Here is a 115,343-nt window from a genome sequence, read left to right on the forward strand (position 1 = left end):
GTAACAGCGTTAGTAGGAAATACAGTAACAGCAGCAGTAGAAGGAACTGTAGCAGTATCCAATCCGATAACAGTAGSAAATACAGTAACAGCAGYAGTRGAWGGAACTGTRGATGTAGCTGGAACAGTAACGGTAGGAAATGCAGTAACAGTAGCAGCAGGAACAGTAACAGCRTTAGTAGGAAATGCAGTAACAGTAGCAGCAGGAACAGTAACAGCGTTAGTAGGAAATACAGTAACAGCAGCAGTACAAGGAACAGTAACAGTATCAGGTGGAACAGTAACGGTAGGAAATGCGGTAACAGTAGCAGCAGGAACAGTAACAGCGTTAGTAGGAAATACAGTAACAGCAGCAGTACAAGGAACGGTAACAGTATCAGGTGGAACAGTAACAGTAGCAAATCCAATAACAGTTTCTGGTGGAACAGTAACAATAAGTGGATATTATACGACCTATTCAACTACTAATATAACAGGAACTGGTACAGGAACAGTATTAACTGAAACTGTGAATAGTCTTTCAGAATATTCATATTATATACAGAATAATGGTTTAACACCTATAACAGTAAATATACAATTGGCACCTACTGATGTAAATGGAGCATACGTTACAGACTTAGTTGCAGGTACAGTGGCTATAGTTGGTGGAGGAAATGGAATAATAGTTCCATCAAAATATGCTAATAATGCTAGATTATTATATACTGGAGCATCTTTAAGTGTAAGTGCTTATTTTGTTGGAAGAGCATAATAATTTTTAATATATTTGCGTGTAGCGGTTGAGCTACACGCTACTCAAAGGTGGGGATATAAAACATGAAAAAAGAAAAAACTGTTAGTGTTTGTATGATAGTGAAGAATGAAGAGCGCTTTTTAGGAAGGTGTCTTGAGAGCATTAAAGATTTAGCAGATGAAATTATAGTAGTAGATACTGGTTCAAAAGATAAAACCGTAGAAATTGCAGAAAGTTTTGGTGCAAAAGTTTATTATTATCAGTGGGATAATAGCTTTGCAAATGCTAGAAATTTTTCATTGTCTAAAGCAACTAAAGATTGGATATTAATACTTGATGGTGACGATGAATTTGAAAAAGAAGATAGCGAAAAATTTATAGATATAGTAAATAATTCAAAATATGATGGGCATTTTTTTAAAACTTTAAGCCTAAACTCAGAAGCTGATCTCAAAAATTTTACTTGTAATTTAAATTTAAGACTTATAAGAAATACAGGGCAATATGAATATGTAGGTGCAATACATGAGCAAATAAATAATAAAGTAAAGCCTATGGATTATGGAAGATTTCCATCAGAAGAAGTGAGAATATATCATAAGGGTTATATAGCCTCAGTTGCTCAAGAAAAAAATAAAAGAGAGCGTAATATGACTATAATAAGAGAAGAACTAAAAAAAGACCCATTTAATGCATTTTTTAATTTTAATATGGGAAATGAGTATGTTGCTTTGAATGATTTTGAAAGTGCATTAAAGTATTTTGATATTGCTTATAAATCTATGGATGCGAGACAAGGATATGGTGATAAATTAATATTAAGAAGAGTTTTGACTCTAATTTTATTAAAAAAATATAATATGGCATTAGAAGCTATAGATGAGGGATTAGAATTTTATCCGAATTTTACAGAACTTATATATTATAAAGGCGAAGTTTATGAAAAACAGAAAAAATATACTATGGCAATAAAAGCTTATGAAAAAGCTATTGAACAAGGCGAATCTCCTATATATTTAACATTTTTAAATGGTTGTGCCACATTTAGAGCTTACTATAATATTGCAGAAATACATTATAGTTTAGGTGATTATGAAGAAGCTATAATAAATTATAAAAAAGCTATTTTATGTGATAAATCTTTTTGGCCAGAATATACTGGTTTAGCAAAATCATATTTTAAGATATTAGAAGATGAAAAGGAAACAGTTAAAAAATTAAAAATTTATTTTGATTTAGAAAATAAAGGTGAAGTTGTTATTTTATCTATGATATTAATGGAAGCTAAACTTTATAATGGGATTTTAGAAGAATTAAATGATAAGCTTAATGCAGTTGAGACGGATCAAAGTGTATTTGTTTTAGGAAAGTGCTTATTTAATACTAAAGAATATATTAAGGCTTATTATCAATTTAGAAGGCTTCCAAAAGAGTCTCCATACTATGAGCTTGGTATTATATATATCATAATTATAAAAATATTAACTAATAAAGAGATATATGAAGAAGATTTTGATAAAATAACTAATGATGTGAAAAGAAAATCTATAATGCTTATGAATTCAATAGCTAAAGATGAAAAAATAACAATAGATGATTTACCAGAAGAATATTTAAGTGAAATAATTAATATATTGGACATAATATTATCAACTAATGATTTTCAGTTATTCGAAAAAATGCTTAATAGTTTAAACTATATAAACTCCAATAAGGTATTACTAGAATTAGCTAAGCTATACCATAGATATGGATACTATTCACTTGCAGTACAAGAAATTACAAGATCTTTTAAAGAATTTGAAGTTATAGATGAAGTAACATTAGATATTTTTTACAAAAATTTATTCATATAAATTTTAAATTTAAATAAGGAATTTAATCTTATTAAATTCCTTATTTAATAAAATATTAGGGGTGTTGATATGGATAAAAATAATTTTTTAAAATTAAAAATTCCATGTGGTTTAGCAATAGTTAAAATAGAATCTTTTTTTAAAACAATATTTTATGAAGTATTATTGTTGTTGGAAGGATATGAATGTGTAAGTACTCCAAATATAAAAGTTGCATTTGCACATCAGACAACTATTTTTATAACAAATGAAAGTGATACTTGCCAAGAATTTTTTGTTTATGTTAGTCCTGATGGGGAAAACTATATAATAAATGAACCTGTTATTTCTGTTCATCCAAATGAAACAGAAATTGTTGTTCCAAGGTACTACTCTAAATATATAAGAATTCAAGGAAAAAGTGATGGAGAGATAAAGTTTAGAATTAATATTCAACAACAGATAAGTGGTTAGTATAATATAAAATTATAATTAGTTACTTTATTTATTAATTGTATTTATAATTTATTAAATTAGTAGAAATGTAAAATAATCTATGATACCATAAAATAATAAAGAGTCGTAATTTTTATAACAGTTGAGAGTAGGTGTTTATATGGCTAAAAGAGTAGGGACTAAAACCTTAGTAGAAAATAGAAAAGCTAGACATGACTATTTTGTTGAAGAAGGTATGGAAGCTGGAATTGTTCTTGTTGGTACAGAGGTGAAATCTATAAGGGCCGGAAAAGCAAATATAAAAGAAAGCTATGCTGAAATTAGAAACGGAGAAGTTTTTATAGTTGGAATGCATATAAGTCCGTATGAGCAAGGTAATATATTTAATGTTGATCCACTTAGAGAGAAAAAGCTGTTACTTCATAAAGAGCAAATAAGAAGACTTATAGGGTTACTTCAACAAGAAGGTCATACTTTAATTCCATTGGCACTGTATTTAAAAGATGGAAAAGTTAAAGTCAATTTAGGAGTTTGCAAAGGTAAGAAGAGCTATGACAAGAGAGATTCTATGCTTGAAAAGGCCCATAAACGAGAAATTGATAGACAATTAAAAGAAAGATCGAGGTACTAGAAATGGATATGTCACACTTACAATATAAGCATTGTAGGTGACATATCCATTTTTATAAGATAAGTTTTTATTTTATATGAATTAATAAGAAATATATATCTTTATCGCCCCAACCTAGATCAAAAGGAACATGATATCTATCTACAGTATGTGAATTTATAAGAGGATAGCCTTTACTATCAAAACCTGTAACTATAGCATTATGATCTATATCATTTTTTTTAGAGTATGCAATTACATCTCCAAGTTCTAAAGAATCAATGTATTTTTTGCCAGTAGATTCATTAAATTTTAAACATTCCTCAAAAGAGGCTTTTTTTATTAATGAACCTTTGCCACTATATAAAAGATAATTTTTAAAAGCATCTGCATTAACCCATGCAGGTGAATAATCTTTGTGAGTATGAGTTTTATTAGTAGTATACCAAGTATAATCTTGAGATAAATTACCACCTTCTATGTCGCCTAGACACTGAGATATAAAGTTAGTACAATTTCCACCAGAACCAGTAAAATTAATATATTTTTTATTGTATTTTTCAGGATTATTGCTTAAAGAAGGGACTCCACAGTATCTGTCGGAATATTCTACAGCTTTAAATTTATTATAATTTTTAGAAGAACTATTCGTATTAATACCGTCATTATTTCTTATGTTTTCAAAGTTGAAAACTTTATCTTTAGGATTATCTAATGTTGTACCTTCATAGCAACCGTCATATGATTTTAATGCATCTTCAAAACAATCTAAATACCACTCTTTAGAAATAATATAATTATTATTTGATTTTTTTAAGTTCATTATATGAAACAAATTTACTCCAAATAAGTTTTCAGTTGAATTTATATCATCTTCATAAACATATTTGAAAATCCATTCTTCATCAACTCTAAAATCATATGAGTTATTATTACAATTTAAATTTTTGAAATCACAATTTGATTGTATATCCGTAAATTTTATTCCACGTTCTCCTGCCCAATCTCTAAGATATTTTATTCTACGTATCTCATGGTCAAGAGCATATTTACCATTATTTGATGATGTATCATAATTGTTTTTAACCAAACTTATGTCACCATCTAGTATGGAATTATTTCTATTTTTAAAGTGTGTTTCTATATAACTTTTTATATCGTCATTAGAATCTAAAAGGGAATGAGCATAACAGGTACTACTTGAAAATATGTAGATTAAAAATACTATAAAGACTACATATGAAAATTTATTTTTAAATTTAAAATTCATAAATAAAAATCTCCTTTTATTTAAGGCATAATCAAGTAAAGAATAAGACAATATTGCTATTAAATATGTTTTCAATCTTTTATTGGGAATTTTTTTAATATGCCTAATTTATTATCATCAATAAAATTTGTATGTGGTTTCATTATAGTATTTGAAAGAAGTAAAGAATTTATTATTATTTATAAAAATTTAATAGTCTAAATAAAAAAAGAGACTAATTAAAAAATTAATCTCTTTTTTATTTTAAATATGTACTAAAAGCATTATCTATTTAAGTTAGGAAGGGTTTTAAGAAAAAACTCGTTGAAATTATTAACTTCGTGTGTTGAAAGATTTGCTGTTATTTTTTCTTCCCATTGTTCGAATATAGTAACTAAATATTCCATCATATTAATAGAGTTTTTTGTAGGATATACTTTAAAGGCTCTGTTATCGTATTCATTGATAAGTTTGTCTACATATCCTAATGTTAAAAGCTTTTTAATAGTTTTTGTTGTAAGTGCTTTATCTACTTTTAAATGAGTGCTTATTTCATTCAAATTACATCCGGGATTATAATATATAAATAAAAGATAATTATATAACCCTGGTGTTAGTTTAAAAGGTTTCAATTTTTCTTCACAGTATTTTTGAAAATCTTTATAAAAAATAGATATATTAATACTTAATGTTTTTTCAGGCCATTTCGCTCCAGTTTGTGTAAACATAGTAATTCTCCTTTTACAGCAATATTTACGTTGGATTAATTAATATAACAAGTGAAATTTAGTTATGCATATTCAATTAAATAATAAATAAAGTTATTTGTTTTTACTTTATTTCATATGCTTTAAATTTGAATAGTGGTAATAAAAATATAAAGTTTTATAAGTGCAATATGTATGGTGTAAAATATTTTTCACATTATACATACAAAATTTTATGGTATTAATATTATAGGGAAACAAGCTCCAATTTAAATCTATTCAATAACTTTAAACTATTTTCATACAAGATTCAGTGTTGAATTCTAAGTGATTCGGAGCATGCCTCACTATTTTAGGTATCCAAGTTTTAAAATGAGTAATTTAAAAGGTAAACTTGAAACCCTATAATTCAAGCTTATTTTAAAAATAAAGAAAAGCAAAAATTAAATCAATATTGTCCATATTCAAGATTATTTTAACATATAGATAAGTGTTTTAATAGATTAAGTTTTAACTTAAGTATATTCAGTTAATTTATTTTAAAAAATAAAAAAGTCCTATATAAGTATTAAAAAAAAATTATAACAAACGAAATATAAATAAGGGAATATTTGGGGAGAAAATATAAATTAAAATTATTACGATATTAATTCTAAATTTTATCATTTAATAAATGAGTAAGATTAGATTCAAGCCTGGAACTTTATATCAAAGATTATTTAAAGTAAAAATAATACAAAAGTTAACGTATACAATTTTTAACAAAAAATGAAGAAATAATGTATAAATTTCATTTAAAAGTTGTTATAATATAGTGAAACAAAAAAATATCCAGTTTATAGATTAAAATGAATAATAAGGATAAATATAAAATTCTATTGACTATACCTTATTGAAAATTATTATGTAGATATAGATACTTAGTTTAGTACATAAATTAATTTAATTGCGATAGTATAATAAATACTATTGTTTGAAAGAAGGGGAGAGTAATATGGAGAGAAGTATCTATAGGTTAAATTTGATTATGCTTACATTGTTAACAATAACTTTGAATTTTACTGAATTAGCAAGTTATATCTTAACAGATTCACTAGTTAATATTCAGATGATTAGTAAAGTTAGTTTAACCTTTATAGTTAGCATAGCTCTTTTGAAAATATTTACATTTATAGAGATCGAAAAGAAAATTCGTAACAAACAATGGTATAAAAGTTATAGAAAAATATCGATTTTATTCAACATATTACAAATAGTGCTTTGGAATTTGATATATGTTTTTTTCAATAGGTATTGCTTAGGTCAAATTGAAATAGTTATATATTTATTGCCAACAGTGTCAAGTTTAATAGTTATTTTCCATAAATATCCTTATAAAACAATGAAAAAATTTCAGGATATGTTAGAATTACAAAAGATAAATAATATAAAATGAAAAATTTTAATATAAGATATAATATTAAATAAAACTATGCATATAAATTAATAAATAAGTATATGTATAGTTTTACTTTTCTAAACTATATAGGGTTCCAAGTTAAATTTTAAACTTATTAATCTATGAAATAAGAAAAGTTAAAATTAATATTTTACTGCTAGTTAACACTTATTTTAGTTAAGAGCTGTGGTGATTAGTACTCACTATAATCCTAATAATACTAAACGTATTTTTTATTTTAAGAAACTGATTCTTAGTTTTATCCATTATTTGTACTTATTTTTATCACTTGATAAATGAATAATTTTAGAATTTATTTTAAAACTATATAGATATAATTAGAAAAAATTATGGCAAATGATATCAGTTGACAATAGTGTAATAAAGGATTAAAATAGTAATACAATTTAATATATGCAAAAAGCGTTTAAATCCAATTACAACATGGGGGCGTTATGGCTTCGACGGGGGTAAGATGGGTTTGAGAAGCGAGTCGAGGGACGCATGTGGCCTCGTTAATAAAATATGCACTAAATGTAAACGCAGAAGATAATTTTGCATTAGCAGCCTAGTTAGCTGTTCGTCCTACCTTTGAGTCCCACGGCTTAGGATAGGGCGTCAAATAGTGGGGAACCGAACTTAGCAAAGCTTTGAGCTATGGACGGAATTTATGAAGCTACTAAAAGGTAAAGCCTGTTTGCAGGCGTTACCTGGAGGGAATGTTAAAATGCAGACTGCACTCGGAGATGCTCAAATTGGTCTACTTTCGGACAGGGGTTCGATACCCCTCGCCTCCACCATTAAAATCCACGATAATTTTTTATCGTGGATTTTTTATATTTATAGGAATAATTAATAATATTTTGCGAAAAGTAATATTAAAAAAATTATTCAGGTGAGGTTATGAAAAAATATATACAAGATGATTCATACTTTGAAAAAATAGATAATGAAAGAAAAGCATACTGGTTAGGATTTTTATATGCAGATGGGTGTATATCTGAAAGAAGTGAAAATAATAAAATAGTAATAATACAATTACATAGAGATGATAAATATCTTTTAAAAGAATTTCTAAAAGATATAAATTCCGATAGACCCATATATGTAAATAAAAAGGGCTATGTTTCTATTAACATTGGAAGTACTAAAATGGCTAATGATTTAATAAAATTAGGATGTTTACCTAGAAAATCATTAGTTCTAAGGTTTCCATCAGAGAAAATAGTATCTTGTAATTTAATAAAGCATTTTATTAGAGGTTACATGGATGGCGATGGATGTATATCAACTTATAAAAAAATAAGAAAAAATAGAAAAAGTCCAATATTTGTATGTGAAATAAAGTTTATTGGTACATATGATATGCTTTGGGGAATTAAAAAATTTTTCAATTCGGATAAAGATATTTTGATAAATAAACATTCACCTAAGAGTTATCAAATAAGTTTTTCAGGCAGAAAGTATAGAAATGCAGTAGATATTTTATATAATGATGCAACTATTTACTTGAAAAGAAAAAAAGATAAATGGGATGAATTTCTAAACTATATAAATTGTATAGATACAAAAAAAGAGGAGAAGGAATCTAGGATAATAGTAAAATTAGATAATGAAGCAAATTATATAGGAGAATATACATTGAAATCTTTAAAAAAAGAATTTGATATAACTGCTATTTTAAGATGTTGTGAACATAGAGAAAAGCATAAATCGTATAAAAGGTTTAGGTGGATATATTTAGATGAATATAAGGAATTTACTGAGAAATGTATAGATATAAAAGATGTTTTAGGTTGTAAAAAAATTTGTAATATTGAAAAGTCAAAAGTAATAAAGACAGTTGAACAGTATGATTTAAATAAAAATTTTATTAGAACATGGGAAAATGCTAAGGTAGCAGCCGACCATTATAACACTACATCAAAGGCAATACGTAAAGTTTGTAATGGTGAAAGAAAAACTTGTTGTAATTTTATATGGAAATATACTGAGCCAAAAATGAGTAAACAATCTAAAAAAGTTGCTCAATATGATATAGATGGAAACCTTATTAAAGTTTGGAATAGTTGTAAAGAAGCTGCATTATTTTATGATGTTACATTTCAAGCCATTCAAAGAGCCATTAGTGGTAAATATAAAACTTGTTGTGGGTTTAGTTGGAAATATATATAAAATTAAAATTTGCAATATAAGATTTTTCTACTTCATTCATTAAAATCACTCCAACAATATAATTACTTAAGTATATAGGGAAACAAGCTCTAATTTAAATTTATCCAATAACTTTAAAATATGTTCATACAAGATGCAGTATTGAATTCTAAGTGATTCGGAGCATGTCTCACTATTTCAGGTATCCAAGTTTTGGAATGGATAATTTTAAAAGTTAACTTGGAACCTTATAGTTTAAACTATTTGCATTTTAAAATTCATATTTATATAAATTAACATTCATTATTTTTTATTTGGCAATAAAAATATATTGACAAAAGTAAATAGTGGGAATATAATAAAAAATAATTTAAAGAATGGAGGAAATATTATGAAAATTACAAGCTGGAATACAACAATAACATCAAAATTTAATAGAGTACTCTTATTAGTAGCCGAATTAATTTAGCAATTGTGTTTATTGATATATAAATTTAGATTTATTACTGTCATAGATGCAATTGCTACACTAGATGATTGTATCTATGACGGCTAATTTTTATTTTACATAAAGTAAGCCTCATAGAATTATTATGAGGCTATTATTATATTTTTTGATAATTAAAGCCTCATAGATTAATATGGGGCTTTAATTATATCCTAGGTGTAAAGCTCTATATATAACTATGGGGCTTTTGTTTTATATTATAGCAAAACTTTAGCAATAGACCTAAATAGGCTGTTGACCTAATAGTTATGCGAAATAAATAAATTTAACTTAGGAGGAAATGAAATGGAAGAAAATAGAGAGCAATGGGGAACTAAAATTGGATTTATACTTGCTGCAATTGGATCAGCAGTAGGTTTAGGCAATATATGGAGATTTCCTTATGTAGTATATTCAAATGGAGGAGGAGCATTTTTAATACCGTATTTATGTGCCATATTTACAGCAGGAATACCACTTTTAATATTAGAATACGGAATGGGACACAAGTTTAAAGGTTCAACACCACTTTCTTTAGCAAGAGCAAACAAAAAATTTGAATGGATAGGTTGGTGGCCAATAATTAGCTCGTCAGTTATACTATGCTATTACTCAATGATACTAAGTTGGGCAATTAAATATATGACTATGAGTTTCACTAAAGGTTGGGGTGAGGATTCTAATTCATTTTTTTATAATGATTTCTTAAATTTATCAGATTCACCACTTAATTTTGGAGGAATAGTTTGGCCTATATTAATAGGTATTGGGATAATATGGATTATAAATTGGTTTATATGTTATAAAGGAATAAAATCTGGGATAGAAAAAGCTAGCAAGATATTATTACCAGCCCTATTAGTAGTAATGATAATAATTGTTATAAGAGGAATTACTTTAGAAGGTGCAAGTGTTGGGTTAAATACATTATTTACACCAGATTGGAATAAGGTAAAAAATCCTCAAGTTTGGATATCTGCATATGGACAAGTATTTTTTTCATTAAGTATAGGTACCGGTATAATGATGACATATTCAAGTTATTTACCTAAAAAGACTGATATAAATAATAGTGCATTTATGACTGCATTTGCTAACTGTGGATTTGAATTTTTATCGGCTATAGGAGTATTTGCAATACTTGGTGCAATGGCTACAAGTCAAGGGGTACCTATGGAAGAAGTTGTTACAGATGGAATAGGGCTAGCATTTATAGCTTTCCCTAAGGTATTTACAATAATGGGTATATGGGGAAATATATTAGGAGTTTTATTTTTTTCTTGTCTAGTGTTTGCTGGTATAACATCATCAGTTTCTTTAGTAGAAGCAATATCTTCAGCTATAATAGATAAGTTTGGTGGATCACGTAAAAAAGTTGTTACATGCATGTGTTTAATAGGATTTGTTGCAACTATAGTATTTGCAAGTAATGCAGGGTTATATTTACTAGATATTATGGACAATTTTATAAACAATTATGGAATAGTTGTAGTTGGATTATTAGAAGCTTTTGTTATCGGATGGGTAATTAAGCCTAAGGTTATAAGAGAACATACAAATAAAATATCTTATTTTAAAATCGGTAAGTGGTGGGATGTAATTATAAAATATGTAACACCTACTTTATTAACAATAATTTTAGTTCAAAGTCTTATAAATGAGTTTAAAAATCCTTATGGAGGTTATGAATTAATATCTTTATTATTGTATGGCTGGGCTATTATAGCTCTTGGAATTATAGGTGGATTATTAATTAGTAAAAAACCTTGGAAGAATAGTAAGCTATAGAATATAAGTAGTAAGGAGATGATTTAAATGACAAGTGTATCAATAGGATTTTTTATATTAGGAGCAGTAATTCTTTGGGGCGGGTTTATGGTAACTTTAGCTATAACTATTAAGAATGAGAGAAAAGCAAATTAAGTAATATATTAGTTATAACGGATTTAAATAATGTGTTTATAATATATATGTTTACATTCTATCAATAGAATTACAAAATGAGTATATAAGATTTGTTGAACAAGTGGACAAATTGAATTTGAGTTTCTATATTCTAAGACATTTAATGTACCTATTTCTGCAAATTTTATAAATTATAAATGAATCATAAATAAACCTTTATCCCATCATTGATAAACTAGTGATAGGGCAAAGGTTTATTTATTTTAAGGATATATAATATGAAATTTAAAATTGATAAAGCAACAAAAAATTTAAAGGCTATAAAGGATGTGAATTTGAATCCCAAGCCTAGTATATGGCGCTTTTAGGACATAATGGAGCTGGGAAAATAACACTTATGGAATGATGGTAGTAAATCTAAAGCATAGAAAAAAAATAAATGCTAAGAGGATTATGTAAACATAAGGTAGTGGAAGTAATAGAAGAGTATAATTTAATCAGCTAGGAATGATAAATAAAAAATTAATATATATAAGCATATACTTGAATGTTAAGTTCAGTTGATAGAATTTAAGCTATATTTTGAATACAATAAGTATAGGAGGTATGAAAAGTATGATTAGTACGAATTTAAAGAGGTTAAGAAAAAATCACCAATATACACAAGAGGACGTGGCTGAAAAAATTAATGTTTCTAGACAATCAGTAGCAAAATGGGAAAATGGTGAATCTACACCTGATATAGATAGTTGCGTTAAACTTGCAAAATTGTATAATGTCAGGATAGATGATTTAGTGAATCATTCGGAAGAAGAATCAGGGATTGTAGTACCTCCTAAAGGAAAGCATTTTTTTGGAGCTGCTGTAGTTGGAGAACGTGGTCAGATTGTTATTCCAAAGGAAGCAAGAGAGATATTTAATATAAAAGTAGGAGATAAGTTATTGATATTAGGGGATGAGGAACGAGGAATTGGAATTGTTCATCAACGTGATTTGATAAATTTTGTAGGTAGTATAGGAATAGCAAGGAAGGAAGAATAATTTTAAAGTGAAAATTTATAAAAAGGATGGTTAAAATATGAGTAAAATAGTGTTTTTCAATATTCCAGCACATGGACACACTAATCCTACAATTGAAGTAGTTCGTGAGTTAGTAGATAGAGGAAATGAAGTATTATATTACTCTTTTAATGAATTCAAAGATAAAATCGAAGGCGCTGGAGCAAAATGTATTTGTTGTGATGAGTATCTTCCCCAATTGCATCCTAGTGATGAAAAAAAAATTGGTAAGGATTTCTCGGCACTAATTGAGATGGTTGCAGATACTACTTTAGCTTTAGATGAAAAAATTTGTAGAGAGCTTAAAGTTTTTAATCCAGATTGCATTGTATCAGATTCGTTAAGCTTTTGGGGAAAGCTATTTGCAAAAAAACTTAATATTCCATATGTATGTTCTACAACAACTTTTGCATTTAATGAGAATACAGCAAAGCTGATGAAAAAAGGTTTAAAAGAATTTATAATTATGATTTTAGGTATGAATCGTATTAATAAAAAAATAAAGCTTTTGCAAAATAGTGGATATGATGTTAAGAATATCATTTCCATGATTGCAAATGATAATGATACAAATACTATCGTGTACACATCAAAGAAATTTCAGCCACTGGTGGAGACTTTTTCTGATAAGTATTCTTTTATAGGACCATCAGTGCCTAAGGTGATTGTAGAATCTAAAAAGATAAATAGGAAGTTAATATATATTTCACTTGGTACAGTAAATAATAAAAATATTAAATTTTATAAGAACTGTATAAATGCATTTGAAAAATGTGATGTTGATGTAGTTATGTCTGTTGGCAATGGTACTAATATTAAAGATTTAGGATATATACCAAATAATTTTAAGGTTAAAAATAGTGTTAAGCAGATTATGATACTTCAAAAAACAGATGTATTTATTAGTCATTGTGGTATGAATAGCGCTAATGAAAGCTTGTATTATGGGGTCCCTATGGTATTATTTCCACAGCATTCAGAACAAAAAATGGTAGCAGAAAGAGTTGCTTACTTAGGCGCAGGGGTTATGTTAAAAAAGAATAAATCCCAATATATTAAAGATGCAGTTATGCAAGTTATAAATAATAATGAATATAAAAAAAATGCAAATAAAATAGCAAGTAGCTTTCAGAATTCAGAAGGTCCCAAAGGAGGGGCTGATGCGATATTAAAGGTTATATATGAGAGCAGTCAAAATTAGTTATAGGTATTGGGTATATTAAAATGGAACTATTTTGAATAACTAATAGTTATAAAATACTAATAATGTAAAAAATCAAATAAAAATCTATAAAGTTTAGGCATAATCAAATGAATAATAAGCTAGTAGTATTACTTATTTACAATGAATACTTAGCAGGTAAAATCCAGAGATAGCCCTACTATGACTAATTTTATTTGCTTGTCTCGTGACAAATATGCTTAGAATCTTTAAATTATTATTTTTTTCATATGCCTTAAGTAAAAAATAGTTTAGATATATGAAGATTTTATATAATCAAAAAAGACCACATAATAAGGTGGTCTTTTAATTTCAAATATATGTTTTTTATAGTTCTCTTCTTTCAATTTTAAATTCTATAGCTTCTTCTATTTCTTGAAGCATTCTTTCATTCTTAGGATCTACAAAAAGACATGTATAACCACTTTCACCAGCTCTTCCAGTTCTACCGATACGGTGAATATATGATTCAACGCTTTCTGGAATATCATAGTTGTAAATATGAGTTACGCCACTAACATCTAATCCTCTAGATGCAACATCTGTAGCTATTAAATATTGAATATCTGCATTTCTAAAAGCTTTCATTATTCTTTCACGTTTAGATTGAGGTACATCACTATGAAGTTTCTCACAGCGGAAACCATTTTTAGCAAGAGATAATTCAAGATCATCTGCTCTTCTTTTAGTTCTACAGAATATTATTGACATAAAAGGATTATCTTCTTTTAATACAGCACATAGTGAATTTAATTTTTCTCTGTCTGTAGTTTCAACTACATTTTGTTTAATGTTAGTAAGAGTAACTTCTTCTTTTTTTACAGCAACAACTGTTGGATCAGTCATATATCTATATGCAAGTTTTTTTACAGCAGAATCCATAGTTGCAGAAAAGCATAATGTTTGATGTTTTTTAGAACACTCTTTTATGATTTTTTCCACTTCATTTTTAAATCCCATAAATAGCATTTGATCAGCTTCATCTAAAACTAAGGTTTTTAATTTAGAAAGGTCTACAGTTTTCTTGTCAAGATGATCTAGAAGTCTACCAGGAGTTGCAATAATTAAATGAGTGTTTCCTTTAAGTTTTTTTAGTTGGGAACCTATGTCTTTTCCACCATATAGAGCTAATATATTTATATCTTTAGCAGATTTTAATTTCATAGCTTCTTCTGTTATTTGTATTGCAAGTTCTCTTGTAGGAGTTACAATAAGTCCTTGAACTGTATTTAGACTAGGGGATATGTTTTCAAACATTGGTAATAAAAATGCTAGGGTTTTTCCTGTGCCAGTTTGAGCTTCAGCTATAACATCTCTTCCTTCTTTTATAAATGTAATGCTTTCTTCTTGGATAGGTGTTGGTTTTGTAATGCCAGATTTTTTTAATATATTTATAATATCATCATTAATTCCTAATTCTTTAAAATTCATTGTTTCTTACCTTTCGTTTATAAGACATGATTAAAAGATTTTAAAAAGTTTTACTGTTAACTTTATCAATATTCTTAACATGTCTAAGTTTTTATTTGTACATCTATTAATAATATCACACGGCAATAATTAAGACTAATATTATTTATTAATTATAAAGTTAATTTAATAAATGCCTGGTAAAAGTCAGATTTTAAAAGCAATTGAATTTAAAAAAATGTATAATATAGGGAAACAAGCTCCAATTTAAATTTTTAATATTAGTATTCATGTATTTGTATATAAATATACAAATATTTTATTACTTATTATAAGTTAATAGATGATGACAAACTTAGCACATAAGTATTAGATGAACAAAATTACATATAAATTAAGAAATAAATTATAATATGGATAAAGGAAATACAAAATTAAATAGATAAGGGAAAGTGATATTGATGAATTTCGAACAGATGAACTAAACTTCCAAAATTCAGAAATTTGTGATTATTTTTTTAGTCAAATATTTAAATGTAATGTGGAAAGTTAATTAAATTTAGTGCAAATAATTATTAAAATAGGGGGAAATTATGGGTAATATTAAAATTTTACTAGTGGAGGATGATGAAGCTGTTGCATTAGGCATTGAATATAATTTAAAAAATGATGGTTTAAAGGTAATAAGAGCTGCAGACGTATGCAGTGCAAAGGAGATATTTAATGAAGAGTTTAATCTTATTCTTTTAGATATTGGATTACCAGATGGTAATGGATATGAATTTTGTAAGTATATAAGAGAAAAAAGTAAAGTACCAATAATATTTTTAACAGCATTAGATGAGGAAGTTAATGTAGTTTTAGGGTTTGATCTTGGTGGAGACGATTATGTTGTGAAACCATTTAGGGTAAAGGAGCTTTTATCAAGAATTAAGGCAGTACTTAGAAGGACAAGCAACTATCAAAAAACAAAGCTTATTTCAGGAGATATAGAAGTAAATACATTGAACGCAAAAGTTTATAAAAACAAAAAAGAAATTATTTTAACAGCAGTGGAATATAAGTTGCTTTTATATTTTATGGGGTATCCATATAAGGTTATTTCTAAGGAAGAAATTCTCCATAGACTTTGGGATATTCACGGAGATTTTGTGGATGAAAATACCCCTGCTGTGTATATAAGAAGGCTTAGAAAAAAACTTGAAGATGAACCATCAAAGCCAAATTATTTAGTAAATCTAAGAGGATTGGGGTATAAGTGGAATAAAAATGTTATAGAGGAGTAAGAGGTAAAATGAAGGGTATGTATAAAGATAACTTTTTAAAGCAATTTAGCTTAATATGGGTTATAGCCATAACAGTTTTAATAATTACATTAAATATCATTATTAATATAAGCTTTGAAAAAATTAAAAAGAATTATATTAATGAAAGTTACGCTTTAATAGGTTTGTTTTCAAATTCTCAAGCTATTGATGAAGATAAAGTCACTGCAATTTTCACACAAGGTGTAAAAAATAAGGATTATGAAAAGGGAAAACAAATTTTGAAGTCTTATGGTTATAAGGAAGACATGGACATCAAATTAATTCCTAATATAAATGAATCCTATGAAAGGTTGAAATTACATATTAATATTTTGTTGCTTATTTTTATGTTGTCATTATATTTAATTGTATTATTTTTTTATAAGAAAATTGTTGTGTATGTTGAAATGCTAAATCAGGGAATAAAAAAAGTAGTTGAAGGGGATTTTTCTTTGAGGTTTTCATTTATGGGAGAAGGAACATTTAGTGTACTAGCACATAATTTCAATCAAATGGCAGAAAGATTGGAAGGTTCATTAACGGATCTTAACAGGGAAAAAATTTTCTTGAAAGACACTTTGGCAAATATATCTCATCAGCTTAAAACGCCAATAACATCTATGAGTTTATTTACTGAAGCATTGACTAATAATTCTTATATAGGTAAAGATGAGGTAGAAAAGATAGGGTGCAAAATGAGAAGTTCAGTATACCGTATGGAATGGCTTATAAAAAAATTATTAAAGCTTGCTAAAATTGAAGGTGGAATAGTGGAATACAATAAAATAAATAATGATTTTAAAGAAACTATAGAAAAAGCTGTAGAGCCATTATTAATAAGTATAGAAGAAAAAGAAATAAATTTAAAGATGAACATTGAAGAGGGTTCATGTATTCATGATAAAGGATGGACAAGTGAGGCTTTAACCAATATACTTAAAAATTCAATTGAGCATACGACGCGATATGGGGAAATCTCCATTCATTATGAAAATAATTCCCTTTATCATAAAATTACCATAAGTGATAATGGAGAAGGTATTGAAAAAGAAGATTTACCACATATTTTTGAACGATTTTATAAAGGAAAAGGTAGAAGAGAGACGAAGAAGACAGATTCTATAGGAATAGGCTTAGCACTTTCTAAAAGTATAATAGAAGGTCAAGGAGGGTTCCTAGAAGTTGAAAGTATAAAAGAAAAAGGAAGTAAATTTACAGTTACCTTTCTTACTAATTTGTAAGAAAGGTATTTATATTATAGTAAGAATTAAGGAGTATATTGATAAATATAGAGGAAGGTGAGGGGATAATATGAATAGGTATATAGAGATATCTAATAAGTATTTTAGACAAAACAAAAAAAGAAGTATTCTTAATATAATTGCAATAATATTAGCCATTATGTTTATAAGTGGGACAGGTCATATGATTTATTCTTCACAGCAAAATATTATCAATATGCTTAGAGAAGATGGGGATTATCATGTTAATTTTGAATTGAATCAAAAGGAAAAGTTTCAAAAGATTAAAGTACATTCAGTGGTTGATAAGGCAACATTTTGTCAAAAGCTTGGGAATGTACAATTAGGGGAAAAAACATTAGTAATTAATGAAATAAATAGTGATGGATTTAATTTGTTAGGGGTACAAGTAAAGGAAGGAAGATTACCAAAGCAAGCTAATGAAATAATATTAAATTCAGACTTTAAAGATAAAGAGCATAAAAAGATAGGAGATGAAATAGCTGTTAAACTCTATGATGATAGAGACATAGTTTATACTATTGTAGGTTTTTCACAACCCACTAATAATGCTTTTTTAAAGATATTTAATGGATATGCTGTTAGTAATAATATAGTAATTGATAATGCAATGGTATATGTAAAATTAAAGGAAGTAGGAAAATTAAATAATAAAATAGAAAGTTTAGTTAAGGATTTTAATATAAATTCTAATAAAGTTGAAAAAAATGAAGCACTTTTAACTGCAATGGGGGAAGGTAGAAGCAAAAGTGCTATTATAGATTATATTACTTTTTTGATGGTAGCTATTATTGTAATGATTGCAACATTAATTTTTATATATAATTCATTTAATATATCTACTATGGAAAGAATGAAAGAATATGGACTGATAAAGGCCATAGGTGGAACTAATAAACAGATTAAAAAAATTATTTTCAATGAAGTTCTTATAATTGGGTTAATAGCTATACCAATAGGAATACTTTTAGGAATGGCAGTAGGGCCATTATTATTTAGAACATTTAATAATTTGATTTTAAATAAAGAAGTTGATATAAAAACTTATTATTCTATATATAGTATTGTGGGAACAGTATTAATTACTATTATTACATTATATTTATCAATAATTTCTATAGTAAGAAAGGTAAAAGAAATATCACCACTAGATTGTTTTACTAATAGAAATTATGAGGTTAAGAAATTAAGTTCACGAAAATATGATTTGACTAGTAAGTTTTTCAGTATTGAGGGAATTATTGCAAATAGAAATATAAGAGCTAATAAGGGAAGATTTAGGACAACAGTGGTTTCAATTGTAATTTCAATAACGCTTTTTATTACATTTAGCAGTTTAGTTTGTAACATAGAAAAGTTACCTTACAAAGCATTACCCATGGACAAACATATGTGTTTGTATAATCATTATTTCACTAATATATATAATGAGCAAAACAGTAAAGAAATAATAACAAACAATAGTGAACAAATAAAATTACTTGTAGATAATGCTAAAAAAGTTGATGGTGTAAAAGATATATATAAAATATATCAGGGCATAAAATCTTATACTTTTATACCAGAAAATAAAGCAATGATAAAGGGTGATTTAATCAGTATTAAGAGTGAAAAATATACTAATATGAAATCTGAAATAATACCAATTGATTTAAATACTATTGATCAGATTTCACCATATCTTTTAAATACATTCAACAATAAAGAAAAAATGAAAAAAGAAAAAGGTGTTTATATAACTCAAATAGGTTATGAGCAAGATAGGGAAAACCTAGGTGATGTGAGATACAAGAAGAAGGATGTTGCAAACTTAAAGGTAGGAGATGAAATACTAATTGATACATCCAATTTAATATATACTAATAAATTTAAAAGTAATGATAATACAGTAAAATCAGCTATGAAGGTGAAAATTTTGGGTATAGTTAGGGTGATTCTCTTTGATAAGGAGAGTATTGAAGATATGTATCCAACAATATATATGCCTACGAAGCTTTATAATGATTTGATCGAAAAGAAATATATGAATTTATGTAAAAATAATGAGAATGATGTTAATAAAAAAATGGAATTAGATAAATTACAGTCTGCACAAGTTAAAGGCATGGTGGTAAGTTACAAGGATAATTTAGGTGATAAGAAAAGAGTAGATATTGGAAAAGAACTATCACAGCAATGGAATAAATGCATTAATAATAATAATGAAAAATTTGATGGATATACAATTTTTGATGAGGAAAGTGATAAATATATTAATTTTGGGAAGCTCTTTTACTTTAGTGTTATAGCATTTATAACTATTATAAGTATGGCAAATGTATTTAATATAGTAAATACTAATGTAACTTTAAGAAGTAAAGAATTATCACTTTTGAGTGTGGTTGGTGCTTCTAGAAAGAGTATAAAGAAAATAATGTATTTAGAAGGAATGTTATATTCAATTATAGGAATAATATATGGAACTATTATTGGTGGAATAAATTCTATACTAATAAGTGCAATGTTTAGAATAGGACATGATATAGCATATGTGTATCCTTATAAAGAAACTTTAATAAGTATAGTGTTTTTCATATTGGTTGGAATAGTAGCAATATATTTTCATTTAAAAAAAGTCAAAAAGGAAAATTTATTGCAATATAATGAGAATTAAATTGGGGGGAGCTTAATGTTAATGATAAAAAATCTTTGTAGAACATATGGAAATGGAGAAACAAAGGTAGATGCTCTAAAAAATATAAATCTAACTATTAATCAGGGAGAATTTGTAGCTATAGTAGGAGCTAGCGGCTCGGGAAAAAGTACTCTTCTTCATGCTATGGCTGGACTTGATAAGCCTACAAAAGGTAATGTAATTATTGATAATGAGGATATATATATTTTAGATGAAGATAATCGCGCAGTATTTAGAAGAAGAAAAATAGGATTTGTGTTTCAGTCATTTAATTTAATTCCAGTGTTAAACTTAGAGGAAAACATACAGTTACCTGTATTACTAGATCATCAAAAAATAGATAAAGATTATCTAAATGAATTGTTAGAATTATTAGGGTTAAAAGATAGAAAAGGTCATCTTCCATCACAGTTATCCGGAGGACAGCAACAGCGAGCAGCTATAGCAAGGGCATTAATATACAAGCCTTCAATTATATTTGCAGATGAACCTACAGGAAACCTTGATATAAATAATTCAAAGGAAGTAATGGATTTACTTAAGGTATCTTCTAAAAAATATAAACAAACACTAGTGGTTGTAACTCATGATTTAGAAATAGCTTCAAGAGCAGATAGGATAATTACTCTTTCAGATGGGGAAATTAGGTAATAATCCTTCGAAGTTTAAAGTTTATCTTAGAACCCTATAGTATAAGTGACTTAAATGATAATATAAATAACAAATATAATAAGAACAGTTCTCAAATCGTTACCATATATTGTAACATGGTGTATGAGGTTATAATATATGGTTAGTAAGGTTGGAGGAAATCAAATGACAGAGGGATTAACAGGACTTGTTATAACTAAAGCAGATAAAAGTTATGATCTTGTTCGTAGAAATAAAAATTTATATTTTAGTTATTACCCAAGAGTAATTGTATATCCTAATAATATAACAGATGTAGTTAATGCAGTAAATTGGGCCAGAAATCGAGGGCTAAATATACGTTGCAGAAGTGGCGGACACAACTATGAATCATTTTCTGTGGGAAATGATGTTGTTGTGATAGATGTTTCTAATTTGCTTGATTTTGAAATAGATATTAACAAAGGCTACGTAAGGATAGGGGCAGGATATAGTCAAGAACAACTTTATTCTAAGATAGCTAAATATGGATTTGCATTTGTTGGAGGAAATTGTGGATCAGTTGGTGTTACAGGAATTACATTAGGGGGAGGAGTTGGCTATTTACAAAGGGAATATGGGTTAGTATGCGATAATTTAGTAGAAATACAAATAGTAGATGCTTTTGGTAGGGTAATAACTGCTAATTTATATGAAAATCAAGATTTATTTGCTGCGTTAAGAGGAGCAGGTAGTAATAATTTTGGAGTAGTAGTGGCACTTACTTTTAAAGTACATCATGTTGATAAAGTAATAGTAATGACTGCTCAGTGGCCTAAAAAAAATAGGTATGAAGTAATTCAAGCATTTCAAAATGTAGGGGAACACTTAGATAATAGGTATACGCTTAAGATTTCTATGACTAAAGATACTATTCGGTTATATGGAGTAGGATTAAGAAGTACTGCAAAAGAAATGGAAAAGGCTTTAAACGTTCTATTAAAGGTTTCTAATAAAATGAACTATACAAAAAAGCATATTACTTTTAAGGAATATTTACAGAGGAATAAAGATTTTATGTCTACACCAAAAGGATTTAAAATCACAGGATTACTTGCATATAATCCATTAGGAAAAGAACCTTGCCAAATAATGTTTGACTATTTAGATAATTCGCCGCCGATACAGCCAACTATAGACATTGGGTTCCTCCTATTGGGAGGAAAGATTGCAGAAAATGAAGGGTTGCCTAGTGCTTATCCTCATAGAGAGGCTAAAGTATTAATACAAATTGATGCTGAATGGATTATTGAGTATAGTATGTATGCTAATGATACGGTTAAATGGGTAAATAATTTAAGAAAGTCCTTACTTCCATATGCAGGCTTTGGATATCTTAATTATTGTGATATTAATATACCTAATTATTTATATAATTATTTTGACAATAATGTATCTTGGTTAGAAGCTGTAAAAGAAAAATATGATTCATGTAACTTATTTTATTATCCTCAGGGAATAAATCCATAAGTAGTAGCAATGCAATAATACATTTAAATTAAACAAAAATGATATGGCGTATTATGGGAATAAAAACTTTTAAGAATATACATTACTTAACTGCTTGGTAAAATACTATCAGTAAGATTATAGTAGTTAAGGGTCATGTTGAATTATAACTCAATATGATCTTTTTTATGTTTAAATATTTAAATAATAACTTTATTTTTGTAAAATAAAAAATTGAGTTTGATTCTGGCGATAGCAATTTTTATAAACTATATAAAAAATAATATTATAGCAAATTTAAAGAGGTCTTTTAATATTATAAATCTAAATAAAGTTTATTATCTTGATATTTAATATAAACTAAAACAGACATAAAAATATTTAAGCTTTAAAATTGTTGTTGAATTCTTAGAACATATATAGTGGAAGCTAGATGAAATATATGGTAGATAATTAAATTATAAGATTATATTTGTTTTTATGTAAGTTATTGAAAGTAATGGATGTTAGAGTTAATATATGTATAAGATGTTTAAAGTTAAGATAAATGGGAGGTTTTCATGAAAATTTATAAAGAAATGAACAATGAATCAATTGTACAGTATATTAAAGAACTTGAAATTTTTCCTAAGAATCATAAACTTGCTAGTGAAGAAATTGGAGATGGAAATTTAAATTATGTTTTTAGAGTAAAAGATGTAAATACAAATAAGACAATTATAGTCAAACAGGCATTGCCTTATCTAAAAATAGCAGGAGATGGATGGAAATTAACATTGGATAGGAACAGAATTGAAGCAGAAGCTATGAAGTGTCAAAATTCAGTGTGTCCTGGATATGTTCCCAAAGTATATCATCATGATGATATATATGCATTAACTGTTATGGAAGACTTAGGGGATATGAGCATTTTAAGAAAAGGACTTATAAACATGAAAAAATATAATAACTTTCCAAAACAAATAGGTAAGTTTATGGCTAGAAATTTATTTTTAACATCTGATTTTGGAATGGGACCTATAGAAAAGAAGAAGAATATGACAAAATTTATAAACCCTGAGCTTTGTGATATAACTGAAAGGTTAGTATTAACTAACCCGTATATGAATGCAGATGATAATGTAATCAATGAAAATATTAAAGAATTTGTTGCAAGTGAAATATGGGATTCAAAAGAACTTAGGTTAGAAACAGCTAAGTTAAAAACAATATTTTTGACTAAAGCAGAAGCATTACTTCATGGGGATTTGCATACTGGTTCAATTTTTATAGATGATGATAAGTCTATTATATTTGATGCTGAATTTGCATTTTATGGTCCATATAGCTATGATATAGGATTGTTGTTTGCCAATATAATATTAAATTATGTATCTTGGGAAGGGCGAGTGGACAAGCCTAAAAAGGAAATAGAAGATTATAGAAAATATTTACTAGAATTATGTAATGAAATATGGAAAGAATTTTTAGAAAATTTTGATTATTTGTGGAGAAATGAATCTAAGGATATAACGACAGAAATTGAAGGAACTAAAGATGCATATATAAAAAAATTATTACATGAAACTATTGGATTCTGTTCATGTGAGGTTATGAGAAGAATTATAGGAATGGCACATGTTCCAGATTTAGATGAAATAGAAGATTTAAAACTTAGAGCTAAAGCACAAATATTAGGAATTAAAATAGCTAAAAAATTAATACTTAGTAGAAATAAAATTAATGATTTTAGTGAATTTATAAAATGTATAGAAGAAATAAATTTCTAAATAAAAGTATAGTTGCAGATAGAGTTTTACAATTTATATAAAGTAAAAAAAGTAAAATTTAGTTTGGTAAGTATAGTGATTAAAATATTAGGAGGAATTTATATGAAAGAAGAATTATTAGCTATTAAGTGGGATGATGATAAAGATAATATAGTTTTATTAGATCAAACAAAACTTCCAAATTCAATAGAATATATAAGGTATGATTCGGTAGAGGGTGTTTATGATTCAATAAAAACAATGGTAGTTAGAGGGGCACCGGCTATAGGTGTTACTGCTGGTTATGGAATGTATTTTGCAGCAAAGAAAGCAACAGAAGCTTCTTTCAAAGAATTCTACAAGGAAATTGAAAAACAGGGATATTATTTAAATTCAAGTAGACCAACAGCAGTAAATCTTTCATGGGCAGTAAATAGAATGCTTAAAAAAGCAGAAACTTTAAAAAGTTTACCTATTAATGAAATAAAGAAAGCATTAAAAAGTGAAGCAAGGATTATACATGAAGAGGACATAGAAATATGTAAAACTATTGGACAAAACTTACTTACATTATTAAAAGATGGAATGGGAATATTAACTCACTGTAATGCTGGTCAACTTGCAACTTCAAAATATGGTACAGCAACAGCTCCTATGTATCTTGCAAAAGAAAAAGGATGGAATTTAAAAATATATTCTGATGAAACAAGGCCAAGGCTTCAAGGTTCTACGTTAACAGCATTAGAACTTAATATGGCAGGAATAGATGTGACAACTATTACAGATAATATGGCAGCAGTAGTTATGGCTCAAGGAAAAATAGACGCTGTTATAGTGGGATGCGATAGAATAGCAGCTAATGGAGATACTGCAAATAAAATAGGGACATATGGGGTATCTATTTTAGCTAAGTATTTTAAAATTCCAATGTATATTGCAGCTCCAACACCAAGTATAGATTTAAATACACCTACAGGTGAAGACATTCCTATAGAAGAAAGAGATCCAAAGGAAGTTAGCTGCAGATTTGGTTTATGGACAGTTCCAAAGGGTGTAAAAGTTTATAATCCTTCATTTGATGTAACAGAACATGAAAATATAACAGCTATTGTAACAGAAAAAGGAATTGTATATCCGCCATTTAAAGAAAACTTAGAAAAATTATTAAAGAAGTAATGGTCGTAAAATACATTAAATAAATTAATGAAGGAGCATGACTATGTTAGAGGACTTAAAAAAAAGATTGGTAAAAATAGCTAAAGATGCAGATTCACAAGGGTTATGCAAACATAAGTCAGGAAATTTTAGTATAAGAGATGAAAAATCAGGGTATATTTTAGTAACGCCTTCAGCAGTTTCCAGAGAAGAATTAAATGAAAATCATATTTGTGTAGTAGATATGGATTTAAATTTAATAGAAGTACATGAAAAAGTTCGTCCAACTAGTGAATTATTAATGCATATAGAAGTATATAAATGTAGACCAGATGTAAAAGCTATAGTTCACACACATTCAAAATTTGCCACAGCTTTTTCTGTATTAAGTAAAGAAATTCCACCTATAGTATATGAAATTGTTAATGTTATAGGGGGAGACGGGAGAATAAAAATAGCCCCATATAAAAGGCCAGGTACAATTGAACTTGCTAAAAGTATTATAGGTGTAATTAAGAATGATAATGCATGCTTAATGGCAAATCACGGCGTACTTACAGTTTCATCTAAAGATATTGAGGATGCGTATTTAAAAGCAGCATATGTGGAGGAAGTTGCAGAAATATACTATAATGCACTTCAAATAAATAAGGGCGAGGAACCAGAATTAATACCTGAAGAAGAATTGAAACTTTGGAAATATCCAGATGAAATAAATTATTAAAGTATCTACTTTACTATAAAATATAAAAATCCCTAATAAAGTTGTTAGGGATTTTTTTATATTTCTATATTTTAACTATAACAACTATAATATGTAATAATTTTTCATAATATAGTTATTAAAGAAAATTTTGAATACATTTTTACGGCTAAATAACGAAAATATTAAAAGAAGTTTAAATAGTTCAAAAAAAGATAAAATAAAGAATAGTTTTATTTTAATTTAAGTAAATCATTTATTTGATTTTAGAAATTTTCTTATTTATAATTTATAACTATGAAGCATACATTTGGTAAAAAATCTATTATTCACTAAAATATATTAATCAGTTATATAGGGAGACAAGCTTCAATTTAAATTTACTTAATAACTTTAAAATATTTTTATATAAAATGTAATGTTAAATTCTAAGTGATTCGAAGCATGTCTCACTATTTTAGGTATCCAAGTTTTGGAATGGATAATTTTAAAAGTCAACTTGAAAACCTATAGTGTTCCAAAGTCTAAGTTTAACTTATACCTTTATTAATTGGAAAAGTTTAATAATAACATATTGTTACTTAGTGTAAAAATTAAATAACTAAGAAATGATATGTTAATTTAAATTTGTATTTTTGTTTTTGCTGTACACTCTTTTAATTTTAGCAATTATTTTTATTATTCTTTTAATGAAATTCAATTTCAATTTTATTAATCAGTATATTATCGATTAAAAAAAGTGTTGGTTTATCAACCGATAAGAATTTTTCCATGTATAAGTTAAGCTTTGAATTTGTATATCTATATCAATATAATAAATAAAATTTAACAAAGGGGGGAAAGTTTTATGGCTATAACAGTTAAAGAAGCCCTAGAACTTAAGATACTAGATGGATTTGAAGTAGTAGCGGGGAAAAATGGTTTATCTAAAGAAATAAAAAATGTAGCTGTTTGGGATTATGAAAGAGGGGAATTAATAAAGAAAAATTTTAGAGCAGAAGATTTTGCATTAAGTACATTAGTAGCAATAAAAGATAATATAAGTGAACTATATGAAAGTGTAGAGAGAATGATTAATATAGGTATTACTTGCTTAGCCATTAAGAATATATATTTTGATTATATTCCAGAAGATGTAATAGAACTTGCAAATAAAAATAATTTTGTCCTAATGTTATTTAGCGATACATTTACTGAAGATATAATAGTTGAGGTAAATAAAGCTATAACAATAAAAGAAGAATATCAAAATTTAGCACTGCAAATAGATAAAATATTATATGATAACTTAAACGAGGTTACTATAAAAAAACTTGCTTATAATATAAATGTTAATTTCAGAGAAATAAATGTTGTTGCATATTGTAAGAAAAAAAATAGTAAAATAAGTGGTCTTAGTGAATTTTCTCATAAAGAAATGCAAGATCCATATAGTAGAGTAATTAATTATAAGGGTGGTTATTTAGTCATTAATACCTTTAATGATGTAGACGTTGATGATATTGAGAATATCATATTAAGAAGGTTAGAATGGCTGGGTTTTTCGCATAAAGAATATATCATAGGGGTAAGTAATTTACATAGCAAACTTACAGACTTAGATAAGTCTATACAAGAAAGTTTGTATGCATTTAAGCATTCAAAAACATATAAAAAAGGAGTTTCATTTTTTAGAAAAATAGGATTAAATAGAATCTTCATACCTATTTTGGACAACCCATGGGTGCAAAAATATTATAATGAAGTAATAGATCCACTAATTAAATATGATAAAAGTAATGATACTGAACTATTAAAAACTGCTATAAAATATATTGAAAATAACGGAGATATAAAGACAACAGCTGAAGAATTATTTCAACATGGCAATACTGTAAGATATAGAATTGACAAAATAAATAAAATAATTAGTGCTCATTGCAAGGATGAACACTTTTATGAAGAATTAGCTGTAGGGGTTAGAATATATACTTTACTTAATAATCCATTGTAAATTTTACAATGGATTATGTTTCTATTTTAAAATATTACAAAACTAATGCAATTAATAATGGTGTATTATATGACTGTAGCAAAAATAGAATTTATAAATTAGGTGTCTTAAACACTGAAAAAAACATTATTTAAATATAAAGGTACATAGAAATTATCAAGTATGACTAATAAGATTTACGGAGGAATAAGTATGAAAAAATTAAAAATTGCTTACACAGAAGAAGCAAGAAACTATTTTGAGACTGCAAGAGAATTAGTTTTAGCAGAACAAACAGATTTTACAGATGTTGCAGCAGTAGTATTAACAGATTCAGATATTGAATTAATAAATACAGCTTATGATACTAAATTTGGAACACCAATCTTTGTTGTATTAAAAAACAAAGACAAGCTATCAAGTGAGCTTGCTGAAAAAGTATATCGTGTAATTGATGGAAATGCTTTTGATGCTCAACTTTATACTAGAGTTATTGAAAGTGCAGCAGCGCAATATGAAGAAAAGATATTACCTCCTTTCTTTAAAGCTTTAAGTGAATATGTTGATAGAGGAAACGTTCAATTTGACTGTCCAGGACATCAAGGAGGACAATATTTCCGTAAACATCCAGCAGGTAGATATCTTTATGAATTTTATGGAGAAAATGTTTTTAGAGCAGATATATGTAATGCAGACGTTGCTTTAGGAGATTTATTAATTCACGAAGGTCCAGCAGTTGATGCTGAGCAAAACGCAGCTAGAATTTACAATGCGGATAAAACATATTTTGTAATGAATGGTACTAGCGCATCAAATAATGTTGTTGTAGGATCTTTAGTTTCACCAGGAGATTTAGTGCTATTTGATAGAAATAACCATAAATCAATATACAATTCAGCTTTAGTTCAAAATGGTGCAACACCTGTATATTTAGAAACAGGACGTAACCCATATGGATTTATTGGTGGAATTGATGCTCATTGTTTTGATGAGAAATACATAAGAGCTGAAGTGGATAAAGTGGCTCCACATAAAGCAAATGAAAAGAGACCATTTAGATTAGCTGTAATTCAGCTTGGAACATATGATGGAAGTATTTATAATGCAAGACAAGTAGTTGATAAAATAGGACATTTATGTGATTATATTTTATTTGACTCTGCTTGGGTAGGATATGAGCAATTTATTCCAATGATGAGAGATTGTTCACCATTATTACTTGAATTAGATGAAAATGATCCAGGAATATTTGTAACACAATCAATCCATAAACAACAAGCTGGTTTTTCACAAGCATCACAAATTCATAAAAAAGATAGTCATATAAAAGGACAACATCGTTATGTTGATCATAAGAGATTCAACAACTCATTTATGCTTTATGCATCAACAAGCCCATTCTATCCTTTATACTCAACTCTAGATGTAAATGCTAGAATGCAAGAAGGAGAAGCAGGAAGACGTTTATGGGCTGATTGCATAAGATTAGGTGTTGAAGCTAGAAAATCAGTTCTAAAAAATTGTTCAATGATAAAACCATTTATACCACCAGTAGTAAACGGAAAGAAATGGGAAGAACATGATGTAGAAGAAATAGCAAATAATATTGATTTCTTTAGATTTGTACCAGGAGAAAAATGGCACTCATTTGAAGGATACGGAGAGAATCAATATTTTGTTGATCCAAATAAATTCATGTTAACAACACCAGGAATTAATGCAGAGACTGGAGAATATGAAGATTTCGGAATACCTGCAACCATACTTGCAAACTACTTAAGAGAAGTAGGAATAATTCCAGAAAAGAATGATTTAAATTCTATATTATTCTTATTAACTCCAGCAGAAACTTCAACTAAAATGGAAAACTTAGTAGCTCAATTTGTGAAATTTGAAAAATTAGTTAATGAAAATGCTCCATTAAGTGAAGTTTTACCAAGCTTATATAATAAAAATATAGATCGTTATAAGGGATATACAATAAGACAATTATGTCAAGAAATGCATGATTTCTATAAAAATAATGATGCTAAAACATATCAAAAAAGATTGTTTAGAGCTGAATATTTACCAAGCAAAGGAATCGTATGTGATAAGAATAAAAATGTAGCATATGACGAAGTAGCAGCTACAGCATTACATCCTTCTAAGAATGAAGTTAATGGTAGAGTAATGACTGCGCAAGATGCTAAATGGGCTTTAATAAGAAATAATGCTAAATTAGTTCCATTAGAAGATATAGTAGGCGAAATAGCCTTAGAAGGAGCACTTCCATATCCACCAGGAGTATTCTGTGTAGTTCCAGGTGAAGTTTGGAGTGAAACTGCTCAAATATACTTTACAATTTTACAAGACGGAATAAATCAATTCCCAGGATTTGCTCCAGAAATTCAAGGAGTATATCTTGAAGAGCAAAATGATGGAAATGTTAAAGCATTTGGATATGTATTAGATAATAAATTTATTTAACTATTTAAATTAGCCTATAGATAGGCTATAGGCTAATTTTTACTTGAATTTAAATATACATATCAAAATAATAAAAAAGGATTAGGGGAAGAATTATGAAAAAAGAAAAAAATAAGATGAGTGTGGTTCAGTTAACAATGATAACTGCAATAAACATGATGGGATCTGGTATAATAATGCTTCCAACTAAACTAGCGGAAGTAGGTACAATGTCTATACTATCATGGTTAGTAACAGGAATTGGATCTATGGCATTAGCTTATGCTTTTGCTCAATGTGGAATGTTTAGTAGAAACTCAGGTGGAATGGGTGGATATGCTGAGTATTCACATGGTAAATCAGGAAGCTTTATGGCAAACTATTCATATGGAATATCTTTAGTAATAGCAAATATAGCAATAGCAATTTCGGCAGTTGGGTATGCATCTGTATTATTTGGAATTGAACTTTCTCCAGTACATGTAGGATTATGGACTATATTTACATTATGGTTAGCCACTGTATTAAACTTTGGTGGTGCAAGTATAACTGGTAAACTTGGTTCATTTACAGTTTGGGGAGTAATAATCCCTGTATTAGTAATTTCTACAGTTGGTTGGTTCTGGTTTAGTGGAGCAGATTATGCAGCTGCTTGGAATCCTAACCATTTCTCATTCTTTGATGGTATAGGTAAATCTATTTCAATAACATTATGGGCATTTTTAGGATTAGAATCAGCTTCAGCTAATATGGATGCAGTTGATAACCCTAAAAAAAATGTTCCAATAGCTTGTTTAGGTGGAACAATAGGTGCAGCAATTATATACATTGTGTCTACAAATGTTATCGCTGGTATCGTACCAAATGCAGACTTATTAAATACAAATGCTCCATTTGGATTAGCTTTTGCAACAATGTTTACTCCAACAATTGGGAAAATTGTAATGGGTATGATGGTAGTATCATGCTTTGGTTCATTACTAGGATGGCAATTTACTATAGCTGGTGTATTTAGAACATCTGCTATTCAAGGATATTTTCCTAAGATATTTGGAAAAGTAACAAAGACTGAAACTCCAATAATTGGTATGATTATAATTACTGTAATGCAATCTTTACTTGCATTAATGACAATTAGTCCAACTCTATCAAAACAATTTGATGTACTTGTTAACCTAGCAGTAGTTACAAATGTTATTCCTTATCTATTATCTATGGGTGCAGTTAATGTGATTTTAAAAACAGAAAATGTGCCAGATAAAAAACGTAAGGTTACAACAGTTATTTCTATAATTGCTTCAGTATATAGTTTATATGCATTATATTCTTCAGGAGTTGAGCCAATGTTCTATGGATCAATAGTAACATTTGCAGGCTGGGTATTATATGGTTTTGTTTCATATAGATTTGACGTGAAGAAGGATTTAGAATTCAAAATGTAAAATTGAAAATTATTATATTAATTTCAAAGGAATTATATTAATATAAATTATTTTTGAAACCTTCACAGGAAATTAATAGTGTAATTTTACATTCTCAATTCTAAATGCTTAACTAGTAAATAGACTGTTCTGATACATAGTAAATATATAAGCTTATTATATGTTTTATAAGCTCATTGATGATAATAATAATTTCCATAAATATATTTAATATATTAGGTAATAAATAAAAAAACTCTATCATAAGGTAGGGTTTTTTTATCTTTAAGTTTATGTAATATATAGGGAAACAAGCTCGAATTTAAATTTATTCAATAACTTTAAAGTATTTTTATACAAAATGTAGTGTTGAATTCTAAGCGATTCAGAGCATGTCTCACTATTTTGGGTATCCAAGTTTTGGAATGGATAATTTTAAAAGTCAACTTGGAACCCTATATAGGGAAACAAGCTCACATTTGAATTTATTCAATAACTTTAAAATATTTTTATGTAAAATGTAGTGTTGAATTTTAAGTAATTCGGAGCATGTCTCACTATTTTGGGTATCCAAGTTTTGGAATGGATAATTTTAAGAGTGAACTTGGAACCCTATATAGGGAAACAAGCATAGGCGTAAAGTTAAGCCTAAAAATTCCAAAATCATAGTGTTAAAAAGCAATAATGAAAAAATTTAAAACGATAGTCTGTGAAAATTTTAAAGAAACTCTAAATCAATTTTCAATGAATAGCTTATTAAATTTTTTATTATTACATAGTGTAGTAATAAATTATTTAAAAATAAAAAAACAATTGACAATATTAAAAATAGAGTATACAATTTGTTTTATACAAAAAATTGAAAAATTAAATAAAAAAATCTTATCAAGAGAGACTGAGGGAATGGCCCGATGAAGTCTCAGCAACCTACCGATTTGGGTGTGGTGCTAATTCCAACAGGATGAAATAAATCCTGAAAGATGAGAGGAAGTATATTAATATAAACGATGAAATCTTCTTCTCATTTTGAGAAGAAGATTTTTTTGTTTTAATTTTATTAAGGGGGTATGAATGATGATTTCGCTTAGAAATATACGAAAAACTTATTTATCAGATAATAACTTAGTAGAGGCGTTAAAAGGTGTAAGCCTTGAAATCGTAGAGGGAGAAATTTGTGGAATAATTGGATTTAGTGGTGCAGGAAAGAGTACACTTGTACGTTGTATGAATTTACTGGAACTACCAACTGAAGGTAAAGTTTTTGTAGATAATCAAGAACTTACAGCACTATCATCAAAAGAATTAAGAGAAGCTAGAAAAAATATAGGTATGATTTTTCAACATTTCAACTTAATGAAATCAAAAACTGTATCTAAAAATATAGCTTATCCATTAAAGGGAAGTGGGCTAAATAAAGAGCAAATTAAGAAAAGGGTATCTGAACTTTTAAACTTAGTTGGTTTGAGTGAAAAAGCTAACAGTTACCCAGCTCAATTAAGTGGGGGACAAAAACAAAGAGTTGCAATAGCAAGAGCACTAGCTAATAGTCCGAAGGTCTTATTATGTGATGAAGCTACATCAGCACTTGACCCACAAACTACTCAATCTATACTTAATTTACTTAAAGATATTAATAAAAAACTTGGATTAACTATAGTTATAATTACCCATGAAATGCATGTAGTAAAGGAGATTTGTGATAATGTTGCAGTTATGGAAAATGGAAATATAGTAGAGCATAGTGATTTAATTAAAATATTTACTAAACCTAAAGCAAAAGTAACAAAAGATTTCATAGCTACAATATTCCAAGAAAATAAAGTCTATGAATTGTTGAAAAAAGAATATGTTATAAAAGACATAAGAAAAGATGAATTATTAGCTAAGATGGTATTTATCGGACAAAATACAGGGCAAGCATTCATCTCTAATATATCAAGAAAATTTAAAATAGATGCAAGTATACTATTTGGAAATATAGAAATAGTACAAAACACACCAATTGGATATTTAGTTGTAAAGTTGAGCGGGCAAATAGAAAATATTTTGAATGTAAAAAAATATCTTAAAGAAAACAATGTAGAGCTGGAGGTAATAAGCGATGGAAAATGTAATAACGAATATACTACCCAATGTAGTTAATTTATATCCAGAGATGATAGATGCATTATTAGATACATTATATATGGTTTCTATATCTGGAATAATATCAACTTTAATAGGCTTCCCAATAGGAGTAACTCTTGTAGTAACTAGAAAAGGAGGTGTTTTACAAAGTAAACTTATAAATAATTTAATAGGAAAAATAATAAATATTTTTAGGTCAATACCATTTATCATTTTATTAGCGGCAATAATGCCTATTACAAAGTTTATAGTTGGAACAACGATAGGAACAAAGGGAGCTGTACTTCCGTTAGTATTTGGGTCAACACCTTTTGTAGCAAGACAAATTGAATCAGTATTATTAGGTATTGATAGTGGAGTTATAGAAGCAGCTCAAGCTATGGGATCAAGTCCATTAGAAATAATATATAGAGTTATGTTACCAGAGGGGCTAGGTGGAATAATACATGCAATTACAATTACAACAGTAAGCTTAATAGGTTTATCAGCAATGGCTGGAACTGTTGGTGGTGGTGGTCTTGGAGATTTTGCAATAAGGTATGGCTATCAATATTTTCAGACAGATGTGATGATAGTTACAGTAATAATACTACTTGTTTTAGTAAATATTGTTCAATGTTTTGGAGACCTATTGCTTAGAAAATTAAATCATTAAATATAAAAGGAGGACTTATTATGAAAAAAATATTCATAGTACTTTTAATATTAATAATAGCTGCATTTAGCTTAGTAGGGTGTAGTGATACATCTAGCGAAGATACAAAAACTGTAAAACTAGGTGTAACAGGAGAAGAACATGAGATATGGGATTTAGTAAAAGAGAAATTAGCAAAAGAAGATATAGATTTAGAAATAATTAGTTTTTCAGATTATACAAAAGTAAATATAGCACTTAATGAAGGTGAAATAGACATAAATGCATTTCAGCACCATGCTTATTTAGAAAACTTTAATAAAGAAAGAAATTTAAATTTAGTATCCATTGGAGATACAGTATTTTCACCTATGGCAATATACCCAGGAAAAGCAAAATCACTTGAAGAAATAAATAAAGGCTCCAAAATAGCTGTACCAAATGATGCAACAAATTTAGGAAGAGCATTAATACTTCTTCAAAGTGCTGGATTGATAACATTAAAAGATGATATAGGTCTTCTGCCAACACTTAAAGATATAGTTAATAATACCAAAAATATTGAAATAATCGAGCTAATAGCAACACAAATACCTAGGTCACTAGAGGATGTAGATCTAGCAGTGATAAATAGTGGTGTAGCAGTAAATGCAAAATTATCTCCTACAAATGATGCACTATTTATAGAAGATTCTAATTTAGAAATTTTAAAACCATATATAAATTTAATAGCAACTAAAGAAGAAAATAAAGATAATGAAGTTTATAAAAAAGTAGTTCAAGCTTATCAGTCAGAAGATATAAAAAAGGCTATAAATAAATTATACAAAGGAGAGTCAATTCCAGCATTTTAGATAATGGGGAACTAGACGAATAGTGGAATACAATGGGAGATTTAAATATAGATAAAATAAAGAATAATATACTAGATGTAATAGAAAATAATAAAAGTGTATATATAAATATAAGTCATAAAATACACAGTAATCCTGAAGTTGGAAATGAAGAATACTTTGCTTGTGAAATGCTAAGTAGTTTATTAAAGGAAAATGGATTTAAAGTAGAAACTAATATTGCAGGACATCCAACAGGATTTATAGCAAAAAAGAAATCAGAAAATAAAAAAGGTCCAATAATAGGGTTTTTAGCGGAGTATGATGCACTACCAGGTCTTGGTCATGCATGTGGTCATAATATAATTGGAACTGCAAGCTGCGCAGCAACAATAGCGTTAGCTACTCAATTAAATTATATTGGAGGAGAAATCAGAGTATATGGATGCCCAGCAGAAGAAGGTGGAGAAAATGGAAGTGCAAAAGGAAGTTTTGTAAAATATAAATTATTTGAAGATGTTGATGCCTGCTTGATGATACATCCATCAAATGAAACATCTATTACAGGTACTAGCTTAGCAGTAGACCCAGTTGATTTTGAATTTACAGGAAAGTCAGCGCATGCAGCAGGGTGTCCAGAAAAAGGAATAAATGCACTAGATGGAGTTATACAACTTTTCAATGGAATAAATGCTTTAAGACAACACTTAACAGATGATGCTAGAATACATGGAATAATAACTCATGGAGGAGATGCTCCAAATATAGTTCCAAATTATGCAAAAGCAAGATTTTATTTAAGAGCCAAAAGTAGAAAAACATTAAATGAAGTAACAAAAAAAGTAGAGAATATAGCTAAGGGAGCAGCTTTAAGTACTGGAACTACTATTAAAATGAAATTTTTTCAAAATAAAGTAGATAACTTCTATGTAAATAATAAATTTAACGATTTATTTGTAGAGGTTATGGAAGAATTAGGTGAATGGGTAAACAAGAATCCAACAAAGGGATTTGGATCAACTGATGCAGGAAATGTAAGCCATGTTGTTCCAACTTTACATTCCCATATAAAAATAGGTCCAAAGAGTTTAGTAGGTCATACTATAGAGTTTTGTGAAGCTGCGTGTTCTAAAGAAGGGGATAAATCTTTGATCATAGGTATAAAAGCACTTTCTTTAGTTGCACTTAATCTTTTGGTAAACAATGAGAAACTTGAGAAGATAAAAGAAGAATTTAAGAATAATAAAAACTTAAAGTAGAACTATTACTATGATAAAAACGCGACAGTTTTGTCGTGTTTTTTTATAGGATTAAATAAAGTGATTAATATTACATATAAAATATAATTAATATTAACTAGATAAGAAAAAAGAAGGTTGATATAATGTTTTTAGAATGTTTATAAAGGAGTTATTAAATGAAATATTATTTAGCACCAATGGAAGGAATTACAGGATACATATATAGAAATTCTTATGAGAAATTTTTTCATAATATTGATAAATACTTTACACCTTTTATCGTTCCAAACACAAGTAGAAGTCTTAAAACTAAAGAATTAAGAGATATTTTGCCTGAAAATAACAATGGGATGAATATAGTGCCTCAAATACTTACTAACGATGCAGAGGGGTTTATTATCACTGCTAGAAAATTACAGCAATTAGGTTATAACGAGGTTAATTTAAATTTAGGATGTCCTGCTGGAACGGTTGTGTCGAAAAATAGAGGCTCAGGGTTTTTAGCCAAAAGAGAAGAGCTTAATATGTTTTTAGATGAGATATTTAAAATAGAGGATATGAAAATTTCTGTAAAAACCAGAATAGGAAAAGATAATCCAGAAGAATTTTATGAGTTAATAAAAATTTATAATAAATATCCTATAGAAGAATTAATCATTCACCCTAGAACACAAAAAGATTTTTATGGAAATAAACCTAATTTAGATGTATTTAAAGATGCATTATCTTTAAGTAGCAATACAGTATGTTATAATGGTGATATTTTCACTGGTGATGATTATAATAAATTAATAAAAGCTTTTCCAGAAGTAAAAACAGTGATGCTAGGAAGAGGTATACTAGCCAACCCAGGGTTAATTAATGAGATAAAAAATAATACTAATATAGATAAAGAAGTATTAAAAGATTTTCATGATGAAATTTTACATAAATACATAGAATTATTTAATGAACATAGGAATGCTCTATTTAGAATGAAAGAACTATGGGGATATATGATTTACATATTTTCAGATAATAAAAAATATGCTAAGAAAATAAAGAAGGCGCAAAATTTAAATGATTATAATTATGCTGTCTCAAGCTTATTTAGAGAGCAGGAAATCATAAAAGGCGCTGGATTATTTAGTAATTAATTTTATATACCAGGATAGTGTAGATTATTTGTAAGGCTCCTTTTTATTATAAAGGTAACATTAAAGAGCATAGGAAAGAAATAAAATGCACCCTTTGTAAAGGACAATGAAAACTATGCTGATTTAAAACTTCAACATAGTTTTTAACTTTATAGGACTTGTTTAAATCCTCTGCCATGAACCTCAGATGTATCTGAAATAGAGATAAAGGCTTTTTCATCTATAGAAGTAACTATGTTTTTAAGTTCAGGCAATTGACTTAGAGGTATAATACAATAAAGAATTCTTCTTTGATCTTTACTGTAAGCTCCTTCACCATAAAGGTAAGTAACTCCTCTATGTAAATTTTTCATTAAAAAATTTGATACTAAATCCTCTTTATTAGTAATAATAAAGACAGACTTTGTTTGGTTTAAGCCTTTAACTACATTATCAAGAACAAAAGCAGTTGTATACATAGCTATTAATGTATATAAAGCACTAGTTAGTCCAAATACAAAAGCACTAATACTAACAATAATTAAATTTATACCAAAAGAAATTTTGCCTATGTTTAAGGTGGTATGTTTTCTTTTAATTAACATAGAAATTATATCAAATCCACCAGTAGATCCATGATGTGCAAATATTAATCCAAAGCCTATTCCATTAAGAACTCCACCATATAAACAGTAAAGTAATGTGTCGGTTATATTTAAAATATTAGATATAGAGCTTGTTAATATTAGTGATAAAGATAATGATAATGTTCCTACCAAAGAATATATAGTGAACTTTTTATCTAATTTTTTAAAGCTTAAAATAAATAAAGGAATATTTAATAAAAGAATTATGTATCCAGCTTGAATTTTAAACAAGTATTGAAATATAAGAGCTACACCAGTGACACCTCCACTTAAAAGTTTAGCATGTATTAAAAACATATTTATCCCAATTGAACTTACAAAACTTCCTAATATGATAAATAATAAATCTATAATATTAGCTTTGTCTAAAACTTTAGTATCCATTTAAATTTTCCTCCTAATTGTAAATGTTGTAATAATTAAGCTAGTAGTGGGGTTAATAAATGTTAAAAAATTCTTATAAATATAAACTTTTAAATATATATTTATGATTAGTCAATTTATATATTATTATGAGTGGAAAATATGATGATTTTGTCCTGTTTTTTATAAAATGAAACCAATATTTTAAGCAATAGTTGTGTTTACAATTGAGCACAGTATTTATATTTTTTATCAACCATTTCTTTAAAATATAGAATATAAGTATTATAAGTATTTTTTAATATATAAGTTATAGGGTTCCAAGTTGACTTTTAAAATTATCCATTCCAAAACTTGGATACCAAAAATAGTGAGACATGCTCTGAATCACTTGAAACTCAGCACTATATTTTGTATAAAAATATTTTAAAGTTATTGAATAAATTTAAATTTGAGCTTATTTCTTACAGAACCAAAAAACGCTTGAAATAAGGTGGGAATATAAAATTTATAGTATATATTAAGTGAAATTTAAAGAAAGTTAATATTATACACAATATGTTAATAATATACTTATATTTTTATGATAATATATATTATAAAATTTATTAAAATATAAAATTATTGAAGGGAACTTAAGAGGAAAGAGAAATGAAATATCGTGAAAATATTAAAAATTCAAAAAGAATAGTTATAAAAATTGGAACATCAACTTTAACTTATGATAATGGAAATATAAATTTAAGAAGAATTGAAAAGATAGCCATGTCAATATCAGATTTAATAAATAGTGGGAGAGAAGTAATCCTTGTAACATCTGGATCAATAGGTGTTGGCGTAAGTAAGATGAACTTAAAGGAAAGACCTAAAACTATTAGAGAAAAGCAGGCAGCAGCATCTGTTGGACAAGTAGCCCTTATGAATATTTATAGCAAACTATTTGGAGAGTATGGATATTCAGTAGGTCAAATACTTTTAACAAGGGATATTATAGAATGTGAAAGAAGTAGAAATAATGTTGTAAATACTTTTGAAACTTTGTTAGAAAGTAGAATAATTCCAATAGTAAATGAAAATGATAGTGTGTCTATAGATGAGATTGAAAATGTATCTAGATTTGGAGATAATGATAATTTAGCAGCAATAGTGTCTACTATTGTAGATGCTAATCTTCTTATAATACTATCAGATATTGATGGATTTTATGATTCTAATCCAAGAACAAATAAAGATGCAAAACTTATAAAGGAAGTAAAATCTATAACTAAAGAAGTGCAAAGTTTTGCAGAAGGTGCGGGAAGTAATTTAGGTACAGGTGGTATGGAAACTAAAATACATGCAGCAAAAATTGTAACTGATAATAGTACCAATATGGTATTAGCAAATGGAAAAGACCCAGGTATACTTATTGATATATTAAATGGGGAAGATGTAGGGACTTTATTTTTAGGAAAAGAAAAATAGACAAGATGTAAAGGGAGAATTTTTATATGGAAGAGTTAATTTTAAAAGGTAAAAAAGCAAAAGAAGCTTCGTACATATTATCAAATATTTCAACAAATAAAAAAAATGAAGCATTAAATGAAATGTCAAAAGCATTATTAGAAAATGTTAGTGAAATAATATCAGCAAATAAAATTGACATAGAAAATGCAAAAAGTAAGGGAACATCAGAAGCAATGCTAGATAGATTGCTTTTAAATGAAGATAGAATTAAAGGAATGAGTAAAGGTTTAAAGCAAGTAGCAAGTCTAGAAGATCCAGTAGGAGAAGTAAGTTCTATAATAACTAGACCAAATGGATTACAAATAGGTAAGAAAAGAGTTCCACTTGGTGTGATAGGAATAATATACGAAGCAAGGCCAAATGTAACTTGTGATGCAGTAGGATTATGTATAAAATCAGGTAATGTAACAATATTAAGAGGTGGTAGTGAGGCTATAAATTCTAATAAAAAAATCATACAAGCATTAAAAAAAGCATTAGAAAAAACTCAGTTGCCAACAGAATGTATTCAATTGATAGAAGATACAAGCAGAGAAACTGTTAAAAGTATGATGAAATTAAATGAATATATAGATGTGTTGATACCAAGAGGGGGAGCAGGATTAATAAAGTCAGTGGTAGAAAATGCAACAGTACCAGTAATAGAGACAGGAACAGGAAATTGCCATGTTTATGTTGATGAAAATAGTGACTTAGAAATGGCAAAAGAAATAGTTATAAATGCAAAAACTAGTAGACCAGCAGTTTGTAATGCTGAAGAAAAGTTGCTTGTTCATGAAAATATAGCAAAAGAGTTTATTTCAGTAATAGTAGAAGAATTAAGAAAAAGAAAAGTAGAAGTTAGAGGAGATGAAAAATCTATAGCAGTAGTAAATGATATAATACAAGCTAATGAAGATGATTATTATAAAGAGTATCTAGATTATATAATTTGTATAAAGATAGTGAAAAACATAGATGAAGCTATAAGTCACATAAACAAATATGGATCAGGACATTCTGAGGTTATAGTAACAAATGATTACCAAAATACTCAAAAATTTCATCAGCAAGTAGATGCAGCGGCAGTTTATGTAAATGCATCTACTAGATTCACTGATGGAGAGGAATTTGGGTTTGGGGCAGAAATAGGTATAAGCACTCAAAAGTTACATGCAAGAGGACCGATGGGGCTTAAAGAACTCACTACTAATAAGTATATAATATTTGGAAATGGTCAAATAAGATAATATTTATAATTAAAATTAAATTGACTTTTCTAACAGTATTGTATTGTGAAAGCAATATTGATATAATAAAATAAGCAAAGTTTATATAGACTTGCTTTGATTGTTATAATTTGATTGTTATAAATTGTAAGTTGATTTTATATTTAAACTAAAAATAACTAATTTCATTTATATCTTAAATATTTTTTAATAGGAGAAGAGAGATATGAAAGAATTTAGTATTAACACAAATGTTTATTTTGGAGAAGGTTCTTTAGATAGACTAAATGAAATTAAAAATAAGAAAGTATTAATTGTATGTGATAAGTTCATGGAAACTTCAGGGACAGCTGCAAAAATACAAGGAAAACTTGATAATTGCGAAGTAGCTATATATAGTGATATTGTACCTGATCCATCTTTAGAGGTTGTTGCTGCTGGTATTCAAAAGTTACAAAGCTGTAATGCACAAGTTCTTATAGCTCTTGGTGGAGGATCATCAATTGACGGAGCTAAGGCTATTAGAGAATATGCAAAAAAAGTTACTGGAGGGGTTTGCTCAATAGAAGAATTCTATGCTATACCTACTACAAGTGGTACAGGCTCAGAAGTAACAGAGTATGCAGTAATTACGAATAAACAAGAAGGATTAAAATACGCACTTGCAGATAAATCTCTTCTTGCAGATTATGCTATACTTGATCCAGAACTAGTAAAAACTGTACCTAAAGCTATAACTGCTGATACAGGAATGGATGTAATTACACATGCTATAGAGGCGTATGTTGCAAATGATGCTACTGATTTTTCAGATGCACTTGCAGAAAAAGCTTTAACTTTAGCTTTCAGATTTTTACCACAAGCTTATCTTGATGGAAATGATATAGTAGCAAGAGAAAAACTTCATAATGCATCATGCCTTGCAGGTATGGCTTTTAATGCAGCTGGACTTGGAATTACTCATAGTTTAGCTCATGCTTTAGGTGGAAAATTACATATTTCTCATGGAAGAAGTAATGCAATGATACTTCCTCATGTTATTGAATATAATGCTAATTTAAATAAAGATACTTTTAAAGTTGAATATAGTATAGCAGCTAAAAAATATCAAAGACTTGCAAAATTATTGAAACTACATGCACCAAATGTACATATTGGCGTTAATAATTTAATTAAAAGTATTGTAGAACTTCAAAATACATTAATGATTCCCAAAACATTAAAAGAGCAAGGTACTGATATGAATTTAGCTCAAACATTAAAAGAAGAAATTGTTAATGCAGCTCTTAAGGATATTTGTACAACAGCAAATCCTAGAGAAACAACAAGTGAAGAGTTATTAATGGTTTTAGATAAAATTTTTGAATAAAATATCGTTTTTTAAACCACTCATTAATGAGTGGTTTTTTTATCTGTTTTGCAAAATGTGAAAAATTTAGTTAAAATAAAATATAATTAAAAAATAATGATAAAAAATGTATTCAATTTAAGAAAATTAAATTTAGATTTTAAAACATATGTATTTAAACAACTAAAACTATTAACTTTTAACTAAAATAAGCTTTAAACTAAAGCGATATGTTAATTAGAAGTAAAATTAAATTTGAAATTATATAATGACTTTAACATATTTTAATAGATAAAAGTCTATTGTGAATTCTTAATTTTGACGGCAAAATATGTGATGAAAATAGATTTTATTTTAAAAATACAAATAAGCGTTTATAGGATTCCAAGGCTATTTTAAAAATTGTCCATTCCAAAACTTGGATACCTAAATAGTGCTAGATGATCCAAATCACTTACAATTCAACACTTTATCTTGTATGAAAATATTTTAAGATTATTGAATAAATTTGAGCTTGTTTTCCTATAACATACTGAGTATCTTAATTTTTAAATGGATTAAAAGTAAATATGTAAATTAAAAATGCCATATATAGGAAACAAATGGAAGGAGTTTCTTCTTTACAGTTATGTTGAGAATAAGTAATATTATTTATAAGGAGAATGCTATCCTTTTATAATTTCTATTATTTTAAATTATATTTTAAGGTTTGACATTGTCCATTAATTATTTATAGGGTTCCAAGTTGACTTTTAAAATTATCCATTCCAAAACTTGGATACCTAAAATAGTGAGACATGCTCTGAATCACTTAGAATTCAACACTACATTTTGTATGAAAATATTTTAAAGTTGTTGAATAAATTTAAATTGGAGCTTGTTTCCCTATAGAACTACCAAACTATATTTATAATAGATATACATAATTAAGTATTTATAATTCTCATCAAAAGCATATTCTTATCATCAAGAAATCTGTGTATTTAAAAATTCAATTCTATTAAAAAATTTTTTATTATATGAATTAAGTTTTTAAAACCATAGTCATCCTTATAATTTTTGGTAACATCATAATTTTAAAATTCATCTAAATTACTTATTATTAAAAGAAATTTGTCTTATAATTATAAGTTTATTAGCTGTAAGTAGTTGTATTAAACACATAACAAAAATAGAAAGTTTTAAATAAAGATTATAGAGAAATTACTTAGGTATTTTAATAAATATAAGTTTAGGACGAATATTTTGAAAATTACAAAGAGTTCTTATCTCTGTTAAATAAATTTAAAATATTAATAAACATTGTAAATATAAAATTAATTTTCTTAAATAATAAGGATTCCTCTATTAATTTGTAATTTGGATTGTTAAATATTAGACATTTAGTTGAGGAAATTCTTTTTGATAAAGTTTTCAAAGTCTTAAAGTCTATCAAGTTTAGATTTTAAAAAGGCTAAAAATATTATAAAAAAGGTGGTCTTAGTATGGGAGAAGAATTATATTCAATAGGAAAAGTTGGAGAAATATGTCAAATAACTACTAAAGCATTAAGATATTATGACAAAATGGGAATATTATCTCCAGATAAAGTAGCCAATGAAAGTGGCTATAGATACTATAGCAAGAAAAATTTATTAGCTGTACCTATGATAAAGTATTATAAACAAAGTGGATTTAAACTTGAGGAAATGAGAGAGTTTTTAAAAGGGACAACCTATGACTTCTTTGATAAAAGGTTTAGAAAAAAAATTGATGAATTAGATGAACTTGAGAAAGAGATAAATTTAAAAAAAAGATCAGTTAAAGATTGGCATGATTTAATAGTTGAGGCACAGATGGTAATTGAAAATAATGCTTGTGATGTGGCTGTAAAATACATAGATAGTCGTACTTTAACTTTTTTAAATCAAGGTTTTAAATACGATTATATGGATTCAATAATAAATATAGAATTTAACAATTATATAGATGATATGAATAATGCAGTAACAGGACCTGTAATTATATGTTTCCCATCATTTAAAAATAAAATTAATGGGAAGTGCAATAATATACGAATAATGCAACAGACAATTTTAAAGTGTAAAGAGGAAGTAAGTGTAGAATTTGGTGGCTGGATGGCTGTTGCTTGCTATCATATAGGAGCTCATGAAACAATTAATGAAACCTATATGAAAATGCAAGAGTGGGCGAAAAATCATAATTATATATGCTGCGAAGAATCCTATGAAAGATATGTAACAGATTATTGGACAACCAAAAACACAGATAAATTTGTAACAGAAATTTTAATTAAAATTAAGAGAAAAATTTAGTTTTAGCATGTTGAAAACGTTGACCCTAGGGGAAGGTATAGAAGGGGATTGAGAGTGAACATATAAAAATTCATAATATTATTAAATGAAAAAATTTATTTATTTTTAAAATTAAATTGAATTAATGATATATTTATTGTTTTCTACAAAAGAAAATTATGGTTATAGTTATCATGTTAAAAACTGATATAGCTGACATTGTGAATGTTTTATAATTGTTTATTAATTTGGAAGTGAAGTTAAATTAATAATATTTTTAATTTTGTTTAAATGTTTTTAATAATTATATATTGACTTTACCCCAAAGGGAAAGGACTATAATTTATTTGAGAATAAAATACTTACAAGGTATGAAATGAAAAGTTGTTTGAGAGTTTAAAAATAAAATGTCCAAAATTATAACAATCACAAAAATATTAATCTATTAAGGTTAAGTTTGAAAGAGTATATATTTTATTAATTATATAAAATTTATTATTTATTGAAAGGAGTTTTATTTTATGTATGAAGTTTCAAAAGCAGTAAGTGTAGAAGCAATTGCTGCAAAAAAGAAATTATCAAGTAATTTCTTTAAAAAGGGTGTATCCCTAGCTTTATTTTCAGGACTTGCCTATGGATTATACACTGCATTTCTAACGATGGGTATGACTAAAGGAGTTTGGGGGGACTGGTATGGTGTTAATACAGCAGGCTTATCAGCATTTGTTGTAGCATACTTACTTGCAGCACTTGGTAATGCGATAAATGATACGTGCAGTGCTATCTGGGCCCTTTCATATGCCGTAGTTAAAGGTAAATTTGGCGATTTTTTAAGATGTATTAATACAAGACCGGGACGTGTTATGATAATAGCTGCTCTTATTGGAGGACCAATAGCTGGTACTTCGTATGTTATAGCTCTTCAAATGGCCGGTTCGATAGTTGTTCCAATATCAGCTCTTTGTCCTGCTATTGCTGCTATATTAGGTAAAGTTTTATATAAACAGGAATTAAATAAACGTATGGCTTTTGGTATTGCAGTCTGTGTGTGTGCTAGTTTTTTAATTGGTAGTACAGGCTTTAGTGGCGGTGCTTCAAAAAATACTATTATTGGTATTTCAATAGCAATAATTGCAGCTCTAGGATGGGGATTTGAAGGTTGTGTAGCTGGATATGGTACAGCTATGATTGATCCTGAAATTGGAATTTGCATTCGTCAAGTAACATCAGGTATAGCAAATCTATTTATCTTAGTTCCAATCTTTGGAGTACTTGCTGGTGGAATAAATATTTCTGCAGATCTTGCTGTACAAGCATTCACAAGTGGACCTGCAATGATATGGTTTGCTTTAAGTGGTCTCTTATCATTCATGACATTTATGACATGGTATGCTGCAAACAGTAAGTGTGGAGCAGGACTTGGTACTGCATGTAATGGTACATATTCATTCTTTGGACCGTTATTCTGCTTATTAGTACTAGGAGTATACGGTGGAATGGATGGATGGTCATTACCTTCAGTTGCTTGGGTTGGAGCTGTAATAATGATGTTTGGTATACTTACAATATCTATGAATCCACTTGATTTATTTAGAAGAAAAAAAGAGGAGGTTTAATATAGATGAAACCACTTAACTATGCAATCTTAAAATACTTTACTAAAGTTGAAGAAGCTTGTGCTGATGATGTTATAGATGCATTAAAAGGCGAGTATGGAAATTTTAAGGCGTTTAATAAAAAATCTATAATTAATGCTTTAATGACAGCTGAAGCCAATGGACTTGTTGAAGAAACAAGAATTGATTTAGACAAAAATAAAGAGTTAAGAGTTTATTATCATGCACATGAAGAAGGGGCTGCTACAATTAATAAATTTATTAAAGATTAATTTTTAGCATTAACAAAAGTTAAATGATTTAGAAATCTCTTAAATTTATAGTTAAGTAATTATTTTAGTAAATATTATTTAAAAAATTATTCTTAATTACATATTTTAGAATAAAATTATTAGAAAATTTTTACTATAAAAAATATTATTACTTTTTATAAAAAGGTAAGAAATCTAATAAACATATACAACAAACCAAAAAATACATATAAACATAAAAAAACATATAAAAGTTGTGTGATTTAGCGGAAAATGTACAAGCTAAAATCAAGAAGGAGGACTTATCAATGAGATATTATGGAAATGAGGCATTAGGTCTTGTAGAAACAATAGGGTTAGTTCCTGCACTTCATGCTGCAGACCAAATGCTTAAAGCAGCAAATGTTGAGCTGATTTCATATGAAAATATTGGATCTACTCTTGTAACAATCATGGTAAAAGGTGATGTTGGAGCAGTAAAATCTGCAGTAGAAGCAGGTGCTAAAGCAGCAGCATCAATTGGAACTTTAACAGCACACAATGTTATGCCACGTCCTATCAGACCAGTTGGCGATATTGTTTCAGTACACGATATTGATTTATAAGATATAGAAAGGAAATGATATACATATGGCTAGATATGAAGCTTTAGGGCTAGTTGAGACTTTTGGTTTAGTTTTTGCTTTAGAAGCAGCAGATGCAATGTGTAAAGCATCCAATGTTGAACTTGAAGGATATGCAAATGTTGCATCAGGTTATATAACTGTATTAGTTCGTGGGGACGTTGGAGCTTGTAAAGCAGCAGTAGATGCTGGTGTTGCAGCAGTTGAAGCAATGGAAGGTGCAAATCTTTATAGTTCAATGGTTATTCCAAGACCACACCAAGATATTGAAAAAATAATAAAACGTTATGAGCTTGTAAATCTTATAGCTGAGTAAAAGTAAAATTTTTTCTAAGGAGAGGGGGGGAGAAAATGAATATTATAGATAATGATTTACTCTCCATTCAAGAAGCGAGAATTCTTGTTGAAAATGCTTATGAGGCACAAAAAAAATTAGCGACTTTCCCACAAGAAAAACTTGATGAGATAGTTGAACGTATGGCTGAAGAAGTTGAAAAACATTTAAAGGAACTTGCAAAAATGTCTAATGAAGAAACTGAATATGGAAAGTGGGAAGATAAATATATTAAAAATCGCTTTGTATGTAAGTATCTAAAAAATAGACTTAAAGGCATGAATTGTGTAGGGGTAATTAATAAAGATAAAGAAAATAGCACAATGGATGTTGGAGTTCCAATGGGGGTTATTATAGCCTTTTGTCCAGCTACAAGTCCTGTTTCTACAACAATATATAAAGCGTTAATTGCAATTAAATCAGGGAATGCAATTATATTCTCGCCTCATCCAAGAGCTAAGAATACAATTTTTAAAGTAGTTGATATTTTAATCCGAGCTGCAGAAGGTGTAGGACTTCCAGAAGGTGCTCTTGCATACTTACATACAGTAATGAAAAGTGGTTCATTAGAACTTATGAATCATAAAAGTGCTTCACTTATAATGAATACTGGTGTTCCAGAAATGCTTGATGAAGCCTATAAATCTGGCAAACCAGTAATCTATGGTGGCAATGGTAATGGTCCAGCTTTTATAGAGCGTACTGCTGATATAGAGCAGGCTGTTAAAGATATTATTGTTAGTAAAAACTTCGATTATGGAGTTGTATCTGCTGCAGAGCAATCAATTGTTGTAGATAGTTGTATTGCAAGTGAAGTTAAGAATGAGCTTCAAAAAAATGGTGGATATTTTATGACAGAAGAGGAAGCTGAAAGGTTGGGAGCAATATTCTTTTATAAAGATGGAAGTCTTGACCTAGAGATGGTTGGTAAATCACCACAGTTTTTAGCTAAAAAAGCTGGCTTCACTGTTCCAGAAGATGTGAGGGTACTTATTTGTAAACAAAAATTTGTTTCTCAAAGTAACCCTTATTCAAGAGAAAAACTTTGTCCAGTATTAGCTTTTTATATAGAAGATGACTGGATGCATGCTTGTGAAAAATGTATAGAGTTATTGTTGAGTGAACGACATGGACATACGCTCGTTATACATTCCAAGGATGAAGAAGTTATTCATCAATTTGCATTGAAGAAACCAGTTGGTAGAGTGCTTGTTAATACTTCAGGAACTTTCGGAAGTATGGGAGCTACTACAAATTTATTTCCTTCAATGACTTTAGGAAGTGGGTCTGCAGGTCAAGGAATGACTTCAGATAATGTTTCACCTATGAATTTGATATATGTACGTAAAATTGGATATGGGGTTCGTAAAGTAGATGAAATTGTTAATACAGTAGAGGTTAAAGAGAATTCTTCATATGCAGTTTTAAATAATAATTCAAATGAAAGTGATAACTTCAAATTATTAGAAAGTGTTTTGAAAAAAATTCTAGCTGAATTAAAATAAAAAATATATTTAATATTTAAATAGATTAAAGAATGTGAGGTAATAAAGTGGATATTCGTGAGTTTACAAATAAATTTATGGAAGCTACAAAAAACATGTCTGATGAAGAACGTGCTGGTTTAATGGAAATGTTTAAGAAAGTTTCTAATGATATAACAAAAGAAGAAACAACAACTAATGTTGTATGTGACAATAATGGTGAAATTCCAGATGGAATGACAGAACGTTTAGTTAAATTAAAAGAAAACTATTTAAAGCATGTACCATCAATAACAGTTCACCGTGCAAGAGCTATAACTAAAATGGTAAAAGAAAACCCTGGAATGCCTAAGGCAATTTTACGTGGTAAGTGTTTTAAATATTGTTGTGAAACTGCACCATTAGTAATTCAAGATCATGAGCTTATAGTTGGAGCACCAAACGGAAAGCCTCGTGCTGGAGCATTCTCTCCTGAGATATCTTGGAGATGGTTAGAAGAAGAGATAGATACAATAGGAACTCGTGCACAAGATCCATTCTATTTAGCTGAAGAAGATAAAAAAGTATTACGTGAAGAAATATTTCCATTCTGGAATGGAAAATCAGTTGATGAATATTGTGAAAGCCAATATCGTGAAGCTGGAGTATGGGAACTTTCAGGAGAATCTTTTGTTTCAGATTGTTCATATCACGCATTAAATGGAGGAGGAGACTCTAACCCAGGATATGACGTTATATTAATGAAAAAGGGTATGCTTGACATAATAAAAGAAGCAGAAGAAAAATTAACAGGACTTAGCTACGAAGTACCAGAAGATATAGAGAAAATTTACTTCTACAAATCATTAATAGATACTGCAGAAGGGGTTATGATATATGCTAAACGTATGTCAGAGTATGCTGCACAGTTAGCTGCAAAAGAAACTAACCCTAAGCGTAAAGCTGAACTTTTAAAAATATCTGAAGTAAATGCAAAAGTTCCAGCTCACAAACCAACTAATTACTGGGAAGCAATACAAGCAGTTTGGACTATAGAATCACTACTTGTAGTTGAAGAAAACCAAACAGGTATGTCTATAGGACGTGTTGACCAATATATGTATGAATTCTACAAAAACGATATAGAATCAGGACGTATGAATGATTTTGAGGCATTTGAATTATCAGGTTGTATGCTTATAAAAATGTCTGAAATGATGTGGCTAACAAGCGAAGGTGCATCTAAATTCTTTGCAGGTTACCAACCATTCGTTAACATGTGTTTAGGTGGAGTTACAAGAGAAGGTCGTGACGCTACAAACGAGTTAACATATCTTTTAATGGATGCAGTTCGTCACGTTAAAATATATCAACCAACTTTAGCTTGTCGTATACATAAAGCATCACCACACAAATATCTTAAGAAGATTGTTGAAGTTATTCGTGCAGGTATGGGATTCCCAGCATGTCACTTCGATGATGTTCATATAAAAATGATGTTAGCAAAAGGAGTTTCTATAGAAGATGCAAGAGATTACTGTTTAATGGGATGCGTAGAGCCTCAAAAATCAGGAAGATTATATCAATGGACTTCTACAGGATATACTCAATGGCCAATATGTATAGAACTTGTTCTTAATCATGGTGTACCACTATGGTATGGTAAACAAGTATGTCCAGATATGGGAGATTTAAATAACTTCAAAACTTATGAGCAATTTGAAGCAGCTGTTAAAGAGCAAATTAAATATATTACTAAATGGACAAGTGTTGCTACAGTAATTTCTCAACGTGTTCACAGAGATCTTGCACCAAAACCACTTATGTCTATGATGTATGAAGGATGTATGGAAAATGGTAGAGGTGTAGAAGCAGGCGGAGCTATGTACAACTTTGGACCAGGAGTTGTATGGAGTGGTTTAGCTACTTATGCAGATTCTATGGCAGCTATAAAGAAATTAGTATTTGAAGAAAAAAAATATACTTTACAAGAAATGAACGAAGCATTAAAATGTGATTTCGTTGGATATGAAAGATTAAGAAAAGATTGTTTAGAAGCACCTAAATACGGTAATGATGATGACTACGCAGATTATATTGCTGCTGACCTAATCAACTTTACTGAACAAGAGCATCGTAAATATAAAACATTATATTCAGTGCTTAGCCACGGTACTTTATCAATCTCAAATAATACTCCATTTGGACAAATGACTGGAGCTACTGCAAATGGACGTAGAGCATGGATGCCATTATCAGATGGTATAAGTCCATCACAAGGAGCAGATTATAAAGGACCTACTGCTATAATAAAATCTGTTTCTAAAATGTCTTGTGAAGATATGAACATAGGAATGGTTCATAACTTCAAGTTAATATCTGGTCTTTTAGATACAAAAGAAGGAGAGCAAGGAATAATAACATTATTACGTAGTGCGTGTGCTCTTCAACTTGGAGAAATGCAGTTTAACTACTTAGATAACCAAACTTTAATAGAGGCACAAAAACACCCAGAGCAATATCGTGACTTAATCGTTCGTGTTGCTGGATATAGTGCATTCTTTGTTGAGTTATGTAAAGATGTTCAAGATGAAATAATCAGTAGAACTATGCTTACACATTTCTAATAAAACTTAAAGTTTAAAAATAGAAACTAGTTAGATTAGATTTTATAAAGTCTGTAATCTACAGAATTATTCTGTAGATTATAGATTTCAATTAAGACATATATTAAAAATCAAAGTAAATGAAACTGGAGAATGAAGAATATGAGTAATGGAAAATTAGGTGTAATTGAACGTAAAGCGACGATTTTTAATATACAAAAATATAATATGTATGATGGAGATGGAATAAGAACTCTAGTATTTTTTCAAGGGTGCCCACTTCGCTGTAAATGGTGTGCAAATCCTGAAGGAATGATAAAAAAACATAGAGTTATGTTTAAAAGTAATTTATGTGTTAATTGTGGAGCTTGCGTTTCTGCTTGCCCTGTTGGAATACATAGCATCTCTAATGAAACTTTAAAGCATGAAGTTAATCGTGATATTGACTGTATCGGATGTGGTAAATGTAAGAGTGCTTGTCTTAAATCTGCAATATCAATAGTTGGAGAAGTAAAAACTATTTCTGAACTTTTAGAAATTGTAGAAGAAGATAGAACTTTTTATGAAATGTCTGGTGGTGGAGTTACATTAGGTGGTGGTGAAGTTTTAATGCAGCCTGAAGCAGCATGTAGTTTACTTATGGCATGTAAGCAAGAAGGCATAAACACTGCAATTGAAACTTGTGGTTATGCAAAACTAGAATCAGTACTTAAGGCTGCTGAATTCACAGATTTATTCCTATTTGACATTAAACATATTGATTCTGAGAGACACTTTCAGTTAACAGGTGTGAGAAATGAACAGATTTTAGAAAATCTTAAAGAACTTCTTCGTCGCAAATACAATGTAAAAATTCGTATGCCTTTATTAAAAGGTGTAAATGATTCTCAAGAAGATATTGAAAAAGTTATGGAACTTTTAGAACCATATAAAGATTATAAGAATTTTAGAGGAGTTGATTTACTTCCGTATCATAAAATGGGGGTAAATAAATACAACCAACTAGGAATTGAATATCCTATAAAGGATGACCCAAGTTTGAAAAGTGAAGATTTAGATAGAATAGAAGGATGGATTAAAAAATACGATTTACCTGTAGAAGTAATCCGCCATTAATTTAAATAGATAATAAGATGGGAGGTAAGGTTTATGGAAAATTCACTTGATAGAAATATACAGCGTATTATACAAGAGTCAGTTCCAGGAAAACAGATTACCATAGCTCATGTTATTGCATCACCTATGACTGATATATATGACCGTCTAGGGATTGATGAAAAAGGAGCAATAGGTATTTTAACCCTTTCTCCATATGAAAGTGCCATAATTGCAGCAGATGTTGCCACAAAAGTTGCAGATGTTAAAATTGGATTCCTTGATCGTTTTACAGGTTCAGTTGTAATAAATGGAGATGTTCAAAGTGTTGAAACAGCACTTGAGGCAGTGAATAATACATTAAGAGATATGCTTGGATTTACTCCAGCTATTATTACAAGAACATGAAGAAAAAGCGCATAATGGTAATTGGTCCTTCAAGATGTGGAAAAACTACATTAATTAATGCATTGAATGATTATGAAGGTCCTTTAAGACGAACACAGGATTTGCTTTATGGCAAAAATACCATTGATGTTCCAGGAGCTTATGTAGAAAATGCATGGATGTACAAGCATATAATTGCAACAGCTCAAGATGCATCTCATGTGCTTATGTTGATTGATCAATCTAATTGTACTGAAATGTATTCCCCTGGATTTGCAAAGTGTTTTAGATGTCCAGTAATTGGGGTTATAACAAAATGTGACTTATCATCTGAAAATGAAGAGAAATGTTTGCAACAGTTAAAGGATATAGGTATATCAGAGCCGTATTTTCATATTAGTTTTCCTATGGGAACAGGAATTGATGCTTTAAAGAAGTATTTATTTGAAAAAGGTGAGGAGTAAAGGTCAATGATGAAATTTATTACTGAAGAGTATTTAAGAGATTTATACAGAAAAGAACCTTTTAATACCTACAATTTACAACAGGGACAGCGCCTTACACCTGGAGCAGCTCAATATTTGTCTGATAAGAGAATAGAAATAAATGATAAGGCTTTAAAAGTAAAGAAGAAAGTTTCTCAAAACAAACAGACTGAAAGTAAACAGACTGAAAGTAAACAGACTGAAAGTAAACAGACTGAAATAGTAAAGCAAGTGAGAAACAGTGATCTGAATTTAAAGAAGAAGCTTTGTTACAAGTTGAAATCTATAGAGGCAATATTTCTTGTTACTGGTAGTGAAATATTAAGAGAAGATATTTTTTTAGCACAAAACATTATAATCTTGGGCAGGAAAATATCAAATATTAGAAATGTTGTGAATGGAAAAGGTACTCTTGAGACTATTAGTTGTAAAGCGTGCAGTGGAATGAATTCATCAAATTTCATAACTGAGCTTGATGATTGTTTTGAAATAACAGAATTTCATATGCAGCTTAAAAAAAGCAATGTGATTTTGAAAATGCACACACTTCGTTGTGCTTTACAGGAATTGCAGTTTGAGATAGTTGAGATATACAACAATGATGATGATTTAAAAAATAAAATTATAGAGAATTTTAATTCAATAATTAATTCGCTATCTCAGTTGATTTGTTCGGCAGTAGGAGGAAAAGAATGTCAGAGAAAAGAATAAACTTCGAACGTTGTGATGATTTTGTTAGAAAGTTTGAAGAAGTTATAGAAAAACCAATTGTTAATGAATCTTCGGTTTATTATACAGGAGTAGACTTAGGTACCGCTTGTGTGGTGTTAGCGGTTTTAGATGAAAATTATGAGCCTGTTGCAGGTGCATATAGATATGCAGATGTAGTTCGTGACGGTATGGTTGTTGACTATATTGGGGCAGTAAAAATTGTCAGAGAACTTAAGCAGGAAATCGAAGAAAAATTAAATACTGAGCTTCTTTATGCAGCTGCTGCAATTCCACCTGGAACAGATTCTTTAGATTCTGGAGCAATCAAAAATGTAGTTCAGGCTGCAGGATTTGAATTGACATGTCTTTTAGATGAGCCTACTGCTGCAAATGCTGTACTTAAAATTGAAAATGGTGCCGTTGTAGATATCGGTGGTGGAACAACTGGAATATCAGTTTTAAAAGATGGAAAAGTTGTTTATGTTGTTGATGAACCTACAGGGGGAACTCATTTTTCATTAGTTATTTCAGGGGCATATAAAATGCCATTTAAAGAAGCAGATAAATTTAAAAGAGATAATAAAAATCATAAAGAAATTTTACCATTACTAAGACCAGTAGTTGAAAAGGTAGCATCAATTATTAATCATAATATTAAGGATTATGATGTTAATGAAATTTCTTTAGTAGGTGGTACCTGTTGTTTGACAGGAATTGAAGAGATTATAGATAAAAATACTGGAGTATATACTCATAAGCCTAAAAATCCTATGTTTGTTACGCCACTTGGGATAGCATTAAGTTGTACACAAGATATTATTGAATAATAAGGGGAGTGTTTAAAAGTGGATTTTAGAATTATAAAATCACCTTCCAATAGCACTAAAGATATTCTTAAAAGACGAATGAGTGGAATTTGTAAAACAGAGCTAGATAGTGTTGATGCAATAGGACTTGTTCAAGGTAAACTTATTGATATGATTTATGTCGCAGATGTTGCTGAGAAAGCTGTTGGCGTTACCGTTGAAGATATAAGGGGTACATGTCCACAACACATGGTTTTACTTGGTATTTTTGGTGACACATCATCAGTTGAAGCTGCAATGAAGGAGATTCAACTGAAAATGAAAGAGGGAAAATAATATGATAATAGCAAGACTTATTGATAATGTATGGGCTACTAGAAAAGCAGATTCACTTAGTGGACTCAAATTTATGCTTGCTGAAGAAATTAGTGGAACCAATGAAGGCCGTAGATTTGTCGTTGTTGACATTATCAGTGCAGGCATTGGGGATAGGGTTATAGTTAGTACTGGATCAGCTGCACGTAGAATGCTAGGTGATGATAATATTCCAGTAGATGCAGTTGTAGTTGGAATAGTTGATAGTGATTGTAATTTAGATTAGAGCACAATCTTTTTTAAAATAATTAAAGGTTTTTAGGATTGGTATATATACTAAGATTATTTGAAAGGATGTGAAAATATGAAAAAATTAATCTGTGCAAAAGATATTGAGGAGTTAATAGTAAGTGGAAAAAAAGCTTTCTATATAGATGGTAGTGAGATAATCACACCATCAGCTAAAGAACTTGCAATAAATAATCAAATAGAATTCACTACAGAAGTTTCTAAGCCTAAAGCACAGCAATTAGAAGTAAAAAAAGCTCCAAGTATAGAAGGCATGGACAGTGAGATGTTACTTAACTTTTTTAGAGCTTTAATGGACAAAGGTCTTTTACAAGAATTACTTGAATGCTTAAAGCCAAAGAACCTTTTGTTTGATGCTGAATGTGACCCTAGCGGACTTAAGGTTGTTAGAGGAAATACAGTAAAAATGGATGTATTTGACACTGGGGATTCAAATGTAAGAGCTTATTTTCAAGAGTTAGTAAGTAAAAAAGAATCAAAAATGAGTGCTGGATTTTTAGTTATTGAAAACTCAAAGTTTGATTGGGAATTAACTTACGAGGAAATTGATTATGTTATAGAGGGAACTTTAACAGTTGAAATCAATGGAAAAACATATACAGCTTATCCTGGAGATGTACTATTCGTACCATCAGGTTCTAAAGTAGTTTGGGGTTCACCGGACAAAGCTAGAGTGTTTTATACAACATATCCAGCAAACTGGGCTGATCTTTTATAGAAGACTAGGAGGATAAACCTATGCAAGCACTTGGTTTTATAGAAACAAGAGGTTTACTTACAGCTATTGAGGCTGCTGATACAATGGCAAAATCGGCAGATGTAAGTATTGTTGAAAAAACTTATGTAGGTGGTGGTCTTGTTACAATTGTAGTTACAGGTGATGTAGGTGCAGTGAAAGCAGCTATAGAGGCTGGTGGAGCAGCTGTTAAAAATATTGATGAAGAATCTTTAATTTCAGAGCACGTAATTCCAAGACCACATGAGGAATTGGAAAGTATAATAGGACCTAACACTTCAAAAGAAATTTTGGAAGTTCCATCATCTAATAAAGAAGATGGTTTAAAAGAAATAGAAAAAACAGAAGAAAAAATCACAGCAAATGTAGAAGATACTGAAGAACATGTAGAGAAAGCTGAAAAAGCAGAAATGCATGAAGATAAACTAGAAGAACAGTTAGAAAAAAATCAAGAGATTTTAGAAACTGATTCAGATAAACTACATAAAATGAGTTTACAAAATTTACATAAAGATGACATAGATAATTTAATAAATAAAGATGGTATAGAAAAAACTATTTTAATGTTATCTAAGCTAAAGGTTGTTAAACTTAGAAATTTAGCTCGTGAATATGATGATTTTGTAATTAGGGGCAGAGCAATTTCAAAAGCTGACAAAAATTTATTAATTACAAAATTTAAAACATATTATGAGAAAAATTAGCTAGAGTGATATTTACGAAAGGAATGAAAGTACCATGGAAAATTTTGATAAGGACTTATATTCAATACAAGAAGCAAGAAATCTTGCTAGACTTGGAAAAATAGCAGCTAATAAAATTGCTGATTACACTGAAGAACAAATTGATAAGATTTTACGTAATATGGTTAGAGTTGCAGAAGAAAATGCTGCTTGTTTAGCACAAATGGCAGTTGAGGACACAGGTTTTGGTAAAGTTGAAGATAAAACTTTCAAAAATCATTTAGCATCTACTATACTATATGATTCAATAAAAGATATGAAAACTATCGGTATAATTGGAGAAGATGAGGTAAATAAAGTTATAGAAGTTGCTGATCCAGTTGGTTTAGTTATGGGAATAGTTCCTTCAACAAACCCAACATCTACTGCAATTTATAAATCAATGATAGCTATAAAATCTCGTAATGCTATAGTGTTTTCACCACACCCATCTGCAGCAAGATGTACAATTAAAGCAGCTCAATTAATGAATGATGCAGCTGTTGAAGCTGGTGCACCAGAAAACATTGTAAGTGTAGTACATACTCCAACAATTGCAGCTACTAACGAATTAATGAAATGCAAAGAAGTTGCTATAATAATAGCTACAGGTGGTCCAGGAATGGTTAAAGCTGCTTATAGTGCAGGAAAACCAGCTCTTGGTGTTGGTGCAGGAAACTCTCCAGCATATATTGAAAAAACAGCTAATATCGAAAAAGCTGTTAGAAATATTATGGCAAGTAAAACTTTCGATAATGGTACAATTTGTGCATCAGAACAATCAATAGTATGTGAAGAATGTAACTGCGACGCAGTTGTTGCAGAGTTCAAAAAACAAGGTGGATACTTCATGACTGAAGAAGAAACTAATAAAGTTTGTAAATTATTATTCAAAAACGGACATGCTATGAATGCTAAATTTGTTGGAAGAAGCCCACAAGTTATTGCAACTGCAGCAGGAATATCAATTCCAGAAGGAACAAAAGTACTTATAGGAAAGCAAAACGGAGTAGGCGAAGGAAATCCTTTATCATATGAAAAACTTACAACAGTTTTAGGATGCTATACTGTAAAAGATAGCAAAGAAGCATATGAGTTAAGTTGCGAATTACTTCAAAACGGAATTGGACATACAATGAGTATACATACTGAGGATAGAGCTATTGTTATGAAATTCTCAGGGGTACCAGCATCTCGTATTCTTATAAACACTGGTGGAACACAAGGTGGAACAGGTGCAAGTACAGGACTTAATCCTGCATTTACTTTAGGCTGTGGAACTTGGGGCGGAAGCTCAACATCTGAAAATGTTACTCCAGAGCACTTAATAAATATAAAGAGAGTTACTTATGGTTTAAAAGATTGCGCAACATTAGCATCTAATGACCCAACTTTCAATTGTATAAAAACTGCAGAAAACTGTCATGGTGTTCAAAATCAATTTATTAATATGAGCCCAGCTCAAATTGCAGCAGCAGCAGAAGTTTTAAATAAAGTTAATGATTCAGTTAAAAATACTAATAATTGTACTGAATGTAGTAGCGAAGCTAAGAATGAAAGCGGAAAAAATGAAGAACTTTTAGACTTAGTTAATCAAATAATTGCTACTATGAAGGGGAACAACTAATGGAAAATTACGAAGAATTACTAAAGGTTTTATTAGAAGCTGTGAAGGATAAAGGATCAAATGCTGTAATTACTGGAAATTCATCTGAAATTCCAGTAGGTGTTTCTAATAGACATGCACACCTTTCACAAAAAGATATAAATACTCTATTTGGTGAAGGTTATAACCTTACAAAACTTAAAGACTTATCTCAACCTGGACAATATGCATGCAAAGAAACTATCACAATTTGTGGACCAAAAGGTGCAATTGAGAAAATTAGAATTCTTGGACCAGCAAGAAGTAAGTCTCAAATTGAAGTGCTAATGGGAGACTGTATTAAACTTGGTGCAGCACAATATGTAAGACTGTCTGGAGAATTAAGCAAAACAGCTGGAATTACACTAGTTGGACCAAAAGGTTCTGTTCAGCTAGAAGAAGGTTTAATAGTTGCACAAAGACATATCCACATGACACCTGAAGATGCTAAAAATTTAGGCGTGTGTGATGGAGAGATAGTATCAATAAAATTTGATGATTTAAGAGGCGGAACATATAGCAACGTCGCTATTAGAGCTAATGATACTTCAAAGCTTGAATGCCATCTTGACATAGAAGAAGCTAATGCAATGGGCATTAACTCAAAATCAAAAATAACAATAGTAAAATAAGAAAACCACAAGATTAAAATAAGAGTTTATAATTAAAAATAAAATAAAAAAATAACTATATTTAGGAGGATTTTCAAATGAAATACGATGCATTAGGAATGATAGAAACAAAAGGTTTAGTAGGAGCAATAGAAGCAGCAGACGCTATGGTTAAAGCTGCAAATGTATACTTAATAGGTAAAGAATATGTTGGAGGCGGACTTGTAACTGTTATGGTTAGAGGAGATGTTGGAGCTGTTAAAGCTGCTACAGATGCTGGTGCTGCTGCTGCACAACGTGTTGGAGAATTAACATCAGTTCACGTAATACCTCGTCCACATTCTGAGGTTGAAGTAATTCTTCCAACAGCTAAAGAAGCTGTAAAATAGTATTTTAATTAAAATGAAGGAGTTATTGCAAAATTAACTTATAAAAATTAATGGAGCAATAGCTCCTTTTTTTATAAAAATTTAGTTAAATAAAATTAGATTAATTATAAATTAAATAAGGTTTATACTAAATAAAATATAAAAAAACTGTTGACAAATATAAAAATCATATGTAAAATAACGTATTAAATAAAAGAATATTGATTGTAGAGGTCGCGATATTTATAAGTACCAATAATGAGGTAAGCACAATGATTTATTGGAAAAGGAGTTATCGCCGAAGGATATAACTTATGCTTTAAGGTTATATACCTGGGTATGTATAAAATATATGCATAACTGTCACAAGTTTAAATTGTGTTGAGCTACATTTGAGGAATAAATGGTATATTTATATTGATTTTATGTCCCCTTAAGTGTTACTTAAGGGGTTTTTTATATTTAAAAAGATATACACACCCTGTAGCAAAAGCAAAATACCCAAAATTAGGAGGAAACTATTATGAAATTACAAGGAACTATGTTGGTAAAAGAAAATGAATTGTATATAGGGGGTGTAAGTTGTAAAGAACTTAGAGAAAAATATCAAACACCACTTTACGTATTTGATGAAGAGTTAGTTAGAAATAACTGTAGAGAGTATGCAAAACATTTTAGAGTAAATAAAGAAAATAATAGAGTGGCTTATGCAGGTAAAGCATTTTTACCTATATATATGTGTAAGTTAATAAATGAAGAAGGGTTATGTCTTGATGTAGTATCAGGAGGAGAATTATATACAGCATATAAGGCCCAATTCCCTATGGAAAAAATATTATTTCATGGAAATAATAAAACAATAGAAGAAATAAAAATGGGTGTAGAACTAGGAGTTGGAAGATTTGTTGTAGACAACTATTATGAATTAGAATTATTAGAAAAAATTTGTGAAGAAAAAGGTGAAAAACAAGCTGTTTACTTTAGGATAACTCCTGGAATAGAAGCGCACACACATGAATATATAAAAACTGGACAAATTGACTCTAAGTTCGGATTTACATTATCAAATGGAGATTTATATAACGCATTAGAGAAATTAAATAATTATAAAAATATAGAGTTAGTAGGGATACATGCGCATATAGGGTCACAAATATTTGAAGTAGAGCCGTATTTAGATGAAGTTAAAATAATGATGAACTTAGTAAAAGAAATAAAGGAATCCTATAACATAGATATAAAAGAAGTAGATTTAGGTGGAGGGATGGGAGTTTATTATACGGAAGAAGATAAACCGAAAACAATAAAAAAATTCTGTGAAGCGATAATAGAAAAAACAGAGGAAGTATGTAAAAAAATTGATATAAAAGTACCTATTTTAATAATAGAACCAGGAAGGTCAATAGTAGCAAATGGGGGAAGTACAATATATACAGTAGGAGCTATGAAACATATAAAAGGTATAAGAACTTATGTAAGTGTAGATGGTGGAATGACAGATAATATAAGACCCTCCTTATACCAAGCAGGATATGAATGTGCAATTGCTAATAAAATAGGAGAAAAGAGAAAAAACCAAGTTACAATATCAGGTAAGTGTTGTGAAAGTGGTGATATACTTATAACAGATACTAATATTATGGACATTAAAAGTGGAGATATATTAATAGTTTCATCAACTGGTGCATATGGATATTCAATGGCATCAAACTACAATAAAATAACAAAACCAGCAGTAGTATCAGTACAAAATGGAAAAAGCAAATTAATATGTAAAAGACAAAGTTATGAAGATTTATTTAAATTAGAAGTAGTATAGATGATAAAACTAAAATTTTAAAAAGTTATATATTTAAATGAAAGTATTAAATTTTGGCACCCACTAATTATAAAAAAATTTTAAAGATGTTTCTTGGTGAAAGTGAATAATTTTGAAAATGATAAACATAATTAGAAAGGTTTAAAAATAGAAAGTATATTTTTAAACCTTTTGTTTTCTTTAAACATTGTAAATTTTTTTTATAGTATTTAGACCATCTAAAATTTCTTCTTTTGAAAAATTACAATCAATTAACTTGTCTAAGGAAAATTTATTAATTTCTTCGTAAAAAAATAATGCCAATTCTAACAACTCAGGTAATTTGTGAGAGTATACAGCTTCAAATAACAGGTTTTCAGCTTCATTAATTTTGCATTCATTTATATATTTTATAATTGTTAGTCGTAATGCTTGTTCCTCTGTTAGTACAAGGTTATTAGTATTTTCATCAATACTATTTTCCATAGATTGTTTTCCCTTTAACACATAAGCTAATCCTTGTAATGTTGTTTTTATAATTTTCATAATATAATCATTTTCCATTTACAAAACACCTTCTATTCTTACTTATATATATTTACTATTATATCATCAGGTTATAAAAGATGTATTTTAAAAAGATGTTTGTAATAGAATAGGAAAGTTATAAATAGTAATTTGGGGAATTTAATAAATTATAATTAAAAATATAAGTCTGGAAATTTATAATAAATTTTTAGTTATATTTTAAAAGACATATTAGATTAATAAAGTTAATCTAATATGTCTTTTAAAATAGTTATTTGTTTTGAATTATAATCAATAAGCTTTTCATTTTTCATTTTTTTAAGTTCGCGAAATAATGAGGGTCTTTGAACACCTAATTCATCAGCTAATTGTTTTTTTGTAATTGGAAGTTTTATTATGTTAGAGTTTTGTTTTTTAGATTGTGTTTTAAGAAATTCCATAATTCCTTCTCTTAAATTTTTTCTTGAAAAAATAATCATTTTCTTATTTAAATTTAATGAATTATTAGAAATAGCTTTTATGAATTCTATCATAAAAGTATTATTTTCAATAAGGAGTTTAGAAACTACTTCCTTGCTTAAGTGTGCTATTAAACAATCAGTTTTACAATGAATATTAAGGGGATAAAAGGTTCGATCTGAAAATAATAAATTTCCACCTATAATATCGTCTTTGTGGAAGTTAAGCATTGTTAAAGCATTTCCATCCTCACATAAATCATAGCAGTTAAGATTTCCTGATATAATAATATCTAAATTAAAACATGGTTCACATTCGCTATGCAGTATGTGACCTTTTTTATATTGTTTAAAAGTTATTAAATTTGAGTCTATATAATGTTTTAATTGGTTAATTGAAAAATCAGTAAAAAATTTGTGTTTAATTAATTTATTTAAGTACATATTATCTCCCTTTTAAAACTATTTCACAAAAAGAAACATAAGTGTCTATTTCATTTTAAGTATATTATCTATAATGTTATCAAAAGATACAAGTGAAAAATATTTAAATTTATTATATGCAAATATTTTTAGAATAATATTGTTAAAGGCATAGGAAAACAATCATAGGCGTAAAGTTAAGCCTAAAAGTTCCAAATTATAGTGTTAAAAAGTAATAATGAAAAAATTTAAAACGATAGTCTGTGAAAATTTGAAAAAAATTCTATAGGAATTTATAAATCAGTTTTTAACAAATAATTTATTAAAACTAAATGTAGTTTTTAGAAAGAAGGTATTAATATGACTAAATATGAATTAAAAAACTTAAAGAAAATAGATATTAATAAAAATGTAAAGGAGATAGGAAAAATGCAAGAATTAATAAAAAATGTTGAGAAAGCTAAAAGTATAGATTTTGATAGTTTAGTAAGTTGTAATGAAGGACAAATAGAAACTGTAACTATGGCACAAAAAAAAGGTGTTGGTATAACAGCATTAGCTTTTGGTAAAGGAGAAGGTGTAGGTCCTCATGCAGCTAAAGGTGATGCATTAATATATATACATCATGGAGTAGCTACAGTAAAAATAGGTGATGAAATAATGGAAGCCACTAAGGGACAAATGGTGGTTATGCCAGCAAATATTCAACATCAAGTAACAGCTAAAGAGGATATGAAAATGCTTTTAGTAGTTGTTAAGGAGGATTAAAAAATGAAATATTTAAGAAATATAAAACCATTTGAAGCTATAGCTATGACTGACATGATAAAACATACAGGAAATAAAATAGCAAGTAAAGCATTAATAGATAATGACAATACAGAGATACGTTTTTTCTCTTTTGCAAAAGGTGAAAGTATTGATAAAGAGTACTATAATATGGAAACATTATTTGTGATGATTGAAGGTAGTGCTAAAATTTTATATAAAGAAAATGATGAAGTTATAATAAATACAGGTGATATAATAGCCATGGAATCTGAAATAAATTATGGAATAGAAGCATTAACAGATGTAAAGTTATTTAATATATTAGTAAAATCATAAAATTTATAAAAGTGTATTAAGACTATATAAGAGATTAAATATAAAATTCTTATATAGTCTTTTTTATAATCCATCATTATTATATTATTTAGATAAATATGAATGGGGAAAATATAAAAATACTATCAGAGGATAAAATAGTTAAAATTACTTAATATGGATAAAATATAAAAGTGATATCAAATTACTATTGGGTAAACCTAAGGTAGAATTTGTTAAGCTTCTTATAATGAATAATTAATTTAAATAGTAAACAATGTTAAAAATATTTACATTTACATATAATATAAAAAATGGTAAAATAAATCTATTAAAATATTTAAAGGGGGTCGTTACAAATGAAAAAAATAATAAATTCAAATGTGAAAAAAATTGATAATGCTAGAGACGACCTTTATAGTATTTTTTTAGAATGTTTATTTTGATGTTTTAAGTCATAGGGTTGTTTATGCTCTATGACTTTTTATATTTTATAGAAATATAAAGTCATAGATAGCTTAGTTTTATATAAGTTATATCTATGATTTTTTTATTTAAAAAGGGGGAAACTATAGGTTTTAAATTTTAAAAATTGGGGGAAAAATTAATGAAATTTAAGAGCAATGAAATTTATCATGGATTCAAATTATTAGAAGAAGAAAAAATTGATGAAATTCAATCCATAGCTAGAAGATTTGAACATATTAAAAGTGGGGCGAGACTTTTACATTTAGAGAATAGGGATGATAATAAATTATTTTCTATTGGATTTAGAACAACACCAACAGATAGTACAGGGGTTGCGCATATTTTAGAGCATTCTGTTCTTTGTGGTTCTAAAAAATTTAATACTAAAGATCCTTGTGGCGATGTGGAGAAAAGTTCTTTGAAGACATTTTTAAATGCTATGACGTATACAGATAAAACTCTATATCCGATTTCCAGTAGAAATCATAAAGATTTTATGAATTTGATGGATGTGTATTTAGATGCAGTTCTACATCCGAGAATATATGAAAATCATGATATATTACGTCAAGAAGGTTGGAGATATGAGTTTGATTCAAAAACAAATAAGTTATCTTATAAAGGTATAGTGTATAGTGAGATGCAAGGAGCATTATCTTCGCCAGAGGAAGTTATTATAAATGAAATATATAAATCTGTATTTCCAAACACTACCTATGCCTTTGTTTCAGGTGGAGATCCAGAAGATATACCTAATTTGACACAGGATAATTTTGAAAAGTTTCATAGTAAATTTTATCATCCATCTAACAGCTATATTTTCTTATATGGAGATCAGGATTTAGAAAAATGCCTTCAGTTCATAAATGAAAATTATCTTATGGAATTTGATAAAATAGAAGTTCCATCACATATAGAATCTGTTAATACTTTTGAGAAAATAGTTGAAAAAGAGTCAGAATATTCTATTAGTGAAGATGAAAGTGAAAAGAATAAAGCTCTATTAGCTTTGAATTTTGTATTTGAAGAGACAAGTAATGCAAAAGCATATCTAACAAAAGAAATACTTTATAATATGCTTATTGAATCGTCTGCATCGCCTATAAAGAAATCATTGCTTGAAGCAGAAATAGGAGATTGTGTGATAACTATTGATGATATGAATATGGATCCAACAAAACAAATGCTATTTCCAGTAGTAGTGAAAAATACAGATAAAAGCAAAAAGGAAAAATTCAAAGAGATTGTTTTAAATACCCTTAAAAATTTAGTGGAAAATGGTATTGATAATGATATGTTAAAAGCAGCTATAAATACAGTTGAATTTAATCTTCGTGAGGCAGATCCATGGAGAATTGCCAATAAAGGTATTCAATATAATGAAAAAGTTTTAAATAGTTGGATATATGATGGTAATCCTCTTGTTCACCTAAAATATGAAAAAAATTTAAAGAACTTAAAAGAGGAAATAAAAGATAGATATTTTGAAAAATTTATTGAAAAGAATATGGTTAATAATACCCATTGTTCACTAGTAGTTTTAAGTCCTAAAAAAGGATTAGAGAATATGAAGAATAGAGCTTTGGAAGAAAAACTTGAAAGTTATAAAAAATCTTTATCAGAAAAAGAATTGAAGAAACTTGTGGAAAAAAATGAACTATTAAAAGAGAATCAAAGTAGGGTTGATACAGAAGAAGAAAAGAAAACTATACCGAAATTATCTATGCAAGAAATATCTAAAAAGGTAGAAATAATTCCACAAGAGGTATTAAAAAAGAAAGGTATAACGGTATTAAATCATAATATTTATACAAATAAAATAGCATATGTAAATTTGTTATTTGATGCAAAATTTATTGAAGAAAAGTATATACCTTATTTAGGTCTTTTAGGAGAGGTTTTAGGAGAACTTGATACTAAAAAGAGAACTTATTCTCAATTGATTACGAAGATTTATAAAAATACAGGTGGAATAACTTTTGAAAATGAGATTTATACTGAAAAAGATAATATTATAGTATATCATCCTAAATTTACTATTAAGTCAAAAGTGATTTCAGAAAATATTCCTGAATTATTACATTTAATTAAAGAAATCATAACTACTACTAAATTTGATGATGTAAGTAGAATTAAACAAATAGTTAAAGAAGTGAAGTCAAAACTTAAAATGAGAATTATAAATTCAGGTCATGAAATAGCCATGAATAGAATTTTCGCTAAATTTTCCTATGCTCAAGATTATAAAGACAAGATTAATGGTGTTTCTTATTATGAATTTATATGCGACTTAGAAAGTAATTTTGAAAATAAATTTGAAGAAATTCAAAATAATCTTAAAAAGGTTTATGAAAGTATATTTAATAGAAATAATTTAATTATATCAATAGTTTCAGAGGGCACAGAAAGTAAAAAGTTACTTTCAAATATAAATGTAATTTTAGATAATATAAAAAACAAAGAATATAAAATTCCTAAAGTTGTATATAACCAAGGTAAAGATATAGAAGGGTTAATAACTGCTAGTAATGTACAATATGTATCTAAAGGATTTAATTTTCTAAAACTTGGTTATAGTTATTCAGGAAAAATGAGAGTGCTTCAAAATATAATTGAAAGTGAATATTTATATCAAAATGTAAGACTTCACGGTGGAGCGTATGGTTGTTATATGGTTATAAACCAAGATGGAAATTTAGCATTTTTCTCTTATCGTGATCCAAACCTTATAAAAACAATAGATGTATATAATGAAGCGTATAAGTTTTTAGAAAATATAAGTTTTAGCAAAGAGGATATGGAAAATTTTATAATTGGAACAGTAGGTAAGGTATATAAGCCATTAACTCCAGATAAAAAAGGAGAGAGGGCAGTTGCCAACTATATTTGTAATATAACCTATAAGGACATTCAAAATGAAAAAAATGAAATTTTAAGTACAACTATTGAAGATATAAAATCCTACGCACAAATGATTAAAAAAGGAATGGAAGAAAATTATTGCTGTGTAGTAGGAAATGAAATGAAAATTAGAGAAAATGAAAAAATATTTAACAATATAATAAAAGTATTATAAAAATAATATAGATGAAGTCTACTTTTCATTTATTAATTAGAAAATGTATGTAAACAAAAAAATATAGTTTTTGTAACATATCAGCTAAATTTAAAAAAAGTAAGGAAATTATCTACAATATACGGTTAGATTTTTAAAAAATTAAAGAATAAAAAGAAAAATATTCATAATATTTTTACAATGAACGTATTATTTAATATTGAAAAAACATCCAAACAAGTATAAGATGAAGCTTAGAGGTAAAAAATAACATAAATGTAATATGATTATAAAATATGATTGCAATTAATTTTAGCTTTGTTCAGTGTTCTTTTCTCCGTTTCTAGGGGTATATTTAGTATTTGAAAAGCTTAGTATATTTCAGAAGGGTGAGAAGCGCAATGTTCATATAACTTAACAGAATGTTTATATAGAAAGGGGGAAAAAATATGAAAATAGTAGTTAAGACAAATAAAAAACCAACAGGAATAATAGCAAGAAGTAGTTGTGGATATGGCTGTGGATATGGAGATAATCATATATGCTAGTTTAAGAAGGATAGACAGAGTATAAATAACTATCCTTGGTTTTAGACTGCTAACATTTTGTTAGCAGTCTTTGCTTACATATTTATTATATTTAATAATAAAGAAAATTATTTACATGCAATAGATTGTATGTTTGTATTGTATAAATATGTTAAAATAATTTAAAATGGGAGGAATTAAAATTGTTTAGATTTAAATTTAATGGTAATGATTCTATATTAGATTTAAAAAACAATTGTATTCAACTTGATGGGGAAGACATTGAATTGAATGATGATAGTTTAAATAGTCCTAAAAAAATTTATTATAAAATGAATGATGATTGCAATTTAAACTGTATATATTGTTTTCAAAAAAAAGATAAGAAGGCAATGAAAAATATAAATCTTAGAGAATACAATGAGGTTATATCTAAATCTATTAATAATGAGGAATATGAAATAGTAATATTTGGAGGAGAACCATTTATTGAAAAAAATATAAGAAATTTGGAGTATATATTTAGTACCTTAGAAAAAGAAAAGAAAGTATCATTATTTACTAATGGGTGCTACTCAGAAAAAATAAATATGTTAATAAAAGAAAATAAAGAAAAAATAAACTGTTTAATTATTACAATTGATGGTCCGGAAAAAATTCATAATAGCAGAAGAATTTTGTTGAATAATAATTCTTATCAAACTATAATAAAAAATTTAATTGAGTTACAAAAAGAATCAATTAATTTTACAATTCAAATAAATTTAGATAAAAAAAATATAGAATATACAGAGGATTTATTTAATGATTTACATTCAAAGTTTGGATTGAAAAATATACAAATTTCTTTAAATAGAGTATTGAGATCAGAAGATACAATTAGTGAATTAGACTTATTATATAAATATAAAGATTTAATAATAAAGTATGATTATGCTAATATCTATCTAAATTCAAATTTGTATATAAATTTGGCTGCATATATTTCAGGGAGTGGATATTATAAATCTCGTTGTGCAATTGGGGATACAATGGTTTTAGATTTTTCAACACAAAAAATATATTCTTGTCCACAAAATTTAGATACAGAAATAGGATATTTCACTAATAATTCTATAATATTGGATGATATGAAAAAAAATGAAATGAAAAATGTAGCAGGTAAAAAAAATACAAAATGTAAAATATGTGAATTTTCAAAGATTTGCTCTTTTGGATGCTATTTAGAAAGAAAGAATCTATCTGGAAATTGTAAAGAAATAATAAATAATAGCCTTAATTATATTTTAAAAAATTTTGATTGCTTTTTTAGAATGGAAGAGGAGTAAAAAGTATGAGAGAATCAATTTTTAATATAAAAGTTAGTGTAGATGGTAATGATTATATATATAATTCAAAAAATAATGGCATTATTCAAATATGTGATGAGGATTTATATAAAGAAGAAAATGTGAAATATCTGCTTGAAGAAGGATATTATGTAGAAGATGGATATGATGAAATAGCATTGTTGGAAAAAGAAGTAAATAAAAATATTAAAAATGAAAAAGAAGAGTTATCATTAACTGTATCATTAACAGAAAAATGTAATTTTGAATGTGTATATTGTTATCAAGATCATAAAGCGAAAGATTTAAGTATAGAAAATGCTGAAAAATTAGTTGAAATAGTTAAAGAAATGATTGAAGATAATAAATTTAAAGTTCTTAAGATTCATTATTTTGGAGGTGAACCGCTTTTAAATGTGGACATGCTATACTACTTACATGATAAATTTAAGAAAATTTCTAAAGAGTATAATATGGGGTATAAAGCATACCTTACAACTAACGGATCTAGATTAAATAAAGAGATTTTATCAAAGGTTAATTTTAAAAATATTCAGTTGACCTTTGATGGTTTAGAAGATACTCATAATAAGTTAAGAAAATCTTCAATGTTTAAATTCAAAGATACAATAAACCTAATATCGACTATTTTAGAATTTTGTGATAAAGTAACTATCAGATTTAATATTTGTGAAGAAAACAAAAGAGATGTAATTCCACTTATAGATTTTTTAATGAATAAATTTGGTTCAAATAAAATTAATTTTATAACAGCAAGAACAATAAAATTTAATGAAAAGGACAAAATTAATATGATAAGTTTTAAAGAGTATTCGGAGTTAAGTTTAAAAGCAGAAATGCGATTGAAAGAACATGGAGCAAAAATAGTTTTACCACAACGAGTGAAGTATCCATGTCCGTTTACAAATGGTAATGCTTTATCAATATCATCTGACTTATCTTTAAAGAAATGTGAAGAATCAGAAATATTATTAGAAATGCTTTCAAAAGATTCAATTAAGAAAAAAAATGAATATAATGTATTGAAATCATGTAGAAAGTGTAGGATATTACCTTTATGTTTAGGAGGATGTTATAAAAATAGACAATCTGGATATGAAGGATGTATTCCAGAAAAAAATAATATAGAAGATATAATTATTAATTATATAAAATTTGAAAGTTAGTATTAATATAAGGGTAAAACATATATCTTTTTAATTAATAGTTTATAAGAACAGATTAAAGTAATCTTTAATGTGTTCTTTATATTTTAAAATAATTTCTGATGATGAAAAGAAAAGTACATATTTTATTTGCTAATAAATAATGAGTTATATATTGATGTTAATTACAAGTAGATTCTATTTAAGTGGAAGGGTTTCATCATTGCTTATTAGCTATTCTCAATTTTAAGTTGATTGCAAAGTCTAAAGTTGGGGAATTAAGCTAAATTTTGTAAATTGGTACGAGAATAAGTTAAAATTTTATTTTGTAACCTTCAGCATTAACTTTTTAGTTTGTTTATCGAAGATGTTAGTAAATAGGTGTTTATTGATAGAAGGGGATATATATGAGAATTAGTGGAACATTAAATTCAATTTTAAACTCTATGGGACCTATGGAAAAAGGAAAGAATAACTTTTCTAATAAGCCTGTGAGTCCTTTAGAAAAGCAGAAGATGAAGTTAGAAGAACAAATGAAAAAGATTGAAGAAAGTAAATCATCTAAAGAAATTAAGGACAAATCAATTAAAGAACTTAAAGAAAAGCTTGAAGAAATTGAAAAACAATTGATGGAAGAAAAAACTATAAATTTAAATGAAAAGCCAGAAATTAAAAAAGCAGAAGATAAGGGGAGTAAAGAACGAAAAGTAGAAGAAGAAAATCATGAAACTTCTCATGTGATAAACAAAGACGTTATGAAAGGACTTATTTCAGCATCATGTCACGGAAAAATCGGGGAAACAGCATATTCAGTATATAAGGAGGCTATAGTAAAAGGTGATATGGATACAGCGCAAAGAGCATTAAGATATACTATGGTTGAAGTTAAAGAGTCATCAAAAAGTAAAAATTTAATTGCAAAGGGTATAAAAGAATATAACAAACAAACGGATAATATTAATAAAGATGATACTATAGAAGCTGTATCAGATAATGATGTTGTAGAAAATAGTTGAGCTAACGTTAAAATTAGTATAAATCTAAATAATAGAACATAGAAAAAAGGTACTGTATCAAAATAAAGTTTTTAAATTTCATTTTGGTACAGTACCTTTTTCTTTTTTATGTAAATAAATTATCTACAGACCGGATATATGGCCAGTAAGCTTACCATCTTTTTCAAAGACAGATACTCCAACTGTATTCCAATAACCTTCACTATTTCCTTCTGGATATAAGTTTATTTTTAAAGAAAATGAAACTCCTGTTTTTGTTGATAAGTCAGGACCTATAAATTCAGCTTTAGCAGGTTCTATATTTATACCTTGTCCATCTTTCAGCTCAAGTTGGATTTTTGTAGTTGCTAAAGCTTTTTCTAAGTTTTTCTTATCTTTATCGTTTATAGGTACGAAATCATTTTCACCAGTACTAGAATTGTATTCAGTACTTACCATATAGTCATAAGCAGTGACGTCACCATTAAAATATGCTGTTAATAAATCAAGAGCAAATTCTAGTTCTTTATATTCACCTTTTACGTAAGGGATTTTATTAAAGTCATCACATATTTTATCATATTGCTTTAAATCTTGTATATTTTTTATCCCTGTATATGTACCACCTAATTTCGAATTACTTGAAGCTTTTTCCTTAGATGAAGGGTCGTCTCCAGCTTTTTTAGAATTATCGCTATCTTCCTTTGTTGGAGATTTTTTATCATCTGTGGAATTTTTAGAAGTATCTTGTGTTGTTGATTCTTGTTTAGATTTATTGGAGTTTTCAGTAGGTTTTGAACAACCTACTGCTCCAAATAGGATGCTTGTAGATAGAACTAATATTAATGCTATTTTTTTTGCTTTCATAATTTTCCCCCTCTGTGATTTAATGTATAGTACTTCCTTTACATAAATTCAAATATATTATAACATTGACAAAAATTTTTTCAATGTTAAAAAAATGTTAATTAAGAATACTTTGAATAATATATATAATATTTTATTTAAATTTGATTAATAAAGTATGAATAAGATAAATAAATTATTAAAAATGTAAATAAATAATATTACTAATTTTTGCATGAAGAAGTTAGTAATATTATTTATATATACTTTAAAAATAATTATATTAATTAAATGTAATAGTGAATAGGAAGTTAACTTTCGATAAACATTAATTATGATATAATTTTATGATTATAAATTTTTTTATTTATAAAGATATAAGTCGAAAAAATTCTATATGTGAGATTAAAAAATTAAAGAAGGTATAAGGAGATAAAAAATATGCGCTTATTAATTATAGAAGATAATATAGAATTAGCTAATTCTATGAAAATTGGCCTTGAAAAAATGGGATTTATAATTGATGTTTCTAACACTGGAGAAGATGGTGAAGAAAAAGCTAGTGTAAATGAATATGATGCAATACTTTTAGATTTAAATTTACCGGATATAGATGGATTAGAAATATTAAAATATTTACGTAAAACAATGGTTAGCACTCCAGTAATTATAATTACTGCAAGAGATGAAACATCACAGTTAGCGTTAGGATTAGATACTGGAGCAGATGATTATATAACAAAACCTTTTCAATTATTAGAGTTAAGAGCTAGAATTCAAGCTGTAATTAGAAGATTTCATGGTAGAACTAATCCTATTATAAATATAGGAGAACTTAAACTTAATCCAATCACTAGAACCGTTGAAATAAAAAATAAACCTGTTATTTTAGCAATTAAAGAATTTGATATTTTAGAATATATTTGTTATAGGAATCCAGCTATTGTATCAAGTGAAGAAATAGCAGAGCATATATATGATGAAAGTTTCGATCCTTTTTCATCTGTGTTAAGAGTACATATTGCAAGGCTTAAAAAGAAATTAAATAATGCATATGGGAAAGATGTTTTAGTTAATATTAGAGGAAAGGGATATGTTTTATGCGTAGAGTAAATTTAAAAAGTGGGTTAGTTATAATTGTATATTCATTAATATTAACATTAGTTTTTGTTTATGGAATTTATGGAGTGAAAAACAGTTTTAATAATTTAGAAAATAATACAAGTATGAAAAATATTAAAGTATTAGCTTTAAGTTCTAATATAGAATTAAGTAAAGATAATTATTATAGAATACCGTACAAAGAAATATTACAAAATAGTATGGATGTATATGGAAATGACTATGATGAAAGAGCAGTTATGGTATCAGAAGAATTAGTTACTAATGTTGCTCAAATTGGAAAGGTATATGTAAAAAGTGGATTGGAAGATATAATAAGTACTATTTTAATGTTTTTTTCTATTTTTATTGTAGCATCTTTTTTATTATGGATAATTTTAAGTAAAATTCATGATAGAGAAATTGAAAATATTATAAAAAAGCTTAAAATGCCAGAGAATGATTTCGATCCAGCTTTGGTAAGCAGGGCTTTTGGGATAGCATATGAAAATATAGAAGATAAATTTAAACAAAATTTAGATGAGTATAAAAGATTAAATTCGTATCTATCGCATGAGCAAAAAAATGCTATAGCTATATTAAGAACTAAAATAGAGATTGATGGAAATGAAGAATATCTTAAATTTATGGATAATCTTACAGATAGTATTGATGATGTTTTAACTTTGAGTGACTTAAAGGTTGATAATGGTATGACGAAAGTAGATGTTGCATTAATATGTGCAAGAATTTGTGATACATATAAAAAAACATACCAATATATTGATTTTGACTTTAACGATGAAAGTAATACTGAAATTTTAGCAAAGGAAAGGTGGATATATCGTGCAATAAGCAACTTGATTGATAATGCAGTAAAATATGGAGAAGGAAAACCTATAAAAGTATATGTAAAGAATAAGAACAATAGCGTTATTGTTACTGTAAAAGATAATGGTATAGGCATGGATAAGAATTTTGTAGAAAAGATATTTGATAATAAATACAGAATTAATGAATTAAATAAAGATGGATATGGAATTGGATTAAGTTTAGTATCCCATGTATGTGATTTATGTGATGGAGTTATAATGGTAGATAGTGAAATAAATAAAGGATCTTGCTTTTATTTATCTTTTTCTGAATGTAAAGAAATTAATAAGAGATAAATTGAAAAATTTGTTGAAATGCTTAAAAATAGGTTCTAAAAGCAATGATATTGGCAGTTATGAAGACAATAAGTTAGTCACCACCAGTAGAAAAAGTTAGATGTATTTTTAATTAGTGAAATTATTTTTAAAATTGATAGTCTGTTATTTTGAGTAATATCTATTGGTATAGGAATTATATATATAATGAAATATGAATCAAGAAAAAATTATTAGAAAGGAATTATCAATATGAGTTTATTGAGTTTAAAAGATGTAAGTTATATATATGAAGGTGAAAAAAATTATGTTTTTAATAATATAAATATAAATTTCAAAAAAGGAAGAGTTTATGGTATAGTTGGAAAATCTGGAGAAGGAAAAAGTACTTTGGTATCTTTAATGTCAGGAATTGATACCTGTAAAACAGGTGAAGTATCATATAATGGTAAAACCTTAAAGAAAATAGATAAAGAATTGTATAGAGCAAAATATATAGGAGTAATATTTCAAAGTCATAATTTACTTTTAAATGCAACTGCTAAAGAAAATATATTATTATCCATGAATATAAGCAATATTAAGAAAAAAAATAAAAATAATTATGTATATAACTTATTGAAAGATGTAGGAATTGATATTTATACAGCTAATAAAAAAATTTTTAATTTATCTGGTGGAGAACAACAATATGTAAGTATAGCTAGGGCGTTAGCAAATAATCCAGATATAATAATTGCAGATGAACCAACAGGGAATCTAGATAGTGATACAGAAGAAAAAATTATGAATATTTTAGTATCATTAGCTCATCAACGTAATAAATGTGTTATTATAGCCACTGATTCCAAGAAAGTATGCATGTTCGTTGATGAAGTTTGGGGATTAAAATCTGGAAAGCTATTATTTATAAAATAGATTAATATTTACTTTATAAAGAATAAAAAGATAAAATGATTAAAAATTTATAAGAATAAGTGTAACAATTAAATAAGAAAATTAAGGGTAGTTTAAATTTTATAGACTATCCTTTTTCGTAATTTTCAATTACTTTAGTTGTATTTGTTTTTTCTAAAGGGATAACAATAAGTATAACTGGATTTAATTAAAGAAAGCTGTTAACTAGAAGAAAAATATTAATCTTAAATTTTCTTATTTGATAAGTGAATAAATTATAAGTTCAATTTGAAACTTTATAATAAGCAATAAGGTTAACATTGAGTAAACAATCAGTTTGGTATACTTTGTTTACAATCAAAGTTTAGAAAAGGAGAGAGTTCAAGATGTATATTTTTAAAAATGCTATAAAAAATTTAACAAGAAATAAAGGAAGAAATCTCTTGATTGGAATAATAACTATAGCAATACTGTCCTGTACAGCTATTTCAGTTATAATAAACACAGCTTCCAATGAGATGATAAATAGTTATAAAAACAGGTTTGGATCAGAAGTATTTATTCAACCAAATCAAGAAAAAATGCAAGAAAAAATGAAAAATGGTGATATGGAAAGCTTTAATGATAGCCCTTCCAATGATCTTAAAGAAAAACTTTCACAGTCTGAGCATCTTAAAGAAACAATATTTAGTTCTTCTTATATAGGTTATAGTGAGAAGATTAAAGCATTAGATCAGGATGAAGTTGAAAAAAGGAAAGATGAGGGTAACTCAGGTAATTTTGTTACAATGGGAGGAACTAAAAGATCGGAAAACGCTAAAGATGGTTATTTAAATATTTTAGGTGGACTTAATAAAGCTGGTATAGAAGAATTTAATAATGGTACAAGAAAAATTACTGATGGAAAAATGCCAGAAAAAAATGGCGAAGTTATGATAAGTGAAGATTTTGCAAAATTAAATAATTTAAAGGTTGGAGATAATTTTAAGGTTAAAAACCCTGATGATCCAGATAACTTTGAGCCATTAGAATTAACTATTTCAGGAATATATTATGATGGATCAAAATCTGAAAATTATGCATTTAAGCATCCTATAATGAATAGAAAAAATGAAATTATTACAACATATGATACTTTAAAATCATATAACAATAAAGTAAAAAAAGATACAGATTTAATTAACTTAGATGCACAATATTATTTGAAAAACCCAGATTTATTAGATGCATTTAATGATGAGGCACATAAAAAAGGGTTAAGTGACACACTTGAAGTATCAACAGATGCTACTACGTATAATAATATTGTTAAACCTATAGAAGGTTTAAAAAAGGTGTCTAGTATATTTATGTTTTTAGTTTTAGGTTTTGGTGGTAGTATATTAATTTTAATTTCAATTTTAAGCATTCGTGAAAGAAAATATGAAATTGGAGTTTTAAGAGCTATGGGAATGAAAAAAGGAAAAGTAGCCTTAGGTTTAATATTTGAAACATTATTTATGATTGGAATTTCATTAATAGCAGGATTAACCATAGGAGGATTTTCTGCACAACCTATTTCAAATATACTTCTACAAGGGCAGTTAGATGCTCAGAAAGAAGTTTCTCAAGGAATGGTATCAATAGCTATGGGGGCAACAAATTCGGCACTGCCAATAGAAAAATTAGATGTATTTTTAAGTAGTGAAGCTATTTTAGGAATCACATTAATAGCCTTATTGCTTGGAGTAGTATCTATTAGTATAGGTATTTTATATATAATGAGATATGAACCAAGAAAAATATTATCAGAAAGGAATTAAAAATATGAATTTATTAAGTTTAAAAGATGTAAGTTATATATATGAAGGTGGAAAAAAAGACGTTTTTAGTAATATAAATATAAATTTTGAAAAAGGAAAAGTTTATGGTATAGTCGGAAAATCTGGAGCAGGGAAAAGTACTTTGTTATCTTTAATATCAGGGCTTGATACCTGTAAAACAGGTGAAGTATTATATAATGGTGAAAGTTTAAAGAAAATAGATAGAGATTTGTATAGAGCAAAGGATATAGGAGTAATATTTCAAGGATATAATTTAATTTTAAATGCAACTGCTAAAGAAAATATATTACTATCTATGAATATAAGTAATGTTAAGGAAAAAAATAAAAATAATTATGTATATAATTTATTGAAAGATGTAGGAATTGATATTGATATAGCTAATAGAAAAATTTTAAATTTATCCGGTGGGGAGCAACAACGTATAGGAATAGCTAGAGCGCTTGCACATAATCCAGATATAATAATTGCAGATGAACCAACAGGAAACCTAGATAGTGAGACAGAAGAAAAAATTATGGATATTTTAGTATCATTATCCCATCAGCATAATAAATGTGTTATTATAGTAACTCATTCTAAAAAAGTATGTACTTACGTTGATGAGATTTGGGGATTAAAATCTGGAAAATTAGCATTTATAAAATAACAGTAGTTTTGGATTTGGAGGTAATTATGAAATCATTTAAAATGAATAAAACTGTAAAAGTGGTACTTATGTTAAATATATGTGCAGTAGTTATGGTTTTGTTCTCAATATTTAATATATACGCATCTTATAGACATATATCAAACTTAGTTTTACAAGGATTTGATCCCAGTAAACAAATAGTAGAGGTTATTAATTTTTATTTAACGTCTATAACTCCATATGCATTTTACGGAATATCTTTGTTTACATTAGGATATATTATTAAAAATTTTAGTTATTTATTTGAGAGTAACGGTATAAGAAGAGTAGACAATAAATATTTAGAAACAGAAGTATTATTAGAGAATAAATGTAAACAAGATGGAATGGATGATGAAATAGATGAACTTCTAAGAGAAATAGATATATAATTAAAATTACAATAGTATTAGATATACTCATCAATTTCCATTTTAAATTTGCATTAAATAAATTTATCATAAATATATAAAGGGGCTGTCACAAAACTAACTAAAGGTTAGAGGGATATGCTCCCTTTTTTACATGTAATTCGCTTAATATATGATTAATGGCAAGAAAAAATTTAAAGGGCTATTGGGAAAAATATAAAATAAAACACAAATTTATAAGATTTTCTAATTCTATTTTTAATGAATACTTTATTTGAAAATTTTCTTACCATCTTTTGAATTCAGAAATATTAATAAATGTTTTTTATAACAAAAGCCAGGTTCAAAAAAACCTGGCTTTTACAGTATAATTATTTTGCGATAGCCCCTTTTATTATGGTTTTACTATTCAGTTTCTGTTAAGCAAACATCAGAGTCATTGCTGTTTACAAAGTAACCAATAATTCCACCTATAATAGCTGGTAATACCCAATCAAAGCCAAGGGCTGCAAAAGGTAATTTATGAATAAATGATATTGTAACAACTGAGCTATCTATTACTGTAAGTAAACTAGTTAAAAGAGTTGCATAGGCAACACCTTTATAAATTGTATTTTTAGTAAATACTTTTCTAAAACAATTCATTAATACTAAAGCAATTGAAATAGGATAGATAACTGTTAATATAGGAACTGAAATAGAAATTATCTTGTCAACTCCGAAATTAGCAACTATTGCGCTAAATGTACAAATGAAAATAACTATATGCTCATATTTGAATTTTTTATTACTTATATCTTCAAAATATTTACTTGTTACAGATGTTAAACCTATGGCTGTAGTAAGACATGCGAATGCAACAATTACACCTAATATTAATATTCCATTATTGCCTAATAAATTTTTGATTATATTAATTAACAATGCAGTTTGAGATATATTTTTATCATAAATAGATGAAACTGTAGCGCCTAAGTATGCTAATCCACCATAAACTAGGATTAATCCTATGCCTGCTACTGTTGCTGATTTTATAGTAAGATTTATGGTTTCTGTTTTATCTTTGTAACCCTTGCTTAAAAACGAAGCCATTATAAGCATTGTAATTCCACCAGTCCCAAGGGCGTCCATAGTTTGGTATCCCTGAGTAAGTCCTGTTACAAATAAACTACTTGAGTCAATGTTATTATTTAGTGCTCCAATAGGAGAAATTATTCCTTTTATTATTAAGAAAGCTAAAGTAATTAATAATACTGGAGTTAGAAATTTACCTATTATATCAATAACTTTAGTAGGTCTTATTGTTAGAATTAGTGTTAGAGTAAAGAATAATATTGAAAAGATAATAGGATTTAAATTAAACACTGGTGCTATGCTCATTTCAAAAGTTGTTGCTGCAGTTCTTGGAATGACTAGTATAGGACCTAAGCAAAGCATCATTATAAACTCCAAGCTAATACCAAATTTTTTACCCGCTCGTCCAACTACAGCTTGAAAAGAACCAGATTTAGCTACTGCAATTATAGATAAAAGTATTATTCCTACATCTGCAAAAATAAACCCTAAAAAACTTATTAACCAACCACTACCAGAAGTCATTCCTATGTATGGAGGGAAAATTAAATTGCCTGCACCAAAATAAATTGAAAACATTGCAAAACCAACAATTATTATATCTCTAAATTTTTTCATATTTTTTACCTCTTTCTTTATTAATATAGGGTTTCAAAAATGATTTTTAAATTATAACTTTATCAAATGATAAAGTTTAATATGAATAAAAAATTATATAAAAAAGACCACACAGCATTCACTATGTGGCCTTTAAGTGCCTAGGATAAAAAAACCACATAGTATTTATCTATGTGGCCTTGCATAACAAATTAACTTTAGCCATCATAGATACAAAACATTGCATGTTTGTACCTATGATTACCGTATATCATAAATACAAACCTAACTAAAGTAGCTAAAGTAATACATATTAAGTTGTAGTACACTGGTTAAGTTTATATTATTTATCATATTTAAAAACTCCTTATTATCTAAAAGTCATGTTTATTTAAAAATCATTATACATTGGTAACTTTTAAAATGCAATAAAATTTTATAAAAAATAAAAAAGTTTTCAATTTAGACTTAATAATTTCATAAATTAAGTTCTAATTAACAATATATTAAAAAAACTAAGAAATATATTAGATATATAGAAAGTATTGTTAATTGGTAGTTTTCTAATAATTTAAACTATATATTTTTATATGGTTCCAAGTTGACTTTAAAATTTATTCGTCAAATTTTTGTTATCAGTTGAGAAAAATAATTGCAAATATATTTAGTTAAGAACATTAACTGTTCACTATTCACTCTTAACTTTTAACTAAAATAATCTGTTAGTTATTGATAAAATATTAATTTGAGTTTTCTCATTTGATAAATGAATAAGTTTAAGCTTTAATTTGGAACCCTATATATATTAAATTTTATACAATAATATTATTTGGTTAACAATATAGACAAGATATAAAGTATGTATATATGTGAAGGGTAGAATATATAGAAAAACTTTTTATAGCCAGTACCCTTTTTATTATTATAAAGAAACATGAATATTGATGCAAATATCATCATCCATTGATAATTTTCAACAAATGTTACATGAAAATTAAATCCAGATCCCATAAATAATGAAGCTAAGGATATTATTATAAAAATTAATACTTCTTTTGTTCTATTGCTTCTAAATATGTAAAGCATAACTCCAATTATAATAAATATTATACCGCCTTCAACTAACATTGGGTTAGGAATAAATATCATGATGATTTGAAAAATAATTAAAGGAATATTTTCATTACTCATAATCATTAAAGATAATGCTGATAGCAATAAAGGAAGTAACATTAGTAAAATACTTTGAACTATAATTTTAAAACTTTTGTTTTTAATTCCAAGTTTAAATTTATCTACAAATACTATGTATAGCCCAGTTAAGAATAGTGTTGCAAAAATATTATTTATTATAATCATAGATGAATCTGTTGGAGAAGGAAATAATTTCATTATAAGTGTATTTCCTATAGCCATTAAAACTGAGGCTATATATAATCTTGATAAATATTTTTTTCTATTAGAAGTATAATACATACCTTCTGCTAAAGAAAACAAAAACATTGGAGCTACAAGCCTTCCAATACAATTGAACCATGTTGGAGCAAAATTAAAAAATTCATGTATGTGATCAAAAATCATAAAAATTATACCAATTAATTTAAGCTGGGTCATAGTAATGCCTTTTTTATTTAGTGTTGTTAAGTTCATAAACATACATCCTTTCTTTTTAAGTTGATAGTAAAATTATAAGGTTTAGAGATTAATTGATTATAAATTAAATCTTAAATAAAGCTTAATAATAAAGCTTTATTTAAAGACTAGAATCCGTAAAATTTAAAAAAATAAAAAAAATTATTAAATTATATTGCAATATATAAAAAACTGTGGTATTATAGAAAAATAGCGTAAGAGCTAAAAAAAATAAAGAAATAAAGAGTTTAGTTTAGGTAAATAGTTTCTCATGAATTGGAGATTATTGTATCAAATTGAAATCTTTTAATTTAGGAGGAATTATTATGACAGATAAGACAATATTATGCAAAGATTGCGGACAAGAATTCGTATTCACAGTAGGAGAGCAAGAATTCTACAAAGAAAAAGGATTCGATAACGAGCCTGTAAGATGTCAAGATTGCAGAAGAGCTAAAAAACAACAAAACAATAGAAGATAGTTTTATATTGTAAATCAACTGTTCTAAAATTTTATTTTAGAACAGTTTTTTTATGCTTTAAATTAAGTTATTTGTTATTTAAATTAACATCTAAATTAAACTTCTATTTTGGGAATTTTATAGTATGTATTCTATTTAAAAATAAGGATAAAATAATATTAAATATTTATTTAAATAGGAGGCATTAGGATGAGAAAAGGTGTTTTACCAGTAGCTTTAGGAACAGTAGTTACAGCAACAGGTGTTATTTTAGATACAAAACAAAGTAAAAGGCATAAATTTAGAAAAAATGATTACAAAAATATGGCAGGAGCACTTTTAGTTGGTGCAGGTGTTGCTCATATTCTTTTAGGTGGTATAGATATATCTAGAGATTAATAAAAAAATTTTGTAAGAGAATGGACTTTCTTGAAATATGGGTTTAACCCTATTTTAAAAAGGTTCATTTTCTTTATTTATTTAAAAAAATATTAAAAAATTTAATAATTGCAATTTAAATATGAGTAAGTATAATGATAAGATGTAAAAAGTGTAAATAAATGTTATAATATAACGAAAATAAAGTAATATTATAAAAAGGAGTAGACATATGGATAGTAAAAAATATTTTTATGATTATGAGGACTATGAAGATGGAGATAAGGATGCAAAGACGTTAGCTGCTGAAATTTTAGAAGATTCAGATTTGAATAATTTAAAAGAAGTTATAGTTGGATGTTGGGGAGAATCTTATGATAATGATGTACAAGCTATATTAGATATGATTGTAGATAATAAAGAAAAATTTGCTCATATAGAAAGTCTTTTTATAGGTGATATGGATTATGAAGAGTGTGAAGTATCTTGGATAGAACAAGGTGATTATAGTAGAATATGGGATGCATTGCCTAATCTTAGAAAATTAACTATAAAAGGAAGTCAAGGATTGTCTTTAGGTAATATAGAACATAAAAACCTTAAATCCTTAGAAATTATTTGTGGAGGAATTCCTAAATTAGTATTAAATCAAATAGGAAATAGTAATTTACCAGGTTTAGAAAAATTAAATATATATATAGGTGTAGATAATTATGGATTTGATGGAGCGTTAGAAGACATAAAAAAAGTAGTTGAAAATGAATCTTTAAAAAGTTTAAAGTATTTAGGTATAGGGAATAGCGAGATTCAAGATGATATAGTAAAAGTAGTTATAGAAAGTAACATAATAAAACAATTAGAAACTTTAAATTTTTCTAATGGAACATTATCAGATATAGGTGGTAATATTTTACTAGAGAATAAAGATAAGATAAACCACCTAAAATTTTTAGATTTACATTACCATTTTCTATCAGATGAATTAATGAATGAATTAAACAAATTGCCAATAAAAATAGATTTAGATGAACAAGAAGAGGTTGATGAAGAGTATGGAAATTGGCCTATGCTAACAGAGTAAGATCGATATGGAATTCTTATTAATTGGAGAAAAATTAAGTAAGCGTACTGAATTTTTTTTAAAAGCAGCAGTTGAGTTAGGTTATACTATTAAATTTTTGCCTTGGGAGAATTGGGAAAAAGAAGATTTACATAAAGTAAGTTTTATAAAAGTTGATCCGCCTATTCATAAAGAATATAAAATTAATAAATTACCTAAGCTTATAAATGATTATAAGAACAAATTAATGTTATTAGAAAATATAAAGGGCGTAACCTTTTTAAATAGTCCATTACAAATATACAATACTTTAGATAAATTTAAATGTAAAAATATACTTATGAAAAATGGTATTGCTACAACACCTATTATTGAAAGTAATATTAAATCTTTAGATGATTTAAGAGAATTTGTTCAGAATAAAAAGGTTTATGAAATATTCATTAAGCCTAGGTATGGTTCAGGGGCAGCTGGTGTTTTAGCATACAGGTATAATCCAAAGATGAATAAAGAGATAGTGTATACATCTATGGAAATAGATTATAAAAATGAAATTTGCAATACGAAAAAAATGAGAAAGATTACAGATCAAAATAAAATAAGCATGATTTTAAATTTGCTTTTGAAAGAAGAAATAATAGTTGAAAAGTGGATACCAAAATCAATACATAATGGATTAAGCTATGATTTAAGAGTAGTGTACCAATATGGAAAAATTGATTTTATTGTAGGTAGAGGAAGTAAAACACCAATTACTAATTTACATCTTAATAATTGTGGAATAGATATTGAAGACATTAAACTATCAAAAGAAATTAAAGATAAAATAGAAAACTTATGTTTTAGAGCCATGCAATGCTTTAAGGGGCTTAATAGTGCTGGAATTGATATTTTAATTACACCAAAGGGAAACCCTATGATAATAGAAATTAATGGACAAGGAGATCTGATTTATAAGGATATATTTAATGAAAATAAAATATACAAATCACAGATGAGAGGAATGATATGCAAAGATGAATCAGTTAAATAATGAGGTACCTATGGGAGCTATAGGAAATATAGATAAAGAGCCGGAAATAAATATGAATGAAGTTGTAGGAACACATGATATTTTATTTGTGTGTCTGGATACATTAAGGTATGATGTGGCAAAGGAAGAACAGGACAAGGGTACAACACCTTATATAAACAAATATGGGCAGTGGAAAAAATGTCATGCACCAGGAAATTTTACATATCCTTCACATCATGCTATGTTTTCAGGTTTCTTACCAAGTCCAGCAGAGCCTACTCCTATTATGGAAAGAGAAAGTCTCTTTTTCCCTAAAAATATAGGTTTAGGAAATGCAACTCCTAAAGGGGCATTTGCATTCGAAGGTTCTACTTTTATAGAGGGATTATCTAAAGTTGGATATCATACCATGTGTATTGGTGGGGTTGCCTTTTTTAATAAACGTTCCGATATAGGAAAGGTATTACCTTCATATTTTGAAAAAAGTTATTGGCATCCATCATTTAGTTGTCATATAAAAAACAGTTTTGATAATCAATTAGATTTTATAGAAAGAAAAGTAAAAGAAGTAGAAAATAATAAAAGGATATTTATGTATGTGAATATTGATGCTATACATTATCCAAATAATTTTTATTTAGATGGTGCAAAACAAGATAATAAAGACACTCATGCTGCAGCACTTAAATATGTAGATAATAGGATAGAAAGATTATTTGATATATTTAGGGAAAGAGGAAAAACTTTTGTCATTTTATGTTCAGATCATGGAACATGTTATGGAGAAGATGGATATGAATTTCACTGTGTATCCCATGAAATAGTATACACAGTTCCATATAAACATTTTTTCCTTTAATGTAAAAAACGAAGAAAGAAGGTGAGTATTTTGGATAAATCACCGATATATTATCAGTACATGTATAGTTATCCCCATAAAAATGCTTATTATGAAATAGAAGAAGAAAAAATTTTAAATGCTATTTCAAATTTAAAAGATGACAATCTTACTCTTTACATACATGTTCCATTTTGTGAAAGCAAATGTGGATATTGTAATTTATTTTCAATACCTAACACAAGTGAAGTTTTATTAGAAAAATATATAGATACTGTATGTAACCAGATAATTCAATATGGCAATAAATTATGTGAAAATCATATTAAGTTTACAAATCTAATATTAGGTGGAGGAACGCCACTCATACTTTCTATAGAACAGATGGAAAGGATTTTTAAAACTTTAGAAGAAAACCTTTCTATAAAAACAGATGAAGCTAACTTTGTTATAGAAACTTCGCCAAATCAAACTGACTTAGATAAACTTTTATATCTTAAAAATAGAGGGCTTAACCGTATAAGTATAGGAATACAGTCTTTTGTAGAAGATGAATTGAAATGTATTTATAGAAATCATAAAAAAGAAAGTTGTTACAAAGCTTTAGATAAAATAATAAATCTTAAATTTGATGCAGTTAATATAGATTTGATTTATGGAATAGAAGGTCAAACAAAAGGATCATTAATCTATTCTATTAATGAAGCTTTAAGGTATAAACCGGAAGAAATATTTATTTATCCCCTTTATATAAGGGAAGATACAAAGATATTTGGAAGGATGAATTTGAATTATGACTTTCAACATGAAATGTATGATATAGCAGTAAAAGAATTAAATAAAAATGGTTATATTCAAACATCTATGCGACGCTTTGTAAAAAGAGTAAGTGAAAATAATCTTAGCTGTGGTTTTGAGCAAATGCTATCAGTTGGATGTGGTGGAAGAAGTTATATAGGAAACCTACATTTTTGTGAGCCATATACTTCAAAAAGAAATGATTGTAAAGAAGTTTTAAGTAATTATGTAGATAAAGATAATTTTTTTAAAGGATTAAAGGGATATGAGTTGAATTTTGAAGAAGTAGAGCGTAGGTTTATTATTAAAAATTTGGGGTATTATAAAGGTTTAGATTTAAAGGAATATAAGAAAATATTTAGTAAAGATTTGTTAAAAGCTTATCCAATATTTGAAGAACTTTTTAAAGAAAAACTTATTGAACTAGAAGGAAAAAAATTAAGACTTACTAAAAAAGGCATAAAATATTCTGATGTAATTTTACCATTTTGGATTTCTGACACAGTGAAAGAAAGGATGAAAAAATGATAGAACATGCTACTGGAATTACCTATCGTGGAGAACTAAAATCTTGTAATTATAATTGTAGTTATTGTCCATTTTCTAAAAGAAAATATAGTATTAAGGAAATAGAACGAGATAAAGATAAATGGTGTAATTTTTTAAATAAAATATCAAATATAAATTTCAAAGAAAATGTTAGTGTTTTAATATCACCTTACGGTGAAGCTCTTATACATAATTACTATGTTAAAGGAATTGCGAAACTTTGTAGAGTAAAAAAAATTAGAAAAGTAGGATGTCAAACTAACTTAAGTTTTAATGTTCAATCCTTTATTCACGAATTAGAAAAAGAAAATGTGAATTTAGATAAGATAACTTTATGGTGTACATATCATCCAGAGATGACAAAAGTAGATGAATTTATAGAAAAAATAAAATATTTACATAAAAAAATAAATTTAAGCGTAGGTGTAGTTGGAAATCCAAAAGATATTGAAATCATAAAAAATTTAAGAAATAGTTTACCTGTAGAAGTTTATTTATGGATTAACAGTATGGATGGACTTAATAGAAAATATACAGAAGAAGAAATAAGTATATTTAATGATATAGATCCTATGTTTGATTTAGAAGTAAAAAATTATTTAAATAAAGGGAAATGTATAGGCGGAAAAGAACATTATTTTATAGATTTTAAAGGGGATATTTATCCATGCAATAAAGTACGTAAAACATTAGGAAATTTATATAGTAATGATACTATCAAAAAGGAGACAAGTTGTTTAAAAGGAAGATGTGATTGTTATTTATCTTACTCACATTTGAAGGGTTTAAAAAAGTTGGATTTTTTTAATAAAGATGAGTTAGTAAGGGTACCTAAAAGACTAGATATAAAAGCAATATTTTTAGATATAGATGGAACATTAGTAAGCAAAGATGGAAAAATAAAAAATGAAGATATATTAGCTTTAGAATATTTAAGTAAAATAGCTTTAATTTATTTGAACACAGAATTACCCTATGAAAAAGCGATGAAGAAGTGTAAGAAGATAAAAAGGTTATTATCAGGTGGAAGTTTTGCAAATGGTGCACATATAGTAGAAAAAACTAATAACTATGAAGTTTATAACTATTTGTTAAAAATACCTAATTTGTGTAATGAATATAAGATTTATAGCTATAAAGATAGACCATATAAGATATTGATGAGGGGTAAAATAGATAGTGAAATAATAAAACATATGAATAATAGTGGTCATTATAATATCATACATAATCATGGAAGATTAAGTATAGTCAATAATGGTGTAAATAAATTAAGTGGTTTATCAGTGATATGTGAAAAGTTAAAGTTAGATAAAGAAAAAGTTATGGTAATAGGTAACTCTAATAATGATTTATCCATGATTAAAGGAATATATCATTCCGTTGCAGAGACAGGGGCATCAAAAGAATTAATAGAAGAGGCGAGGTATAGGTTAAAAGTAGCTCAATTGCCTTATATTATTTAATAAAAAGAATGAATTTAAAGTTTTAAAGAGCTATTCTAAAATATAATTCCACTTTAGAATAGCTCTTTAAATTTATAATAATTTAAATTGATAAATTGAAAATCTTTCGCGAACATCAAGAGCATATAACCCATGTAACTTAACTTCTTTTTTTAATGTGAAAGGGGTGAAGTTTTCAAGATAATAGATATAGTCTTGAGAAGGATAATAAAGTATAATTTCTACCTCGCGGTTATATTCTTCTACAGAAATCAAAATATTTAATATAACTTTCATAAATATTTGCATAGAAAAAGGGTTGAAAAAGTAAAATTTATTATCCTTTGGATTAACTTCATAATTTTCAGCATAGCAGTTTAAAAAATTTATTTTTTTACAGTTTCTATTATGCTCTTTCAAATATTCTTTTTTGTTATCAAGAGCTTCTTGATAAAAGAATTTATTCATTTCAATTCCCGTTACATAACAATCAAAAAAGTAATTTAAATAAAAGTTAAGTCTTCCTTTACCACATCCGAAGTCAATTACTCTATCATCACTTTTAAAATCATATTCTTTAGAAAGTGCTTCAAGTGCATAATATGATGTTGGCTCATATCTATTGTAGTGAAGAGATTCATAGTATTCTTTTTGTTCGCCAGAAGTTTTTATATTAAGTAGTTTTTCAAAAGTTTGATCATTCATTATAGTCCTTTCTGTTTTACAGGATAAAACATATGTTATTTTGAATAATCATAAATTCTCAACTCTTAATTAAGTATAATACCCTAAATATAACATTTAATACTATAAAAGTAGCTTTTTAATTTCATCTAACTGCTCTATTGTTTGGTTATAACCATTATTGTAACCTTCAGTTAGTACATCTATGTTTTTTTCAAAACTATCAATAGCTTGATTGGATTTAGGTCTTATTATTATTGCCTTACCTTGTTGCTCTAACTCTTCACAATATTTTACAGTTTCATTGTATAAATTATGTCTTGTTAGAATAGGCTTGCACAAATTTGGGTACTTTCTTTTTAAAACCTTTGAAGCCATTAAATTTTTCTTGGAAAATTCTTTTACATATCCCTTAGGTCTAGTAAGTATTATTAAATGCTTTTCATTACCATCTTTAATAGCTTTTTTTATAGGTATTGGATCACATATTCCGCCGTCATAATAATAATTTTCATTTATTTTTATTGGTGGAAATAAAAATGGTATAGCACAAGTTGCTCTTAACATAGTACATTTATCATCTAAATTTTTTGCATCTAAGTACTCTGTTTTACCAGTTTTAGCATTAGTAACACCTACTAAGGCTGTTCCTTCATATTTTAAGAAAGTGTCCATATCAAATGGATTTAGTTTGTTAGGGATTTCATCAAAGGCAAAATCTAATCCAAAAGCACTTTTACATTTAAAAAAGTTTCTGAACCCTAAATATCTTTTATCATTTCTATAGGATTTTAATACGTCAAGGTTTCTTCCCCTTTGCTTAGATAAATAAGAAACACCATGTGTAATTCCAGCAGATACTCCTATACAATAAGGAAAAATAATATCGTTATCTAAAAGTGCATCCATTGCACCTGAACTAAATATAGGTCTAAAAGTTCCACCTTCTAATATTAAACTAGCCATAAATATCTCCTTTCCGTTATAGAAAACATATAAAAAATTATATACCTTATATAGTTAATATACAAACGCTAAAATTATTTTAAATAAGTATTATTGTATATAAGTAGCTTTTATATAAATATAACTAAGTTAAAAGAATGTAATATATTTTAAAAAAAATAAATATATTAAAGTGAAGCCATTTGTTTAGGAGAAAAAAATGAATTTTATTAGAGAAGTTTTAAAACTATATATTGAGCGGATAGACTTTTTTTTAGAGTTAGTTATTCAGCATTTAGTATTATCTTTTGTAGCTGTTGTGATTTCTACAATAATAGGTATTTTTTTAGGGGTAATAGTATGTGAAAATAAAAAATTGTCTAATCCCATAAAAGGAATTACAAATTTTTTATACACAATCCCATCAATAGCAATTTTAGGATTTTTAGTTTCTTTTTCTGGAGTTGGAAATGTTACAGCTATAATTACATTATCATTATATGGATTGTTACCTATAATTACTAATACTTATACAGGTATTGAAAATGTAGATAAGGATGTTATAGAAGCAGGAAAAGGTATGGGTGCAACTAAAAGGGAACTGCTTTATAAGATAAAACTACCACTTGCTCTACCAGTAATTTTTGCTGGATTTAGAAATATGGTAGTTATGACCATAGCACTTTGTGGTATTGCATCTTTTATAGGGGCAGGGGGGTTAGGAGTTGCTATATGGAGAGGAATTACAACTAATAATCCAACAATGACTTTTGCTGGAAGTTTACTTATTGCACTTATAGCTTTGACTATAGATTCAATTATGTCTTGTATTCAAAAAGATATAAATATAAGATTTACAAAAGGCAAAGTTAAAAGAAAGGTGATGGGGACAAAAAAACATATTGGGGTTATAAGCATTTTATTAGTTATAATCATATTTATAGGAGCAAGTTTTAGCAGAAAAGAAACTATAATAATTGCATCAAAACCAATGACTGAACAGTATATTTTAACTGAAATTATGGCACAACTTATTGAAGAGAAAACATCAATAAAAGTTGAAATTAAAAAAGGTATAGGTGGGGGAACAGCTAATATTCATCCCGCTATAGTAAAGGGAGAGGTTGATATTTATCCAGAATACACAGGTACATCATGGGAGTATGTATTAAAGAAAAAAAGTCAGAGTGAAAACACATATGAAGAACTAAAAAAAGAATACAAAGAAAAGTATGATTTAAATTGGTTTAATTTATATGGATATGATAGTAATTATGCAATAGTGGTTAATAAGGAATTAGCTGAAAAATATAATTTAAAAACCTATTCTGATTTAGCAACAATAAGTGATAAGTTAGTCATAGGGGCAGAATATGATTTTTATGAGAGGGAAGATGGCTATAATTCATTAGCGAAACTATATAATTTTAATTTTAAAGATACTTTAGATTTAGACATGGGATTAAAATATAAAGCACTTTCATCTAATAAAATAGATGTAATAATGGCCTCAACTACAGATGGTCAGCTTGTAAATGAAAATTATTTGGTTTTAAGGGATGATAAGAGATTCTTCCCTAACTATTTAGCAGGGACAATAATAAGAGAAGAGACTTTGAAAAAATATCCAGAGCTTATAGAAGTGTTAAATTTATTAAATAATACTATAACAGAAAAGGAAATTATAAATATGAACTATAAAGTAGAAGTGGAGAAAAAAGAAGATTTTCAAGTTGCAAAAGAGTTTTTAATAGAAAAAGGAATAATTAAGTAGGAGAGAGTTATGAAGTATGAAGAGTAAACCATTAATAAGTTTTTGTAATGTTAGTAAGATATATGATGATAAAATTGTGCTGAAAAATTTAAATTTAGATATATACAAAGGTGAGTTTGTAACGGTTATAGGTGGATCAGGAAGTGGGAAAACAACTGCATTAAAATTAATAAATGGGCTTATAACTCCAGATGATGGAAAAATAATTGTTGATGGTAAAAATTTAAAAGATACGAATTTGATTGAACTCAGAAAAAATATTGGATATGTAATTCAAAGCATTGGCTTATTTCCTCATATGACAGTAGAAAAAAACATATCTTTTGTTTTAGATTTAAACAAAAATAAAAAAGATAGTTCTTTGGAGAAAGTAAAAGAGCTTATGAATACTGTTCAGCTTGAAGAAGAATTAATAACTAGATATCCTTCACAGTTAAGTGGGGGGCAGAAACAACGAGTAGGTATAGCAAGGGCGTTAGCATCAAATCCATATATATTATTAATGGATGAGCCATTTGGTGCAGTAGATGAAATAACAAGACATGTTTTACAAGATGAATTATTAAAAATACAAAAACAATTAGGGATAACCATTTTTTTTATAACTCATGATATAAATGAAGCATTAAAATTAGGTAGTAAGATAATAATAATGAATGATGGAAAAATAGAGCAAATAGGAACTAGTGATGAAATAAAATACAACCCTAATAGTGAGTTTGTAAAAAAATTAATAGCTTATTAGTTTAAAAAATAGTATGAATTTTAATTTGAAATAATGATTATGTATATTTTAAGACTTCAGCATAATTTAGTTCTATGCTGAAGTCTTTTTGCAAATTAATATTTATTTTATATGTAAAAATATGATTAAATAGTATATTGTTTTTTGTACTTTTTTATGTAATGTATAGAAATGAAAGTTGTTATAATCTCTGAAAGTGGAATGCTTAGCCAAACACCATCTATTCCTAAGAAATATGGAAGTATAAATCCAAATACAAGTGCAAAGAGAAAGGTTCTAGCAAATGAAATTATTGCAGATACTTTTCCGTTAGAAAAGGCTGTAAACATTGCAGATGCAAAAATATTAATTCCTACAAATAAAAATGCAATAGAAAACAATTTTAGTCCATGTATAGCAAGTATGAAAACTGGACTAGAATAAGGCACAAATATTCTCACTATGTATTTTCCAAAAATTAATGATGATAGAAATATAATTATAGAAGATACTGAAATAAATATTTTAGAGTAGTTAAAGGTTTCTTTTAGTTTATATTCATTTTTCGCCCCATAGTTAAAACTTATAAGTGGGGATATACCAGAGGAAAAACCTAGATATGTAGATACTAAAAGGAAATGAGCATATAAAATTATTGTTAATGCTGCAACACCATTTTCACCAGCATATTTAAGAGTAAGCATATTAAACAATAATGTTACAAAACCAGTTGAAAGTTCGGTAACCATCTCAGAAGAGCCATTTAACATAGTGTTTTTTATAAGGTTTAAGTTAAATTTAGTTTTTGTAAATTTAAGTTTAGATTTTTTTGTAAAGAAATAACTAAATCCCATTAATGTAGATATAAACACTCCAACAGAAGTTGCAATTGCAGCACCAGCTATACCAAGGTTAAAGTATTTTATAAGAATATAATCCAAAATTATGTTTATAATACCACCGACAATAGAAAGTAATAAGCTGAATTTGAAATTACCATCAGTTCGTACAAAAAATTCAAACATAGATTTTACAACGAAAAATGGTGAAAACATGAATATTATTCTTCCATAAGAAATACAATATGGCAATAGATTATCAGTAGCACCTAAAATCACGGAAATATCTTCTATGAATATATAACCTATTAAGCCTAGAATAATACCAATTATAGAAGCAACTAGAAAAATTAGTGAAAAAGCTTCATTGGCTTTTTTGAGTTTGTTTTCACCAAGATTTATAGCTACAAGAGCACTACCGCCAGTTCCAAACATAATGGATATACCAAAAATTAAATTTATTATAGGCAATGTTATATTGATACTTGCAAGTGCATCAGAGCCTATGAGTATTGATACAAACACTCCATCTACAATTGTATATAATGATATAAATATCATAGATATAATTGCTGGAGCGACAAATCTTAAAAACTCAATGAAAGTAAATTTCTTAGTAAAAGTAGCTTCCATTAAAACCCCTCCTTATATAACTAATTGATAAAAATAATTATAAAGTGTATAGTAACTATACAGTCAAGGAAAATATATATTAAAGGTTTTATTATAGGATTAAGGAGGGAACATGGGCAATAATGTTAAAGATAAATATTTTACTGTAAGTGAGTTTGCTAAATTATGTGGGGTTCAAAGAAAAACTCTCATTTTTTATGATAAAATAGGTATTTTTTCACCAGAATATAGAGATGAAAATAATTATAGACTTTACAGTTTAAGTCAGTATGATACGTTTACTATATTATTGGAATTAAGAGAACTTGATGTTTCATTAGATGAAATAAAGAAATATTTATATAATAGGACTCCACAAGAATATATAAGGCTTTTAAAAGATGAGAAAAGTAAGGCTACACTAAAAATTAAGAAATTAGAAAAAATGATTTATAATCTAACAAATAAAATAGGTGTCGCTCAAAAAGGCATGAAAGAATTTGAGAATAATAAAGTTTATATAAAAAAGTGTGAAGAGGAGTATTTAATATTATCAGATTTAAGTAGTTCTTCTCAAAATGAAATAATGATGGATGTTATTAATTTTGTTAAATATTGTGACGAAAATAATATATATGATGGATATCCAATAGGAGCAATAGTAAGAAAAAGCGATGTGGAAAATGAAAAATTTAATATTTTAAGTAAGTTATTTATAAAATTAGACAATAAAATAAATAATAATAAACTATTTGTAAAGCCCAGAGGCGAATATGTATGTATAAATCATAAAGGTGATTATGAAAGCACATATAAATCTTATGAAAAAATATTAAAATTTATTAAAGAGAATAATTATAAAATAATTGGAGATTCATATGAAAATACATTATTGGATTTCTTTGCACTTAAAAATGAAAAAGAATATTTAACTGAAATTATGATTAGAGTTATAAAAATATAGATACATGATCAGAATCACTTACAATTCAACACTATATTTTGTATAAAAATATTTTAAAGCTATTGAAAAATTTTAAATTTAAGCTTGTTTCCCTATATGTTAATTAAGTATGAGGGTGAGAAATACTTGTTATTTACTATAAATCTTTACTTTTATAAGACATTGATGTTTTTGTTTACACTTAAAAATTTTTTAATGTGATTTAATTTAAAATCTATATATTCATAAAAAAAATTAAAGTTTAAAAATAATGATATAATTTTAGTTTTTATAAGCTAATTTGCATAAAAAAGTATAAAAAAGTATAATAGATAATATGTGAACATAGGAATATATAATCTATATTTAACTTATCATTATAAGATTCTGTTATGATTTTAGTATAAGATGAATTTATTAGATATTACTAATTTAAAAATCCATAGATGTATAAGTTGAAACTAGAATTTGAAAACCTATATTGAAAGACTATATGAACGGTATTATAGTTTAAATTTAAAATTTTATTTTGGGAGAGAGTTCAAATATGAATCAAGAATTAATTAATTACATAATTGAAGCTAATAAAGAATTAGCTATAAAAAAAGAATTGAAATTTTCTTTAAAAGAATGCTTAAGTGATCTTACAAAAAATAATCTAACTGACTTAGCTGGAATATATGAAATTGTTGGTAGACATAAAATGAAGAAAGATATGTTAGTAGATGAGTTATGTAGTAAGATTCAAGATGCTAATATATTGCAAGAAGATTTGGTTCCAGTAGATGCTGATGGGATGAAATTACTTCAGGAACTTAGAAATGAGAAGTATATAGAATGTACAACTATGCCAGTTGAAAATTATATATTTCTATATAATATAGGAATGGCTTTTACATATATTTCGGAAAATAAAGTATATATAGTTATGCCAACTGAAATAAAACATCTTACTGAAAAAATCAACTTTGAAAAGTTAGCGGTAAAACAAGAAAGATATAGAAATGTGCAAGAGTATTTATTAGCATTTTCTAATTTATATGGAATATTTGAAATAGAATTTTTTATGAATATTTTTAACGATAATAATGATGAAAAATTAGATGAAGAAGAATTTTTAGATATATTAGGTAAGTTTGCTGGTAATGTAGGTATGATTGAGTTCGATGATGAAAAAATTATACACCAAGCATTATTGGTTAATGAAGGAGAATATGAAACATTACAAGAACTTAGAGAAGGCAAAGAATACAAAATTTTACCTAATGAAGAATTGCTTAAATACGCAGATGAAGATTATGTGGAATTAACAGAGGATCATATAAAGTTAAAAAATTATTTAAATGAAATATGTATGAATACTGAGCTTGCAGAAGAAACCTTTGAAGATATATGCATGGGACTAGTAGATTCTGATTTTGATATTCAAAGAGTTCTTTTTGAGTTAGATAGAAGAAAAATAGAAATAAAAAATAGAAAACAATTAGATGAGATTGTAAAATTAGTAGCAAATGTTTCTAATAATTCAAGAAAATGGAGCAACAAAGGTTTTACTCCAAAAGAATTATCTTTAACGAAGTTAAATGTTAATGCTAATAAAAAGATAGTTGGAAGAAATGAACCTTGCATATGTGGAAGTGGCAAAAAGTACAAAAAATGTTGTGGAAAATAAATTTATAAAAACAAAAAGCATCTCAATTTATTATGGGGATGCTTTTTATTTTTATTTAGGAATGTATAATGAAAAAATTGGATAATATAACTTACATAGCAATTTAGAAAATCTAAGATATGAATGATTTAATTCTGAAAAAGTGTATAACTTCTAAAGTGGAAAGTGGTCAATAATTAATATAGTATTATATGTTAAAATTATAAAGTGTGGAGTTGAAAACATTATGGAATTTTATAATCAAATGGCATTAAGTGAGCTTGAAAAATGGAAAAAGGAAATGAGAAAGGGACCATCTATATTTGAAAAAGCTACTAAAGGAGTTCAAAATAAGTTTAATGGAATATTGCCCAATAAATATCATGAGTTTATGACTAGTACAATAAAAAATATGACTCAAGCAGTTTTATTTGGCTCAAAATATATTACTAAAAAACCTTATTTAGGTTTGTCTTTAAAGGAAAGGGAAGATTTAGTTGAAGAAAAAACTAAAGTTTATAAAAATACAGCAATTATAGAAGGTGCTGGAACTGGCGCCGGGGGGATAGCGTTAGGAATTGCTGATTTTCCATTATTATTAGGAATAAAAATAAAGCTTCTTTATGATATTGCTGCTATTTATGGCTTTGACGTTAAGGATTATAAAGAGAGATTGTATATACTAAATATATTCCAGCTGGCTTTTTCAAGTAAAAATCATGTAAATAAAGTCTTTTATACTATGGAAATTTGGGAAGATTATTGTAATATGTTACCAGATGATATAAATTTTTTTGATTGGAAAACATTTCAACAAGAGTACAGAGATTATATAGACCTTGCTAAATTATTACAGATGATACCAGGGGTAGGAGCTTTTGTAGGAGCTTATGTAAATAATAAACTTATAGAAAAATTGAGTAACACTGCAATACAAGCATATAGAATGAGAATACTTATTTAAAGTAAAATTATATATTATATAATTTAAAAGTGTTTAAAATAAAGGGGCTGTTGCACGTCCTGTTTAGGCAATCGCTAACCCCGTCCTTGGGGTTAGGTTCTGAAAATAAAACACAAATTTATAAGATTTTCTAATTCTATTTTTAATGAATAACTTATTTAAAAATTTTCTTACCATATTTTGAATTCAGAAATATTAATAAATGTCTTTTACAGTATAATTTTTTTGCGACATCTCCTCTATTTTACGTATCCAAGTTTTTGAACAAGTAATTTTAAAAGTAAACTTGACACCTTATAAGAAAAACGGAACTTTTAATACATATATTCAAATTATTGGATTAAAATGTATTTATATGCTAAAATTTAAGTAAATATTATGTTGAGTTTTAAGTGAATATTTAGAAGGGAATAAAATTTAAGTATACAAATATGTTAAGGTTACTTAAGATAGAGGAAATAAAATATGGAAAAGCAATTTTTATATTTAATAGGTCAATATGTTTTTGCTACCTTATTAATGAGATCAGCATTATATGAAAATAAACCCAAATTAAACTTAAAAAGTTGTGGAGTTTCACTTATATATTTGTTAATTCTTTTTATAATATCAACGGTTTTCAAATTAGATAACGGTGTTGTTATAGCTCAGTTCATATATATTTTTTTGTTTCCTATGAAATATAGAATATATAAAGGATCAATTAGAGAAGTCTCTTTTGTATATTATTCATCACTTGTAGCTACTTTATCAATAATAACAATTCATATATTATGTGAAGATTATATAATTTTAAATGGAGTTAACAAAGGTAATGTTATCATATATAATTTATGTTTTAGCTTTATAGGTATAATAATATTATTATTTAATTTATTTCATGTTGCCAGAGTATATAGGCCTAATATTAAGACATTGAGAACAAAAATAGGTTATTTAATATCATTTGTACCTTTTTCATATGTAATTTCTTTAACTCTACTATTTAGATTTATTATATTTCATAATTGTTTTTATGGAGTAATAATTTATAGTATATTTTGTTTGGGTACATTGATCTTTTACCCATTAATATATTTTTTTACTAAAAATATGAAATCATTAGAAGAAGCTATTTTTACTGCGGAAACAGATAATATAACTAGTGCTTATAGTAGAAGAAAATTTGAAGAGGATATCTTAAGTTTAATAAAAAAAGACATTGAATTTGGAATTTTCTATTTAGATATAAATGATTTTAAAAGTATAAATGATAATAATGGACATATTTTTGGCGATAAATGCTTAAAACATTTTATTGATATATTAAAAGAATATATTAATAAAGATGGACAAATATATAGGATAGGTGGAGATGAATTCTCAATAATAACTACTAAATGTGAAAAAATTTCAGATATTATTGAACTAATATGTAAAAACAAAATATATTTAAAAAATGATATAAATGAAAAAATTAATATTTCATTTAGTATAGGAAAAGCTATTTATCCGATAAATGGTAAGAATGTAACTGAAATTTTAACATTTGCGGACAATGAAATGTATAGAAATAAATGCTTTAAAAGAGGTAATTGATTATATAGCTATTTAGGATTGAAACTTAAAGGCTTTATAAGTACATCGACTTTAAATTTTTTCTTTATAACTATATAATTAGATTATAATTTTTATATGTATAATAAATTAAATAATAACTATTAAATTAAGATTAAAGTCCAATTAACAATATATTTAAGAAAGGAGTAATATGAAGTACGTTGACTCAAAGAAAATGAGAGAAATAGACAGTTATTGTATAAATCAATTAGGTATAAGTGGAATGATACTTATGGAAAATGCAGCAATAAAAATATTTAATGAGGTAGATGAAAAATTAAAAGAAATGTCTAATTCAAATATAGTTATAATTTCAGGTGTTGGCAATAATGGTGGAGATGGACTTGCATTATCAAGACATTTGCATTTACATAATTATAATGTGGAAGTATTTATAGTAGGAAATTTAAATAAAGCAAGTAATGATTTTAAAGAAAATTTTCAGATTATAAAGAATATAAATAAATTAGACGATAATAAGATAGGACTAAACTTCATAAATGAAAATACAGATTTAAAACAATTACAGACTTTAAATTATGCAGATGTAATTATTGATGGAATGTTTGGAACTGGGTTGAAAAGGAAAATTACAGGTGTTTATGAAAGTTTAATTCTAGAGGTCAACAAAAGTGTCGCTTATACTATAGCTATAGATATTCCATCTGGAATAAATAGTGATAATGGAGATGTTATGGGCGTAGCAATAAAAGCTGATGAAACTATAACATTGCAGTTACCAAAAGTAGGATTTTTAAAGGAAAATATATCAGAATTTTGTGGCAATATCAAGGTGGTTGATATAGGAATTCCTAAAAAAGTTATAGAAATGTTATAATATATAAATGTTTTGGGGGGTAGAAATAATGAGAGTTGAAGGGCTAATTCCAAGAACTAATACTATGTTTTCACAAATTAAAAAGGATGAGGAGAATATAAAATTAAATTTAAATAAAAATAATAAATTTAAAAAAACTGATATTATAAGCAATTTTCAAGAAGCTAAAGAAAACTTAATAAAACAAAAAGAAAATTTACAAAAACAAGATTTAACACCAGAAGAGAAAATTGAAAAAAATAAAGAGCTAGATGCTAAAATAAAGTTAGTAGAAGATCAAATGCAACAAGCTCTTATGATAGAAAAAGAAAAAGAATTAGAAAAAACAAAAGAAAAACTAGAAAATAAAGAAAAAGAAAATAAAAGTGGTGATGAAGAAAAAGATGGTGTTATAGTTTCCGAAAGTCTTAAAAATTTAATTAAAGCTAGAAATAGTATGGATAATATACATTCATTAAATACTACTAAAGGAAATTTAAAAGTAGAGTTAGGATATCTTGAATCTGTGAAATATCCTAATAATTTTGTTTCTAAGCAAAAATTAAAATTAGAAAAATCTATTCATAATATAGAAAGTAGGGCGAATAGTGAACTTAGTAAGGCAAATAGGGCTATAAAAAAAGAAAGCAATATGAAAAAGGAAAATGAGATAAAAAAAGAAGATAAAAAAGATATTATAGAAGATTAGAATATAGGGTTTTTTTAAACCCTATATTTATTTGTAAAATTATGCAATGATAATTATATTAATATAATTAAATTTTATTGTCTAATAAAGATTATAAGTATAAAATTAGGCTTTTTAAGTTATTTTGTTTTTATTTTTTATGAATTTTATTTAAAATAGAGATATATTTCAAAAATGTAATGTAATTTTAAGATTATGTCATGTTAATTTAAGGTTAATTTAATAATGCTAATGTATAATAGAGTAAGGCAAGTTTAAATCTTAGCAATTATCAGTTGAAAGGTTTAAAAGTAGTATTTATTTAAGCTATAGTTAAAATAGAAGTTCAAATAAAATTGCTCATAGAATCTAAAACTATTTTTATTTGAAATTATTTATTGAATTTTAAGTATTTTCGACAATGGTTCAATACTTATTAAATCCGATTTTGAATGGATAGTTTTAAAAGTTAACTTATAACTTTTTATACAAAGGTTAAAATCATAAAAACAAAAGTAAAGGCGGTGATTAAAATATTATGGAAGGAAAACTAAAAGGACTTAATGACAAGGATGTAGAAGAAAGAATTAAACGTGGTAAGGTTAATAATATTCCTAAACCACCTTCCCGAACATTAGCTCAGATTTTAAGAGCTAATATATTAACAAGCTATAATATTTTAAATATATCATTAGCAGTGCTGTTAATCTTAATAGGTTCACCTAAGGATGCTGTTTTTATAGTAATAGTAATAGCAAATATAATATTAGGTGCATTTCAAGAAATACATGCAAAAAAAATATTAGAAAGGTTAGCAGTCATTAATAGTAAAAGAGCATATGTTATAAGAAATGGAAAAACTAAAAATATTACAGCAGATGAAATAGTAATAGATGACATAATGATTTTAAAGACAGGAGATCAGATATTAGTAGACTGTGAAGTTATACAAGACGTTGAAATGGAAGTTGATGAATCTATGATTACTGGTGAATCAGATTCTATATTAAAGCAAAATGGGAGTAAACTTTTATCAGGTAGTGTTGTAACAGCAGGTCAGTGTTATGCAGTAGCACGTTGTGTCGGAGAAGAAACATATGCAGCAAAACTTGCAAATGAAGCAAGGAAATTTAAACTAATAAATTCTGAACTTCAAAAATCTACAGGAAAGATATTTAAAATAATAATGTGGATGATACTTCCATTAGGAGTACTTTTAACCACTAGTCAACTTATGTCAGGAAATGAAAGTTGGAAAAGTGCATTAATTGGTTCTGTTACAGGAATTATAGGAATGATTCCAGAAGGATTAATTTTATTAACTAGCACCACTTTTGTTGTGGCAGTTATAAGACTTTCTAAACTTCATACTCTTGTTCAGGAATTACCAGCTACAGAGGTTTTAGCTCGTGTAGATGTGTTATGTTTAGATAAGACAGGAACAATTACTAAAGGTGATTTAAAAGTAAGTGAAATTGTAGCATTAAAAGAAAATAATATAAAAGATGTAGAAAAATATACATCTGCAATAGCATATAGTTTTTTAGGTGGGAATCAGACTAATAAGGCTATACTTGACAAATTTAAGGAAAATCCAAATTTGAAAGTAAAAAGTAAAATTCCTTTCTCATCTAAAAGAAAATGGACAGCTGTAGAATTTGAAGATGAAGGAGCATGGGTATTAGGTGCACCAGAGGTTATTTTAAAAGAAGGTTATGTAAATATAGCTAAATGTGTCAAAAGTGCAGCAGAGGCTGGAAAAAGAATTCTTTTATTAGCAAAATTTAATGGAGAAATTTTAAATGAGAATTTAAATGGAAATGTACAGGGGGTAGGGCTTGTATTTCTTGAAGATATAATAAGAGATAACGCTGAAGAAGCTATAGATTATTTTGAAAAAGAAAATGTAAAAATAAAAATTATATCAGGAGATAATCCGATAACTGTTTCAGCTATAGCTAAGAAAGTTGGAATTAAAAATGGAGAAAAATATATTGATTCTAGATTACTTCCAGAAAGTGAAGAAGAATTAGCTAAAGTTGTAGAAGAGACATGTGTATTTGGTAGAGTGACACCTCATCAAAAGAGAAGAATAGTTAAGGCTTTAAAATCTAATGAGCATACGGTAGCTATGACAGGGGACGGAGTTAATGATGTTTTAGCATTAAAGGAAGCTGATTGTGGTATAGCTATGGCTAGTGGTGCAGATGCTACAAAGGCGGTGGCACAACTTGTACTTATGAATTCAGATTTTGCTTCATTACCAAGTGTTGTAACAGAAGGACGTCAACTTATAAATAATTTAGAAAAAGTATCAGAACTTTTCTTATCTAAAATAGTATATTTTATAATTATGTGTATATCATTTTCGCTATTAAGATTACCATTTCCTATTACTCCATTTCAATTAACTTTAATTGGGAGTATAACTATAGGAATACCATCATTTTTCTTAGCGTTAGCACCTAACAAAGAAAGAATTAAAAAGAATTTTTTGAAAAGAGTTTTACAAGTGTCAATACCTAATGGGGTGATGATAGGGATAAGTACTACAATTGCTTTTCTTGTGGGCTTTCATAGTGGACTTTCTATGAAACAGTCTTCATCATTATCTTTAGTTGTGTTTACTGCATTAAGTTTATTTGTTGTATTTAAGGTGTCAAGGCCATTAAATCTATATAGAATATTGATATTGTTTGGAATGGTATTATTGTTTATAGGGGCGTTTACTATACCGTTTGTAAGAAATATTTTTGATATAGCACCATTTGTTACTACAAAAGCTAATGGAATGCTTATAATAACTATTATAGGAACGTTAGGTATGATATTTATACCTAAAATAGTAAAAAAAATAATGAATAAGCCGCAGGTTTGTTAAAATAAAGGGGAAATTATTAAATAATAGAGCAAATTACTTGTCTATTTCACGAAATCTTGTGTTGGCAGGACCTAATAATAAACAATTATTACTAGAATCTGACAGTATTGAATTTCATAAAATATATGTTGTAATTTGCTTCTATTATTTTCTTTTATATCCATAAAAATAAATTTTTATGGATATAAAATAGTTATTTAGAAAGTATAAATCAAGTTTTTGAACTATTATTTTATAAATAATCTGTTTAAAAGGAGAATGTCTATGAATTTGAATTTACCTAAGGAGATTTGTGATTTGATAGATATGGATAACATAGAAAAAGTATGTATTGGATGCTCTAAAGCTGAAGTATTTAAAATTAATATGCAAAATAGAAATGCCTATTTGAAAACATGTAAAAGTAAATATGAAATATTTAAGCAAGAAGTGAATTTACTGGATTGGCTCAAAGGAAAGATAAATGTTCCAGAAGTATTACTATATATAGGTGATTGTAATAATCAAATTTTAATAATGTCAGAAATAAAGGGAGAAAATACGCTGAATTTACTAAGAAAAAGTTGTAACAAAGAGTTAATAATAAAAAATTTAGCTAAAGGATTAAGAATGATTCATGATATAGATATTAAAAACTGTAATATATTTCAAACTTTAGATGTTAAATTAAAAGAAGGAAGAAAAAATATAGAGCAAAAACTTGTGAATTTTAATTGTAGTAAGGATAAAAATTATTTAGAAATTGCTAATAAATTAGAGAGTATGAGGCCTGAATGTGAAGATTTAGTATTAGTTCATGGAGATTACTGTCTACCTAATATAATTCAACATAACGGAAAAATAAGTGGTTTTATAGATTGGGGAAGAGGTGGTATTGGCGATAGATATCAAGATATAGGAATTGCATGTAGAAGTATAAGAACTAATTTTGGTGATGATCATTATGTAAAATTATTTTTAGATGAATATGGTTTGGATAAATATGATGCTAATAAAATTGCTTATTATATTTTATTAGATGAATTATTTTAAATAAATACAGTAGTACAATTCTAGAATACAATCTAAGTTAATTTTTAACTATAGGTTGTATTTTTTATAAAAGTCGAAATTTAAACTAATTTGTAAAAAAATACATAATAATGTAGACTAAAAAAAACACATGAAATATAATAATATTAAAGAGGTAAATTAAAAAATAATTAGGCATCTTAATTTATTATGGTATAAGATTATAAAAATTTTATAGATGAGGTTTATTATGAATTTAGAGTTAACTGAAGACAAGAAAACAATATCCAGGTTAGATATTAATAAAATAATTATGTATATAGCATTGATTTTACTTATTATAAGTTTTTTAGGAGCATTTTATATTAAATATTTACCAATAGATAAATATATTACGGCCTATGATTTTAAAATAATAAATGGGACTTTAGCTATTATTTCTATGGCTAGTTGCTGGATTTATTATTATACATATAAAAAAAGTGATTTTTTTATAATATCTTTATTTTATTTAAGTTTTACAGTGGAAAGATTATATATTAATTTTAAGTTGTATAATCAAAGCCATGATTTAAATGCAAGATTATCATTGATTATTGGTGCATATATTTTAAGAACAGTATTAATTACATTTACAGTTAAAAAAGAGCAGAATAAATTAATTAAATTAATGGAAAACAATAAAATTTTTTCAATAATTACAATAATAATATTAACAATATTACTAAATAATTTTGAATTAAATTTATCAAAAATTAATAATAATATGTTTAAACAAAATTTGTATTTAAATATAAATTGCATTTTTATAATTTACTATATTTTCATATTAACTTTACTTACGAAAAAAAGTGAAAAGAATAAAGATTTTATATATACAATTATTATTTTAAGTTTAGGTTTTTTTACAATAAAAAGAATTTATTTATTATATTTTATAAAATTTAAAATAGAAAATATATATATTAGTTGCAATATATTAACTTTTTTAGGTTTTAATTCACTTATTTTAGGATTATTCATTGAAATGATTATAAAAGAAAAAGAAAGTGATAGATTAAAAAAAGAGTTAAAGATATTTTATGAGCTGGCTGAATATAATCAAAGAAACGAAATTGTAGTATATGACGAAAATGAAAATATAGTGTATGCTAATAAAAAAATAAGAGAATCTAGCTGCAATAAGTTTAGTTCAAGAGAAGAACAGAATAAAGAACTTGAATTAAGGTTGAAAAAAAATATTATTTTTAATGATAAAAAGGAAATAGAGTTTAAAATCGAGAAGGATGGATTATATAAAAAAGTGCTGTTTAATGATGGAAAAGTTCATAACTTAGACATACAAAAGATTCACCTTAATAATAATGTTGATAGGATGGTATGTACATTAGTAGATATGTCAGATGAATATGAAGCACATAAAAGATTAGTTATAAGCGAAAATAAATTAGCAACAATAACTGAAAATATTAAAGACTTAATAATAACAATAGACAATAATGGAATAATAACATATGTTAATAATGCAGTTTTAGAAACTTTAGATTATGATAGGAATGAGCTTAATAATAAACATTATAGCAAACTAATTAATTTTAAAGTTTGTAACAATAAATTTTTAGATTCAGATTATGAAAATCATATTTGGATTAAGCATAAAATTTTAACTAAGCAAGAAAAATTGATTGTAGTAGATTCCTTAATAAGTAATATGCTAAACGAAGAAGGACAGGCTATAGGAAAAATAATAGTTTCTAGAGATCTTAGCTGTAAAAATGAAGTTGATATTTTAAAAGAAAAATATGATGAAATAAAAGAATATGATAGAATAAAGACGGAAATTTTTTCTAATTTATCTCATGAAGTTAGAACGCCGATAAATATAATATATTCATCTGTACAACTTTTAAATAATAAGAAAAATTTAAGTACAGAGGATTTTCTATGTTCTTATGATAAATATGAGAGTATTATAAGAGAAAATTGTAATAGAATGCTTAAACTTGTAAATAATTTATTAGATATAACTAAAATTGAAAGTGGATTTATGAAAATGAATTTTAAAGATTATAATGTAGTTAAATTAATAGAGGACGTAACAATGTCAGTAGTTCCTTATGCTGATATAAAAAATATAAACATTATATTTGATACAGACTTTGAAGAGTTGGAGATAAAAAGTGATAAAGATAAATTAGAACAAGTAATTTTAAATTTATTATCTAATGCCATAAAATTTACAGAAGAACAAGGAAATATATTGGTGTATATTTCCAAAGAGGATGATTTTGTTATAATACGAGTTAAAGATGATGGTATAGGTATACCAAAAGAATTTAGGGAGCATATATTTGACAGATTTGCACAAAGTAATAAAAATTATAACAAAGAAAAAAGTGGGACAGGTATAGGATTAGCATTAGTAAAATCTTTAATAGCTCTACATGATGGCAAAGTTTATTTAAATGAGGAATTAGAAGAAGGTAGTGAATTTATTATTAAACTTCCTATTGTAAAGTGCAATTGCAAAGATGAAATGAATATGTTATTAATGAATAATAGTATAAAATCGGTAAATGAAAAAGTATCAGTAGAATTTTATGATTTATATTAAAAACCAAAATTTACTTTGGATTATTTTGTATAACAATAGTATATTGAAAAAAATCAATATAGAGTAGAGATATTTTAATATAATCACTGTATTTTAAAAATTTTATCTATACAATATTATAAAATTTGTGGTATCATCTAACTTTGTAATGATAAATTAAATAAACAACATAAACTTAGAATAAAAGACAGATACTATAAATAAATAAAGTTAAATATTAATAGTTGATATAGTGAGTAATTTATAAATAAAATACTCACTATTATTAATTAAAAATTTAAATAAAGGTCATAAATTAATAAAAAAATTAAGTCTTAATAAGTGAGGGTGAAAAAATGAAAATAGGATTCGATCATAAGAAATATCTTGAAGAACAATCAAAATATATTTTAGAAAGAGTTAATAATTATGACAAACTATATCTTGAGTTTGGTGGAAAATTATTATTTGATTTACATGCAAAAAGGGTTTTGCCAGGTTTTGATGAGAATGCAAAAATAAAATTATTACATAAATTAAAAGAAAAAGTTGAAGTTGTTATTTGTGTATATGCAGGGGACATTGAAAGAAACAAAATAAGAGGTGACTTTGGCATTACATATGATATGGATGTTTTAAGACTAATAGATGATTTGAGATCTTATGAACTAGACGTGAATAGTGTTGTAATAACTAGATATGAAGGTCAACCAGCAACTAAAGTATTTATAAATAAGTTAGAACGTAGAGGAATAAAAGTATATAAACATAAATCTACAAAAGGATATCCAACAGATGTAGATACTATAGTTAGTGATGAAGGATATGGACAAAATCCGTACATAGAGACAAGTAAACCAATAGTAGTTGTTACAGCACCAGGACCAGGAAGTGGAAAGCTTGCAACATGTCTTAGCCAGTTATACCATGAGTATAGAAGAGGTAATGTAGCAGGATATTCGAAGTTTGAAACATTCCCAGTTTGGAATGTACCTCTAAAACACCCTCTTAATATAGCTTATGAGGCTGCTACAGCAGACTTAAAAGATGTAAATATGATAGATTCATTCCATTTTGATGCTTATGGGAAAGTAGCAGTAAACTATAACCGTGATATAGAAAGTTTCCCAGTTTTAAAAAGAATTATAGAAAAAATAACTGGAGAAGAGGCTGTCTATAAATCTCCAACAGATATGGGCGTTAATAGAGTTGGATATGGAATAATTGATGATGAGGTAGTAAAAGATGCATCACAGCAAGAAATTATTAGAAGATACTTTAAAACAGCATGTGATTATAAAAAAGGTTATGCAGATAAAGATACGTTCCAAAGAGTAAAACTTATAATGGAAGAACTTAATTTAAAAGAGCAAGATAGAAAAGTTGTAATGCCAGCGAGAGAGCATTCAGCAAAACTTAAAGAAAACTGTGCAAAAAATGAAATATGTCCAGCAGTAGCCTTAGAACTTGAAGATGGAACTATATTAACAGGTAAAAGTTCAAATGTTATGGATGCAACAGCAGCAGTAGTATTAAATGCTATTAAACATTTTGCTAATATATCAGATGAAATACATTTAATATCACCAGTTATATTGGAACCAATAATAAACTTAAAGTCTAAAACATTAGGTAGTAAAAACACAGCATTAACATGTGAAGAAATATTAATAGCACTTAGCATTTGTGCAGCTACAAACCCTATGGCACAAGTTGCTATGGCAAAATTACCAATGCTTAAAGGATGTCAAGCACATTCAACTACAATATTAAACAAAAATGATGAGCAGACATTTAGAAAAATTGGAATAGATATAACTTGTGACCCAGAATATCCATCAGAAAATCTTTATTACAATTAAATAGAATATATTTTTTATAGGGCAATCTCAAAATACAATAATATAATAAAAGGGATTGCCCTTTTATTATGTTTAAAGACAACATAGGGATATAAAAGTTAAACTAAAGTTATATATTAAGAGTTTATAGTTTAAAATTATATGTTAAGTTTTAACTATGATTGATACAATTAAAGGCTTTATGTATAATAAAGGCTAGTGATTTACATGAAAAATATGAAGATATATTGTAAGATATGGAGTGATTTAATATGAGAATGAGAAGAAAGCCGTGGGCTAGGCCAGAATTAGAGAGTTGTGATTTCTTTGTTACTAAACCTAGTGAACATAAAGGGAAATGGAAAGAAAGTTTTAAAAAAGTTCAACCTTTATATTTAGAGTTAGGTTGCGGAAAAGGTACATTTATAGCTGTACATGCTGCAGAAAATAAAAATATTAACTATATAGCTATAGATATAAAAGATGAAGTTTTAGTTTTAGCAAAAAGAAATATAGAAAATGCAGTTGATGAAAAAGGAAGAAAAGTTGATAATGTAAAACTTATGGCACAGGAAATTGGTCTTATTGAAGAGATGTTAAATGAAGAAGATGAGATTGAGAAAATATATATAAATTTTTGTAATCCGTGGCCAAAAGAAAAACATAAAAAAAGAAGATTAACACATACAAGACAATTAAATAAATATAAAACCTTTTTAAAAAAGAACGGAGAAATATGGTTTAAAACTGATGATGATGAACTTTTTGAAGAGTCATTAGAGTATTTTAAAGAGTGCAAGTTTAATATAAAGTACATAACTTATGATCTACATAAAAGTGATTTTGAAGGTAATGTTGTAACAGAACATGAAGAAATGTTTACAGCACAAGGAATAAAAACAAAGTTTTTAATAGCAACATTATAATAAAATTTATAATAAATGTACGGTGATAAATTTTTGTTATCAGTTGAGAAAAATAAGTACAAATATAGTTAGTTAAGAATTATGAATTATGAATTATGAATTAAGAATTTAGGATGAAAGTGGCAACCACTTTCTGAAAATGATTTTAAAAAATCTATCAATATAATTTGCTTTGAAAATTTATAAAAAGATACGTTGAGAATTACTAGGAACGAAGTGAGTAGTAATAACCACAACTGTTCACTATTCACTCTTAACTTTTAACTAAAATAATCTGTTAGTTATTGATAAAATATTAATTTGAATTTTCTTATTTGATAAACAAATAAGTTTAAAATTTAATTTGGAACACTATAATAGATAAAAAGGAATTAATATTAATTAAGAATATTTAGTATAAATGTAGATATTTTAATATATTTGTTTTATAATAAATATTGAAAAGAGAATAATATAATTAGCTAGGGGTGCTATTAAAGCTGAGAGGTATTGATATACTAACCCTTGAACCTGAAATTGGATAATACCAGCGTAGGAAAGCGTTATTAAAACGAGAAGTTTTAGTTTTGTGCAAATTTTATAGTTTTATATTTAAGTATAAAAAGCTATATCCAAGTTGGGTATAGCTTTTATTGTGTTTAGAAAATTTTTAATTTTAAGATTAGGGGGGAGTTTTATGAAATTTACAGATTATTTATATTCAAGTTCGAAAGAGATATGGGAAGGCTACAAAAAACATCCATTTATATGTAATTTAGCTAATGGAACATTGGATAAAAATAAATTTATGAAATATCTTATACAAGATTATTTATACCTTAAGGAATATGCGAAAGTATTTTGTGTAGGGGTTGTAAAGGCGGATACTATGGAAGAGATGAAGTTTTTTTATAGTTCAACTAAGGGAACTATGGAAGATGAAACAGCAGTCCATATAAAGTATTTAACAGATCATGGTTATAAGATAGAGGATGTTGAAAAAATGGAGTATAACATTGCTACAATAAATTATACAAGTTATATGAAGTCTATAGCATTAACAGGGAATATAAAAGAAATAGCTATTGCAACATTACCATGCACTTGGAGTTATAATTATATAGGTAAGTATTTGTTAGAAAATTATAAAGATAATTTAGAAGAAAACTTTTATAGGCCTTGGATTGAAGAATATTCTTCTAAAGATTTTAATGATTTTACAGATGTATGGTTAGAATATGTAAATAAAATTTGCAATGATTTAAATGAAAAGGAAAAAAAAAGGCTAAAAGATATATTTGTAAAATGTAGCCTTTATGAAATGGAGTTTTGGAACATGGCAAATCAAGATATGTAAATTTGGTTATGTTATGCTGGTATATAAGTAAAAAATTTTCTTCTTTTCAAATTTAATTAGTGATTGATATTTATATTAAAATCAAAAGGAGTATGATAATGGTTATATTAGTTACAATACTTAGTGTAATTTTAATGATTATGTATTTTATAGACTTAAGAAAAGAAAAATTCAATATAAGAACTATGGTTATCACAGCTATGTTTAGTGCAATATCATTTGTACTTTATTTAATACAATTTATAAAATATCCTCAAGGTGGGGGGATTAGTTTATTTTCTATGTTACCTGTAATGCTTCTATCTATATTATATGGAAGAAGAGTAGGGCTTACAGGCGGTATGATTTTTGGACTTTTAAAACTGTTAAATGGAGCAACGGTAGTACATCCAGCACAGTTCTTATTAGATTATGTGCTTTCAACAATGGCGCTAGGGCTTGCTGGCACTTTTGGAAGTAGTAAAAAGTTAAATTTAATTGGAGGCTGTTTACTGGCAGTATCGCTAAGTGTATTTGTAAATATAGTATCAGGAGCAGTCTTCTTTGGGCAATATGCACCTGAAGGAATGAATGTTTGGTTATATTCATTTGTCTATAATATAAGTAGTGCAGGGGTAGAGGGATTGTTAACAGTTGGTTTAATGGCAGTTTTACCAATAAAAAGATTTAGTAAAATAGCTAAACCAGTATAAATTTATTTTATGTTTAAATTTTAATCTATTTTTCATGAATAAATTGAAAACTATCTTAAAATAAAATTTTTTAGGGTAGTTTTTTAATGCTTAATTTTAATATGTCACTTGACTTTTAGCTTGTTTAATTTTATATTTAACGGTGTATAATTATGAAATTATAATTTAAAATGCTATGAAATTTTAATTGTATTAAATGTTTGGAGAGATAAAGATGAAACGTAATACATTACCAATTAAAACAATTGTAGCTGTTGGAATTGGATCTGCCGTATTTATGATATTAGGTCGTTTTGGGTCAATACCAACAGGTATACCGAATACAAACATAGAAACTGCGTATGCATTTTTAGCGTTGATGGCGTTACTGTATGGTCCTTTAGCAGGATTTTTAATCGGTCTTATAGGCCATGGATTAAAAGATATAATTTTTTATGGTTCACCTTGGATAAGCTGGGTTATAGCATCTGCTATTATGGGGTTTATTATAGGCGTAGGTTGTAAAAAAATTAAGATTAATGAAGGGATTTTTGGGAAAAAACAGATTATTGTTTTTAATATTGTACAAATTATATCAAATATTGTAGCGTGGGGGTTACTTGCACCAAGCTTAGATATTTTAATATATGCAGAGCCTTCTAATAAGGTGTTTTTACAAGGAATTATAGGGGGAACATCTAATACTATTACAGTTGGAATATTAGGTACTATCCTTATAATAAATTATGCTAAAACTAGAACCCAAAAGGGTAGTTTAGATAAAGAATACTAAAAGTATACCGGAGAAACAACTCCGGTATTTTAATTGAAAAAATCAATATGTTGTAAAAATAGAAAGTTTAGGATGAAACTGTGGTACAAAGTTTTTTTAAGTTAAGGTTTTATTTAACAGTGTAAATATCATTTAGTGGATTTGTTGTTTTAGTTAAGCAATAAAAATATAATTGTGAAGTTCTATAGGGTTCCAAGTTGACTCTTAAATTTACTGATTCCAAAACTTGGATACCCAAAATAGTGAGACATGCTCGGAAATTCTTAAAATTCAACACTACATTTTGCATAAAAATATTTTAAAGTTATTGAATAAATTTAAATGCGAGCTTGTTTCCCTATATAATACAGGTATATATAAATAACGAATAGTTATTGTATAGATTTAAAAAGGAGGACGGTATATGAAAAAACCGATTTTAGAATTTAATGATTTTTCAGTTCAATATATAGTTCAAGCTAGACCTACATTAAAAAATATAAATTTGACTATATATGAAGGAGAAAAAGTTCTTATAGTAGGACCTTCGGGATGTGGAAAAAGTACTCTTTCAAATTGTATAAATGGGTTAATTCCTTTTTCATATAAAGCAGAGACTACTGGAAGTTTAAAAATTATGGGACAAGAGGCTAATGAATTAAGTATTTTTGAAATATCTACAATGGTTGGAACAGTACTACAAGATCCAGATAGCCAATTTATTGGACTAACAGTTGGAGAAGATATAGCCTTTAAATTAGAAAATTGTTGTGTCATGCAAAAGGATATGAAAGATAAAGTTGAATATGTAGCTGAATTAGTTGATATAAATAGTCACTTATATTCATCACCTCATAATTTATCCGGTGGTCAAAAGCAAAGAGTAACATTAGCAGGAGCTATTGTTGATGATGTAGATATATTGCTCTTTGATGAGCCTTTAGCGAGTTTAGATCCAGCATCAGGAAAAACATCTATTGAATTTATAGATAAAATACAAAAGGAAACTAATAAAACAGTTTTAATAGTAGAACATAGGTTGGAAGATGTACTACATTGTGATGTTGATAGAATAATAGTTATGAATGAAGGGGTGATAATAGCTGACACTACACCAAATAAGCTTTTAGCTTCAAATATTTTAATTAAAAATGGAATAAGGGAACCTTTATATATAACTGCGCTTAAATATGCAGGATGTCATATTACCGAGGAAATGAACGCTAAAAATGTAGAAATAATAGATATAAATGAATGTAAAGAAAAGTTAAATAGTTGGTACCTTAATTCAGTAGATGAAAAGAAAAGAGAAAAAAATAAATCTATACTAGAACTTCAGAATGTTTCATTTCAATATAATGAAGAAAAACAAATATTAAAAGATGTATCATTTAATATATTAAAAGGAGATATGGTTAGTATAGTAGGAAAAAATGGAGCAGGTAAGTCGACTATTTCTAAACTTATATGTGGATTTTACAAGCCAACTGGTGGAAAAATATTTTTTGATGGTGAGGATATAGAAAAGAGAACAATAAAAGAAAGAGCAGAAAAAATAGGTATGGTAATGCAAAATCCCAATCAAATGATATCTAAAACTATGATATTTGATGAGGTTGCATTAGGACTTAAGGTCAGAGGAATAGATAAAGAAGAAATAGAAGAGAGAGTATATAAAACTTTAAAAATTTGTGGATTATATGAGTACAGAAATTGGCCAATATCTGCATTAAGTTTTGGACAGAAGAAACGTGTCACAATAGCATCAATTTTAGTTTTAAATCCAGAAATAATAATATTAGATGAGCCAACTGCTGGACAAGATTTTAAGCATTATAATGAAATTATGGAGTTTTTATTAGAATTAAATAAAAAGGGAGTAACTATTATAATGATTACTCATGATATGCATCTAATGTTGGAGTATAGCAACAAAGCTATAGTTTTATCACAGGGAGAGAAGATTGCTGATGATTTATCAATGAATATTTTAACTGATGATAGAATAATAAAGGTAGCTAATCTTAAAGAAACATCTTTGCAAAAATTGGCATTAAAATCTC

Annotated in this window: 97 protein-coding genes, 1 other RNA gene and 3 riboswitches (1 of these 101 running past the window's edge); of the genes, 86 read left to right on the plus strand and 12 right to left on the minus strand. The window is 27.1% G+C overall.

The window, feature by feature from the left end; translation table 11 throughout:
- From ACYUE0_RS06680 to smpB, 4 genes are all read left to right on the plus strand, one after another.
- Nucleotides 1-753: DUF6385 domain-containing protein (locus ACYUE0_RS06680; RefSeq protein ID WP_460269945.1), on the plus strand; the 753-nt coding region annotated here is incomplete at its 5' end.
- Between the two features lie 65 nt (nt 754-818).
- Nucleotides 819-2,591, plus strand: a complete 1,773-nt coding sequence (locus ACYUE0_RS06685; protein WP_460269947.1) for a glycosyltransferase — start codon at nt 819-821, stop codon at nt 2,589-2,591.
- A gap of 69 nt (nt 2,592-2,660) precedes the next feature.
- The gene (locus tag ACYUE0_RS06690; protein ID WP_460269948.1) at nt 2,661-3,044 is read left to right on the plus strand and encodes a DUF6385 domain-containing protein; all 384 of its coding nucleotides are present in this window, start codon (nt 2,661-2,663) and stop codon (nt 3,042-3,044) included.
- A gap of 142 nt (nt 3,045-3,186) precedes the next feature.
- A complete protein-coding gene (smpB, locus tag ACYUE0_RS06695; protein WP_061997028.1) occupies nt 3,187-3,657 on the plus strand; it encodes an SsrA-binding protein SmpB in 471 nt (156 codons plus the stop codon).
- A 67-nt stretch (nt 3,658-3,724) separates the two neighbouring features.
- Here the strand turns inward: smpB and ACYUE0_RS06700 are convergent, their stop codons facing one another.
- Complete coding sequence (locus tag ACYUE0_RS06700; RefSeq protein WP_460269949.1) at nt 3,725-4,906, minus strand: amidase domain-containing protein; 1,182 nt, start codon at nt 4,904-4,906, stop codon at nt 3,725-3,727.
- A gap of 263 nt (nt 4,907-5,169) precedes the next feature.
- Nucleotides 5,170-5,613, minus strand: coding sequence for a MarR family winged helix-turn-helix transcriptional regulator (locus ACYUE0_RS06705; RefSeq protein ID WP_082761306.1), 444 nt, complete (start codon nt 5,611-5,613; stop codon nt 5,170-5,172).
- 973 nt (nt 5,614-6,586) lie between these two features.
- Here ACYUE0_RS06705 and ACYUE0_RS06710 point away from each other — a divergent pair.
- The 7 genes from ACYUE0_RS06710 (at nt 6,587) to ACYUE0_RS06740 (ending at nt 13,836) form a co-directional block, all read left to right on the plus strand.
- Nucleotides 6,587-7,027 carry a hypothetical protein gene (locus tag ACYUE0_RS06710; protein ID WP_061996860.1) on the plus strand — a complete coding sequence of 147 codons (441 nt, stop codon included), beginning with the start codon at nt 6,587-6,589 and terminating at the stop codon, nt 7,025-7,027.
- A gap of 449 nt (nt 7,028-7,476) precedes the next feature.
- Nucleotides 7,477-7,830: a transfer-messenger RNA gene (ssrA, locus tag ACYUE0_RS06715) on the plus strand.
- A 103-nt stretch (nt 7,831-7,933) separates the two neighbouring features.
- The gene (locus ACYUE0_RS06720; protein ID WP_460269952.1) at nt 7,934-9,205 is read left to right on the plus strand and encodes an NUMOD1 domain-containing DNA-binding protein; all 1,272 of its coding nucleotides are present in this window, start codon (nt 7,934-7,936) and stop codon (nt 9,203-9,205) included.
- A gap of 772 nt (nt 9,206-9,977) precedes the next feature.
- A complete protein-coding gene (locus ACYUE0_RS06725; RefSeq protein ID WP_460269953.1) occupies nt 9,978-11,459 on the plus strand; it encodes a sodium-dependent transporter in 1,482 nt (493 codons plus the stop codon).
- A gap of 27 nt (nt 11,460-11,486) precedes the next feature.
- On the plus strand, nt 11,487-11,594 hold the full coding sequence (locus tag ACYUE0_RS06730; RefSeq protein WP_010293485.1) for a MetS family NSS transporter small subunit: 108 nt from the start codon (nt 11,487-11,489) through the stop codon (nt 11,592-11,594).
- A gap of 597 nt (nt 11,595-12,191) precedes the next feature.
- Entirely contained in the window at nt 12,192-12,617 is a 426-nt protein-coding gene (locus ACYUE0_RS06735; protein ID WP_199869524.1) for a helix-turn-helix transcriptional regulator, read from the plus strand.
- 37 nt (nt 12,618-12,654) lie between these two features.
- The gene (locus tag ACYUE0_RS06740; protein ID WP_460269954.1) at nt 12,655-13,836 is read left to right on the plus strand and encodes a macrolide family glycosyltransferase; all 1,182 of its coding nucleotides are present in this window, start codon (nt 12,655-12,657) and stop codon (nt 13,834-13,836) included.
- 348 nt (nt 13,837-14,184) lie between these two features.
- On the opposite strand, the gene ACYUE0_RS06745 is transcribed toward ACYUE0_RS06740, so the two are convergent.
- The gene (locus ACYUE0_RS06745; protein ID WP_460269955.1) at nt 14,185-15,288 is read right to left on the minus strand and encodes a DEAD/DEAH box helicase; all 1,104 of its coding nucleotides are present in this window, start codon (nt 15,286-15,288) and stop codon (nt 14,185-14,187) included.
- Nucleotides 15,289-15,860: 572 nt separating this feature from the next.
- Here ACYUE0_RS06745 and ACYUE0_RS06750 point away from each other — a divergent pair.
- From ACYUE0_RS06750 to ACYUE0_RS06825, 16 genes are all read left to right on the plus strand, one after another.
- The gene (locus ACYUE0_RS06750) at nt 15,861-16,553 is read left to right on the plus strand and encodes a response regulator transcription factor (protein ID WP_460269957.1); all 693 of its coding nucleotides are present in this window, start codon (nt 15,861-15,863) and stop codon (nt 16,551-16,553) included.
- An 8-nt stretch (nt 16,554-16,561) separates the two neighbouring features.
- Nucleotides 16,562-17,815 carry a sensor histidine kinase gene (locus ACYUE0_RS06755; protein WP_157450832.1) on the plus strand — a complete coding sequence of 418 codons (1,254 nt, stop codon included), beginning with the start codon at nt 16,562-16,564 and terminating at the stop codon, nt 17,813-17,815.
- A 70-nt stretch (nt 17,816-17,885) separates the two neighbouring features.
- Complete coding sequence (locus ACYUE0_RS06760; protein WP_460269958.1) at nt 17,886-20,489, plus strand: ABC transporter permease; 2,604 nt, start codon at nt 17,886-17,888, stop codon at nt 20,487-20,489.
- A 15-nt stretch (nt 20,490-20,504) separates the two neighbouring features.
- Nucleotides 20,505-21,161, plus strand: a complete 657-nt coding sequence (locus ACYUE0_RS06765; protein WP_460269959.1) for an ABC transporter ATP-binding protein — start codon at nt 20,505-20,507, stop codon at nt 21,159-21,161.
- 165 nt (nt 21,162-21,326) lie between these two features.
- Entirely contained in the window at nt 21,327-22,649 is a 1,323-nt protein-coding gene (locus tag ACYUE0_RS06770; RefSeq protein ID WP_460269960.1) for an FAD-dependent oxidoreductase, read from the plus strand.
- Between the two features lie 539 nt (nt 22,650-23,188).
- The gene (gene mtnK / locus ACYUE0_RS06775) at nt 23,189-24,397 is read left to right on the plus strand and encodes an S-methyl-5-thioribose kinase (RefSeq protein ID WP_460269962.1); all 1,209 of its coding nucleotides are present in this window, start codon (nt 23,189-23,191) and stop codon (nt 24,395-24,397) included.
- 102 nt (nt 24,398-24,499) lie between these two features.
- Nucleotides 24,500-25,552, plus strand: a complete 1,053-nt coding sequence (gene mtnA / locus ACYUE0_RS06780) for an S-methyl-5-thioribose-1-phosphate isomerase (protein ID WP_460269963.1) — start codon at nt 24,500-24,502, stop codon at nt 25,550-25,552.
- Between the two features lie 43 nt (nt 25,553-25,595).
- Nucleotides 25,596-26,255 carry a class II aldolase/adducin family protein gene (locus ACYUE0_RS06785; protein ID WP_460269964.1) on the plus strand — a complete coding sequence of 220 codons (660 nt, stop codon included), beginning with the start codon at nt 25,596-25,598 and terminating at the stop codon, nt 26,253-26,255.
- Nucleotides 26,256-27,081: 826 nt separating this feature from the next.
- A complete protein-coding gene (locus tag ACYUE0_RS06790) occupies nt 27,082-28,227 on the plus strand; it encodes a PucR family transcriptional regulator (protein ID WP_460269965.1) in 1,146 nt (381 codons plus the stop codon).
- 192 nt (nt 28,228-28,419) lie between these two features.
- Nucleotides 28,420-30,675 (plus strand): ornithine decarboxylase, encoded by a 2,256-nt coding sequence (locus tag ACYUE0_RS06795; RefSeq protein ID WP_460269967.1) that lies wholly within the window; start codon nt 28,420-28,422, stop codon nt 30,673-30,675.
- A 95-nt stretch (nt 30,676-30,770) separates the two neighbouring features.
- Complete coding sequence (gene potE, locus ACYUE0_RS06800) at nt 30,771-32,096, plus strand: putrescine-ornithine antiporter (RefSeq protein ID WP_061994478.1); 1,326 nt, start codon at nt 30,771-30,773, stop codon at nt 32,094-32,096.
- A gap of 858 nt (nt 32,097-32,954) precedes the next feature.
- Nucleotides 32,955-33,062, plus strand: a riboswitch (SAM riboswitch).
- An 87-nt stretch (nt 33,063-33,149) separates the two neighbouring features.
- On the plus strand, nt 33,150-34,217 hold the full coding sequence (locus ACYUE0_RS06805) for a methionine ABC transporter ATP-binding protein (RefSeq protein ID WP_061994477.1): 1,068 nt from the start codon (nt 33,150-33,152) through the stop codon (nt 34,215-34,217).
- Entirely contained in the window at nt 34,177-34,857 is a 681-nt protein-coding gene (locus ACYUE0_RS06810; RefSeq protein ID WP_460269971.1) for a methionine ABC transporter permease, read from the plus strand. Before ACYUE0_RS06805 ends, ACYUE0_RS06810 begins: the two co-directional genes overlap by 41 nt.
- Nucleotides 34,858-34,877: 20 nt before the next feature.
- On the plus strand, nt 34,878-35,690 hold the full coding sequence (locus tag ACYUE0_RS06815; protein ID WP_199869535.1) for a MetQ/NlpA family ABC transporter substrate-binding protein: 813 nt from the start codon (nt 34,878-34,880) through the stop codon (nt 35,688-35,690).
- A gap of 32 nt (nt 35,691-35,722) precedes the next feature.
- The gene (locus ACYUE0_RS06820) at nt 35,723-36,928 is read left to right on the plus strand and encodes a M20 family metallopeptidase (RefSeq protein WP_460269972.1); all 1,206 of its coding nucleotides are present in this window, start codon (nt 35,723-35,725) and stop codon (nt 36,926-36,928) included.
- A gap of 158 nt (nt 36,929-37,086) precedes the next feature.
- Complete coding sequence (locus ACYUE0_RS06825) at nt 37,087-38,046, plus strand: tRNA dihydrouridine synthase (RefSeq protein WP_061994473.1); 960 nt, start codon at nt 37,087-37,089, stop codon at nt 38,044-38,046.
- 149 nt (nt 38,047-38,195) lie between these two features.
- On the opposite strand, the gene ACYUE0_RS06830 is transcribed toward ACYUE0_RS06825, so the two are convergent.
- Complete coding sequence (locus tag ACYUE0_RS06830) at nt 38,196-39,056, minus strand: YitT family protein (RefSeq protein WP_061994472.1); 861 nt, start codon at nt 39,054-39,056, stop codon at nt 38,196-38,198.
- A 630-nt stretch (nt 39,057-39,686) separates the two neighbouring features.
- Between ACYUE0_RS06830 and proB the strand changes: the two genes are divergently transcribed.
- The 23 genes from proB to lysA all read left to right on the plus strand — a co-directional run bounded on the left by proB (nt 39,687) and on the right by lysA (nt 62,293).
- Nucleotides 39,687-40,499, plus strand: a complete 813-nt coding sequence (proB, locus tag ACYUE0_RS06835; RefSeq protein ID WP_061994471.1) for a glutamate 5-kinase — start codon at nt 39,687-39,689, stop codon at nt 40,497-40,499.
- Nucleotides 40,500-40,525: 26 nt separating this feature from the next.
- Entirely contained in the window at nt 40,526-41,770 is a 1,245-nt protein-coding gene (locus ACYUE0_RS06840; RefSeq protein ID WP_460269973.1) for a glutamate-5-semialdehyde dehydrogenase, read from the plus strand.
- A gap of 205 nt (nt 41,771-41,975) precedes the next feature.
- Nucleotides 41,976-43,118 (plus strand): 1-propanol dehydrogenase PduQ, encoded by a 1,143-nt coding sequence (locus tag ACYUE0_RS06845; RefSeq protein ID WP_460269975.1) that lies wholly within the window; start codon nt 41,976-41,978, stop codon nt 43,116-43,118.
- 1,463 nt (nt 43,119-44,581) lie between these two features.
- Entirely contained in the window at nt 44,582-45,412 is an 831-nt protein-coding gene (locus ACYUE0_RS06850; RefSeq protein ID WP_460269977.1) for a MerR family transcriptional regulator, read from the plus strand.
- A gap of 500 nt (nt 45,413-45,912) precedes the next feature.
- A complete protein-coding gene (locus tag ACYUE0_RS06855; protein ID WP_460269978.1) occupies nt 45,913-47,007 on the plus strand; it encodes a hypothetical protein in 1,095 nt (364 codons plus the stop codon).
- 5 nt (nt 47,008-47,012) lie between these two features.
- Nucleotides 47,013-47,279, plus strand: coding sequence for a hypothetical protein (locus ACYUE0_RS06860; protein WP_061994467.1), 267 nt, complete (start codon nt 47,013-47,015; stop codon nt 47,277-47,279).
- 287 nt (nt 47,280-47,566) lie between these two features.
- Nucleotides 47,567-47,863, plus strand: a complete 297-nt coding sequence (locus ACYUE0_RS06865; protein ID WP_061994466.1) for a BMC domain-containing protein — start codon at nt 47,567-47,569, stop codon at nt 47,861-47,863.
- Nucleotides 47,864-47,888: 25 nt separating this feature from the next.
- Nucleotides 47,889-48,197, plus strand: coding sequence for a BMC domain-containing protein (locus ACYUE0_RS06870; protein ID WP_010293444.1), 309 nt, complete (start codon nt 47,889-47,891; stop codon nt 48,195-48,197).
- 35 nt (nt 48,198-48,232) lie between these two features.
- Nucleotides 48,233-49,720: an aldehyde dehydrogenase family protein gene (locus ACYUE0_RS06875; protein ID WP_199869539.1), complete on the plus strand. Its 1,488-nt coding sequence runs from the start codon at nt 48,233-48,235 to the stop codon at nt 49,718-49,720.
- 47 nt (nt 49,721-49,767) lie between these two features.
- Nucleotides 49,768-52,305, plus strand: coding sequence for a choline trimethylamine-lyase (gene cutC / locus ACYUE0_RS06880; RefSeq protein ID WP_061994464.1), 2,538 nt, complete (start codon nt 49,768-49,770; stop codon nt 52,303-52,305).
- 141 nt (nt 52,306-52,446) lie between these two features.
- Nucleotides 52,447-53,400 carry a choline TMA-lyase-activating enzyme gene (gene cutD, locus ACYUE0_RS06885; RefSeq protein WP_460269981.1) on the plus strand — a complete coding sequence of 318 codons (954 nt, stop codon included), beginning with the start codon at nt 52,447-52,449 and terminating at the stop codon, nt 53,398-53,400.
- Nucleotides 53,401-53,433: 33 nt separating this feature from the next.
- On the plus strand, nt 53,434-53,787 hold the full coding sequence (locus ACYUE0_RS06890) for a BMC domain-containing protein (protein WP_010293436.1): 354 nt from the start codon (nt 53,434-53,436) through the stop codon (nt 53,785-53,787).
- The gene (locus ACYUE0_RS06895) at nt 53,784-54,230 is read left to right on the plus strand and encodes a EutP/PduV family microcompartment system protein (RefSeq protein WP_460269983.1); all 447 of its coding nucleotides are present in this window, start codon (nt 53,784-53,786) and stop codon (nt 54,228-54,230) included. The genes ACYUE0_RS06890 and ACYUE0_RS06895 overlap by 4 nt, the downstream gene beginning before the upstream one ends.
- A gap of 6 nt (nt 54,231-54,236) precedes the next feature.
- On the plus strand, nt 54,237-54,962 hold the full coding sequence (locus tag ACYUE0_RS06900; RefSeq protein WP_061994461.1) for a hypothetical protein: 726 nt from the start codon (nt 54,237-54,239) through the stop codon (nt 54,960-54,962).
- Entirely contained in the window at nt 54,944-55,789 is an 846-nt protein-coding gene (gene eutJ, locus ACYUE0_RS06905) for an ethanolamine utilization protein EutJ (protein WP_061994460.1), read from the plus strand. The genes ACYUE0_RS06900 and eutJ overlap by 19 nt, the downstream gene beginning before the upstream one ends.
- 18 nt (nt 55,790-55,807) lie before the next feature.
- Nucleotides 55,808-56,104 (plus strand): BMC domain-containing protein, encoded by a 297-nt coding sequence (locus tag ACYUE0_RS06910; RefSeq protein ID WP_061994459.1) that lies wholly within the window; start codon nt 55,808-55,810, stop codon nt 56,102-56,104.
- A gap of 1 nt (nt 56,105) precedes the next feature.
- Nucleotides 56,106-56,369, plus strand: a complete 264-nt coding sequence (locus ACYUE0_RS06915; RefSeq protein WP_010293430.1) for a EutN/CcmL family microcompartment protein — start codon at nt 56,106-56,108, stop codon at nt 56,367-56,369.
- A 78-nt stretch (nt 56,370-56,447) separates the two neighbouring features.
- On the plus strand, nt 56,448-57,110 hold the full coding sequence (locus ACYUE0_RS06920; RefSeq protein WP_061994458.1) for a cupin domain-containing protein: 663 nt from the start codon (nt 56,448-56,450) through the stop codon (nt 57,108-57,110).
- 20 nt (nt 57,111-57,130) lie between these two features.
- On the plus strand, nt 57,131-57,832 hold the full coding sequence (locus tag ACYUE0_RS06925; protein WP_199869541.1) for a BMC domain-containing protein: 702 nt from the start codon (nt 57,131-57,133) through the stop codon (nt 57,830-57,832).
- 34 nt (nt 57,833-57,866) lie between these two features.
- The gene (locus ACYUE0_RS06930) at nt 57,867-59,477 is read left to right on the plus strand and encodes an acetaldehyde dehydrogenase (acetylating) (RefSeq protein ID WP_061994456.1); all 1,611 of its coding nucleotides are present in this window, start codon (nt 57,867-57,869) and stop codon (nt 59,475-59,477) included.
- Nucleotides 59,477-60,127, plus strand: a complete 651-nt coding sequence (locus ACYUE0_RS06935) for a phosphate propanoyltransferase (protein WP_061994455.1) — start codon at nt 59,477-59,479, stop codon at nt 60,125-60,127. The genes ACYUE0_RS06930 and ACYUE0_RS06935 overlap by 1 nt, the downstream gene beginning before the upstream one ends.
- Nucleotides 60,128-60,204: 77 nt before the next feature.
- Nucleotides 60,205-60,495, plus strand: coding sequence for an ethanolamine utilization microcompartment protein EutM (gene eutM / locus ACYUE0_RS06940; RefSeq protein ID WP_061994454.1), 291 nt, complete (start codon nt 60,205-60,207; stop codon nt 60,493-60,495).
- Between the two features lie 199 nt (nt 60,496-60,694).
- A riboswitch (Lysine riboswitch) is annotated at nt 60,695-60,871 on the plus strand.
- A 126-nt stretch (nt 60,872-60,997) separates the two neighbouring features.
- Nucleotides 60,998-62,293, plus strand: a complete 1,296-nt coding sequence (lysA, locus tag ACYUE0_RS06945) for a diaminopimelate decarboxylase (protein WP_460269986.1) — start codon at nt 60,998-61,000, stop codon at nt 62,291-62,293.
- 180 nt (nt 62,294-62,473) lie between these two features.
- Here the strand turns inward: lysA and ACYUE0_RS06950 are convergent, their stop codons facing one another.
- Both ACYUE0_RS06950 and ACYUE0_RS06955 read right to left on the minus strand, forming a co-directional pair.
- Nucleotides 62,474-62,836 carry a DUF6483 family protein gene (locus ACYUE0_RS06950; protein WP_460269987.1) on the minus strand — a complete coding sequence of 121 codons (363 nt, stop codon included), beginning with the start codon at nt 62,834-62,836 and terminating at the stop codon, nt 62,474-62,476.
- Between the two features lie 209 nt (nt 62,837-63,045).
- Entirely contained in the window at nt 63,046-63,702 is a 657-nt protein-coding gene (locus ACYUE0_RS06955; protein WP_460269988.1) for a Crp/Fnr family transcriptional regulator, read from the minus strand.
- A 339-nt stretch (nt 63,703-64,041) separates the two neighbouring features.
- Between ACYUE0_RS06955 and ACYUE0_RS06960 the strand changes: the two genes are divergently transcribed.
- The 6 genes from ACYUE0_RS06960 to ACYUE0_RS06985 all read left to right on the plus strand — a co-directional run bounded on the left by ACYUE0_RS06960 (nt 64,042) and on the right by ACYUE0_RS06985 (nt 72,327).
- Nucleotides 64,042-64,449 (plus strand): cupin domain-containing protein, encoded by a 408-nt coding sequence (locus tag ACYUE0_RS06960; protein ID WP_010293405.1) that lies wholly within the window; start codon nt 64,042-64,044, stop codon nt 64,447-64,449.
- A gap of 3 nt (nt 64,450-64,452) precedes the next feature.
- Complete coding sequence (locus tag ACYUE0_RS06965; protein WP_061994450.1) at nt 64,453-64,788, plus strand: cupin domain-containing protein; 336 nt, start codon at nt 64,453-64,455, stop codon at nt 64,786-64,788.
- Nucleotides 64,789-65,374: 586 nt separating this feature from the next.
- On the plus strand, nt 65,375-68,311 hold the full coding sequence (locus tag ACYUE0_RS06970; RefSeq protein ID WP_460269989.1) for an insulinase family protein: 2,937 nt from the start codon (nt 65,375-65,377) through the stop codon (nt 68,309-68,311).
- A gap of 709 nt (nt 68,312-69,020) precedes the next feature.
- A complete protein-coding gene (locus ACYUE0_RS06975) occupies nt 69,021-70,145 on the plus strand; it encodes a radical SAM protein (RefSeq protein ID WP_460269990.1) in 1,125 nt (374 codons plus the stop codon).
- A gap of 5 nt (nt 70,146-70,150) precedes the next feature.
- On the plus strand, nt 70,151-71,332 hold the full coding sequence (locus ACYUE0_RS06980) for a radical SAM protein (RefSeq protein WP_460269991.1): 1,182 nt from the start codon (nt 70,151-70,153) through the stop codon (nt 71,330-71,332).
- Nucleotides 71,333-71,718: 386 nt separating this feature from the next.
- Nucleotides 71,719-72,327, plus strand: coding sequence for a hypothetical protein (locus ACYUE0_RS06985; protein WP_460269992.1), 609 nt, complete (start codon nt 71,719-71,721; stop codon nt 72,325-72,327).
- A 123-nt stretch (nt 72,328-72,450) separates the two neighbouring features.
- Here ACYUE0_RS06985 and ACYUE0_RS06990 read toward each other — a convergent pair whose 3' ends face one another.
- The gene (locus ACYUE0_RS06990; protein WP_460269993.1) at nt 72,451-73,173 is read right to left on the minus strand and encodes a hypothetical protein; all 723 of its coding nucleotides are present in this window, start codon (nt 73,171-73,173) and stop codon (nt 72,451-72,453) included.
- Between the two features lie 420 nt (nt 73,174-73,593).
- On the opposite strand from ACYUE0_RS06990, the gene ACYUE0_RS06995 reads away from it, so the two are divergent.
- The 6 genes from ACYUE0_RS06995 to ACYUE0_RS07020 all read left to right on the plus strand — a co-directional run bounded on the left by ACYUE0_RS06995 (nt 73,594) and on the right by ACYUE0_RS07020 (nt 79,183).
- Nucleotides 73,594-74,265: a response regulator transcription factor gene (locus ACYUE0_RS06995; protein ID WP_061994445.1), complete on the plus strand. Its 672-nt coding sequence runs from the start codon at nt 73,594-73,596 to the stop codon at nt 74,263-74,265.
- Nucleotides 74,253-75,422 carry a sensor histidine kinase gene (locus ACYUE0_RS07000; protein ID WP_460269994.1) on the plus strand — a complete coding sequence of 390 codons (1,170 nt, stop codon included), beginning with the start codon at nt 74,253-74,255 and terminating at the stop codon, nt 75,420-75,422. The genes ACYUE0_RS06995 and ACYUE0_RS07000 overlap by 13 nt, the downstream gene beginning before the upstream one ends.
- Nucleotides 75,423-75,653: 231 nt before the next feature.
- Complete coding sequence (locus ACYUE0_RS07005) at nt 75,654-76,319, plus strand: ATP-binding cassette domain-containing protein (protein WP_460269995.1); 666 nt, start codon at nt 75,654-75,656, stop codon at nt 76,317-76,319.
- Between the two features lie 365 nt (nt 76,320-76,684).
- Nucleotides 76,685-78,100, plus strand: coding sequence for an ABC transporter permease (locus tag ACYUE0_RS07010; RefSeq protein WP_460269996.1), 1,416 nt, complete (start codon nt 76,685-76,687; stop codon nt 78,098-78,100).
- Nucleotides 78,101-78,104: 4 nt separating this feature from the next.
- Entirely contained in the window at nt 78,105-78,770 is a 666-nt protein-coding gene (locus ACYUE0_RS07015; protein WP_061994490.1) for an ABC transporter ATP-binding protein, read from the plus strand.
- Between the two features lie 26 nt (nt 78,771-78,796).
- The gene (locus tag ACYUE0_RS07020) at nt 78,797-79,183 is read left to right on the plus strand and encodes a hypothetical protein (RefSeq protein WP_061994441.1); all 387 of its coding nucleotides are present in this window, start codon (nt 78,797-78,799) and stop codon (nt 79,181-79,183) included.
- A 384-nt stretch (nt 79,184-79,567) separates the two neighbouring features.
- Here the strand turns inward: ACYUE0_RS07020 and brnQ are convergent, their stop codons facing one another.
- The gene (gene brnQ / locus ACYUE0_RS07025) at nt 79,568-80,854 is read right to left on the minus strand and encodes a branched-chain amino acid transport system II carrier protein (protein WP_460269998.1); all 1,287 of its coding nucleotides are present in this window, start codon (nt 80,852-80,854) and stop codon (nt 79,568-79,570) included.
- Nucleotides 80,855-81,658: 804 nt separating this feature from the next.
- Nucleotides 81,659-82,483 (minus strand): TraX family protein, encoded by an 825-nt coding sequence (locus ACYUE0_RS07030; protein ID WP_460269999.1) that lies wholly within the window; start codon nt 82,481-82,483, stop codon nt 81,659-81,661.
- Nucleotides 82,484-82,791: 308 nt separating this feature from the next.
- Here ACYUE0_RS07030 and ACYUE0_RS07035 point away from each other — a divergent pair, with 308 nt between their 5' ends.
- From ACYUE0_RS07035 to ACYUE0_RS07065, 7 genes are all read left to right on the plus strand, one after another.
- Nucleotides 82,792-82,947: a zinc-ribbon domain-containing protein gene (locus tag ACYUE0_RS07035; RefSeq protein WP_061994438.1), complete on the plus strand. Its 156-nt coding sequence runs from the start codon at nt 82,792-82,794 to the stop codon at nt 82,945-82,947.
- A 189-nt stretch (nt 82,948-83,136) separates the two neighbouring features.
- Entirely contained in the window at nt 83,137-83,325 is a 189-nt protein-coding gene (locus ACYUE0_RS07040; RefSeq protein ID WP_061994437.1) for a hypothetical protein, read from the plus strand.
- 211 nt (nt 83,326-83,536) lie between these two features.
- Nucleotides 83,537-84,385 (plus strand): STM4015 family protein, encoded by an 849-nt coding sequence (locus ACYUE0_RS07045; RefSeq protein ID WP_061994436.1) that lies wholly within the window; start codon nt 83,537-83,539, stop codon nt 84,383-84,385.
- A 7-nt stretch (nt 84,386-84,392) separates the two neighbouring features.
- Nucleotides 84,393-85,397 carry an STM4014 family protein gene (locus tag ACYUE0_RS07050; RefSeq protein ID WP_460270000.1) on the plus strand — a complete coding sequence of 335 codons (1,005 nt, stop codon included), beginning with the start codon at nt 84,393-84,395 and terminating at the stop codon, nt 85,395-85,397.
- Nucleotides 85,381-86,238: an STM4013/SEN3800 family hydrolase gene (locus ACYUE0_RS07055; protein WP_061994434.1), complete on the plus strand. Its 858-nt coding sequence runs from the start codon at nt 85,381-85,383 to the stop codon at nt 86,236-86,238. Before ACYUE0_RS07050 ends, ACYUE0_RS07055 begins: the two co-directional genes overlap by 17 nt.
- A gap of 30 nt (nt 86,239-86,268) precedes the next feature.
- Nucleotides 86,269-87,543: an STM4012 family radical SAM protein gene (locus ACYUE0_RS07060; RefSeq protein WP_460270001.1), complete on the plus strand. Its 1,275-nt coding sequence runs from the start codon at nt 86,269-86,271 to the stop codon at nt 87,541-87,543.
- Nucleotides 87,540-89,030, plus strand: a complete 1,491-nt coding sequence (locus ACYUE0_RS07065; protein WP_460270002.1) for an STM4011 family radical SAM protein — start codon at nt 87,540-87,542, stop codon at nt 89,028-89,030. The genes ACYUE0_RS07060 and ACYUE0_RS07065 overlap by 4 nt, the downstream gene beginning before the upstream one ends.
- A 72-nt stretch (nt 89,031-89,102) precedes the next feature.
- On the opposite strand, the gene ACYUE0_RS07070 is transcribed toward ACYUE0_RS07065, so the two are convergent.
- Both ACYUE0_RS07070 and ACYUE0_RS07075 read right to left on the minus strand, forming a co-directional pair.
- Entirely contained in the window at nt 89,103-89,714 is a 612-nt protein-coding gene (locus tag ACYUE0_RS07070) for a methyltransferase (protein ID WP_460270003.1), read from the minus strand.
- Between the two features lie 102 nt (nt 89,715-89,816).
- Nucleotides 89,817-90,659, minus strand: a complete 843-nt coding sequence (locus tag ACYUE0_RS07075) for a patatin-like phospholipase family protein (RefSeq protein ID WP_199869560.1) — start codon at nt 90,657-90,659, stop codon at nt 89,817-89,819.
- A 199-nt stretch (nt 90,660-90,858) separates the two neighbouring features.
- On the opposite strand from ACYUE0_RS07075, the gene ACYUE0_RS07080 reads away from it, so the two are divergent.
- Both ACYUE0_RS07080 and ACYUE0_RS07085 read left to right on the plus strand, forming a co-directional pair.
- On the plus strand, nt 90,859-92,412 hold the full coding sequence (locus tag ACYUE0_RS07080; protein WP_460270004.1) for an ABC transporter permease/substrate-binding protein: 1,554 nt from the start codon (nt 90,859-90,861) through the stop codon (nt 92,410-92,412).
- A gap of 16 nt (nt 92,413-92,428) precedes the next feature.
- Nucleotides 92,429-93,157 (plus strand): ATP-binding cassette domain-containing protein, encoded by a 729-nt coding sequence (locus ACYUE0_RS07085; protein ID WP_460270005.1) that lies wholly within the window; start codon nt 92,429-92,431, stop codon nt 93,155-93,157.
- Between the two features lie 125 nt (nt 93,158-93,282).
- On the opposite strand, the gene ACYUE0_RS07090 is transcribed toward ACYUE0_RS07085, so the two are convergent.
- Entirely contained in the window at nt 93,283-94,608 is a 1,326-nt protein-coding gene (locus tag ACYUE0_RS07090) for an MATE family efflux transporter (RefSeq protein ID WP_460270007.1), read from the minus strand.
- A gap of 112 nt (nt 94,609-94,720) precedes the next feature.
- Here ACYUE0_RS07090 and ACYUE0_RS07095 point away from each other — a divergent pair, with 112 nt between their 5' ends.
- The 15 genes from ACYUE0_RS07095 to ACYUE0_RS07165 all read left to right on the plus strand — a co-directional run.
- Complete coding sequence (locus ACYUE0_RS07095) at nt 94,721-95,551, plus strand: MerR family transcriptional regulator (protein ID WP_460270008.1); 831 nt, start codon at nt 94,721-94,723, stop codon at nt 95,549-95,551.
- A gap of 526 nt (nt 95,552-96,077) precedes the next feature.
- Complete coding sequence (locus tag ACYUE0_RS07100) at nt 96,078-97,202, plus strand: SEC-C metal-binding domain-containing protein (protein WP_460270009.1); 1,125 nt, start codon at nt 96,078-96,080, stop codon at nt 97,200-97,202.
- A gap of 226 nt (nt 97,203-97,428) precedes the next feature.
- Complete coding sequence (locus ACYUE0_RS07105; RefSeq protein ID WP_460270010.1) at nt 97,429-98,145, plus strand: EcsC family protein; 717 nt, start codon at nt 97,429-97,431, stop codon at nt 98,143-98,145.
- A gap of 465 nt (nt 98,146-98,610) precedes the next feature.
- Nucleotides 98,611-99,723 carry a GGDEF domain-containing protein gene (locus ACYUE0_RS07110; RefSeq protein ID WP_460270011.1) on the plus strand — a complete coding sequence of 371 codons (1,113 nt, stop codon included), beginning with the start codon at nt 98,611-98,613 and terminating at the stop codon, nt 99,721-99,723.
- A gap of 172 nt (nt 99,724-99,895) precedes the next feature.
- Complete coding sequence (locus ACYUE0_RS07115; RefSeq protein WP_460270012.1) at nt 99,896-100,582, plus strand: NAD(P)H-hydrate epimerase; 687 nt, start codon at nt 99,896-99,898, stop codon at nt 100,580-100,582.
- 28 nt (nt 100,583-100,610) lie between these two features.
- Complete coding sequence (locus ACYUE0_RS07120; RefSeq protein WP_460270013.1) at nt 100,611-101,270, plus strand: hypothetical protein; 660 nt, start codon at nt 100,611-100,613, stop codon at nt 101,268-101,270.
- 517 nt (nt 101,271-101,787) lie between these two features.
- Complete coding sequence (locus tag ACYUE0_RS07125) at nt 101,788-104,130, plus strand: cation-translocating P-type ATPase (RefSeq protein WP_460270014.1); 2,343 nt, start codon at nt 101,788-101,790, stop codon at nt 104,128-104,130.
- A 264-nt stretch (nt 104,131-104,394) separates the two neighbouring features.
- Nucleotides 104,395-105,162, plus strand: a complete 768-nt coding sequence (locus ACYUE0_RS07130; RefSeq protein ID WP_460270015.1) for an APH(3') family aminoglycoside O-phosphotransferase — start codon at nt 104,395-104,397, stop codon at nt 105,160-105,162.
- 229 nt (nt 105,163-105,391) lie between these two features.
- Complete coding sequence (locus tag ACYUE0_RS07135; protein ID WP_460270016.1) at nt 105,392-107,755, plus strand: sensor histidine kinase; 2,364 nt, start codon at nt 105,392-105,394, stop codon at nt 107,753-107,755.
- Nucleotides 107,756-108,090: 335 nt separating this feature from the next.
- Nucleotides 108,091-109,596, plus strand: a complete 1,506-nt coding sequence (locus tag ACYUE0_RS07140) for a DUF1846 domain-containing protein (protein ID WP_061994417.1) — start codon at nt 108,091-108,093, stop codon at nt 109,594-109,596.
- Nucleotides 109,597-109,847: 251 nt separating this feature from the next.
- A complete protein-coding gene (trmB, locus tag ACYUE0_RS07145) occupies nt 109,848-110,501 on the plus strand; it encodes a tRNA (guanosine(46)-N7)-methyltransferase TrmB (RefSeq protein WP_061994416.1) in 654 nt (217 codons plus the stop codon).
- Between the two features lie 453 nt (nt 110,502-110,954).
- Nucleotides 110,955-111,056, plus strand: a riboswitch (TPP riboswitch).
- A 121-nt stretch (nt 111,057-111,177) separates the two neighbouring features.
- Entirely contained in the window at nt 111,178-111,837 is a 660-nt protein-coding gene (gene tenA, locus ACYUE0_RS07150; protein WP_460270017.1) for a thiaminase II, read from the plus strand.
- 92 nt (nt 111,838-111,929) lie between these two features.
- Complete coding sequence (gene thiT / locus ACYUE0_RS07155; protein ID WP_460270018.1) at nt 111,930-112,529, plus strand: energy-coupled thiamine transporter ThiT; 600 nt, start codon at nt 111,930-111,932, stop codon at nt 112,527-112,529.
- Between the two features lie 214 nt (nt 112,530-112,743).
- Nucleotides 112,744-113,301: an ECF-type riboflavin transporter substrate-binding protein gene (locus ACYUE0_RS07160; RefSeq protein WP_460270019.1), complete on the plus strand. Its 558-nt coding sequence runs from the start codon at nt 112,744-112,746 to the stop codon at nt 113,299-113,301.
- Nucleotides 113,302-113,704: 403 nt separating this feature from the next.
- On the plus strand, nt 113,705-115,343 hold the 5' portion of the coding sequence (locus tag ACYUE0_RS07165) for an ABC transporter ATP-binding protein (protein ID WP_460270020.1). The gene runs 65 nt beyond the window's last position; 1,639 of the gene's 1,704 nt are visible here — the first part of the coding sequence; it begins with the start codon at nt 113,705-113,707; its stop codon lies beyond the right edge, outside the window.

The organism is Clostridium sp. CTA-19, assembly GCF_054767855.1.

Excerpts from the sequence above, each read along its gene's own strand:
- ACYUE0_RS06730 (WP_010293485.1), top strand. The coding sequence starts at position 11,487 with ATGACAAGTGTATCAATAGGATTTTTTATATTAGGAGCAGTAATTCTT.
- ACYUE0_RS06920 (WP_061994458.1), top strand. The coding sequence starts at position 56,448 with ATGAAAAAATTAATCTGTGCAAAAGATATTGAGGAGTTAATAGTAAGT.
- mtnA (WP_460269963.1), top strand. The coding sequence starts at position 24,500 with ATGAAAGAAGAATTATTAGCTATTAAGTGGGATGATGATAAAGATAAT.
- ACYUE0_RS06875 (WP_199869539.1), top strand. The coding sequence starts at position 48,233 with ATGAATATTATAGATAATGATTTACTCTCCATTCAAGAAGCGAGAATT.
- ACYUE0_RS06790 (WP_460269965.1), top strand. The coding sequence starts at position 27,082 with ATGGCTATAACAGTTAAAGAAGCCCTAGAACTTAAGATACTAGATGGA.
- ACYUE0_RS06795 (WP_460269967.1), top strand. The coding sequence starts at position 28,420 with ATGAAAAAATTAAAAATTGCTTACACAGAAGAAGCAAGAAACTATTTT.
- ACYUE0_RS07055 (WP_061994434.1), top strand. The coding sequence starts at position 85,381 with ATGAATCAGTTAAATAATGAGGTACCTATGGGAGCTATAGGAAATATA.
- ACYUE0_RS06810 (WP_460269971.1), top strand. The coding sequence starts at position 34,177 with ATGGAAAATGTAATAACGAATATACTACCCAATGTAGTTAATTTATAT.
- ACYUE0_RS06960 (WP_010293405.1), top strand. The coding sequence starts at position 64,042 with ATGACTAAATATGAATTAAAAAACTTAAAGAAAATAGATATTAATAAA.
- ACYUE0_RS06915 (WP_010293430.1), top strand. The coding sequence starts at position 56,106 with ATGATAATAGCAAGACTTATTGATAATGTATGGGCTACTAGAAAAGCA.
- ACYUE0_RS07065 (WP_460270002.1), top strand. The coding sequence starts at position 87,540 with ATGATAGAACATGCTACTGGAATTACCTATCGTGGAGAACTAAAATCT.
- ACYUE0_RS06955 (WP_460269988.1), bottom strand. The coding sequence starts at position 63,702 with ATGTACTTAAATAAATTAATTAAACACAAATTTTTTACTGATTTTTCA.
- potE (WP_061994478.1), top strand. The coding sequence starts at position 30,771 with ATGAAAAAAGAAAAAAATAAGATGAGTGTGGTTCAGTTAACAATGATA.
- ACYUE0_RS07015 (WP_061994490.1), top strand. The coding sequence starts at position 78,105 with ATGAATTTATTAAGTTTAAAAGATGTAAGTTATATATATGAAGGTGGA.
- ACYUE0_RS06970 (WP_460269989.1), top strand. The coding sequence starts at position 65,375 with ATGAAATTTAAGAGCAATGAAATTTATCATGGATTCAAATTATTAGAA.
- ACYUE0_RS06925 (WP_199869541.1), top strand. The coding sequence starts at position 57,131 with ATGCAAGCACTTGGTTTTATAGAAACAAGAGGTTTACTTACAGCTATT.
- ACYUE0_RS06830 (WP_061994472.1), bottom strand. The coding sequence starts at position 39,056 with ATGGATACTAAAGTTTTAGACAAAGCTAATATTATAGATTTATTATTT.
- ACYUE0_RS06850 (WP_460269977.1), top strand. The coding sequence starts at position 44,582 with ATGGGAGAAGAATTATATTCAATAGGAAAAGTTGGAGAAATATGTCAA.
- ACYUE0_RS06965 (WP_061994450.1), top strand. The coding sequence starts at position 64,453 with ATGAAATATTTAAGAAATATAAAACCATTTGAAGCTATAGCTATGACT.
- ACYUE0_RS07105 (WP_460270010.1), top strand. The coding sequence starts at position 97,429 with ATGGAATTTTATAATCAAATGGCATTAAGTGAGCTTGAAAAATGGAAA.
- cutD (WP_460269981.1), top strand. The coding sequence starts at position 52,447 with ATGAGTAATGGAAAATTAGGTGTAATTGAACGTAAAGCGACGATTTTT.
- ACYUE0_RS06735 (WP_199869524.1), top strand. The coding sequence starts at position 12,192 with ATGATTAGTACGAATTTAAAGAGGTTAAGAAAAAATCACCAATATACA.
- ACYUE0_RS06770 (WP_460269960.1), top strand. The coding sequence starts at position 21,327 with ATGACAGAGGGATTAACAGGACTTGTTATAACTAAAGCAGATAAAAGT.
- ACYUE0_RS06745 (WP_460269955.1), bottom strand. The coding sequence starts at position 15,288 with ATGAATTTTAAAGAATTAGGAATTAATGATGATATTATAAATATATTA.
- ACYUE0_RS07115 (WP_460270012.1), top strand. The coding sequence starts at position 99,896 with ATGAAGTACGTTGACTCAAAGAAAATGAGAGAAATAGACAGTTATTGT.
- eutJ (WP_061994460.1), top strand. The coding sequence starts at position 54,944 with ATGTCAGAGAAAAGAATAAACTTCGAACGTTGTGATGATTTTGTTAGA.
- ACYUE0_RS06930 (WP_061994456.1), top strand. The coding sequence starts at position 57,867 with ATGGAAAATTTTGATAAGGACTTATATTCAATACAAGAAGCAAGAAAT.
- ACYUE0_RS07010 (WP_460269996.1), top strand. The coding sequence starts at position 76,685 with ATGTATATTTTTAAAAATGCTATAAAAAATTTAACAAGAAATAAAGGA.
- ACYUE0_RS06860 (WP_061994467.1), top strand. The coding sequence starts at position 47,013 with ATGAAACCACTTAACTATGCAATCTTAAAATACTTTACTAAAGTTGAA.
- ACYUE0_RS06980 (WP_460269991.1), top strand. The coding sequence starts at position 70,151 with ATGAGAGAATCAATTTTTAATATAAAAGTTAGTGTAGATGGTAATGAT.
- ACYUE0_RS06805 (WP_061994477.1), top strand. The coding sequence starts at position 33,150 with ATGATTTCGCTTAGAAATATACGAAAAACTTATTTATCAGATAATAAC.
- ACYUE0_RS06740 (WP_460269954.1), top strand. The coding sequence starts at position 12,655 with ATGAGTAAAATAGTGTTTTTCAATATTCCAGCACATGGACACACTAAT.
- ACYUE0_RS06900 (WP_061994461.1), top strand. The coding sequence starts at position 54,237 with ATGATGAAATTTATTACTGAAGAGTATTTAAGAGATTTATACAGAAAA.
- ACYUE0_RS06985 (WP_460269992.1), top strand. The coding sequence starts at position 71,719 with ATGAGAATTAGTGGAACATTAAATTCAATTTTAAACTCTATGGGACCT.
- ACYUE0_RS07120 (WP_460270013.1), top strand. The coding sequence starts at position 100,611 with ATGAGAGTTGAAGGGCTAATTCCAAGAACTAATACTATGTTTTCACAA.
- ACYUE0_RS07075 (WP_199869560.1), bottom strand. The coding sequence starts at position 90,659 with ATGGCTAGTTTAATATTAGAAGGTGGAACTTTTAGACCTATATTTAGT.
- ACYUE0_RS07020 (WP_061994441.1), top strand. The coding sequence starts at position 78,797 with ATGAAATCATTTAAAATGAATAAAACTGTAAAAGTGGTACTTATGTTA.
- ACYUE0_RS07085 (WP_460270005.1), top strand. The coding sequence starts at position 92,429 with ATGAAGAGTAAACCATTAATAAGTTTTTGTAATGTTAGTAAGATATAT.
- brnQ (WP_460269998.1), bottom strand. The coding sequence starts at position 80,854 with ATGAAAAAATTTAGAGATATAATAATTGTTGGTTTTGCAATGTTTTCA.
- proB (WP_061994471.1), top strand. The coding sequence starts at position 39,687 with ATGAAATATCGTGAAAATATTAAAAATTCAAAAAGAATAGTTATAAAA.
- ACYUE0_RS06995 (WP_061994445.1), top strand. The coding sequence starts at position 73,594 with ATGCGCTTATTAATTATAGAAGATAATATAGAATTAGCTAATTCTATG.
- ACYUE0_RS06890 (WP_010293436.1), top strand. The coding sequence starts at position 53,434 with ATGGAAAATTCACTTGATAGAAATATACAGCGTATTATACAAGAGTCA.
- ACYUE0_RS07005 (WP_460269995.1), top strand. The coding sequence starts at position 75,654 with ATGAGTTTATTGAGTTTAAAAGATGTAAGTTATATATATGAAGGTGAA.
- ACYUE0_RS06865 (WP_061994466.1), top strand. The coding sequence starts at position 47,567 with ATGAGATATTATGGAAATGAGGCATTAGGTCTTGTAGAAACAATAGGG.
- ACYUE0_RS07160 (WP_460270019.1), top strand. The coding sequence starts at position 112,744 with ATGAAACGTAATACATTACCAATTAAAACAATTGTAGCTGTTGGAATT.
- mtnK (WP_460269962.1), top strand. The coding sequence starts at position 23,189 with ATGAAAATTTATAAAGAAATGAACAATGAATCAATTGTACAGTATATT.
- ACYUE0_RS07090 (WP_460270007.1), bottom strand. The coding sequence starts at position 94,608 with ATGGAAGCTACTTTTACTAAGAAATTTACTTTCATTGAGTTTTTAAGA.
- ACYUE0_RS06845 (WP_460269975.1), top strand. The coding sequence starts at position 41,976 with ATGAAAGAATTTAGTATTAACACAAATGTTTATTTTGGAGAAGGTTCT.
- smpB (WP_061997028.1), top strand. The coding sequence starts at position 3,187 with ATGGCTAAAAGAGTAGGGACTAAAACCTTAGTAGAAAATAGAAAAGCT.
- ACYUE0_RS06825 (WP_061994473.1), top strand. The coding sequence starts at position 37,087 with ATGAAATATTATTTAGCACCAATGGAAGGAATTACAGGATACATATAT.
- ACYUE0_RS07000 (WP_460269994.1), top strand. The coding sequence starts at position 74,253 with ATGCGTAGAGTAAATTTAAAAAGTGGGTTAGTTATAATTGTATATTCA.
- ACYUE0_RS07050 (WP_460270000.1), top strand. The coding sequence starts at position 84,393 with ATGGAATTCTTATTAATTGGAGAAAAATTAAGTAAGCGTACTGAATTT.
- ACYUE0_RS07130 (WP_460270015.1), top strand. The coding sequence starts at position 104,395 with ATGAATTTGAATTTACCTAAGGAGATTTGTGATTTGATAGATATGGAT.
- ACYUE0_RS07135 (WP_460270016.1), top strand. The coding sequence starts at position 105,392 with ATGAATTTAGAGTTAACTGAAGACAAGAAAACAATATCCAGGTTAGAT.
- ACYUE0_RS07040 (WP_061994437.1), top strand. The coding sequence starts at position 83,137 with ATGAGAAAAGGTGTTTTACCAGTAGCTTTAGGAACAGTAGTTACAGCA.
- ACYUE0_RS06700 (WP_460269949.1), bottom strand. The coding sequence starts at position 4,906 with ATGAATTTTAAATTTAAAAATAAATTTTCATATGTAGTCTTTATAGTA.
- ACYUE0_RS06820 (WP_460269972.1), top strand. The coding sequence starts at position 35,723 with ATGGGAGATTTAAATATAGATAAAATAAAGAATAATATACTAGATGTA.
- ACYUE0_RS06725 (WP_460269953.1), top strand. The coding sequence starts at position 9,978 with ATGGAAGAAAATAGAGAGCAATGGGGAACTAAAATTGGATTTATACTT.
- thiT (WP_460270018.1), top strand. The coding sequence starts at position 111,930 with ATGATAATGGTTATATTAGTTACAATACTTAGTGTAATTTTAATGATT.
- ACYUE0_RS07045 (WP_061994436.1), top strand. The coding sequence starts at position 83,537 with ATGGATAGTAAAAAATATTTTTATGATTATGAGGACTATGAAGATGGA.
- lysA (WP_460269986.1), top strand. The coding sequence starts at position 60,998 with ATGAAATTACAAGGAACTATGTTGGTAAAAGAAAATGAATTGTATATA.
- ACYUE0_RS07095 (WP_460270008.1), top strand. The coding sequence starts at position 94,721 with ATGGGCAATAATGTTAAAGATAAATATTTTACTGTAAGTGAGTTTGCT.
- ACYUE0_RS06760 (WP_460269958.1), top strand. The coding sequence starts at position 17,886 with ATGAATAGGTATATAGAGATATCTAATAAGTATTTTAGACAAAACAAA.
- ACYUE0_RS06855 (WP_460269978.1), top strand. The coding sequence starts at position 45,913 with ATGTATGAAGTTTCAAAAGCAGTAAGTGTAGAAGCAATTGCTGCAAAA.
- ACYUE0_RS06840 (WP_460269973.1), top strand. The coding sequence starts at position 40,526 with ATGGAAGAGTTAATTTTAAAAGGTAAAAAAGCAAAAGAAGCTTCGTAC.
- ACYUE0_RS06950 (WP_460269987.1), bottom strand. The coding sequence starts at position 62,836 with ATGGAAAATGATTATATTATGAAAATTATAAAAACAACATTACAAGGA.
- eutM (WP_061994454.1), top strand. The coding sequence starts at position 60,205 with ATGAAATACGATGCATTAGGAATGATAGAAACAAAAGGTTTAGTAGGA.
- ACYUE0_RS06935 (WP_061994455.1), top strand. The coding sequence starts at position 59,477 with ATGGAAAATTACGAAGAATTACTAAAGGTTTTATTAGAAGCTGTGAAG.
- ACYUE0_RS06765 (WP_460269959.1), top strand. The coding sequence starts at position 20,505 with ATGTTAATGATAAAAAATCTTTGTAGAACATATGGAAATGGAGAAACA.
- ACYUE0_RS07100 (WP_460270009.1), top strand. The coding sequence starts at position 96,078 with ATGAATCAAGAATTAATTAATTACATAATTGAAGCTAATAAAGAATTA.
- ACYUE0_RS07080 (WP_460270004.1), top strand. The coding sequence starts at position 90,859 with ATGAATTTTATTAGAGAAGTTTTAAAACTATATATTGAGCGGATAGAC.
- ACYUE0_RS07110 (WP_460270011.1), top strand. The coding sequence starts at position 98,611 with ATGGAAAAGCAATTTTTATATTTAATAGGTCAATATGTTTTTGCTACC.
- ACYUE0_RS06705 (WP_082761306.1), bottom strand. The coding sequence starts at position 5,613 with ATGTTTACACAAACTGGAGCGAAATGGCCTGAAAAAACATTAAGTATT.
- ACYUE0_RS06815 (WP_199869535.1), top strand. The coding sequence starts at position 34,878 with ATGAAAAAAATATTCATAGTACTTTTAATATTAATAATAGCTGCATTT.
- ACYUE0_RS06895 (WP_460269983.1), top strand. The coding sequence starts at position 53,784 with ATGAAGAAAAAGCGCATAATGGTAATTGGTCCTTCAAGATGTGGAAAA.
- ACYUE0_RS06990 (WP_460269993.1), bottom strand. The coding sequence starts at position 73,173 with ATGAAAGCAAAAAAAATAGCATTAATATTAGTTCTATCTACAAGCATC.
- ACYUE0_RS07125 (WP_460270014.1), top strand. The coding sequence starts at position 101,788 with ATGGAAGGAAAACTAAAAGGACTTAATGACAAGGATGTAGAAGAAAGA.
- ACYUE0_RS07035 (WP_061994438.1), top strand. The coding sequence starts at position 82,792 with ATGACAGATAAGACAATATTATGCAAAGATTGCGGACAAGAATTCGTA.
- trmB (WP_061994416.1), top strand. The coding sequence starts at position 109,848 with ATGAGAATGAGAAGAAAGCCGTGGGCTAGGCCAGAATTAGAGAGTTGT.
- ACYUE0_RS06785 (WP_460269964.1), top strand. The coding sequence starts at position 25,596 with ATGTTAGAGGACTTAAAAAAAAGATTGGTAAAAATAGCTAAAGATGCA.
- ACYUE0_RS06870 (WP_010293444.1), top strand. The coding sequence starts at position 47,889 with ATGGCTAGATATGAAGCTTTAGGGCTAGTTGAGACTTTTGGTTTAGTT.
- ACYUE0_RS06710 (WP_061996860.1), top strand. The coding sequence starts at position 6,587 with ATGGAGAGAAGTATCTATAGGTTAAATTTGATTATGCTTACATTGTTA.
- ACYUE0_RS07070 (WP_460270003.1), bottom strand. The coding sequence starts at position 89,714 with ATGAATGATCAAACTTTTGAAAAACTACTTAATATAAAAACTTCTGGC.
- ACYUE0_RS07140 (WP_061994417.1), top strand. The coding sequence starts at position 108,091 with ATGAAAATAGGATTCGATCATAAGAAATATCTTGAAGAACAATCAAAA.
- ACYUE0_RS06690 (WP_460269948.1), top strand. The coding sequence starts at position 2,661 with ATGGATAAAAATAATTTTTTAAAATTAAAAATTCCATGTGGTTTAGCA.
- ACYUE0_RS06720 (WP_460269952.1), top strand. The coding sequence starts at position 7,934 with ATGAAAAAATATATACAAGATGATTCATACTTTGAAAAAATAGATAAT.
- ACYUE0_RS06755 (WP_157450832.1), top strand. The coding sequence starts at position 16,562 with ATGAAGGGTATGTATAAAGATAACTTTTTAAAGCAATTTAGCTTAATA.
- ACYUE0_RS06750 (WP_460269957.1), top strand. The coding sequence starts at position 15,861 with ATGGGTAATATTAAAATTTTACTAGTGGAGGATGATGAAGCTGTTGCA.
- tenA (WP_460270017.1), top strand. The coding sequence starts at position 111,178 with ATGAAATTTACAGATTATTTATATTCAAGTTCGAAAGAGATATGGGAA.
- ACYUE0_RS06685 (WP_460269947.1), top strand. The coding sequence starts at position 819 with ATGAAAAAAGAAAAAACTGTTAGTGTTTGTATGATAGTGAAGAATGAA.
- ACYUE0_RS07030 (WP_460269999.1), bottom strand. The coding sequence starts at position 82,483 with ATGAACTTAACAACACTAAATAAAAAAGGCATTACTATGACCCAGCTT.